123 protein-coding genes, 1 other RNA gene and 2 pseudogenes (2 of these 126 running past the window's edge) are annotated in these 109,760 nt (G+C 60.1%); 80 read left to right on the top strand and 46 right to left on the bottom strand.

Annotated features, from left to right (window positions below):
- Positions 1–1,300 carry the 3' portion of a type IV pilus assembly protein FimV gene (locus tag GTP45_RS01390; RefSeq protein ID WP_161012096.1) on the top strand. 413 nt of this gene lie to the left of the window's left edge, so the window shows 1,300 of its 1,713 coding nt (coding positions 414–1,713); its start codon lies beyond the left edge, outside the window; the stop codon is at positions 1,298–1,300.
- A 91-nt stretch (positions 1,301–1,391) separates the two neighbouring features.
- Positions 1,392–2,597 carry an aspartate aminotransferase type Ic gene (locus tag GTP45_RS01385; protein WP_161012095.1) on the top strand — a complete coding sequence of 402 codons (1,206 nt, stop codon included), beginning with the start codon at positions 1,392–1,394 and terminating at the stop codon, positions 2,595–2,597.
- A 128-nt stretch (positions 2,598–2,725) separates the two neighbouring features.
- Here GTP45_RS01385 and GTP45_RS01380 read toward each other — a convergent pair whose 3' ends face one another.
- Positions 2,726–3,004 carry a flagellar protein FliT gene (locus GTP45_RS01380; RefSeq protein WP_161012094.1) on the bottom strand — a complete coding sequence of 93 codons (279 nt, stop codon included), beginning with the start codon at positions 3,002–3,004 and terminating at the stop codon, positions 2,726–2,728.
- A gap of 146 nt (positions 3,005–3,150) precedes the next feature.
- Positions 3,151–3,978, bottom strand: a complete 828-nt coding sequence (locus GTP45_RS01375) for an HDOD domain-containing protein (protein WP_161012093.1) — start codon at positions 3,976–3,978, stop codon at positions 3,151–3,153.
- Between the two features lie 117 nt (positions 3,979–4,095).
- Here GTP45_RS01375 and GTP45_RS01370 point away from each other — a divergent pair, with 117 nt between their 5' ends.
- Entirely contained in the window at positions 4,096–4,740 is a 645-nt protein-coding gene (locus tag GTP45_RS01370) for a class I SAM-dependent DNA methyltransferase (RefSeq protein ID WP_161012092.1), read from the top strand.
- A gap of 68 nt (positions 4,741–4,808) precedes the next feature.
- Positions 4,809–5,000, top strand: coding sequence for a CsbD family protein (locus tag GTP45_RS01365; protein WP_161012091.1), 192 nt, complete (start codon positions 4,809–4,811; stop codon positions 4,998–5,000).
- A 52-nt stretch (positions 5,001–5,052) separates the two neighbouring features.
- Here the strand turns inward: GTP45_RS01365 and GTP45_RS01360 are convergent, their stop codons facing one another.
- On the bottom strand, positions 5,053–7,260 hold the full coding sequence (locus GTP45_RS01360) for a S9 family peptidase (protein WP_161012090.1): 2,208 nt from the start codon (positions 7,258–7,260) through the stop codon (positions 5,053–5,055).
- A gap of 74 nt (positions 7,261–7,334) precedes the next feature.
- The gene (locus GTP45_RS01355) at positions 7,335–8,711 is read right to left on the bottom strand and encodes an MATE family efflux transporter (protein WP_161012089.1); all 1,377 of its coding nucleotides are present in this window, start codon (positions 8,709–8,711) and stop codon (positions 7,335–7,337) included.
- A gap of 100 nt (positions 8,712–8,811) precedes the next feature.
- Here GTP45_RS01355 and GTP45_RS01350 point away from each other — a divergent pair, with 100 nt between their 5' ends.
- Positions 8,812–9,129: a beta/gamma crystallin-related protein gene (locus GTP45_RS01350; RefSeq protein ID WP_161012088.1), complete on the top strand. Its 318-nt coding sequence runs from the start codon at positions 8,812–8,814 to the stop codon at positions 9,127–9,129.
- 1 nt (position 9,130) lies between these two features.
- Entirely contained in the window at positions 9,131–10,036 is a 906-nt protein-coding gene (locus GTP45_RS01345; protein ID WP_161012087.1) for a DnaJ C-terminal domain-containing protein, read from the top strand.
- A gap of 1 nt (position 10,037) precedes the next feature.
- Here GTP45_RS01345 and GTP45_RS01340 read toward each other — a convergent pair whose 3' ends face one another.
- On the bottom strand, positions 10,038–11,093 hold the full coding sequence (locus tag GTP45_RS01340) for a LysR family transcriptional regulator (RefSeq protein ID WP_161012086.1): 1,056 nt from the start codon (positions 11,091–11,093) through the stop codon (positions 10,038–10,040).
- A 101-nt stretch (positions 11,094–11,194) separates the two neighbouring features.
- Here GTP45_RS01340 and GTP45_RS01335 point away from each other — a divergent pair, with 101 nt between their 5' ends.
- Genes GTP45_RS01335 through GTP45_RS01320 form a run of 4 tightly spaced genes read left to right on the top strand, consistent with a single transcriptional unit; the run spans position 11,195 to position 16,249 of the window.
- Positions 11,195–11,806 (top strand): FMN-dependent NADH-azoreductase, encoded by a 612-nt coding sequence (locus GTP45_RS01335; RefSeq protein ID WP_161012085.1) that lies wholly within the window; start codon positions 11,195–11,197, stop codon positions 11,804–11,806.
- Positions 11,807–11,859: 53 nt separating this feature from the next.
- Positions 11,860–12,756, top strand: a complete 897-nt coding sequence (locus GTP45_RS01330; RefSeq protein WP_161012084.1) for a cysteine hydrolase family protein — start codon at positions 11,860–11,862, stop codon at positions 12,754–12,756.
- Positions 12,753–13,949: a nicotinate phosphoribosyltransferase gene (gene pncB, locus GTP45_RS01325; protein WP_161012083.1), complete on the top strand. Its 1,197-nt coding sequence runs from the start codon at positions 12,753–12,755 to the stop codon at positions 13,947–13,949. Before GTP45_RS01330 ends, pncB begins: the two co-directional genes overlap by 4 nt.
- On the top strand, positions 13,946–16,249 hold the full coding sequence (locus GTP45_RS01320) for a putative bifunctional diguanylate cyclase/phosphodiesterase (protein WP_161012082.1): 2,304 nt from the start codon (positions 13,946–13,948) through the stop codon (positions 16,247–16,249). The genes pncB and GTP45_RS01320 overlap by 4 nt, the downstream gene beginning before the upstream one ends.
- Here the strand turns inward: GTP45_RS01320 and GTP45_RS01315 are convergent.
- From GTP45_RS01315 to GTP45_RS01305, 3 genes are read right to left on the bottom strand one after another with little or no spacing between them, the layout of a single operon-like run.
- The gene (locus GTP45_RS01315) at positions 16,246–16,548 is read right to left on the bottom strand and encodes a hypothetical protein (RefSeq protein ID WP_161012081.1); all 303 of its coding nucleotides are present in this window, start codon (positions 16,546–16,548) and stop codon (positions 16,246–16,248) included. The genes GTP45_RS01320 and GTP45_RS01315 overlap by 4 nt on opposite strands.
- 43 nt (positions 16,549–16,591) lie before the next feature.
- Positions 16,592–16,891: an antibiotic biosynthesis monooxygenase family protein gene (locus GTP45_RS01310; protein WP_161012080.1), complete on the bottom strand. Its 300-nt coding sequence runs from the start codon at positions 16,889–16,891 to the stop codon at positions 16,592–16,594.
- Positions 16,892–16,919: 28 nt separating this feature from the next.
- Positions 16,920–17,564 carry a TetR/AcrR family transcriptional regulator gene (locus GTP45_RS01305; RefSeq protein WP_161012079.1) on the bottom strand — a complete coding sequence of 215 codons (645 nt, stop codon included), beginning with the start codon at positions 17,562–17,564 and terminating at the stop codon, positions 16,920–16,922.
- A 296-nt stretch (positions 17,565–17,860) separates the two neighbouring features.
- Between GTP45_RS01305 and ssrA the strand changes: the two genes are divergently transcribed.
- The 3 genes from ssrA (at position 17,861) to GTP45_RS01290 (ending at position 19,404) form a co-directional block, all read left to right on the top strand.
- Positions 17,861–18,220: a transfer-messenger RNA gene (ssrA, locus tag GTP45_RS01300) on the top strand.
- A 446-nt stretch (positions 18,221–18,666) separates the two neighbouring features.
- Positions 18,667–19,206, top strand: a complete 540-nt coding sequence (locus GTP45_RS01295; RefSeq protein WP_161012078.1) for a hypothetical protein — start codon at positions 18,667–18,669, stop codon at positions 19,204–19,206.
- A 9-nt stretch (positions 19,207–19,215) separates the two neighbouring features.
- Positions 19,216–19,404, top strand: coding sequence for a hypothetical protein (locus GTP45_RS01290; protein ID WP_161012077.1), 189 nt, complete (start codon positions 19,216–19,218; stop codon positions 19,402–19,404).
- A 33-nt stretch (positions 19,405–19,437) separates the two neighbouring features.
- Here the strand turns inward: GTP45_RS01290 and GTP45_RS01285 are convergent, their stop codons facing one another.
- The 16 genes from GTP45_RS01285 to GTP45_RS01210 form a co-directional block, all read right to left on the bottom strand.
- Positions 19,438–20,565 carry a tyrosine-type recombinase/integrase gene (locus GTP45_RS01285; RefSeq protein ID WP_229258294.1) on the bottom strand — a complete coding sequence of 376 codons (1,128 nt, stop codon included), beginning with the start codon at positions 20,563–20,565 and terminating at the stop codon, positions 19,438–19,440.
- Between the two features lie 410 nt (positions 20,566–20,975).
- On the bottom strand, positions 20,976–21,353 hold the full coding sequence (locus GTP45_RS01280) for a hypothetical protein (protein ID WP_161012075.1): 378 nt from the start codon (positions 21,351–21,353) through the stop codon (positions 20,976–20,978).
- A complete protein-coding gene (locus tag GTP45_RS01275) occupies positions 21,350–21,844 on the bottom strand; it encodes a hypothetical protein (protein WP_161012074.1) in 495 nt (164 codons plus the stop codon). The genes GTP45_RS01280 and GTP45_RS01275 overlap by 4 nt, the downstream gene beginning before the upstream one ends.
- Positions 21,837–22,055: a hypothetical protein gene (locus tag GTP45_RS01270; protein ID WP_161012073.1), complete on the bottom strand. Its 219-nt coding sequence runs from the start codon at positions 22,053–22,055 to the stop codon at positions 21,837–21,839. Before GTP45_RS01270 ends, GTP45_RS01275 begins: the two co-directional genes overlap by 8 nt.
- Before the next feature lie 143 nt (positions 22,056–22,198).
- Positions 22,199–24,160: a DNA cytosine methyltransferase gene (locus GTP45_RS01265; RefSeq protein ID WP_161012072.1), complete on the bottom strand. Its 1,962-nt coding sequence runs from the start codon at positions 24,158–24,160 to the stop codon at positions 22,199–22,201.
- 3 nt (positions 24,161–24,163) lie between these two features.
- Positions 24,164–24,514: a hypothetical protein gene (locus tag GTP45_RS01260; protein ID WP_161012071.1), complete on the bottom strand. Its 351-nt coding sequence runs from the start codon at positions 24,512–24,514 to the stop codon at positions 24,164–24,166.
- A 30-nt stretch (positions 24,515–24,544) separates the two neighbouring features.
- On the bottom strand, positions 24,545–25,426 hold the full coding sequence (locus GTP45_RS01255) for a DUF2303 family protein (RefSeq protein ID WP_161012070.1): 882 nt from the start codon (positions 25,424–25,426) through the stop codon (positions 24,545–24,547).
- Positions 25,423–25,773 carry a YfdP family phage-associated protein gene (locus tag GTP45_RS01250; protein ID WP_161012069.1) on the bottom strand — a complete coding sequence of 117 codons (351 nt, stop codon included), beginning with the start codon at positions 25,771–25,773 and terminating at the stop codon, positions 25,423–25,425. Before GTP45_RS01250 ends, GTP45_RS01255 begins: the two co-directional genes overlap by 4 nt.
- Positions 25,770–25,955, bottom strand: coding sequence for a hypothetical protein (locus GTP45_RS01245; protein ID WP_161012068.1), 186 nt, complete (start codon positions 25,953–25,955; stop codon positions 25,770–25,772). Before GTP45_RS01245 ends, GTP45_RS01250 begins: the two co-directional genes overlap by 4 nt.
- 8 nt (positions 25,956–25,963) lie before the next feature.
- Positions 25,964–26,314 carry a hypothetical protein gene (locus GTP45_RS01240; RefSeq protein WP_161012067.1) on the bottom strand — a complete coding sequence of 117 codons (351 nt, stop codon included), beginning with the start codon at positions 26,312–26,314 and terminating at the stop codon, positions 25,964–25,966.
- An 11-nt stretch (positions 26,315–26,325) separates the two neighbouring features.
- The gene (locus tag GTP45_RS01235; protein WP_161012066.1) at positions 26,326–26,514 is read right to left on the bottom strand and encodes a hypothetical protein; all 189 of its coding nucleotides are present in this window, start codon (positions 26,512–26,514) and stop codon (positions 26,326–26,328) included.
- A 1-nt stretch (position 26,515) separates the two neighbouring features.
- Positions 26,516–26,740 carry a hypothetical protein gene (locus GTP45_RS01230; protein ID WP_161012065.1) on the bottom strand — a complete coding sequence of 75 codons (225 nt, stop codon included), beginning with the start codon at positions 26,738–26,740 and terminating at the stop codon, positions 26,516–26,518.
- A gap of 41 nt (positions 26,741–26,781) precedes the next feature.
- Positions 26,782–27,027, bottom strand: a complete 246-nt coding sequence (locus GTP45_RS01225; protein WP_161012064.1) for a DEAD/DEAH box helicase family protein — start codon at positions 27,025–27,027, stop codon at positions 26,782–26,784.
- Positions 27,028–27,052: 25 nt separating this feature from the next.
- On the bottom strand, positions 27,053–27,583 hold the full coding sequence (locus GTP45_RS01220) for a hypothetical protein (RefSeq protein ID WP_161012063.1): 531 nt from the start codon (positions 27,581–27,583) through the stop codon (positions 27,053–27,055).
- A gap of 334 nt (positions 27,584–27,917) precedes the next feature.
- Entirely contained in the window at positions 27,918–28,142 is a 225-nt protein-coding gene (locus GTP45_RS01215; protein WP_161012062.1) for a hypothetical protein, read from the bottom strand.
- A gap of 664 nt (positions 28,143–28,806) precedes the next feature.
- On the bottom strand, positions 28,807–29,355 hold the full coding sequence (locus tag GTP45_RS01210) for a helix-turn-helix domain-containing protein (RefSeq protein ID WP_229258293.1): 549 nt from the start codon (positions 29,353–29,355) through the stop codon (positions 28,807–28,809).
- An 85-nt stretch (positions 29,356–29,440) separates the two neighbouring features.
- On the opposite strand from GTP45_RS01210, the gene GTP45_RS01205 reads away from it, so the two are divergent.
- Positions 29,441–29,668, top strand: a complete 228-nt coding sequence (locus tag GTP45_RS01205) for a helix-turn-helix domain-containing protein (RefSeq protein WP_161012061.1) — start codon at positions 29,441–29,443, stop codon at positions 29,666–29,668.
- Positions 29,669–29,728: 60 nt separating this feature from the next.
- Positions 29,729–30,172, top strand: a complete 444-nt coding sequence (locus GTP45_RS01200; protein ID WP_161012060.1) for a phage regulatory CII family protein — start codon at positions 29,729–29,731, stop codon at positions 30,170–30,172.
- Between the two features lie 640 nt (positions 30,173–30,812).
- Here the strand turns inward: GTP45_RS01200 and GTP45_RS01195 are convergent.
- The gene (locus tag GTP45_RS01195) at positions 30,813–31,013 is read right to left on the bottom strand and encodes a hypothetical protein (protein ID WP_161012059.1); all 201 of its coding nucleotides are present in this window, start codon (positions 31,011–31,013) and stop codon (positions 30,813–30,815) included.
- Positions 31,014–31,103: 90 nt separating this feature from the next.
- Between GTP45_RS01195 and GTP45_RS01190 the strand changes: the two genes are divergently transcribed.
- From GTP45_RS01190 to GTP45_RS01150, 9 genes are all read left to right on the top strand, one after another.
- On the top strand, positions 31,104–33,893 hold the full coding sequence (locus GTP45_RS01190; protein ID WP_161012058.1) for a DUF5906 domain-containing protein: 2,790 nt from the start codon (positions 31,104–31,106) through the stop codon (positions 33,891–33,893).
- Between the two features lie 288 nt (positions 33,894–34,181).
- Positions 34,182–34,934 carry a hypothetical protein gene (locus GTP45_RS01185; protein ID WP_161012057.1) on the top strand — a complete coding sequence of 251 codons (753 nt, stop codon included), beginning with the start codon at positions 34,182–34,184 and terminating at the stop codon, positions 34,932–34,934.
- On the top strand, positions 34,931–35,209 hold the full coding sequence (locus GTP45_RS01180; protein WP_161012056.1) for a hypothetical protein: 279 nt from the start codon (positions 34,931–34,933) through the stop codon (positions 35,207–35,209). Before GTP45_RS01185 ends, GTP45_RS01180 begins: the two co-directional genes overlap by 4 nt.
- 128 nt (positions 35,210–35,337) lie before the next feature.
- Positions 35,338–35,835 carry a terminase small subunit gene (locus GTP45_RS01175; RefSeq protein ID WP_161012055.1) on the top strand — a complete coding sequence of 166 codons (498 nt, stop codon included), beginning with the start codon at positions 35,338–35,340 and terminating at the stop codon, positions 35,833–35,835.
- A 5-nt stretch (positions 35,836–35,840) separates the two neighbouring features.
- Positions 35,841–37,901: a phage terminase large subunit family protein gene (locus GTP45_RS01170; RefSeq protein WP_161012680.1), complete on the top strand. Its 2,061-nt coding sequence runs from the start codon at positions 35,841–35,843 to the stop codon at positions 37,899–37,901.
- On the top strand, positions 37,898–38,224 hold the full coding sequence (locus GTP45_RS01165) for a Mor transcription activator family protein (protein WP_161012054.1): 327 nt from the start codon (positions 37,898–37,900) through the stop codon (positions 38,222–38,224). Before GTP45_RS01170 ends, GTP45_RS01165 begins: the two co-directional genes overlap by 4 nt.
- A 53-nt stretch (positions 38,225–38,277) precedes the next feature.
- Complete coding sequence (locus GTP45_RS01160) at positions 38,278–38,511, top strand: DUF6148 family protein (RefSeq protein ID WP_161012053.1); 234 nt, start codon at positions 38,278–38,280, stop codon at positions 38,509–38,511.
- A 26-nt stretch (positions 38,512–38,537) separates the two neighbouring features.
- Positions 38,538–40,112: a phage portal protein gene (locus GTP45_RS01155; protein WP_161012052.1), complete on the top strand. Its 1,575-nt coding sequence runs from the start codon at positions 38,538–38,540 to the stop codon at positions 40,110–40,112.
- A gap of 222 nt (positions 40,113–40,334) precedes the next feature.
- Positions 40,335–42,551 (top strand): cellulase family glycosylhydrolase, encoded by a 2,217-nt coding sequence (locus GTP45_RS01150; protein ID WP_161012051.1) that lies wholly within the window; start codon positions 40,335–40,337, stop codon positions 42,549–42,551.
- Positions 42,552–42,600: 49 nt separating this feature from the next.
- Here GTP45_RS01150 and GTP45_RS01145 read toward each other — a convergent pair.
- Positions 42,601–43,272 (bottom strand): annotated as a pseudogene (locus GTP45_RS01145) (PEP-CTERM sorting domain-containing protein); the annotation flags it as partial.
- Positions 43,273–43,595: 323 nt separating this feature from the next.
- Between GTP45_RS01145 and GTP45_RS01140 the strand changes: the two are divergent.
- The 16 genes from GTP45_RS01140 (at position 43,596) to GTP45_RS01065 (ending at position 58,451) form a co-directional block, all read left to right on the top strand.
- Positions 43,596–45,686, top strand: a complete 2,091-nt coding sequence (locus GTP45_RS01140; RefSeq protein ID WP_161012049.1) for a ClpP-like prohead protease/major capsid protein fusion protein — start codon at positions 43,596–43,598, stop codon at positions 45,684–45,686.
- A gap of 56 nt (positions 45,687–45,742) precedes the next feature.
- A complete protein-coding gene (locus GTP45_RS01135) occupies positions 45,743–46,069 on the top strand; it encodes a DUF2190 family protein (protein ID WP_161012048.1) in 327 nt (108 codons plus the stop codon).
- Positions 46,070–46,071: 2 nt separating this feature from the next.
- Positions 46,072–46,374 (top strand): head-tail joining protein, encoded by a 303-nt coding sequence (locus tag GTP45_RS01130; RefSeq protein ID WP_161012047.1) that lies wholly within the window; start codon positions 46,072–46,074, stop codon positions 46,372–46,374.
- On the top strand, positions 46,371–46,817 hold the full coding sequence (locus GTP45_RS01125; protein WP_161012046.1) for a hypothetical protein: 447 nt from the start codon (positions 46,371–46,373) through the stop codon (positions 46,815–46,817). Before GTP45_RS01130 ends, GTP45_RS01125 begins: the two co-directional genes overlap by 4 nt.
- Positions 46,810–47,019: a hypothetical protein gene (locus GTP45_RS01120; protein WP_161012045.1), complete on the top strand. Its 210-nt coding sequence runs from the start codon at positions 46,810–46,812 to the stop codon at positions 47,017–47,019. The genes GTP45_RS01125 and GTP45_RS01120 overlap by 8 nt, the downstream gene beginning before the upstream one ends.
- Positions 47,020–47,032: 13 nt before the next feature.
- Positions 47,033–48,001, top strand: coding sequence for a phage tail tube protein (locus GTP45_RS01115; protein WP_161012044.1), 969 nt, complete (start codon positions 47,033–47,035; stop codon positions 47,999–48,001).
- Positions 48,002–48,032: 31 nt separating this feature from the next.
- Complete coding sequence (locus tag GTP45_RS01110) at positions 48,033–48,380, top strand: hypothetical protein (protein WP_161012043.1); 348 nt, start codon at positions 48,033–48,035, stop codon at positions 48,378–48,380.
- Positions 48,381–48,451: 71 nt separating this feature from the next.
- On the top strand, positions 48,452–48,748 hold the full coding sequence (locus tag GTP45_RS01105; protein WP_161012042.1) for a DUF1799 domain-containing protein: 297 nt from the start codon (positions 48,452–48,454) through the stop codon (positions 48,746–48,748).
- Positions 48,729–53,273, top strand: coding sequence for a phage tail length tape measure family protein (locus GTP45_RS01100; RefSeq protein WP_161012041.1), 4,545 nt, complete (start codon positions 48,729–48,731; stop codon positions 53,271–53,273). Before GTP45_RS01105 ends, GTP45_RS01100 begins: the two co-directional genes overlap by 20 nt.
- Entirely contained in the window at positions 53,270–54,322 is a 1,053-nt protein-coding gene (locus tag GTP45_RS01095; protein ID WP_161012040.1) for a hypothetical protein, read from the top strand. Before GTP45_RS01100 ends, GTP45_RS01095 begins: the two co-directional genes overlap by 4 nt.
- A 3-nt stretch (positions 54,323–54,325) precedes the next feature.
- Entirely contained in the window at positions 54,326–56,365 is a 2,040-nt protein-coding gene (locus GTP45_RS01090; RefSeq protein ID WP_161012039.1) for a hypothetical protein, read from the top strand.
- Positions 56,362–56,571: a hypothetical protein gene (locus GTP45_RS01085; protein WP_161012038.1), complete on the top strand. Its 210-nt coding sequence runs from the start codon at positions 56,362–56,364 to the stop codon at positions 56,569–56,571. The genes GTP45_RS01090 and GTP45_RS01085 overlap by 4 nt, the downstream gene beginning before the upstream one ends.
- A 53-nt stretch (positions 56,572–56,624) precedes the next feature.
- Positions 56,625–56,810: a hypothetical protein gene (locus GTP45_RS01080; RefSeq protein ID WP_161012037.1), complete on the top strand. Its 186-nt coding sequence runs from the start codon at positions 56,625–56,627 to the stop codon at positions 56,808–56,810.
- Positions 56,807–57,763: a lytic murein transglycosylase gene (locus GTP45_RS01075; RefSeq protein ID WP_161012036.1), complete on the top strand. Its 957-nt coding sequence runs from the start codon at positions 56,807–56,809 to the stop codon at positions 57,761–57,763. The genes GTP45_RS01080 and GTP45_RS01075 overlap by 4 nt, the downstream gene beginning before the upstream one ends.
- The gene (locus GTP45_RS01070) at positions 57,748–58,167 is read left to right on the top strand and encodes a hypothetical protein (RefSeq protein WP_229258292.1); all 420 of its coding nucleotides are present in this window, start codon (positions 57,748–57,750) and stop codon (positions 58,165–58,167) included. The genes GTP45_RS01075 and GTP45_RS01070 overlap by 16 nt, the downstream gene beginning before the upstream one ends.
- On the top strand, positions 58,164–58,451 hold the full coding sequence (locus tag GTP45_RS01065) for a hypothetical protein (protein ID WP_229258291.1): 288 nt from the start codon (positions 58,164–58,166) through the stop codon (positions 58,449–58,451). Before GTP45_RS01070 ends, GTP45_RS01065 begins: the two co-directional genes overlap by 4 nt.
- Here the strand turns inward: GTP45_RS01065 and GTP45_RS01060 are convergent.
- Complete coding sequence (locus tag GTP45_RS01060) at positions 58,432–58,659, bottom strand: hypothetical protein (RefSeq protein WP_161012035.1); 228 nt, start codon at positions 58,657–58,659, stop codon at positions 58,432–58,434. The two genes, GTP45_RS01065 and GTP45_RS01060, sit on opposite strands and share 20 nt — an antisense overlap.
- Before the next feature lie 11 nt (positions 58,660–58,670).
- Positions 58,671–59,372 (bottom strand): SOS response-associated peptidase, encoded by a 702-nt coding sequence (locus GTP45_RS01055; protein WP_161012034.1) that lies wholly within the window; start codon positions 59,370–59,372, stop codon positions 58,671–58,673.
- Positions 59,373–59,467: 95 nt separating this feature from the next.
- On the opposite strand from GTP45_RS01055, the gene GTP45_RS01050 reads away from it, so the two are divergent.
- Entirely contained in the window at positions 59,468–60,145 is a 678-nt protein-coding gene (locus GTP45_RS01050) for a hypothetical protein (RefSeq protein WP_161012033.1), read from the top strand.
- 1,102 nt (positions 60,146–61,247) lie between these two features.
- A complete protein-coding gene (locus GTP45_RS01045) occupies positions 61,248–62,519 on the top strand; it encodes a tyrosine-type recombinase/integrase (protein ID WP_161012032.1) in 1,272 nt (423 codons plus the stop codon).
- A 43-nt stretch (positions 62,520–62,562) separates the two neighbouring features.
- Here GTP45_RS01045 and GTP45_RS01040 read toward each other — a convergent pair whose 3' ends face one another.
- On the bottom strand, positions 62,563–62,775 hold the full coding sequence (locus GTP45_RS01040; RefSeq protein ID WP_161012031.1) for a helix-turn-helix transcriptional regulator: 213 nt from the start codon (positions 62,773–62,775) through the stop codon (positions 62,563–62,565).
- A 283-nt stretch (positions 62,776–63,058) separates the two neighbouring features.
- On the opposite strand from GTP45_RS01040, the gene GTP45_RS01035 reads away from it, so the two are divergent.
- The 9 genes from GTP45_RS01035 (at position 63,059) to GTP45_RS00995 (ending at position 67,965) form a co-directional block, all read left to right on the top strand.
- Complete coding sequence (locus tag GTP45_RS01035; RefSeq protein WP_161012030.1) at positions 63,059–63,718, top strand: hypothetical protein; 660 nt, start codon at positions 63,059–63,061, stop codon at positions 63,716–63,718.
- Positions 63,718–64,221, top strand: a complete 504-nt coding sequence (locus GTP45_RS01030; RefSeq protein ID WP_161012029.1) for a Rha family transcriptional regulator — start codon at positions 63,718–63,720, stop codon at positions 64,219–64,221. Before GTP45_RS01035 ends, GTP45_RS01030 begins: the two co-directional genes overlap by 1 nt.
- Positions 64,222–64,969: 748 nt before the next feature.
- Positions 64,970–65,209, top strand: coding sequence for a hypothetical protein (locus tag GTP45_RS01025; RefSeq protein ID WP_161012028.1), 240 nt, complete (start codon positions 64,970–64,972; stop codon positions 65,207–65,209).
- Entirely contained in the window at positions 65,202–65,630 is a 429-nt protein-coding gene (locus tag GTP45_RS01020; RefSeq protein ID WP_161012027.1) for a hypothetical protein, read from the top strand. Before GTP45_RS01025 ends, GTP45_RS01020 begins: the two co-directional genes overlap by 8 nt.
- A gap of 322 nt (positions 65,631–65,952) precedes the next feature.
- Complete coding sequence (locus GTP45_RS01015) at positions 65,953–66,228, top strand: hypothetical protein (RefSeq protein ID WP_161012026.1); 276 nt, start codon at positions 65,953–65,955, stop codon at positions 66,226–66,228.
- Positions 66,225–66,467 (top strand): hypothetical protein, encoded by a 243-nt coding sequence (locus GTP45_RS01010; RefSeq protein WP_161012025.1) that lies wholly within the window; start codon positions 66,225–66,227, stop codon positions 66,465–66,467. Before GTP45_RS01015 ends, GTP45_RS01010 begins: the two co-directional genes overlap by 4 nt.
- Positions 66,457–66,675, top strand: coding sequence for a hypothetical protein (locus GTP45_RS01005; RefSeq protein WP_161012024.1), 219 nt, complete (start codon positions 66,457–66,459; stop codon positions 66,673–66,675). The genes GTP45_RS01010 and GTP45_RS01005 overlap by 11 nt, the downstream gene beginning before the upstream one ends.
- Complete coding sequence (locus tag GTP45_RS01000) at positions 66,675–67,175, top strand: recombinase family protein (protein WP_161012023.1); 501 nt, start codon at positions 66,675–66,677, stop codon at positions 67,173–67,175. The genes GTP45_RS01005 and GTP45_RS01000 overlap by 1 nt, the downstream gene beginning before the upstream one ends.
- Before the next feature lie 223 nt (positions 67,176–67,398).
- Positions 67,399–67,965, top strand: coding sequence for a recombinase family protein (locus tag GTP45_RS00995; RefSeq protein ID WP_161012022.1), 567 nt, complete (start codon positions 67,399–67,401; stop codon positions 67,963–67,965).
- A 156-nt stretch (positions 67,966–68,121) separates the two neighbouring features.
- On the opposite strand, the gene GTP45_RS00990 is transcribed toward GTP45_RS00995, so the two are convergent.
- Together GTP45_RS00990 and GTP45_RS00985 are read right to left on the bottom strand one after the other, a co-directional pair.
- The gene (locus tag GTP45_RS00990; RefSeq protein WP_161012021.1) at positions 68,122–68,928 is read right to left on the bottom strand and encodes a hypothetical protein; all 807 of its coding nucleotides are present in this window, start codon (positions 68,926–68,928) and stop codon (positions 68,122–68,124) included.
- Between the two features lie 51 nt (positions 68,929–68,979).
- Complete coding sequence (locus GTP45_RS00985) at positions 68,980–69,765, bottom strand: hypothetical protein (protein ID WP_161012020.1); 786 nt, start codon at positions 69,763–69,765, stop codon at positions 68,980–68,982.
- 327 nt (positions 69,766–70,092) lie between these two features.
- On the opposite strand from GTP45_RS00985, the gene GTP45_RS00980 reads away from it, so the two are divergent.
- The 4 genes and pseudogenes from GTP45_RS00980 to GTP45_RS00965 all read left to right on the top strand — a co-directional run bounded on the left by GTP45_RS00980 (position 70,093) and on the right by GTP45_RS00965 (position 71,979).
- On the top strand, positions 70,093–70,455 hold the full coding sequence (locus GTP45_RS00980; protein WP_161012019.1) for a DUF6232 family protein: 363 nt from the start codon (positions 70,093–70,095) through the stop codon (positions 70,453–70,455).
- Positions 70,456–71,003: 548 nt separating this feature from the next.
- Positions 71,004–71,126 (top strand): annotated as a pseudogene (locus GTP45_RS00975) (SDR family oxidoreductase); the annotation flags it as partial.
- Between the two features lie 185 nt (positions 71,127–71,311).
- Positions 71,312–71,524: a hypothetical protein gene (locus GTP45_RS00970; protein ID WP_161012018.1), complete on the top strand. Its 213-nt coding sequence runs from the start codon at positions 71,312–71,314 to the stop codon at positions 71,522–71,524.
- Entirely contained in the window at positions 71,518–71,979 is a 462-nt protein-coding gene (locus GTP45_RS00965; RefSeq protein ID WP_161012017.1) for a PIN domain-containing protein, read from the top strand. Before GTP45_RS00970 ends, GTP45_RS00965 begins: the two co-directional genes overlap by 7 nt.
- Before the next feature lie 13 nt (positions 71,980–71,992).
- On the opposite strand, the gene GTP45_RS00960 is transcribed toward GTP45_RS00965, so the two are convergent.
- Complete coding sequence (locus tag GTP45_RS00960; protein WP_161012016.1) at positions 71,993–72,628, bottom strand: glutathione binding-like protein; 636 nt, start codon at positions 72,626–72,628, stop codon at positions 71,993–71,995.
- A gap of 128 nt (positions 72,629–72,756) precedes the next feature.
- Between GTP45_RS00960 and GTP45_RS28335 the strand changes: the two genes are divergently transcribed.
- A complete protein-coding gene (locus GTP45_RS28335) occupies positions 72,757–73,368 on the top strand; it encodes a PEPxxWA-CTERM sorting domain-containing protein (protein WP_161012015.1) in 612 nt (203 codons plus the stop codon).
- Between the two features lie 63 nt (positions 73,369–73,431).
- Here GTP45_RS28335 and GTP45_RS00950 read toward each other — a convergent pair whose 3' ends face one another.
- Positions 73,432–74,196, bottom strand: a complete 765-nt coding sequence (locus tag GTP45_RS00950; protein WP_161012014.1) for an SDR family NAD(P)-dependent oxidoreductase — start codon at positions 74,194–74,196, stop codon at positions 73,432–73,434.
- A 119-nt stretch (positions 74,197–74,315) separates the two neighbouring features.
- On the opposite strand from GTP45_RS00950, the gene GTP45_RS00945 reads away from it, so the two are divergent.
- Entirely contained in the window at positions 74,316–75,215 is a 900-nt protein-coding gene (locus tag GTP45_RS00945; RefSeq protein ID WP_161012013.1) for a LysR family transcriptional regulator, read from the top strand.
- On the opposite strand, the gene GTP45_RS00940 is transcribed toward GTP45_RS00945, so the two are convergent.
- Positions 75,175–76,140, bottom strand: a complete 966-nt coding sequence (locus GTP45_RS00940) for a LysR family transcriptional regulator (protein WP_161012012.1) — start codon at positions 76,138–76,140, stop codon at positions 75,175–75,177. The two genes, GTP45_RS00945 and GTP45_RS00940, sit on opposite strands and share 41 nt — an antisense overlap.
- A 101-nt stretch (positions 76,141–76,241) precedes the next feature.
- On the opposite strand from GTP45_RS00940, the gene GTP45_RS00935 reads away from it, so the two are divergent.
- On the top strand, positions 76,242–77,105 hold the full coding sequence (locus GTP45_RS00935) for an NmrA family NAD(P)-binding protein (RefSeq protein ID WP_161012011.1): 864 nt from the start codon (positions 76,242–76,244) through the stop codon (positions 77,103–77,105).
- Here GTP45_RS00935 and GTP45_RS00930 read toward each other — a convergent pair.
- Positions 77,092–78,021, bottom strand: coding sequence for a LysR family transcriptional regulator (locus tag GTP45_RS00930; protein ID WP_161012010.1), 930 nt, complete (start codon positions 78,019–78,021; stop codon positions 77,092–77,094). The two genes, GTP45_RS00935 and GTP45_RS00930, sit on opposite strands and share 14 nt — an antisense overlap.
- A gap of 114 nt (positions 78,022–78,135) precedes the next feature.
- On the opposite strand from GTP45_RS00930, the gene GTP45_RS00925 reads away from it, so the two are divergent.
- The 3 genes from GTP45_RS00925 to GTP45_RS00915 are packed head-to-tail and all read left to right on the top strand — an operon-like array spanning position 78,136 to position 80,679.
- Positions 78,136–78,885, top strand: coding sequence for a 3-oxoacyl-ACP reductase family protein (locus tag GTP45_RS00925; protein WP_161012009.1), 750 nt, complete (start codon positions 78,136–78,138; stop codon positions 78,883–78,885).
- Between the two features lie 12 nt (positions 78,886–78,897).
- The gene (locus GTP45_RS00920; protein ID WP_161012008.1) at positions 78,898–79,497 is read left to right on the top strand and encodes an NADPH-dependent F420 reductase; all 600 of its coding nucleotides are present in this window, start codon (positions 78,898–78,900) and stop codon (positions 79,495–79,497) included.
- 3 nt (positions 79,498–79,500) lie between these two features.
- Complete coding sequence (locus tag GTP45_RS00915) at positions 79,501–80,679, top strand: MFS transporter (protein WP_161012007.1); 1,179 nt, start codon at positions 79,501–79,503, stop codon at positions 80,677–80,679.
- A gap of 23 nt (positions 80,680–80,702) precedes the next feature.
- Here GTP45_RS00915 and GTP45_RS00910 read toward each other — a convergent pair whose 3' ends face one another.
- From GTP45_RS00910 to GTP45_RS00895, 4 genes are read right to left on the bottom strand one after another with little or no spacing between them, the layout of a single operon-like run.
- The gene (locus GTP45_RS00910) at positions 80,703–81,224 is read right to left on the bottom strand and encodes a hypothetical protein (protein WP_161012006.1); all 522 of its coding nucleotides are present in this window, start codon (positions 81,222–81,224) and stop codon (positions 80,703–80,705) included.
- Positions 81,217–81,447 carry a hypothetical protein gene (locus tag GTP45_RS00905; protein ID WP_161012005.1) on the bottom strand — a complete coding sequence of 77 codons (231 nt, stop codon included), beginning with the start codon at positions 81,445–81,447 and terminating at the stop codon, positions 81,217–81,219. The genes GTP45_RS00910 and GTP45_RS00905 overlap by 8 nt, the downstream gene beginning before the upstream one ends.
- Before the next feature lie 10 nt (positions 81,448–81,457).
- Positions 81,458–82,696, bottom strand: coding sequence for an epoxide hydrolase family protein (locus tag GTP45_RS00900; RefSeq protein ID WP_161012004.1), 1,239 nt, complete (start codon positions 82,694–82,696; stop codon positions 81,458–81,460).
- A 10-nt stretch (positions 82,697–82,706) separates the two neighbouring features.
- Positions 82,707–83,711 (bottom strand): alpha/beta fold hydrolase, encoded by a 1,005-nt coding sequence (locus GTP45_RS00895; protein ID WP_161012003.1) that lies wholly within the window; start codon positions 83,709–83,711, stop codon positions 82,707–82,709.
- A gap of 208 nt (positions 83,712–83,919) precedes the next feature.
- Here GTP45_RS00895 and GTP45_RS00890 point away from each other — a divergent pair, with 208 nt between their 5' ends.
- The 3 genes from GTP45_RS00890 (at position 83,920) to GTP45_RS00880 (ending at position 85,352) form a co-directional block, all read left to right on the top strand.
- On the top strand, positions 83,920–84,453 hold the full coding sequence (locus tag GTP45_RS00890) for a TetR/AcrR family transcriptional regulator (RefSeq protein WP_229258290.1): 534 nt from the start codon (positions 83,920–83,922) through the stop codon (positions 84,451–84,453).
- Positions 84,454–84,574: 121 nt separating this feature from the next.
- Positions 84,575–85,051, top strand: a complete 477-nt coding sequence (locus GTP45_RS00885) for a hypothetical protein (protein WP_161012001.1) — start codon at positions 84,575–84,577, stop codon at positions 85,049–85,051.
- Positions 85,052–85,055: 4 nt separating this feature from the next.
- A complete protein-coding gene (locus tag GTP45_RS00880; RefSeq protein WP_161012000.1) occupies positions 85,056–85,352 on the top strand; it encodes a hypothetical protein in 297 nt (98 codons plus the stop codon).
- A gap of 11 nt (positions 85,353–85,363) precedes the next feature.
- On the opposite strand, the gene GTP45_RS00875 is transcribed toward GTP45_RS00880, so the two are convergent.
- The 7 genes from GTP45_RS00875 to ompA all read right to left on the bottom strand — a co-directional run bounded on the left by GTP45_RS00875 (position 85,364) and on the right by ompA (position 91,402).
- Positions 85,364–85,831, bottom strand: a complete 468-nt coding sequence (locus GTP45_RS00875; protein ID WP_166454502.1) for a carboxymuconolactone decarboxylase family protein — start codon at positions 85,829–85,831, stop codon at positions 85,364–85,366.
- An 88-nt stretch (positions 85,832–85,919) separates the two neighbouring features.
- Complete coding sequence (locus GTP45_RS00870) at positions 85,920–86,792, bottom strand: RNA polymerase sigma-70 factor (protein ID WP_161012676.1); 873 nt, start codon at positions 86,790–86,792, stop codon at positions 85,920–85,922.
- A 57-nt stretch (positions 86,793–86,849) separates the two neighbouring features.
- Positions 86,850–87,944, bottom strand: coding sequence for a hypothetical protein (locus GTP45_RS00865; protein WP_161011999.1), 1,095 nt, complete (start codon positions 87,942–87,944; stop codon positions 86,850–86,852).
- Positions 87,945–88,051: 107 nt separating this feature from the next.
- Positions 88,052–89,080: a hypothetical protein gene (locus tag GTP45_RS00860; RefSeq protein ID WP_229258289.1), complete on the bottom strand. Its 1,029-nt coding sequence runs from the start codon at positions 89,078–89,080 to the stop codon at positions 88,052–88,054.
- 115 nt (positions 89,081–89,195) lie between these two features.
- Positions 89,196–89,885, bottom strand: coding sequence for an HAD family hydrolase (locus GTP45_RS00855; protein ID WP_371874409.1), 690 nt, complete (start codon positions 89,883–89,885; stop codon positions 89,196–89,198).
- Between the two features lie 9 nt (positions 89,886–89,894).
- Complete coding sequence (ubiG, locus tag GTP45_RS00850; RefSeq protein ID WP_161011997.1) at positions 89,895–90,590, bottom strand: bifunctional 2-polyprenyl-6-hydroxyphenol methylase/3-demethylubiquinol 3-O-methyltransferase UbiG; 696 nt, start codon at positions 90,588–90,590, stop codon at positions 89,895–89,897.
- A 95-nt stretch (positions 90,591–90,685) separates the two neighbouring features.
- Positions 90,686–91,402 (bottom strand): outer membrane protein OmpA, encoded by a 717-nt coding sequence (gene ompA, locus GTP45_RS00845; RefSeq protein ID WP_161011996.1) that lies wholly within the window; start codon positions 91,400–91,402, stop codon positions 90,686–90,688.
- Positions 91,403–91,810: 408 nt separating this feature from the next.
- On the opposite strand from ompA, the gene gyrA reads away from it, so the two are divergent.
- The 16 genes from gyrA to GTP45_RS00765 form a co-directional block, all read left to right on the top strand.
- The gene (gene gyrA, locus GTP45_RS00840; protein WP_161011995.1) at positions 91,811–94,441 is read left to right on the top strand and encodes a DNA gyrase subunit A; all 2,631 of its coding nucleotides are present in this window, start codon (positions 91,811–91,813) and stop codon (positions 94,439–94,441) included.
- Positions 94,442–94,529: 88 nt separating this feature from the next.
- The gene (gene serC, locus GTP45_RS00835; RefSeq protein ID WP_161011994.1) at positions 94,530–95,612 is read left to right on the top strand and encodes a 3-phosphoserine/phosphohydroxythreonine transaminase; all 1,083 of its coding nucleotides are present in this window, start codon (positions 94,530–94,532) and stop codon (positions 95,610–95,612) included.
- Complete coding sequence (pheA, locus tag GTP45_RS00830; protein WP_161011993.1) at positions 95,613–96,686, top strand: prephenate dehydratase; 1,074 nt, start codon at positions 95,613–95,615, stop codon at positions 96,684–96,686.
- Positions 96,687–96,704: 18 nt separating this feature from the next.
- Positions 96,705–97,814: a histidinol-phosphate transaminase gene (gene hisC, locus GTP45_RS00825; protein WP_161011992.1), complete on the top strand. Its 1,110-nt coding sequence runs from the start codon at positions 96,705–96,707 to the stop codon at positions 97,812–97,814.
- Positions 97,814–98,719, top strand: a complete 906-nt coding sequence (locus GTP45_RS00820) for a prephenate dehydrogenase (protein WP_174821626.1) — start codon at positions 97,814–97,816, stop codon at positions 98,717–98,719. Before hisC ends, GTP45_RS00820 begins: the two co-directional genes overlap by 1 nt.
- A 132-nt stretch (positions 98,720–98,851) precedes the next feature.
- Positions 98,852–100,162: a 3-phosphoshikimate 1-carboxyvinyltransferase gene (aroA, locus tag GTP45_RS00815; protein ID WP_161011991.1), complete on the top strand. Its 1,311-nt coding sequence runs from the start codon at positions 98,852–98,854 to the stop codon at positions 100,160–100,162.
- 5 nt (positions 100,163–100,167) lie between these two features.
- Positions 100,168–100,839: a (d)CMP kinase gene (cmk, locus tag GTP45_RS00810; protein WP_161011990.1), complete on the top strand. Its 672-nt coding sequence runs from the start codon at positions 100,168–100,170 to the stop codon at positions 100,837–100,839.
- Between the two features lie 74 nt (positions 100,840–100,913).
- Positions 100,914–102,590 carry a 30S ribosomal protein S1 gene (gene rpsA / locus GTP45_RS00805; RefSeq protein ID WP_161012673.1) on the top strand — a complete coding sequence of 559 codons (1,677 nt, stop codon included), beginning with the start codon at positions 100,914–100,916 and terminating at the stop codon, positions 102,588–102,590.
- A 12-nt stretch (positions 102,591–102,602) separates the two neighbouring features.
- Entirely contained in the window at positions 102,603–102,908 is a 306-nt protein-coding gene (locus GTP45_RS00800; protein ID WP_008446215.1) for an integration host factor subunit beta, read from the top strand.
- A 107-nt stretch (positions 102,909–103,015) separates the two neighbouring features.
- Positions 103,016–103,318, top strand: a complete 303-nt coding sequence (locus GTP45_RS00795; RefSeq protein ID WP_161011989.1) for a LapA family protein — start codon at positions 103,016–103,018, stop codon at positions 103,316–103,318.
- A 38-nt stretch (positions 103,319–103,356) separates the two neighbouring features.
- A complete protein-coding gene (gene lapB / locus GTP45_RS00790) occupies positions 103,357–104,532 on the top strand; it encodes a lipopolysaccharide assembly protein LapB (RefSeq protein WP_161011988.1) in 1,176 nt (391 codons plus the stop codon).
- A 13-nt stretch (positions 104,533–104,545) separates the two neighbouring features.
- A complete protein-coding gene (locus GTP45_RS00785; protein ID WP_161011987.1) occupies positions 104,546–105,913 on the top strand; it encodes a UDP-glucose dehydrogenase family protein in 1,368 nt (455 codons plus the stop codon).
- 12 nt (positions 105,914–105,925) lie between these two features.
- Positions 105,926–106,849 (top strand): D-glycero-beta-D-manno-heptose-7-phosphate kinase, encoded by a 924-nt coding sequence (gene rfaE1 / locus GTP45_RS00780; protein ID WP_161011986.1) that lies wholly within the window; start codon positions 105,926–105,928, stop codon positions 106,847–106,849.
- Between the two features lie 88 nt (positions 106,850–106,937).
- Complete coding sequence (locus GTP45_RS00775) at positions 106,938–107,234, top strand: ComEA family DNA-binding protein (RefSeq protein WP_229258288.1); 297 nt, start codon at positions 106,938–106,940, stop codon at positions 107,232–107,234.
- 62 nt (positions 107,235–107,296) lie between these two features.
- Complete coding sequence (locus GTP45_RS00770; protein WP_161011985.1) at positions 107,297–108,658, top strand: M28 family peptidase; 1,362 nt, start codon at positions 107,297–107,299, stop codon at positions 108,656–108,658.
- Positions 108,658–109,760: the 5' portion of an MBL fold metallo-hydrolase gene (locus GTP45_RS00765; protein ID WP_161011984.1), read on the top strand. Its footprint extends 211 nt past the window's final position; only the first 1,103 of its 1,314 coding nucleotides appear in the window; it begins with the start codon at positions 108,658–108,660; its stop codon lies beyond the right edge, outside the window. The genes GTP45_RS00770 and GTP45_RS00765 overlap by 1 nt, the downstream gene beginning before the upstream one ends.

Raw genomic sequence — 109,760 nt, 5'->3', positions numbered from 1 at the left:
AGTAGTGGTTGCGCCTGCTGCGCCGCCAATACCTTTGGCCAGCGCGATGACGCCGGCGCAGGCAGAACAAATCACGGCACAGGCGCGGGCGGCGAGGGCTGCGGCCGCTGTCAAGCCGGGTGCGGCGCCGACTGCGGCTGGTGCTGCCGTCAGCGCGGGGACAGCCGCCGCCAAGCCGGCGGCTGTCGCGGAGGCGGCGCCGGTGCGTGACCGGACTAAGCCGGCGCCGCTGCCGTCGGTGCACGAGGCGGAGACGGGCAAGCCGGGCGAGGTCAAGGCTGCTGGAGCGCAGGCTCAGGCGCGGCGGATTGCGGGCGTGCTGGTAGCGGCCGACGGCAAGCCGATTAAACCGTCTGACAAGGAAGAGGTGGGCGAGGTGCCGATGAGCGTCTCGCAGGCCTTGCTGCCGCTGGCGCCGCTGCCATTGCCGAAGGGCGTGAAGCGGCCCGCGCCGGCGTCATGCCCGAGCGGCGGGATGCCCGCCAAGGAATGCGTGGCACTGGATAATCACAATACGGAAATCGCCAGCAAACTGACCGAGTTGGAGGGCAAGCTGAAGGCGCTGCAAGGCGCGCTTGGCGGGAGTGCGCCGGCCGCCGTTCCAGCCGCTGCCGCGCCGGCGTCAGCGGCGAAGGCCAGCGCGCCAGCAGCTCCGGCCACGAATGCGGGGAGTGCGAGCAAAGCGGTCGGTTCGGGGGCGAGTGCTGCCGCGAGCGTGGGGCATGCCGCGTCACAGCCGGTCAAGGCTGCGCCAGCACCAGCCAGCGCGGCATCAACTGGCGGTGCCTCTGCCGGGGCTGCGGCCAAGACTACCGTGAGCGCGAGCGGCGGTGGCGGTGCTGGCGCAGGGCATGCCGCTGCCGGTGGCGCGTCGTCTGCGGAGGCTGGCGGCAAAGGTGCGTCGTCGGCGCGGGCGTCGGCTAGCATGGCGGAGCAGGGCGAGACGGAGGCGCATGCGGCGAAGGCTGCTGCTGGTGCGTCGGCAGCATCGGCTGCGTCGGGCGAGGCGGCGGCGAGTGGCGCGGCTTCGGCTTCTTCCGTGCCGACCAAGCAAGTGCGCGTGCTGCCCAAGCTGAAGTACAAGAAGGAAAAAGAAAAGCCAGCCGAACAAGCCAGCAGCAACACCATCCCGCTGATCGCTGGCGGCGTTGGTCTGCTGGCGCTGCTGGGCGGCGGCTTTATCATCTGGCGCAAGAAGAGCGCCGGCAAGGGGCCGCTGAAAATCTGGCAAGGCTTCCGCAAGAAAAAAGCACCGGAAGCTGCACCTGAAGCGGAGCCCGCGCCCGAATCCGTCGTCTAATGCGATGAACGCATAAGCATATAGCGCTAAGCTCTGATCCGGCCTGAACAATCTGGGGTATAGTATTTTCCCCACATTTGAAAGAGCCCCCATGAGCGTAGCAGACCAATACCAAGCCTTCAAACAACTCGGCCTCAAACTCGATATGTCGCGCGGCAAGCCAGCACCGGAGCAGTTGGATTTGTCCAATGCGCTGACCGAGGCGCTGCACAGCTACACCGCTGCCGACGGCACCGACGCCCGTAACTACGGCGGCACCATCGGCCTGCCGGAAGCGCGCGCCCTGTTTGGTCAGTTGCTCGATGTGCCGGCTGCGCAAGTGGTGGTGGATAGCAGCTCCAGCCTGTCCCTGATGCATGACGTGATCGTCTACAGCCTGCTGAACGGCGTGCCGGGCCACGCGCCATGGGTGCAAAATCCGGTGACCTTCCTGTGCCCGGTGCCGGGCTACGACCGCCACTTCGCCATCTGCGAAGCACGCGGCATCAAGATGATCAACATTCCGATGACGGCCGAAGGCCCGGACATGGATCTGGTCGAAAAGCTGGTGGCAGAAGACGCCAGCATCAAGGGCATGTGGATCGTGCCGAAGTACAGCAATCCGGGCGGCGTGGTGTACTCGGACAAAGTGGTGCAGCGCCTGGCGGCGATGAAAACCGCCGCGCCAGACTTCCGTTTGATGTGGGATGACGCTTACCGCTTCCATCATCTCGGCGAGAAGAAGCTGGCCGTGGCGAATATTCTTGAGGCTTGCGCGCAGGCCGGCAACCCGGATCGCGCGATTGTGTTTGCGTCGTCGTCGAAGGTGAGCTGGGCTGGTTCGGGCGTGGCGGCGCTGGCGGCGTCGCCTGCCAATATCGCCTGGTGGACCAAGCATGCAGGGTTGCGCAGCATTGGCCCGGACAAGATTAACCAGTTGCGCCATGTGCGCTTCCTGCAAGACCTGCCGACCGTGGAAGCGCTGATGGAAAAGCATCGCCAGCTGCTGAAGCCGAAGTTTGATGCGGTGCTGGAGCAGTTCCAGGCGCACCTTGGTGATGTGCCGGGGGTGTCGTGGACGGTGCCTGATGGCGGTTACTTCATCGACCTGATTACGCCGGATGGCGCGGCCAAGCGCACGGTAGCGCTGGCGAAAGAGGCTGGCATTACCCTGACCCCGGCCGGCGCGGCCTTCCCGTATGGTGTAGACCCGAAAGACCGCCACATCCGCATCGCCCCAAGCTTCCCTTCGCTGGAAGAGATCAACAAAGCGGCGCAGGGCATTGCCTTGTCGCTGCGCGTGGCATTGTCCGCTTAAACCCGCACGGCGGCATGCCGGGGTCTGACCCCGTACGGGGTCAGACCCCATTTTGCACTAAGGGTTGCGCGTCTCACTCGGACGAAAAAAAAGCGCCGGTTTGGCGCTTTTGACTTTGGGGTGAATTTTTACTGACGAGCCATGCCCGGAACTTCGTTCATCCAAGGATCAGTCACGTCGCGGATTTCGCGGTCGTTGGCCAGGATTTGTTTCAGCAGGTCGATCTTGCGCAGGCGCTGTGCACCCGCCAAGGCCGGTACGCCGGTGCTCACCGCGCGCGCCTCGGTAGCGCACTGGCTTTCCAGCTTGCCCAGGCGGTCCATATCTCCCATGCGTGCAGCGGCCGCCATTTGATTGGTCAAACCGGCAATGTTTTCGTACATCGAGAGAACTTCGGAAGAGGTCATATTCCCACCTGGCTTAGTTAAGCGGATTACCGCATGTCCTGATTAACGTCGCCTTAAACGGGAACTTTAGGGTTTTTTGAAAAAAAATCGAAAAAAAATCCGCCTGCGGCAAAACAGGCGGATTTTGATGATTAAAAAATCAACTTTTACTTAACCAATTCCTCCAAGCCAGCGCTCAGTTCGTCCGGCGGTGGCATGTCGTCGATCAGGGCGTTGTCTTCGAGGCCCAGTTCTTCGGCCAGGTCGACCGGGTAGCATGCCGAAATTTCATCATCGTTCAATTCCGCCGAGGCCACGCGGGCACGCCATGCAGCCAGCGCCACCACGGCAGCCAAACGGTTCAACTCGCCATTGTGATGCGGTTCCGGGAAGGCCGAAATGGTCTCCGAGAAGGTGTGCGGGAATTTCCAGCGCTTGGCCAGCTCGGCGCCAACGTCGGCAAAGGTGTAGCCCAGCGATGCTTGTTCAGCGTCCAGGCGGCGCGAATCGAGCGGGCCGGCAACCTTGTCCAGCGCCATTGCCTGTTCCGGCGCGGCGGAGTGAATCACCAGCTGGCCGATCGCGTGCATCATGCCGATGGTGAAGGCGAGGTCGGTGTTTTCCTTGGTTTTCTTGGCGATCCACTTGGCCGCAACGGCGGTGTGCAGACTGTATTTCCAGAACTGTTTGAGGTCGAGACCCGGCACGGTCTTGAAGCCGCTGACCAGGCCGGAACTAATCACCAGCGTGCGCACGGTGACGAAGCCGAGCATCAGCACGGCGTCTTCCACGGTGCCGATGCTGCGCGAGACATGGTAGTAGGCCGAGTTGGCCAGTCGCAGCAGCTTGGCGCTCAGCACCGGATCCGTCGACAATTTCTTCGCGATCTCTTCGGTCGAGACGCTGGCCTTGTCGAAACTGCTGATCAGCTCTTCCACGACTTTCGGCGCGGTGGGCAACGCAGTTGGATTCTGGAACAGGGCATCAAGTTTCATATTTATCTCCTTGGGAATTAGCGCGTTGCTATAGGCTAACTATATAGGGATTCCTCGAATGAAAGAAGAGATTTACAGAGGAAGCGTCGCTTTTCTGTGTCGCGGTACACTAGCGGGATGGAACCAGAAAACATCGACCAGATTACACAAACCACGTTGCAGCATTATGAACGTAATGCTGAGCAGTTTTTCGCGGGCACCATCGACCATGATGTGAGCCAGAATATCGCGGCTTTGCTGGAGGCAATCGAAGCGCCGGCACCGTATCGCCTGCTCGACCTCGGTTGCGGGCCGGGGCGGGATCTCAAAGCGCTCAAGGCCATGGGCCACGAGGCCATCGGCATCGACGGTTCGGCGCGCTTCGTGGAGATGGCGCATGCTTTCAGTGGCTGTGAAGTGTGGCAGCAGGACTTCGTTCACCTGGACTTGCCGGCGCAGCATTTCGATGGCGTGTACGCCAACGCCTCGCTGTTCCATGTGCCCAGCGCGGCGTTGCCGCAGGTGCTGCGCCGCTTGCATGATGCGCTCAAGAGCGGCGGCGTGTTGTTCAGCTCCAATCCGCGCGGCGATAACCGCGAGGGCTGGAACGGCCCGCGCTACGGCAGTTATTACGATTACGAAACGTGGGAGCGCTATTTGACCGAGGCGGGCTTTGCGCCTGTGCGCCACTACTACCGGCCGGACGGCTTGCCGCGCGAGCAGCAGCCGTGGCTGGCTAGTGTTTGGCGTTGCGTTCGGAATCGCACAGAAGCTCAGCGCTGACCGGCCTATAGTGGACTCCATGCACACAGCACTGGGCTGTGTGTCCTTTAGCTAATAAGGAGTTCATCATGAACAAGGATCAAGTCAAAGGTAAAGCCAAGGAAATCGGCGGCAAAATCCAGGAAGAAGCTGGCAAGCTGGTAGGCAGCTCCGAGCAGCAAGCCAAGGGCCTGAACAAGCAAGCCGAAGGCAAAGTCCAGAAGGGCTATGGCGACGCCAAAGAAACCGTTAAGGACATCGCCAAAGGTAACCGCAACTAACTCGGTATACCGCGAAAAAAAAGCCGCTGTTTGATCAGCGGCTTTTTTCGTTTTACTCAGGCTTCAGGTTCTTTTTAAAGAACGCTTCGATCTTGCCGTACACGTGGCGCTGCGATGGACGTCCCGAGATGCCGTGCTTGCCGCCAGGGTAGGTCATCAGCTCGAACTGCACGTTGCGCTTGACCAGCGCGTCGATCATGCGCGTGGTGTTGGTGAACAGCACGTTGTCGTCGGCCATGCCGTGAATCAGCAGCAGCGGCGATTTCAAACCATCCAGATGCGAGTACACGCCGCTGTATTCATAGCCAGCCGGATTCTCTTTTGGCGTGCCCATGAATTGCTCGGTGTAGTGGGTGTCGTACAGCGTCCAGTCGGTGACCGGCGCTACCGATACGCCCATCGCGATCTTGTCCGATGCTTCCGCCAGCAGGCGCAAGGTCATGAAGCCGCCGTAGCTCCAGCCGAACACGCCAACGCGCTTGGGATCGACGTAGCTCTGCTTGCCCAGCCACTCCACGCCGGTCAGCTGGTCTTCCACTTCCACGCGGCCCAGCTGGTGGTAGATGGCGTCGGTGAAGGCGCGCTCGCGGCGGCCCGAACCACGGTTATCCAGGCGCCACACGATGAAGCCTTGCTGCGCCATATATTGGTCAAAGAAGTTGCCCCAGGTGCGCTGCACGCGCTGCGAGTGCGGGCCGCCGTAGGTGAACAGGAACACCGGGTATTTCTTGGCCGGGTTGAAGTTGGCCGGCTTGATCATCGAGTAGTACAGGGTTTGGCCGTCCTTGGCTTTCAGCGTGCCGTACTCGGTTTTCAGGTGCGAGTCGAGGTACTTGCCGTATGGGTGATTGGCGTTCAGCTCATTGCGCTCCAGCCATTCGACCATGCTGCCGTCTGGACGGCGGATGCTCACTTGCGGCGGCGTGTCCGGGTTCGAGTAGGTGTCGACAAACACTTCGCCGTTGCGCGCGAACGAGGTGTTGTGCCAGCCGTCACCCTGGGTCAGGCGCACTGGCTTGTCGGCGGTGCTGCCGTCCAGCTTGAGCGCATAGGTCTGGTTGTCGATCACTGCATCGCGGTTCGATTCAACGAATACGCGGCCGCTCTTTTCATCCACGGCCAGCAGTTGCTCCACGCCCCATTCGCCTTTCGAGATGGCGTGCAGCAGCTTGCCGTTCATGTCGTACAGGTACAGGTGCTTGCGGCCGGTGCGTTCCGACGACCAGATGAAGCCCTTGTTATTCGACAGGAAGCGCAGGTCGTCAAAGATGCTGACCCAGGTTTTCGAGGTTTCGGTGATCAGCACTTTTTGCGCCAGCGTGGCGGCATCGACCGATACCAGTTCCAGCGTTTTCTGGTCACGGCTCTGGCGCTGGAACAGCACGGCCTTGCTGTTGGCGGCCCAGTCGGCGCGCACCAGGTAGATGTCTTTGTTGGCGCCCAGGTCAACGTCGCGGATTTCGCCGCTGACCGGCGAGACGATCTTCAACTCCACCAGCACGTTAGGATCGCCGGCGGCAGGGTAGCGCTGTTCGATCACGTCGGTGCGGTCGGCATAGATTTCAAAGCGGCGCGCGATTGGCACTGGCGATTCGTCGTAGCGCTTGTAGGCGATGGCGGAATCATCCGGCGCCCAGTAGTAGCCGGTGGTCTGCGACATTTCTTCTTGCGCGATGAACTCGGCTTCACCGTTGTGGATGGTGCCTTTGCCGTCGGTGGTCAGCTGCTTTTCTTTGCCGGTGCTGAGGTCGATCACGAACAGGTTCTGATCGCGCACGAAGGACACGTAGCGGCCTTGCGGCGAAATTTTTGGATCGAGCACATTGCCCGAAGCGACCATGCGCGCCTGATCCGGCTTGCTGACATCCACCAGGTACAGATTGCCGGCGATCGGCACCAGCAGGCGCTTGCCGTCCGGCGACCAGCTGTAGCTCAGGATGCCTTTGAACGAGGCGGTACGCTCGCGCTCGCGGCGTGCTTTCTCGGCGTCCGACAGGTTTTCTTCCGCCACCAGGATCTTGGAATCGACCAGGCGGTGCGTGCTCTTGTCCTTGAGGTTGTATTCCCACAGGTCGAGCTGGAATTGGTTGTCGTCGCGGCCGCGCAGGAAGGTGACGCGGGCGCCGTCCGGCGAGACTTTCAGGCTGCGCACGCCGGGGCCGGTGAGCGATGGATCGCTGTGCAGGCGGTCGAGCGTGAGTTGTTCGGCGGAGGCTTGCGAGCCGGCCAGCAGGGCGAGGAAACAAAGTATGAAGCGCATGGTGTGTCTCTTGGTTGCAGAATCCAAGACGATACCAGACCGCACCGCCCGTGGCGAGACAGCAAGATTGGGAATCAGCGCCCCAAAACCGTTTTTCCTTCGGCCACCCGCTGCTGCGACAGCCGTTGCAGCGACCAGCTCAGCAAAATCGCCGCCACGGTCAGGCCGATGGTCAGGCCGATCCAGAAGCCGGCCGCCGCCATATCGTGGCCCAATCCCAGCCAGCAGCCCAGCGGCAGCGCAAAGCCCCAGAACGCCAGCAGCTGGATTTGCATCGGCGCGCGCGTGACCTTGTAGCCGCGAATCGCGCTTGACGCCGCCACTTGGGTGGCATCGAACAATTGGAACAGCGCGGCAAACAGCAGCAGATAGACGCACAGCGCCTGCACCGCAAGGTCGGAAGTGTAGGCTGCAGCGATTTGCTGGCGGAACGCCACCATCAGCAACGCCGACAGCAAGCCAAACGCCAGCGACATGCCCACGCCGACCCACGCCACGAAACGCGCACGCACCGCATCGCCTTCGCCCATGGCCTGGCCGACGCGGGTAATCAGCGCGATGCCAAAACTCAGCGGCACCATGAAAGTAAGTGAACTAAAGTTGAGCGCAATCTGGTGCGCCGATACTTCCACCACGCCGTAACGCGCCACCAGCAGGCTCACCGCGCCAAATGCGCTGACTTCGGCAAAGTAGGTCACGCCGATCGGCAGGCCGAGGCGCAGGGTGGAGCGTATCTCCGGCCAGTGCGGCCATTCCCAGTGCGTGAACGGGTAGGTCTCGCGGTAGGCCGGCGCGAAGCGGATCCACAGCAGCATTGCGCCCAGCATCAGCCACATGCACAAGCCGGTAGCGACTGCGCAGCCGACGCCGCCCATTTTCGGCAGGCCGAAGTGGCCGAAGATCAGCAGCCAGTTGACCAGCACGTTGAAGGCCAGACCCAGCAAGGCGATCACCATCACCGGCTTGGTCTGGTTGATGCTGGTGCTGTAGCCGTACAGCGCACGGTAGGCGGCCAGCGGCACCAGGCCGATGCTGATGATGTGCACGAACAGCGTTGCCTGGTGCTGCACGTGCGGCCCGAGGTAGAGGTAGTCGAACACCAGCGTCGCCACATTGGCCAGCAGCGCCGCCGCCAATCCCACGCCGAGACTGCTCCACAGTGCCTGGCGCACGGTGTGCGGCACCTTATCGAGCGCGCCTGCACCGACATCATGTGCGACGATGCTGTTAACGGCCATCATGATGCCGGTCACGGTGACCAGAATGATGCCCCACACCGAAGCGCCCAGCGACACGGCTGCCAGTTCGTCGGCGCTGGCATGGCCAGTCATGGCGACGTCGGCCACGCCCATGCCGACATTGGCCAACTGACCGATCAGCACCGGCCACGCGAGTTGCCACAGGGAGGCGATTTCGCGGCGGACGTTGGGCAAAGTGAAGGTGTGCGGCATAATGGGGGCGCGTTAAATAGCGTTACAGAAACGTACAATTTTACTGTGTTGCTAACATATTTGCGCGTTATGATGCGGGCTCACCCTTCGGAGACAGTCCATGCATAAACTGCTTGCCGCCGCTGTGCTTGGCGCCACCTGCGTGGCTGCCAGTGCCGGCGACATCACGCTGTACACGCGCGCCCACTTGGGTGGCCCGGCGATCACGCTGCACGAGGCTGCGCCGGATCTGGATCAGCAAGGCTTTAACGACAAGACCTCCAGCGTGGTGGTGCACAAGGGGTCGTGGGAGGTGTGCGCGGAAAAGCATTACAAAGGCAAATGCATGGTGTTGAAAGAGGGCGAGTACGCCGAGCTGAAGGGATTCAATGACATGATTTCCTCAGTGCGCGAAGTGGAACCGAAGAAAGCCAAATAGCGTGGAATACAAGGACTACTACCAAACTCTCGGCGTGGCCAAGACTGCGTCCGACGATGACATCAAGAAGGCTTATCGCAAGCTGGTACGCAAGTATCACCCGGATTTGAGCAAGGAGCCTGATGCCCAGCGCAAGACGCAGGAGATCAACGAGGCTTACGGCGTGCTGGGCGATGCGGAAAAGCGTGCTGCTTACGATGAGCTGGGACGCGGCCATCAGTATCGCGCCGGCCAGGAGTTCCGTCCGCCGCCGGATTGGGGACGCGGCTTTGGCGGCGCTGGTGCCGGCGACCCGATGAACAGCGATTTCTTTGCTGATTTGTTTGCCAATCTCGGCGGACGCCGGCGCGCGCCGCCGCGGCGCGGCGAGGATAGCCATGCCAGTATCCGTATCGATTTGGCCGACGCCTACAACGGCGCAACCCGTACCGTGAGCTTGACGGTGGCCGAGCGCGATGCCCAGGATCGCATTTTCACGCGCGAGCGCAATCTGAGCGTGACGATTCCCGCCGGCGTGACGGAGGGCCAGCAACTGCGGCTGTCGGGACAAGGGCAGCCCGGCGCGGCCGGGCCGGGTGATCTGTACCTGGAGATTCAGTTCACGCCGCATCCGCGCTATCGCACGGAAGGGCGCGACGTGTATCAGACCGTGCCGGTGGCGCCGTGGGAACTGGCGTTGGGCGGCGAGATCGAGGTGACGACGCCGTCGGGCAAGGTGCATGTGACGGTGCCGGCCGGTTCGCAAAGCGGCCGCAAGCTGCGCCTGCGCGGGCGCGGCATCCCGGGCAAGGAGGCCGGTGATTTGTACCTGCTGCTCGAAGTGGTGCTGCCGCCGGCCAATAGCGACCGGCAGCGCGAGCTGTATCAAACCATGGCGCGCGAGATGGCCTTCAACCCGCGCGCTTAGCTTAGCGCGGCCGCAGCGAGATTGGCGCGGCTACAGCAACGCCGGACGGCGCGTTCGGTTGCGGCGGCGCCGGCAGGCGATCGGTCAACTGGTGGTAGCCATGTGCCGGCAGACAGTGCTCGGCGGCGGCTGCGCGCTCCTCTTCCGTCAAGTCCAGGCCTGGCTGGTCGAGCTCCAGGAATTGCTCCATCAGCCAGCGCGTAGCCGGCCCCGGTTCTTCGTCGCCACGGCGAATCACGTACAGAGGGAAGCTGAATTCGCTGCCCTCGGGAATTTGCAGCTGCACGAGGCGGCCCGCATCCAAATCCCACTGCACAAACTCCAGCGGCATATTGCCCCAGCCGATGCCGTTGCGCAGCAGCGCATGCTTGGAGCTGAGATCGCCCAGGCGCCAATCGCGCAAGGCCAGCACGCCAAAATCCTGCCCCTGCGTCAGTGTGCTGCGATCCGTCAGCACCAGCTGGGTATGTTCGCGCAGCACGCCTGTCGGCACGATGCCTTCGATCTGCGCCAGCGGATGGCCGGGCGCCACCACCGGCACCATAGTCACGAAACCGCACGCCTGCCGCTCGATCACGTCCGGCGTGCCCGGCATCCAGCCGCTGATACCGATGCGGCAGGTGCCGTCGGCCACCAGCTGCGTCACCGCGCCCAGCGCCTCGGTGCGCAAACGCATCGACACGGTCGGAAATTCCTTCTGAAACGCGTGCAGAATGCGCACCAGTTTGCAGGTCGAGAACATCACGTCCACCACTAGCGACACCTCGGCCTCCAGCCCTGCCGACAAGGCCTTGGCCCGCGCCCGCATGCCATCGACCTTGAGCGACACGGCGCGCGCATCGGCCAGCAAGGCTTTGCCGGCCTCGGTTAAGGTCGGCTTGCGCTTGCTGCGGTCGAGCAGTGCCACATTGAGCTGCTCCTCAAGATTGGCAATTGTGTAACTAATCACCGACTGGGTACGGTGCAAGGCGCGCGCCGCATGGGCAAAACCGCCATGGTCAATGACAGCAATGAACACGCGCAACTGGTCGAGGGAGGGAAGGCCGGGATCTCTCATAATCGATTTTATCGATAGATAACATTTAAATAAACCACGTTTCATCGATATTATAATCGTTTTATGATGCAGCCATTCCCTCACCGAAAGGACACAGCATCATGGCAAAAGTACTTCACATCGACAGCAGCGTGCGCAGCACCGGCTCCCTGACCCGTCAACTGGGCGCAGAATTCATCGCTAAACTGAAAGCCGCCGACGCGACCACCACCGTGGTGACCCGCGACGTAGCGACCAATCCAGTGCCGCACCTGACCGAGCAAATGCTGGGCGCTTACTTCACCCCGGCCGAGCAGCGCAACGCCGAGCAAGCCTTCACCATCAAGACTTCGGACGTCCTGGTTGACGAGCTGCTGGCTGCCGACACCATCGTCATCGGCGCGCCGATGTACAACTTCTCCGTGACCTCGGGCCTGAAAGCCTGGATCGACCACGTTGCCCGCGCTGGCCGCACCTTCCAATACGGCGCCAACGGCCCTGAAGGCCTGGTACACGGCAAGAAAGTGATCGTATTCGTTGCCACCGGCGGCGCGTACAGCGAAGGCCCAGCCGCCGCTTACGACCACACCACCACCTACCTGCGTTCGGTACTGGGCTTCCTCGGCATGACCGACGTGACCTTCGTGGTTGCTGAAGGCGTGGCAATGGGCGACGACGCTGTTGCAGCAGCACTGGCCAAGAGCCGTGCGCAAATCGAGGCGATTGCTGCCTAAGCAATAGTCACGTCTCGTGCGGTATCATGGAGGCTTACAGCAATGGAGCCTCCATGAAACGCAACCTGCATCTCTTGGTGATCGATCCGCAAAACGACTTTTGCGATCTGCCGGAAACCTACCGCCCGCTAGACCCAGTCAGCCGCCAGCCACTCGCGCCGGCCCTGCCAGTACCGGGTGCACATCAAGACATGCTACGCCTTGCCGGCCTGATTAACCGGGGCCGCGCCGGTCTTACCGCGATCAGCATCACGCTCGATTCGCATCACCGTTTCGACATCGCCCACCCGACCTTCTGGATCGCGGCTGATGGCGCTCCCGTCGCTCCCTTCACTGAAATTACCGCCGCCGACGTACGCGCGCAACGCTACACGCCGCGCCATCCCGCCGCTTTGCCGCTGGCGCTGAACTACCTCGACAAGCTGGAAGCGGCAGGCCGCTACAAGCTGATGGTGTGGCCGGTGCACTGCGAGATCGGCAGCTGGGGCAACAACGTGCACGCCGACGTGCACGCCGCATACGGCCACTGGGAAGAAGCGTCGTTGGGCATCGTCGCCAAGCTGGCCAAGGGCTCCAATCCGTGGACGGAACACTATTCGGCAGTGCAAGCCGAGGTGCCCGATGCCGATGATCCCGACACCCAGTTCAACTTTAAATTCGTGCGCGCGCTGGCCGAGGCCGACCGCATTTACGTGGCGGGCGAGGCCGGTAGCCACTGCGTCAAAGCCACGGTCGAACACATCGCCGATTATTTTGAAGCCGAGTACGGCGCAGCCTCGCTGGCCAAGCTGGTGCTGGTGACCGACTGCATCAGCCCGGTGACCGGCTTTGCGCCGCAATACCAGGCCTTCCTGCAAGCGATGCAGGCGCGCGGCGTGCAGCTGATGCAATCGGCCGACGTATTGCCTGAACTGCTGGAGAACGCCGGCCGCACTGAAGGACACGCATGAAGCAGCCCATCGTCCGTAGCCTGCTGGAGACGGATCTGTACAAATTCACCATGTGGCAGGCGCTGCTGCATGGCCATCCGAACTCGCACACCGAGTACGAATTCGTGTGCCGCAACACGCCGGCTTTCCCGCTGGCGGAATTGAAGGAAGAGGTGGAGCGCGAGCTTGATCATCTGTGCTCGATGAGTTTCAGCGATGCCGAGCTCAGCTACCTGCGTTCGCTGCGCTACATGAAAAGCGATTTCGTCGACTTCCTAACCGTGTTCCGCTTCCAGCGCAAGTTCATCGAGGTGCGCACCGAGGGCGACACGCTGCTGATCCACGCCGGCGGCCCGCAAGTGCACGTGATGGGCTTTGAAATTTACGTGCTCTACATCGTCAATGAACTGTACTTCCGCCGCTTTGACGCCGAAGCCGCCTTGGTCGAAGGGCGTGCGCGCCTCAGCGCCAAGATCGCCAAGCTGAAAGCCTTCAGCGCCGAGCCGGCGCGCCGCTTCCCGTTCGAGTTTTCCGACTTCGGCACGCGCCGCCGCTACTCGGCTGCGTGGCATGACGAGGTGGTGCAGCGCCTAGCGCGCGAGGTGCCCGAATATTTCAAAGGTACCTCCAACGTTTATCAAGCGATGCAGTTCGGCTTGATCCCGATCGGCACCATGGCGCATGAGTACATGCAATCATTCCAGGCCTTCGGCGTGCGCCTGCGCGATTTTCAAAAGGCCTCGCTGGAAGCGTGGGTGCAGGAATATCGCGGCGACCTCGGCGTGGCGCTGACCGACGTGGTGGGCATGGACGCCTTCCTCGACGACTTCGACCTCTACTTCGCCAAGCTGTTCGACGGCCTGCGCCATGATTCCGGTGATCCCGTGGTGTGGGGCGAGAAAGCCATCGCCCACTACGGCGCGCTGCGCATCGATCCCAAGACCAAGCGGCTGGTATTCTCGGACGGCCTCAACCTCGATAGCGCGATTGCGCTGTACCGCCACTTTGCCGACCGCATCATGACCGGCTTCGGCATCGGCACGCACTTGACCAACGACGTCGGACTGGCGCCGCTCAATATCGTCATGAAGCTGGTGTGCTGCAATGGCCAGTCGGTGGCCAAACTGTCCGACTCACCCGGCAAGACTGTTTGCAGGGACCAGACCTTCCTGGCCTACTTGCGCCAGGTGTTCAACCATCCCGCGGTGCCATGACCGAGCTGTTCCTGCTGAACGCGGGCATCTACACGGTGGTTGGCGCGGCGCTGCTGCTGGTGTGGCGGCGCCACCGCGCGCAAACCTTCGCGCGCGACATGGGCTGCTCGACGCTGTTTGCCGCGCTGCTGCCGCTCGGCTATCTGGTGCACACCGGCGCACCGGCGCCGTGGCAAGGCGCCGGCTTGCCGCTGGTGGTGCTGGGCGCGATTCCGAACTTGCTATTCCTCGCTTCCGGCGTGATGCAGCTGTCGGGCCGCCGCCTGCCGCAAGGGGCGGCCGCGCTCATTATTGCGCTGGCGCTGGCCGCCTTGCTGCTGCCGCAAAATAACGCCAAGCTGCTGTGCTGGGCGCTGTTCAACATGAGCGTGCTGACCTCGGTGGGCACGCTGGCCGTGTACTGGCTCTGGCGCACCGCGCCCGGCGTGCGCTTGGTCGGTGTGCTGCTGATCGCGCTGGGACTGAACCAACTGCTGCTGCTGGCCTATGGCGAGCAGGCGCTGGCGCTCAACATCGTTATCGCTACCTTGCTGCGAACCTTGATCGGCGCGGTGTTCGGCTTGTCGGCGCTGGACGGCGCGCTGCGCGAGGCCGGCAAGCTGGCGACCCGCTTCCAGCAATTGACCGAACACTCGGTGCAGGGCGTGGTGGTGACGGATGGCGCGCGCATCCTGTACGCCAATCCGGCGGTACGGCAGATTTACGGCATGCCGCTGGGCCTCGGCCGCTACGTGGCGTTTGCCGATCTGCCGCCGCAATCATTTAGCGACGAACTGCTGCAACGCTACCATCGCCAGCTGCAAACCGGCGAAACCGAAACGGCGAACTGGGAAGGGCGGCGCGAAGTGGCAGGCGGGCGCGAATTGGAGCTGCGCTTCGAGGCATGGCGGATCGAGTGGGACGGCGCGCCGGCCACCCAGATTCTGATTACCGATGACACTGAGCGCAACGCCAGCGCACGCGAGTTGCTGCACCAAGCCACGCACGATAAATTGACTGGGCTGCCGAACCGCACGGTGCTGATGCAGCGGCTCAAGGAATACTGCTATCGCGCTGACGCCGGGCTGCACTGCACGCTGGTGGTGCTGAATATCGACCGCTTCAAGCTGTTCAACCAGAGTCAGGGCCACGTGGTCGGCGACCAGGTGTTGAAGGCGTTTGCGGCGCAGCTAAGGGACGTGCTGGGCGCGCGCGCCGAGTTGATGCGGCTGGGCGGCGACGAGTTTGCCATCGTCGATCCCGACGGCGATACGGACGGTGCGCGCGATATCGCGGCGCGCCTGCAAGCGGCGTGTGCGCGGGCGATCAAGCTGGCCGGCGGCGAGTATGTGATCGATGCGTCGATGGGCATGGCGCTGTTCCCTGAGCATGCAGGAAATGCCGAGGCGCTGCTGCGTGCTGCCAACGCTGCCATGTACCAGGCCAAGCGCATTCCCGGCACCTCGCTGGCACTGGCCGAGCGGCGCTTTGAACAGGTTTCGCGTAGTGCGCTCGATACCGAGCAGGCGCTGCGCAAGGGGATCCGCAACCAGGAAGTCTATCTCGATTACCAGCCCAAGGTGGATGCGGCCAGCGGCAAGCTGCTGGGCTTCGAGGCGCTGGCGCGCTGGCAGCGTCCCGGCATCGGCCTGGTGAGCCCGGTGGACTTTATCGCGATTGCCGAGCGGACTGGTTTGATTCCTGAGTTGGGCGCGATGCTGCTGGAGCGCGCTTGCCATCAGATTGCCGCGTGGCGGCTGGCGTATGGCGATTGCCTGCCGGTGGCGGTCAATGTGTCGCCGATGCAGTTGCTGAACCAAGGCTTCCCGCAGCTGGTGGAGCGCTTGCTGCGCGAGAGCGGCATTCCGCCGTCCAGCCTGACGCTGGAAATTACCGAGAGCGCGGCGGTCGATAACCTGGCCGACACGCAGCACCAGTTGCAGCAGCTGCGCGCGCTGGGCGTGGAGGTGGCGATGGATGATTTCGGCACCGGTTTCTCTTCGCTCAGCATGTTGCGCGAGCTGCCGCTGAGTACCTTGAAAATTGACCGCGGCCTGATCTCCCCGTTGCCCGCGCCGGATGCGGTGGCCGTGGTGACGGCGATTTGCCGCCTGGCCTCGGCGCTGGAATTGCAGGTGGTGGCCGAGGGCATCGAAACCCTGGAGCAAGCGATCGCCGCGCGTGACGCGGGCTGTCACGCCTTGCAAGGTTTCTTCTATGCGCGGCCGCTGAGCGTGGCCGATGCCGGCGACTGGCTGCAACGCCAGTGCGGCGGCGCCGATTGTGACGCGGACGACGACGAGGCGGCGCTGGTCAGTTAAGCGTCGCGGGCGCCGTAGCCGCCCATGATGGTGTCGGCCTTGTCGCGGTCGTCATCATCATAGATGTCGACGGTCAGCATGGCGCCGGTGCGCTGGCGCGCGGCGGCTGCGGCGGCCGGCCCGCCCGGCGTGAGCGAGTCCAGCAAATTGCCGACCGCGCTGGTCGCCACGCTGGGCGGCAGGGCGGTGTGCTTGGTCAGCTTGACGCTGGACTGCGGGAAACCGCTGGAGAGCAAGGCGCTGCGGGCGCTCTCGGCATCGGACAATTGCTCAAAATTACGGTGGATGGTGCGGGTCATGATGGCCTCCTGCTGAGACGCATGGTGCGTGGCGCGGTTACGGTTAGAAACCGGCGACCACGGTTTCGAAATGCTCAACCTTCGGCGGCAGCGCGAAATAGCTGCCGACCAGTCCGCGCCAATCCTGAAAACCCGCGCTGCCGCGGAAATCGACCGTGTGGTTTTCCAGCGTTTGCCAGCCGATCACCAGGTGATAGGTGTCTGGCGTCTCGATATCGCGGTCGAGGCGCATCGACAGGCAACCGGTGGCGGCCTTGAAAATCGGCACCGCCTTGGCTACCGCCGCCTGGAACTCGGCATGGGCCTCGGGCTGGATATACAACTCGGCGATCTCGTAAATCATGGGCATTCCTGAGAGTGGGGCGAATGCTCTATTGTGCCTCAACTGGCGCGGGCGTGCGCAGGATGAAACGTACGGCCTGTTGCGCCAATTCCTGCACGTCGGCGCCGCTGCCCGGCTTGTACCATTGCACCGTCCAATTCAGCGCGCCGAAGATCAGCAGGCGGTCGAACTGCGAGGGCATGATCCAGTCGCCCGAATGGTGCAGTGCGGCGATGGCGCGGTCCCAAATCTCCTCGTAGCGGTCCTTGAGGGCGACCAGGCGGTCGCGCGAAACCTCGTCCAGCGAGCGCCACTCGTACAGCAGCACGGCGATAAAGTGGTGGTCGGGCGCGAGCAGAGTATGCAGGTGGGCCTCGACCAGCCGTTGCAGCATGACGCTGGGGGCGAGCGGCTGGGCGGCGATCACCTCGATCTCGGCCAGCGAGCGCTGCAAGCCTTGCTCCATGATGGCGGCCAGGATGTCCTGCTTGGTCTTGAAGTGATAAAACCAGCTGCCGGCCTGGATGCCGGCGGCGGCGGCGATATCGCGCACGGTGGTGTTGTCATAGCCCTTGGTGCGGAACAGCAGGGCGGACTTCTCGATCAATTCGGCGCGCAGGCCGCCACCTTCCCCTTTCTGGGGCCGCCCGCGTTTCTTCGGGCCGGGAACAGCTTGGACGGCGGCATCGTGCATGGCGGTGTCGGGCGCTGGAGGGATAACACTTCCATTTTAATGCAGTGTCGGCACGAAATTCACAAATCCGCAGCAGTGTGCTGCGGCGCAACAACAACTGTGGCTGGATTGGTGAAAACAGAAGGGGAATGTGGTGCCGGTATATTTCCCGACCGCCGGCGCCGGTAGTAGCCGCCCGCTGGGGGCGCTAATTAGTCGTTCCATGTGAGAACTGGTGCCATCATAACGGCCGAATGTGACGGGCGTTTGACGCAGATGGCGGGCGATTGCAAACTACGGTAGAATAGTAAGCCTGTGGGGTCGACCTGGTTTCGACGTGGGTTGCAAAGCAGAACAGGGCATACCGAGGCCTGGTTACCTCGTAAATACACCCAGAAATCAATAACTGCAAACGATAACTCGTACGCACTGGCAGCTTAAGGGCTGTTAGCTCCTAAACGCTTCTTCCCTGGGGCGGACCGTTAAAAGTCATGGAGTCATTTACAGGGAATCGCGCTGTGACGGGTCACTTGAAGCAGCGCTAAATCTAAGGTGAATCGCTTGTCCAAAACGTGCACATCCGTGTTGTACAGGTTAAATTAAATGATAGTGCTAAGTATGTAGAACTGTCTGTAGAGTGCTTGCGGACGCGGGTTCGATTCCCGCCGACTCCACCACTAAACACTTTAGTATCAATGACTTAAGTAATGATGCTGTCTTTTTTTTGGGGTATTTTGGGGCTGTTTAGGCACCAAAATGACAACCGAATGGCAGCATCAGTACCCACCTACCCTCGTCCTTGCCGCTCTTCCTGAGTGCGCGCTTTAACTGACCCCATTGATAGCATGCGGTACGTTTGGTGCTTGGATCCGCTATTGTAAATTTCCGTGCCCTTTAAGCACAGCGGCAAAGGATGTGCCATAATCGCCTGCTCATTTGTAGAGGTGTTGCAAATGGGCATCTGTACATAAGTACAGGTTGCTAATTTTCGATCATCGAGTAGGATAGCAAATTGGTATTTTTTATTAACTGATTTGCTTGAGTCTTGAATGAATAGGGGTTGAGCGGGATCATGCCGTTCCCCTTGGATTTCAGTAGATTCATCTTACATTGAAGGTGTGTTTTGAAATACGAGCTTGCCCAGTTTGACCATGTCCGGTTGGAGCGCACGATCGGGCGCTGGACGGAAAAAGCCGCTCAGCTTGATATGCCGTTTCATGAGTTCGAAAAGGACTTGAACTGGGTAGCAGCGCATATCGACTATACGGTTGTCGGTGATTCCTATGCTTACGGAATTTTTGCTGAAGGTAGTGACCAAGCGGTGGCTGTAGCTGAGATTGTCTACAGCCGTCGGGCTGGGCCGGATGTGGGCTGGTTGAAAATGCTCGAGATTTCGATGGGCCCCGAGCATTCGCCTTCACAGATCTCGTCGGCTGATATGCTGGTAAGTTTAGTCGATATATATGTCGCGGGAGTGCAGGGCGTTATCGGATTAACCGATGTCCATAAGGCTCGAGTTATTAAAATTTATGGTCGGAATGATCAAGAGATGACGTTCTTGGTATCCCTGCAGGCGCATTTGGCAAAGCTCGATAATCACGGCACGACAGGTGGTTTCACCACTAAATTTGAAGGTCGTTGGCTTGTAATTGCAGTTAATTAGGAGATGGAAATGGAAACAGTTCGCTACATGAGCTTGGCGGCATTACGCAATGCTGACCGGGAAGCTTTCGATGGCGCTATTAGGAGTGCGGTCGTCGCTGCTGCTGCCGATGTCGGCAGAGAAGTTTTGATTAAGGCGCTCTGCGGTCCCTCCCGACGAAATGAAAAATCGCAAGCCGGCTTGAAGAAGGCAGCGTAAATGAAAAATCCGCCTTCAGGCGGATTTTTTTCGTCAATGCTTGTCCATGGAATTTTGCAACACGGGGAGCTGATGCGTCCCATATAAAGCCTCTGCTCGGCTTCCTGCCTGAGCATCTGCGTCCGGCATCCACCTGCCGTAGCGGCGAGCGATCATCGTCCAGTCGCGGTGGCCCATTTGCTTGGCAACCCACATCGGATGTTCGCCTGCCGACAGCATCATGCTGGCGTAGGTATGGCGCGTCTGGTAAGGGTATCGATATCGCACTCCCGCCTTCTTCACCACCCATTGCCATAGCGTCTTGCGGATTGGCTGGTCGCCGGCCCAGCGCTCGCCGGTTTGCGGGTTTTGGAATATCTCTTGGCCCGCGAGGTAGGTGTACTGCTTCTGGTTTTGCAGTGCCTCCAGCGCGCCGCCAAGGAGTTTGATCTCGCGGCGTCCCGCCACAGTCTTGGTCGTCTCAACGCTGGTCGCATGCTGAGTCATAGCTTTGGACACGCGGACCACGGCCCGGATGAAATCGACGTCTTTCCAGTCCAGCGCGACCAGCTCGGATGTACGCATGCCTGTCCAGAACGCGAACTGGATCAAATTTTTCCCTTGACCATCTGCGGCCTTGAGGATCGCCAGCTGCTCGTCGCGCGTGAATGGGTCGATGTCGTCCGTTTCTTTTGGAGGCTCAACTTTGGAATAACTCCATCCAGCCATCGGGTTGGTCTCGATTAGTTGGTCGATGTCCGCGGCTTCGGTCAGGGCAGCTCGTAGGACGCTTTGGATGTTGGCCAACGTCTTGTTGCTGGCTTCGAGAGGTTCGAGCTTGTCGCGCACATCCTTCTTCTGTAGCGCCGACAGTTTGAGGGTGCCGAACCACGGCACCAGGTAGCCCACGACGATCTTCCGGTAGCCATTGTAGGTGCTGGCTTTGAGCTGTTTCTTCTGCCGATCAAGCCAAGCGTCGAGATAGCTTTCGACGGTTCGGACGTCCCCTGGCTGGCCGGCAAACTTTGCTGCATTCTTCGACTCGGGGAAGGTGGCCGCATAGTCGAAACTGTTGGTGGCGATTGCGTGCAAAATCGCTGAGCGGTGCTGCTCGGCTCGCTTTAGATTAGCGGAGGTGGGCTTGAGCGGGATGCGCTCCCGGCAGCGGATCCCACGATACATGAAGGTGATTTCGATGCTACTCTCCGACGCACCTTTAACGCCTCGCCCGTCTCGACCCATTTCTCATACCCCAGCGCATCAATTAAGTTCCGCCCATCGGGCGCTTTGATCCAAACCTTCCCTTCCGGCCAGATACCATCGCGGATCTTCGTCCGTATGGCGTCCTCGGTGTAGCCGGATTCTGCGGAAAACTTGGCGATAGTCATATAGCGTAGCATAAAGCTAACTCTCCACTTCATTTGCTACCGCAGCGTAGCCGCCGCCGGTCACATGTTTTACGCAATCCTTGTGCAGCCGCAACAGATTGCCTATCGGGTCCTTCACAACCGCAAAGATGTACCCGCCACCGCGTTGAGTGCGGAACTTTTGGCCGCAGTGCCAGCACGTGCGGGCGCCTTGCCACTTGCGCGTCATATCCGACGGCCCAGCTCATGCAGCGCCGCCTCCTCAGTCAGCACGGCCCTGTACTCGATGCTGATCTTGCCCGGCTCGTCGTGCGGGCCGTACCAGCATAGCCACTGGACTGCGCCGCCGTCGCGCAGCCAGCACTTGCCGTCGTAGGTGCCCGATGGGTAGCTGCTCGAGTATTCAAGCAGTCCAGCCACCTGTCGTGAGGTGAGTCGCACGAATTCGTCATCCATCGGTGCGGAACGGATATCGGCCGGTTGCCGCCAGTGCAGGCCCAGTGGATCGGTCATGGGTGGAATGTCGTTTGTCGGTGCCGTGGCGGCCAGCGCTGCACCAGGCAGCCAGCGGCCAGGCTGAGACATCAGGCTGGCGGTGATCATGCCGTATTCCCTTTCGACGCTTGCGCTGCAATGGCGGTATCGATTGCGTGATCCAGTCCAGTGCCGTAAGCCGCTTGATCGAATTTGGCATCGATCACTGCACCTGTTCCCTCCAGCGCGTCCCATACGTCCAACGGCAGCATGCCGGGTGTGTCGCGCAGGTAGTTGTAACGGCGGGCCGCCTCAGCATTCTTGGCGCGCTCATTGGCCAGCATCGTTGCCAGCGTCTCGCTGTCTTTGATCTCTCGCTCCAGGCGCTGCAATGGCGATTCGCCGTCCTTGAGGTGAGGGCCGAAGGCCAACACCATGCTGGCGTCGGCGCCGGTCACTGCCAGCTTGAAGAAAGCAGCGGCATTATCGATGGTGCCGGATACCTGCGGGCACTGGCCTTCCAGCAACCCGGTTTGCCGCACGAAGAAGCCACATGCGCGCAGCGTGCTGATCAACATGTCGTCGGTGCTGGTGGTGTCGGCTTTGATTTGCTCACTCATGGGATTGCTCCAGTATGGTTATTTCACATGGCCGCACCGGCTCGGCGCTGCCTTTCAGGTAGACGACCATTTCTTCGTCGCCGTCGTGCCAGCAGAAGCCAGCGATGAATTTCTTGACCCCGTTGTGCAGCACCGGCCGCGCCAGCTGCTTTGAGCGGTGGATGCGCATGTCGTGCTTGTCGGCGTCGTCGCGCCAGTGCGGCGCGCTCATGGCCACCAATTCCAAAGCAGGAGAAGCGCGAGCAACACTGCGATCGGAGCGCTGACGTCGAAATCTCCGTCTCGTGTGCGGCGCGTCGGTGGCGATTCAGGTGGCGGTGGAATATGGCGTTTCATATTGCTACTCCTTCTGGTTCACGCTGCGTAGGCCCATGCGCGCTCGTGAGCGAAGTTCGCGCGGATCAGCGCCTCGGCGACCGGCGGGCAGACGCTGTTGCCGCACATGCGCACCTGCGCTGACTTCGACAGCTTGCGGCGCGGCAGCAGGCGAGGATCGCCATCCACCTGCTTGCCATCGACGAACAGCGCCTTCGGATCCGGGATTTCCTCGAACTGGTAAGTGCGCGGGAAGCCCTGCGCGGCGTACAACTCCTTCGGCTGCAGCATGCGCAGCCCGATGTCGACGATCATGTAGTCGATGCCCTGGATCGTCACCAGGCCGTAACGGTCCTTGGTGGTGACGGTGTGCAGCGGCTCGTCGAGGCGCGGATCCTGATCGGTGCCGTAGTACTTGACCAAGAAGGCGCGTACCTCGGCATGGTGCTGGCCGCCAGCGCTGACCGTATGCAGCGGCTCGTCAATGCTGGCGGCTGTGCTGGTGCCGCGCAATTTGACGAGGCTGCTGGTCACCAGGCTGTGGTGATCGCTGCTGGTGATGGTCCCGATTGGATCATCCAGCTCGGACCCAACCACGCCGGTGTAGTGCTTCGCCAAGAAGGCCGTGGCCAGCGCCTTGTTGCCGCTGGCGGTCACGGTGCCAATCGGCTCGTCGACCTGCTTGATGCCCTGGCCCCAGCGCTTTACGCCGGTCGGCGATACCTCGCCGTGCGCTGCGTCGACCAGGACGGCTGACACCATGCTGAAGTGGCCGCCCTTCACCTGCGCGCAGATGGTGCGCAGCGGCTCGTCAGCCGGCATCACGCGCTGGTTGGCTGCTTGCGCATGCTCGGTCAGGAACGCTGATACCAGCGCGGCCTTGCTGGCGCCGGCGACGACGGTGCCCAGCGGCTTCCGGATGTCGAGGGCGCGCGGCGCTTGGCCGTCGCGCTCGCCATAGCCGGTCTGCACCAGAGTGGCTACGGAGATCGCCTTCTCTCCACGGTTGGCGCCGGTGATGGTGCGGAAAGGCTCGTCGACGGGCTCTACACGATCGCCACCCTGGTGCGTGACAGGGACGATCGTCGGCGCGCAGAAGTAGCCATCATTGCGCGCCAGCAGCGTGCCGAATGGTTTGTCCACCGGGCGCGGCTCGGCAGCGCGAGCTGGGCCGCCGGCGCCGACGATGAACGGCGCGTCAGCATCGACCACATATCGCATGATGCCCTTGGCAATGCGGCGCAGAGTAGCCTCGGCCAGCGGCTTGTCGCGCTCGAAGATGCTAGGGCACGGCAGCGAGAAATCGATGCACTCGGCTGCCGTGCGGTGCGGCTGCAGCTGGCCGCTGGCGACGGCAGCCAGATTCGGAGCACCGTGCGACTGATCCGGCCAGGCGATTGGTAGGCCGTCGCGGCGTGCGACCATGAACAGGCGCTTGCGAATGGTCGGAGTGTTGTGGTCGCTTGCGCGGATCTCGCGAAACTCGACCGAATAGCCGTGCCCTTTGAGCTGGCTCACGAAGCTGGCGAAGGTCTTGCCCTTCTTCGCAGGGTCCGGTCGCAGTTTCCCGTCGGCGCCGACGATCAGCGGCCCCCAGGTTTTGAACTCCTCGACGTTCTCCAGCATGATGACGCGCGGCTTGCATTTTGCCGCCCAGCGCATTGCGACCCAGGCCAAGCCGCGGATCTTCTTGCTGACCGGCGTGCCGCCCTTGGCCTTGCTAAAGTGCTTGCAGTCCGGGCTAAGCCAGACCAACGCCACCGGGCGATTGCCCGTCACCTCGATCGGATCGATATCCCAGACGCTCTCGCACAGGTGGCGAGTGTACGGATGATTCAGCGCGTGCATCGCCAGCGCTTCGGGATCGTGGTTGATGGCGATATCGACCGGGCGGCCGAACGCGGCCTCAAGCCCGGTGCTGGTGCCCCCGCCGCCAGCGAAGTTGTCGATGATCAGTTCGTGGCCAAGGTCCAGTGGAATAGTGAAGTTGTCGCGTTTCATAGATCAGGCGCCAGCGTTGGCGCAGAAGACCTCAACGGCCACAATGGCCTCGTCGAGCAGGTTGACCGGGATGCGCGCCATAGCGCCGTCGATACTGGCGATTGCACGACGCAGGGCGACCATGTCGTCGCCGCTGAGGCCCACCTTGCCTGCGCGCTCGTAGCGGTCGACGATAAGGTTCATGGTGTCGGTGGCGTCGGCAAGCGCCGGAGCGGTCATACCCGCGCGCTTCAGCGCCGCCAGCATCTTGGACAGCGTGTTGTAGGTCTCTGGTGACGGAGCGCCGATAAGCGCCTCGCACGCTAGGCGCAGTTCCAGCGCCAGGCGCCGGTGCGTCTCAGTGACCATTGGCACGTTGCCTTTCGGGAGCGGGCGGCGCATTGATTACGCCTTGCCGATCAGCAGGGTGAACTTGCCAGCGCGAGCCTGCTCGACGTAGGCCTTGAAGGCGTCCTCGATCGCCAGGTGAGGGCGGTCCAGTTCGTACCAGAACTTCACCTTGCCGTTGCCGACGCGCAGCTTCAGGCGGGCGCTGATCTTGTAGCCTTCGCCGCCTTTGAACAGGCGGGTGCCGATGGCGAAGGTGCGTGGCACTTCCATCGCGGCGGCGCCGCCGGCGGTGGTGGTCAAGTTCTCGGTGTACTGCAGTTGCACCTGGCCATTGTCGAGGCGCCGGCTGGAACTGAAGTTCACTTCGTTCTTCGCCTGCAGTGTCAGGGCCACGGTCATCAACGTGTCGCCAGATGGCTCGACCACGTCGGCGATGTTATCTTCGAGGAAGATGGCGAACGGCTCCTGCTCCATCGGCTTGCCGTTGTTGCCGAGCCAGTTCTCGAACTCCTTGCTCAGCTCGGCCGTGTAGACGGCGCGGTGGTCACGCCAGCCGGCGGCGTCGCCGTCCGCCACGCCTTGGTGGTCGTTGAAGATGGCGGTGAGCGTGCGCGACTCGACGTCGGCATAGACGCGAGTGCGCTGCGGATCGCCCTGCTGGATCACGTAGGTGAGGAAGCTGTCGAGATCGCCCAGGTGTACGGTGCCCTTCTTGCGGCTCGGCGCCATGCGCGCGGCTTCGATAGCTGCGGTCAGGTCGGTTGCCTTGTAGTCGGGCGGGGCCAATAACTGGGTCACGCCACCGGAGGTAACGACGGCGTTGGACGCTGCGGCTTGCGCCAACAACTTGTCCAGGATGCCGCCGGCCAGGTGGATGTGTTCGCCCGGCGTTGCGGCGAGGGCTGCGACGCCCGCCGTTTGGTTTTGATCGCTCATTGTGCTGCTTCCTTAAGTTGAGAAGGCGCGCCGCCGGCAGCGGTGCGCAGGTCGAGGGAGTGCTGGCGCGGGTGGTTGCGCGACAGGTTGTTGTCGTCGGTGACGAAGAAGAAATCGTCGCCGCGTTCCGGCTTCGGAATCTTGGTGGTGACTTTGTCGGTCACCAGTACGCGGTCGATGTCGCCGCCGCGGGTGTTCGGTTTGACCTTGATCTCCAGCGTGATGGAGCCGGCCTTGCCGGTGTTGCGTACGGCGGTCAGCAGTTCTTCCATGCTGGCGGTCAGCTCGCTATGAGTGCGGCCGTCGCGGATGTCCTGCAGGACCAGGGAAAACGCGCGTTGCGTCATTGGTTTGCCTCTTGGCGAAGGTGGTTGATGGGCAGCGCGGTGGTGCCGCCGCACGGCAGGCGGACGGTGGCAACCTTGGCGCCGTTGGTTATGTCGGTCACGATGGAATCCACCGTGCCGATCTTTTTGCCGGCGTCGCTGTCGAAGCTGACGGTGTCGCCGGGGTTGACGAACTTTTGCATCGCTGCGATTAGAACGGCGTGGTCTCGTCCGACAGGTGCAGCGCGATCGCGTTGCCCAGGTCGATGCCATTCGCTTCCGCCAGATGGAAGATGTGCGTCACAGCAGAAGCCAGCTTGTCTGCCACGGGCTCGCGCTGTTCGCCATTCAGGACGTAAGGCGGCTGCTTCGAACGATAGGAAGCCGATGCGGTTGCGAGGTCGGTGATGGCCGCGTTGACCAGGTCTTCTACGCCTGGTGCGACAGGTGGCTTGCCTTTGCGCGGGACGGTCATCTCGGCCGCAGCACGCGCCGCAGCGGCGCATTGCTGATTCAGGATTTGGCCTGCTGTCTGCAGAGCCGGTTTGTTCAAAGCGAACATGGCGCTTCCTTTCAGTCGTTGTCGTTGGCTTGCAGCTTCTTCACATCGATACGTGCGCGGCGCTGCATGTGGTACCGCGCGCGGTTTTCAAGAATGATTCGCAGGGCTGGATCGGCCAGCACCTGCTCCAGCGCCAGGTCAGTTCGCAAGCCGCGATGCGCGACTTCGAGTGCGATTTGGTCTGGTGCTGGTCGAGTCATTTCAGCGTGCCTTGCTGTCCTGCACGCACACCTGGGTGCCATCTGCTCGCATGCGAGGAGCGAGGGGCTCAGGCTTCAGCAGGAACCTTGGTCGGCTTAGGTACTGGCAGCCGGTCAGGTTGTCCGTGTAGATCAGCAGCCCGCTGCGGCCGCCTGGTGGATCGCTGTCGTCGCGCTGCGAGCAGCCGACTAGCGCTGCGATGGCCATCACAACCGAGAGGGCCATCGGTGCTGCGCATGCAGAATTGAAGGGGCGCATACCGACTCCTACTCGGCCAGACCGGCGTCGCGCATGGCGTCGGCGAATGCGATCGCACGCGGGAAGTTCGGGGATGGCTCTTGCAGGAAGATGATCGCGTTGTCCGGGATCGGCTTCGCGTCGTGGTCGAAGTCGATGGCTTGCTTCTTTCCGTAGTGCGTCATCAGCGCCTCGGCGTTTTTGGTCTTTCCGACACCGGGAGGGCCGTAGATGAATACGGCCTGCGCCTGCTCTTTTTTCTTGGCCTTCGCCATGGTGGTTCTCCTTGTAGTGGGATCGTTACTGCGTCGCGATAGCGCTCTTGGTCAGCACCGGGCTGTTGTGCTCGGGCTTGAAGAGGAAGCCGGTCTGCACCAGAACGGCGGTGCGCTCGACGGCGCGACTGATGGTGCCGGTCTTACGAATGACGCCGGCCAACTCCAGCTCGGCGCGCACCGAGCCCAGTTGCTCCGGCGTGACGTGAGCGACGAACGAAGTGATGATCGCGCTGGCGTGGATCAGTTCCGCTGCAAGCAGGTCAGGTGCGTTCGCGGGCGCCAGCTGGCGGTGGGGGAGATTGGCCTTCGTGGCGATGTGGCGCGCCCAAATCGCGCGGCCTTCGTCTGCGCCAGCGTGGAAAGCGTCGTATGCGACCGTGCCAGCCTCGTACAGATCAGGCAGCATGGTGCCGCTGCTGGCGGTCTCCAGCGCCTTCTCGACGCCCAGGCGGTAGGCTTCACTGCGCGGAGGGCGCGTCGGCGGGAAAGCTGTCGCGATCAGGTCAGCGATCTCGATGCGGGTCAGCGGCTTGATTAGTTCGAGCATGTTCATTTGCGGCTCCGGCGGAAAGGGTGGACGGAAATCGAAGCGGCTTCGGTATCGCTGAAGCGCGCAGCGGCGGACTCGCTCACGGCGCCACTGCTGCGGCCGATCGCGAAAAACTTGATGGGACTGGCACCGTGGCGGCGCACTGTGACGGTGTAGGCGAACACGGCTTGGCTCTCTCCATCTGTAAAGAACGCAAAGAAATATTAGTCCGACTGCTATTCATTGTCAACAGTCCGACTAATAATCACTAATATTTTTTTTGCTTAGGGGTGAATTTGTAGATGGGATGGCGGATGCGCCACAAAAAAGCCCCGGTGGACGGGGCTCTGGGAGGAACTTATTGGCTATCGACTAGGCGCCGAAGCATCGCCTTGATATCGGTGACATCGGCAGCTACAGCGAGCATTTGCTGGTGAAGGGAGAACGCACGTAGACGGAAATTCACTTCGTCGTTGACAGACCACCCCTTGCTGTCAGCGACGTCCTTGATTTCAGAGTGCATCTGCTTGGACATTCGGAGCGTGGTCTGATGGGTATCTTTGGGCGGCTTTTGCTTGGTCATGCGCGCGATAATGCGCGACACTCCTGAGAAGTGTTGTTTTTGATGTCAATTGGTGTCACTTTTTTTCTCCTTTGCCGGTGGTCTAAAATTTAACATTTCAAGACGCACCCTGCCTCGCATAGGCGCGATAGGATAGGTCTCGGAATTATCAGTTTGTAATATCAATTTCCAATAGGGAAATTTGTGACAGTTCACGTATATTCTGCTGTATGGCAACAACTGAAAGGAATGACAATGGTATGTAGCAAAGCGCGCGCCGCAGCTGAGCAGAGGGCGCGTGAGCTATTGGAGCAAATGGATGATGAGGCGCTGGCCGCTATCACCCATGTAATGGAAAAAGCAATACAAGAGCGGCCAAGGAATGCAGGGCAGGCCCAGGCAACGCCTGCCGAAATGTTAAAAAAGTAGGTAAACGTTTCATTGGTCGCCCGCGCCCCCGCCGATCATCTCCCTCTGTTTCGGTCGGGAATGGCGTGGTTGTGACAATTTGTTAGTATATTCAACACCAAAAGTAGTATCTTAAGCAGTTGCTATTTGACTACTTTAGTTGCCAGACATGACGAACATAGAGAGGGCTATGTTGGCGTTTCGCCAATTGAGCGATGCAGACCAGTTGCGGATGCTTCCCATTCTTGCGCTTATGGCGCGCCGTCACCCTAGAGAGCTACTTCGACTGCGTCTCGTGGTGAACAACAAATAACTCTTCCTTTTCCACTGCATCCGCCATGTCTTCCACTAGTTGTTTCCCCTTGGTTGTCGCCATGCGATAGCGATGAATAAGGGCGGCCTCGCGCTCGTCGAGGTGCCCAAGAAAAACTTGGGCTTGAAGCTGAGGTGGGAGAGGGCTGTAGGGCTTCGTCTCAGCGATAACTGCAGTTGGCCGAGTTCCCTTCGAAATGGCGAGAAAGTCTGGCTCAGCAGCGGTTCGTACGCTCCCGGCCAGGCGGCCTGCTTGCTTAGCGAGGTCTGTACTAAATGCAGAGAGCTCGACGCCAAGGAGTTCTACAAACTTGACGCCCGCCTCGACGTTAAGAGGGATCTTTCCGTTGAGATACTGGGCAACGGCACTTTGCCCGAAGCCGAGCAGCTCCGCCGCCGCCTCTTGCGAAGACGGCAAACCTGATTGTTTGCGAGTTGCCTGCCACTGTCGAAACAATTGTTTCAGACGAGCGGCGTCGGCAAGTTGCTCAGTGGAAAGCGGCTGTGCTGGCATAGTTAGTCAACGATATAAGTAAAGCTAATAATTTTCAATTAGTCAGACTGTTGACTAAAATTAGCAGTCGGACTAATATTTGCTCATGAACCCGATTGCCCATATCCGAGCACAGCTCGGAGTTACTCAACGCACCCTTGCTGAAGAGTTGCAGGTCACTCAAGGGAATGTTTCCCACTACGAGCGAGGTCAGAATATGCCGCCTGATGTTGCGAGGCGGCTGATAGCGTTCGCCGCTCGCCGAGGTCACGATCTCACCTTCGATGACATTTACGGCATGCCCGAGAACCGCACGGCGACATGTCCAAGCTGAGTACGCTGTAAGTATGTCATGCCATTTTAGAAACTTCCTCATTTTTTAGCGGGCCAACAAATGAATCTTTCCGATGCGATCTACAAAACCGTTCACAGCGCGATAGGCGGCCTGGAGGCGCTGGCCATCCGCATGAGCATCCGCACGCAGATCATGCGCAATAAGGCCAACCCGAACAGCGGCGCGAACTACTTCAGCCCGGCCGAGCTGGACATGCTGATGGCCCTGACCGGCGACCACAGCGTGCTGCACGCCTTGGCGCAAAACCACGGCTACGTGTGCGTCAAGGTAGAGGGCGAGATGGCGCAGTGCGACATGGCGATCCTGGAAGTGTTCGCAAAGGCCGTCGCGGCGCACGGGGAGGTTGGTGCCGAGCTGTACACGACACTGGCCGACGGCCTGGTGGAGCAGCACGAGGTGGCGCGCGTCGAGGAGGCCGCGTACCGCGCTAAGGCTGCGGTGACCACGATGGTCAATCGCCTCAAGGGCATGGTCGAGAAGTGAAGGGGATCGCTATGTGTGCACGTCGCGTCAGCCGTATCAACTTGCCGTTTGGTGGCGCTGGCAGCTTGTCCTATCGACGTCGGACCGGCCTTAAGCGCCTGCTGCATCGATCGCGGCTGTTTCTCGGACGGATTGCGCGGGCGTTTCGCGGCCTATTTCAGCCGCCGGTTGAGAGCGAATTTCGCATTGCTCCCGGCATGGTCATCGGCTTCGCAGACTCTTTCGATATTTGTATAGCGTGCTACCGGGGCGATTGTGGTCGCCTTAAGGCGGGGCAGCGCCCGTCGTCAGCGATGAGCCATTCAGTACCCCTTGTAAACCATTGGGCCGGCGAAAGCCGAGATTCCACCACTGCGACGGTGGCTTCCGAATCCGCGCCGACCTGGCGCGAAGAATGCGCTACCAACCTTTCTACATCAGTCGAGGCATCCAATGACTGAAAGCGAGCAGCCGGTTGTGCCAGTGACGCCCAACGCTTATAGCTTGCGGCGCTCCGATGTTCGGCTCAGTACATCGGAAAAGTCAGTTATCGACGGCGCGCTTGGCTTCGCGATCGCCGAAGGCAGCGACGGCAGTGTGGATATTTTTGATGCTTTGACCAGCGCGCGCGTAACTATACCCGCAAGCGCGCGCAGCGCGTTTATAGCAATCCTATGCTCTCTTGATCGAAAAGCGTCACCACTTGAATCGTCTTCCCAATGTCCTTCTTCGTGAATTTACGCCCAGCTATGAATCGCCGCACGATTTTCGCGGCCTCCTGATCGGTGAGCTGAGTTAGGGCCGTGACCTGGAACTTCACGCCGTCGACGTTAAAAACGGTTGGATGGGTGATGTGCGTCATTGGTGGAGAAGGATTATCCAGATTGAAAAAAGTAAATATTAACAGAGGAGTTTTGATGCCCCCAAAATTTGCCCTTCACTGCGCAGTAGCATGACGCTCGACGACCTCATCGCTGAGATGCGAGGGCACGGCCTGCCGACGCTGCCCGGCGACGGACTGCCGATCCGCAACGGCAAGATACATCGCTTCGGAAAGGGCGGTAAAAAGGCGTGGTATCGCCTCCGCGAAATCACGCTCGACAATGGCCAGCAGCAGATTGTTGGCTCGTTCGGCCTCTGGCATGGACGCGATCCTGGTACGGTGTCGGTCACGTTCGACTGGTCCGGCATCAGCGATGCGGAGAAAGCCGAGTTCGAACGACGCCAGGCGGAGCTTGAGAAGCAGGAGCAAGAGCGCAAGGAGCGCGTGGTCGCCGCTGCGGCTGGACGTGCGCGTGGTCAGTGGGCGATGGCTAAGGCGATCACCAATCCCGATGACGTCGCCTACTTGAAGCGGAAGCAGGTTACGGGCAGCTTCGCGCGCGTCACCGCCGACGGCGTGCTGCTGATCCCTGCGCGCAAATACCGGCGCGGCGCGAAGCCTGAGCTGGCCAGCGTGCAGAAGATCGCACCGGATGGCAGCAAGAAATTCAACACCGGCGCCGACATGATCGGTGCAGCGTGTTTGCTCGGTACGATTGACGACACTACGCACCTGATTGGCGTCGCGGAGGGCTATGCATCCGGCCAGTCGGTGCGTATGGCGACAAACGAGGCGTTCCCGGTGATGGTCACCTTCAGCGCCGGAAACCTCCTCGCCGTTGCGCGCCAGCTGCGCGCTGACTTCCCCAATGCCGTGCTGCTGTTCTTCGCTGACGATGACTGGCAGATCCAGCAACGATATGCACGCGATCTGCTGGAGCAGTTCGACGTCGAGACGCCGCCGGCGATTGATGGCCTCGACCACGTTTGCTTGACGCGGGAGGATGAGCGCGTGACTGTACGCGCCTGGTATCGGACCGATCCGAACAGCACGCCCTACATCGAGGCGGACATTCGGTGCGGCCGCCGCATGCGGCTACTGAAATTCGAGAATGTCGGTATTGCATCGGCGCGGGCTGCCGCGCGCGAAGTGGGCAACGCGGAGGTGGTGTTCCCTGTGTTCGCCGATCGCGGCGAGAACAAGTGGACCGACTTCAACGATCTGCATGTCGAGCAGTCTATCAACGATGTGGCCGCACAGCTGGCGCCGGTCGTGCAGCGTCTGCTCGGCGAGCCTGCGCAGCCGGTGCCTGATTCTCCCGCGCCCTCTTTGTCGTTGGCGCCGCCCGGTGAGGAGGCGCAAGACGGAAGCGCCGAGCCGGATGCTTCCTCCGAATCAGCGCCCGATCCAGCCGGTTCCCCGTCCCCCTCCGAAGGCGACGGCCGCCCGGTGATGGCTGGCATCTTCACGCTGGACTGGGCGCTCTCGCACTGCGCCTTGGTGCAGGGTTCCACCGACGTGTGGGATTCCCTGAACAAGCTGCGCATGAAGCGCGCCGCATTCGTGGACATGGTCGGCAAGGACGCTGCAAAGTCCTGGGCGGCACACGGTGCTCGGCGCACCATCAGCCCGCGCGATCTGCCGCGCACGATCCGCGGCGTTGCCGTCGACGATGGGGGGGCGGGGGAGGACCAGATCGTGATGATGCTAGACAGGTACACGCTCCTGTACGGCACAAAGACCGTATGGGACGCCTACAATCGCACGATCCTCGGGTATGACGCGATGACGCTGGCGCGCGGGATTGAACTGTCCTCGCGGTGGCTGAAGCACCCGCTTCGACGCGAGGTCGATCTCGAAAAGCTGGTGTTTGACCCTACTCAGCAGGTTGACCTGAATACGCACATCAACATGTTCCAAGGTTTCCCGCTCACGCCGAAGAAAAACGACGCGCACGTCGATTTGGTGCTACAGCTGCTCTACAACCTGTGCTCGCACGAGAAGAATGCGGACGAGGTGTTCCGCTGGGTGCTGAGCTGGCTGGCCTACCCCCTTCAACACCCGGGTGCCAAGATGCAGACCGCCTTGCTCTTCTTCGGAGAAAAGCAGGGGACAGGTAAGAGCCTGTTCTTCGAGGGCATCATCAAGCCGATCTACGGCGCCGCCGGCGCGACTGGCGGCCAGCACCAATTGGAAGCGACATTCACGACGTGGCGATCGCAGAAGTTGTACGTCGTGTTCGAGGAGATCCTATCGCGGCAAGACAAGTACAGCCATTTTGGCGTCATCAAGCACATGATCACAGGCCGGGACGCCTCGATTACCCAAAAGTTCAAAGACGACCGCACCGAGGCCAACCACCTGAACTGCGTGATGTTGTCGAACGAGTTCCAGGCCGTTCCGATCGAGCCGGAGGACCGCCGGTTCCTCGTTGTCGAGGCGCGCGTGCACCCCGGCGAGGAGTTGCTGGAGAAGATCAAGGCGCTGCTGGATCGGGGCCTGATTGAGGCCTTCTACGCCTTCCTGCTGGAGTATGACGTGGGGACGTTCAACGAACACACCAAGCCGCTGATGACGCCGTCGAAAGAACGCGTCATCAACTTCGGCCGACCCGACTGGGAGGCTTTCTACCTTTCTTGGAAGGCCGGTGATTTGGCGGTTCCCTATTGCTGCTGCTTGTCCGAGGATTTGTACGTCGTCTACTCGCGGTACTGCAATCGGTTCGGCTTCAGGTCGTTGTCGTTGACGAAGTTTTCAGAGCTGATTGCCCAGCGCGTGCCAAAGAGCCGTCAGTGGGTGCATGTAGGGGCAAAGAAGCAGCTGCTGACAGTGTTCCACGTTGAGAACGACAGCACCGACACCTTGAGCAAGCAGTGCCACACGTTCCGCGATCTGGCCGATATCCGGGTGACGAGCTGATGCACGCGCTGAATATAACAAGGTTTAACGCTTCCGCCGCTAAGCGTGATCGACTGAAGCCTAGTATCCATGCGGGCTATACAGGGTTAACAGGGTTTGCATGGACAACGCGCACACGCATGAAGTTTTACAGCATTGAGGCTTTCCGTTCTCACTATTTATCTAATCTCGTGCGCGTGGATCAAACCATGTTAACCCTGTTAACCATGTTAAGCACCAGTAAATATAAGGGTTCATCTATTACAGGGTTGCCCTTTGCGCTTGTAATCGTCAGCAAAGGAGGGTGTTATGGTCGTTGATGTTCGAGGTGCGATCAGTGCGTTGGCTGCAATCAGCACGGCGGGCCAGAAGCAGGTGAATTTTGCTGCTCGTGTGGCGCTTACCAAGACGGCGCAGAAGGCAGCCGCCGCCGAGGTCAAGGAAATGCGGGACGTGTTCCGCAACCCGACGCCGTACACGCTATCGAGCGTGTACGTGAAGCCGGCCACGGCGGCGCACCTCGAAGCAACCGTGATGCTGAAGGACGAGGCCACCAAGGCGGTGCCGGCTGCGAAGTTCCTGCGTGCACAGATCGATGGCGGCCAACGGGTGCAGAAGCGATTTGAGCGCGCGCTGCAAGCCGTTGGCGCCATGCCCACCGGCTACCGTGCTGTGCCGGCCAGCGGCGCACGCATGGATGCCTACGGCAACATGAGCAGCGGCCAGATCGTCCAGATCCTCGCCTTCTTCAGCGCCTTCCCGGAGATGGGCTACAAGGCCAACATGACCGACAAGGGCCGCGCCCGCCTGGCGCGCGGATCGAAGCGGCAGCAGGGCATGTCCTACTTCATCGGCCATCCCGGTGACCGCTTGCCGCTGGGCGTCTACCAGCGCACCAGCTTCGCGCGCGGCACGGCCATCCGCCCGGTGTTGTTGTTCGTGCGGTCGGCGGTTTACCAAGAGCGCTTCGACTTCAAGTACGTGGCCGAGCAGACAGCTGCCAACGAATTCCCTACCGAGTTTGCCAAGGCCTTTATCGAGGCAGAAAGGACGGCGCGATGAAGCGCAAGGACAAGTTAAAACTCGTATGCGCTGCGAGGGAGACCCTGCGGCGCGTCGACGTCGCCATGGCCGCCACGCGCGACGCCATCGTCAATGTGATCGGTCAGGGCGTCGTCACCAAGCAGTACGGCAGCGCCGTTCTAGTGCTGCAGGCGCGTGCTGCCGTTGAGGCGAAGATGCTGAGCGGGGCGGGGCGGCGGCCACGTCGCGGCGCAAAAACGATGCGTCGAAAGAAACATTGTGCTCGGGAATATATTGCATTGGTGAATGATTGATGAAAAGCAAAATTTCCAAAGGTACTCCCGAGCTGCGGCTGTCAGGGGTAGTTCGAACCCTGACTCCGCGCTAGTCATGGGCCAATTCTAAGGGGGTTGTATTGTCAGAATTTGAACTGAACCAGCCAATGACCCAAGCCCAATTCGGTTCGCTGGTCGGCATCAGCCAACAGGCGGTCGGCAACTTGGTGGGGCGCGGCGTGCTGGATACGAGCGTGCCGGGCATCCAGCTGCTGCAGGCTTATTGTTCGCACTTGCGTGAGCAGGCCGCCGGCCGTGCGGCGAATGGCGATCTCGATCTGGCGACAGAGCGGGCAGGCCTTGCGCGCGAGCAGCGCATCCGTGTGGCGTTGCAGAACGCCGTCACGCAGAAGCAGCTGATGCCGGCCGTTCTGATCGAGGAGATTCTGGCAAAGGCTGGCGCCCGCATCGCTGGCATTTTCGACGCAATCCCCGGTGCGGTGCGCCGCCGCGTGCCCGGGCTACCGGCGGAAGAGATCAATGCTATCGGCGCCGAGATCGCGCGCGTGCGCAATATCGCCGCCAGCATGTCGCTCGCGGATATACGCGACGACGACCCTGACGTGACTGTCGATGATGAGCCTGACGAGGAGGGTGAGATTTGAGCGATATGTACGAAGTCCTCAACTGGCATTCGCCAGAGCTGGGCGCTATCTGGTCGCGCGGAGTCGGTTCGTTCGGCGTACCCGAACCGATGACGCTGGAGGAGTGGGCACGTGAGCACTTCTACCTCTCCAAGGAATCCTCCTACGTCGAACAGGAGTGGCGGCCGTGGCCATTCCAGCGTGCGATCATGGCGTGCATCAGTAATGATGACATCCGTTTCATCGACTTCATGAAGTCGGCACGTGTCGGCTATACCAAGATCCTGCTGGCGGCGATTGGCTACTTCGCTGAGCACAAGCGCCGGAACCAGGTGCTGTGGCAGCCGACCGATGGCGACAACGACGAGTTCGTCAAGACGGAGCTCGACACCATGCTGCGCGATGTGAAGGTCATGGCCCGGGCCATGCCGGCGCATCTGGCACGCCACAAGGACAATACGCTGGCGCAGAAGAAGTTTCTCGGTTGCCTGCTTCATACGCGAGGCGGCACGGCAGCGCGGGCTTACCGCCGGATCTCGGTCGATGTGGCATTCCTGGACGAGCTCGATGCATTCCTGCGCGACATCGAAAAGGAAGGGGCGCCGGATAAGCTCGCGGCAAAGCGGGTCGAAGGCGCAACATTCCCGAAGATGGTGACCGGCTCGACACCGAAGCTGTCGGGCTTCTCGCTGATACAAGAGCGCCATGACGCAGCCGATGAGCGGTTCAAGTATGCGATTCCCTGCCCAGGGTGTGGCCAATACCATGCGCTATCGTGGGGCAAGAAGGACGATTCCACGGGCTTCAAATGGGTGACCGGTGACTCCTCCTCGGTTCGCCATCTTTGCCCGAATGCGGAATGCGGGCTGCTGATTACGCAAGCGGAATACCTCGCGGTGGCGGAAGAAGGCCGGTGGCAAAACTCTGATGGCACAATGATGATCGATGCCTCTGGCGTCTTCCGCAATGCCGCCGGTGCCGAGATCGCGCCGCCGCAGCATATCGCCTTCCACGTCTGGACGGCATACAGTCCAGCTGCCACATGGGCGGACTTGGTGGATGAGTTCCTTGAGGCGCACGAAAAGGCATTGTCCGGTGACGTCACCAAGCTCAAGACCTTCCACAACACAACGCTCGGCCTGCCGTGGGCATTGGAGATGGAAAAGACGGATGCTGACCAACTGAAAGATCAAGCCGAGCCGCATATTTTCGGCACGGTGCCGCGCGGCGGCCTGCTGCTTCTGGCGTCTGGCGATACGCAGGACAATCGGATTGAGTACACCGTTCGAGCGTATGGTCGTGGCTGCGAGACTTGGCTCGTCGAGCACAAAATCTTCTACGGCAACCCGGCAGAGGATCAGGTATGGCTCGACGTCGAAGAGTACTTATTCGAAACCGAGTTTGAGCACGCGGCCGGCACGAAGCTGAAGATCCATGCGAACTGCATCGACACCCAAGGCCACCACACGCAAGCGGTGTACAACTTTGTCCACGCGCACACCTCAAGAAAGACGTTCGCAATCCGTGGCCGCTCCGGGCGTGAAAAACACATCAAAGATGGCGTTTCGCTGGTGGATCTCGACTGGCGAGGGAAGAAACTCAAGCGCGGACTCAAGTTGTGGCAGGTGGGCACCAATTTGGCCAAGGATCTGCTATTTGGCCGCATGAGCATCGAGCGTCCGGGCCCCGGTTACATGCATTTCTCAAAGGACGCCACTGATGAGTACTTCAAGCAAATGGCGGGGGAGGCGCGCGTGGAGCGCGCCACGGCGAACGGGCGCGAATCGCGCTGGACGCCGCTGCGCAAGCGCGTGGAGGCTTGGGACTGCGCCACCTACATGATCTGGCTGGAGACGCATCTGGACCTGACAAAGAAGCCGGCCAAGTTCTGGGATGACCTTGAAGCGAAGGTGCAGCCAGCGATGGCCGATCTGTTCGCCAATCCAGCAGCTGCGCCGGTAGTGCCGGCGCCAGTGGCGGTCGCATCGCCACCGAAAGCGGAAGCCCCACCGGCGCAGCCTTCGAATGTGCATCGTGCTCGTAGCAGTTTTGCCTCTGAAGAATGGGCAGATAGGGGATTCAGTTGAACGACGATCAAACTTACGACATCGTCTCGGCCCTGTTGCAGGAGCTGCGGGCCGTGCCAGAACTGGCATTGTGCGATGACATACTCCAGAAATTGGAGCGGAAAATGAGGCTCGACTGGGGCGGTCAAGCAGTCTACGTCAAGAAGGTCTCGGTGAACGTGGTGGAGCGCCGCCGTGCGATCAAGGCGCGATACAACATGACAAACAGGCGCGAGTTGCAGGCCGAGTTTGGCATCAGCCGCGGCCAATTCTACAAAGACCTGCGCGCGGCGGAGCGCCTGCCCGACGAAGCTGGCCCCGCGTCGAGTCTCCAGTTTCCATAGAAAAGAGACTGCGCAGGCGGTACCTTCAGGCGTCAAGCCACAGGAACCGCACTATGTCCCCAACTCCAGCCGAAATGATCGCCAAGTACTTGGCCGCCGAAAGCGCGCTCCTTGAAGGTAAGGAGGCGCGTTTCGGTGATCGCATCCTGCGCATGGAGGATCTGGGTGAGATCCGCAAGGGGCGCCAAGAATGGGAGCAACGCAGCTTGAGCGCGCAAGGCGCCGCCGCCGGGCGGCCGACGTTTGGTGGTCTGGGCGTGTCGCTGGCCAACTTCGCGGGCGAATGATGAGTCGCACGCTGGCGCCGATTCCAATGAACCTGCTCGACCGGGCGATTGCCGCGGTGTTCCCGCGCGCGGGCCTGCGCCGCATGCACGCGCGGTACGTCCTAAGCCAGTACGACGCGGCGAAGCCCTCGCGACTTCGCAAAGGAAAACGTGACCAGCGCTCGCCCGACCTGCAGGTGCAGCAGGGCGCGGTCGCGCTGCGCGACTTGGCGCGGAATCTTGAACAGAACCACGACATTTTCCGTGGTGCGTTACGCACCATGGTCAACAACATCGTCGGCCCCAACGGCATCGGCATCGAGCCGCAGCCTCGCCGCGCTGACGGCACCATCCACGAGGAATATGCCCGCGCGCTGAAGGAGGTTTATCGCGACTGGTGCAAGTGCCCCGAGGTGACGCACAAGCACCACTGGTCGAAGGTGCAGCGCCTCGGCTGTGCCTCGTGGCTGCGCGATGGTGAATTTTTTGCCCAGCGCTTGCGCGGCGCGGTCCCGCTTCTCGACCACGGAACGACACTTCCATACTCCTTGGAGTTGTTCGAAGCGGACCTCGTTCCGTTCGACCACTACGACGAGGCGAACCGGGTTCAGCAGGGTATCGAGCGCAATGCCTGGGGCCGTGCGACCGCCATCTGGTGCTACAAGGAATTCCCTAACGGTATCAGCTTCCTGAAGCGCAACGCTGACCTCAAGCGCATTCCCATGGCCAACGTGCTACATGTCGCTTCGATAGACCGCATCGGCCAAATGCGCGGTGTCTCAATCTTCGCCAGCGTCATCACTCGGCTGGAGGACATCAAAGAGTACGAGGAAAGCGAACGGATCGCCGCGAAAGTGGCTGCGTCCCTAACTGCGTATGTACGCCGCGGCGCGCCGGAGGACTACGACGTCGATCGTTTCGCCGCCAACGCTGCCGCTGACAATAACTCGACTGATATCGCGATGTCGCCGGGCATGGTCATCAAGGACCTCAAGCCCGGTGAGGACATCGGGATGATCGACTCCAATCGCCCGAACCCGAACTTGATCACGTTCCGCAGCGGTCAGCTGCGCGCGGTGGCCGCCGGCATTGGCGCCAGCTACTCCAGCATTTCGCGCGACTACAACGGCACCTATTCCGCGCAGCGCCAAGAACTGGTCGAGCAATGGGTCCACTACGCCGTAGCAGCCGATGACTTCGTTGGCCAGTTCGTGCAGCCGGTGTGGGAAGACATCGTGCAGATCGCGCATCTGTCTGGTGCCGCGCGGATACCCAAGGATGTTGTCCCATCGACGGCGAGCGATGCGCTTTACGTCGGCCAGGCCATGCCTTGGATCGACCCAATGAAAGAAGCATTGGCGTGGACGGCGCTGGTGCAGGCCGGCTTCGCGAGCGAGGTGGAGGTAATGCGCAAGCGCGGTGCCAACCCGCACGACGTGCTTGAACAGATCAACCAGTACCGCACCAAGGTCGGTGAGATGAAGTTGGTGTTCTCGGCCGACTTCGCGAACGTGCGCAAGTTGCCCGCCGCGCCGGCGCGGGAAGAACCGCCTGAAGATTCCGGCAACGATGATGTCAAAGAGGACAAAGAAAATGAGCAAACCGGTACCAGTCGTTCCTAACTCGGCCGCGGGCGTCGCCCATCCCGACGACCCAACCTTGCGGATCCCTCAGGTAGCCCTTGTGGATGCTAGCGGCATCCCCACTTCCGGCGGCTCGCACGTTTACGGCCGAGTCGGTGGGTTGATCGTCACTGATACTTGGACGACGACTGCAGGTACTTTCGTTAAGACCATCAGCCGCGACAATGGCGTGATCACTGGTGTATCGGATTGGGTGAAACAATGATTGACATCGCAGAATTCCTGTCCATGGCGGAAATCGCCCGCCTCAAGCAATCATCGTCGCCTAGCAGGTCGGGTATTGCCCCAGGCTCACCGGAGACGTTTCTCTTGGTGGAGGGAGACTCCATTGCTATCAAGGCCGCTGCGGCCTCAACAGGTGTCGCGCAGCAATATAGCAGTGACGGTAGCCTAGTGAAGACTGTGCCCATCGCTGCTGATCAGAAAGTGGTCATGGGTCCACTGTCCGGCATTAATGTGATTGTCGTTAACTGCACCGCTGGCAGTCTCGATGCGACGGTGGGGAGTGCGGTGCTTGGCAGCGTTCAAGCCGCAGCCTTGAGTCCATTGGAAAAGATTAATGCACTTAATCTCACGCCATTCAGTTTCAACTATTATTCCATTCTGTCGGACCAATACTACAACCTAGCTGGCGGCAACTCGTCGCGCGCGTTCAACCTGCAATACATCAAGGACTGTGGAGGGAAACTGGTCCGTGTTGGCCTTACTGGCTTTAGCGGCGCGGACTACACAAGTTTCATCCATAATACCGCGACCTTGCCTGATACTGTAACGGACGCTAATCTGCGGCCGACCTTCAAGGCTGCGTGCGATACCTACATGGATGCGCTTGCTGCTTACGGCTTGATTGGGATGCACTGTATTCTGTTCGGCCAAGCCACCATCCCTGGTCTTTTCGGGGAAACCAAGCCAGTTGCATATGGCAGCACCACGTCGAAGACGGCCATCTATGCGCAATCGTTAATGACGTGGTTCGTGTCCCGCTACCGCGATCACCCTGCGATCGGCATGATGTCGATCGGGAACGAGTACACCACGGATAACGCGGGCCTCACCGACCCGACCCCGGCGCAGTTGGGCGCATGGTTCAAATCGGTTGCCGATGCCGCACGCGCAGCCAAGCCAGGCATCATGGTGACGGCCAACATTACCGCGCCAGTGATTGTGCTCAACCGCACCAAGGAAACCGTTGAACAGTCCGTAGCACGCTACCGAGTACTGTTCGCTGGCCTCGATGCGTACTGCCTGCACATGTACGGCTACTACGCTTTCACTGGGTTGCAGAACTTGGAGGTTGGTACTCTCCCTATCGCTGTCTACAACTCGTTTGGTTACGAGGGCGTGGAACCGATGATGCAGGCGTACGCCGATATGGCTCGGGCAGACCGCAAGCCGCTTATCATCGGCGAATGGGGAGTGAGCATCGATAACGAATACGATGCAGATACCGCATCCCAGTTCTACAGCACGCGGAAAAAGTGGCGTCTCGCCAAGGCGGTCGTGCCGTATGCTCATACGTCACTGATGTGGAACGTCCAGTTGACCAGCATCGCCGCTGCATCCGGCCAGAGCGTATGGGCCATCGACCCGCAGGCCGCGACTTCCCGTGCCGCAGACATCATGGCTATTGCCAAGGCTTTCAACTATGCCCAACTGCCACAGCGCAACGTCGGCGGCGCCATGGCGTCGCGCCGAAACGCGATGCGACCCGCCTGTGCAATGCGCAACCTTGGTAATCGCGGCGGTGGTATCAACATTCGGTTCACCAGCACGGCAGCGCACCAGTCCAGCACCGGCTATGCATTGATGTTCTGGTTTAAGCTGACCGGCACGCTGAATAACGCCGAGGTCATGATGGACTTCCGAAACGCGGCGGCTTCGGCTGGCTTCGCCATTCTTGCCCGATTGGTTGCTAATAATAAATCGTTCTATTCCGATGGCCGTTACTTCAACGGTACAGCGGGCGTAACATCCGGCAACACCAACGACAGGCTCCCTGACTTTGAATTGGGAGAATGGCACCACGTCGCCTACAAATTCAAACTCTACAATTCCAACGGCACCCGCACCGGCGTCACCGAGATATGGCTCGACAGCGTGTACTGGGAAACTGTGGGCGGGGCGATCCCGGCCCACACAACAGCGCAGGTTCCCGGTGATGTTCCTGACTCGATCCCCGTCGGGACGACGATCTATGCTATGTGTAATGCTTCAAACGGCGTCCCGTTTAGTGCGCAGGACATTGTTCTGCTCCCATCCATCGTGGACGACCAGGAAATTTGGGACCACATGGCTGGAGCGGTAAACCGTCGTTCGATGCTGCACATCCGGGCGTTCCCCGATGGCACGATTGCTGACATTTCCGCAAACGCGGTAGCGTTAACCATCAGCGGCATCGGTGTGGCAGTTGAAAGGTAGCGGGCGCGTCAACCGGAGCGCGCGCCGCTATCGTTCCAACGGCAACTCGCGCAGCTGGGCGCTTCCGGCGCGCGATGGCGGTGGTTAGGCACAGGCCGGCCAACAGCATGGCGTAGGTCGAGGGCTCCGGCACGGGCGAAAGATTACGCAGGACAGCCACCTCGGCAACTAGTTCGATCTGACCGACGCCGGAGTCGATAGCATATCGCAGTGAGTGAGTGGCAAATTTATTAAGGTTCAAGTCCAATGGGAGAGATGGGCTATTTAGGGAGCTGCCGGTTGGATCGCTGAAGAGGAAGGTGGCTCGTTCGGCATCGCTCTGGTAGGGAGTGAAAGTGAACGACAAGGAGTCGGCGCTTGAGGGAGCTCCGCCATTCACGACCCGGAACTGGCTCGACTGTGGCGCCAAGTAATCACCGAACGCTAAGCCACTTGTAGACGAGAACTCCGAATAGCCCAAGTCTTTATAGATTAAATCGATATCAGGAGTTACCGTCATCCAAACGGGTGCGACGGTACTGAATGAGAATGTTCCTTTGATGCTATCGCCGAGGCGAAGTTCTTTCCCTTTGATTGTGATGACATCTTCTGTTATTGGCTTACCATCGACCAGGATCGTTGAGACAGCTGCCGTAAAGCCGAATTTCGCGTAGTCGGCAGCCTGTGCCGAGCACATCAGTCCTGCAAGCAGGGCTGCGTGCAAAAACTTATATAGTTTCATAAAGATTCCGATTCAAATTGTTTTCCGAGAATGAGATCCATTTTGGTGCAAAAAAGACATCTATTAATGTACCGCAATACGGCGCAAAGGTAGTGATGATCGTACTTTTCCGTATTTATATTGCAACATTTTATGAACTGAACTTATTGCCAAAACATGTACCGTTATGCTTATTGACGAGAAGCTTCGGTAATGTGGCGGTGGCCAGCGGCTCCGTCCGACACGCGATGATCCAGCCGTGACATTGGCGATAGCAGTCTCGGTTTTACGTAGAAATGAGACTGGCCAAACGCGAAACTGTGCGAACTGAACAAGGAACGCACATGTCCGCACCTACGCAAAACCAAGACAATCAGCAGAAGTGGTACACCATCCGCGCCCACGCGCGGCCAGCCGCTGCAGGTGCGGTCGCCGCGTCGTCGGCCGAGATCCTGATCTACGGCGACATCGGCGAAAGCTGGTACGGCGACACGATCGCCGCTAAGGACTTCGTTCGCGAGATCGCGGCGTTGGATGTCACCGAAATGACCGTGCGCATCAACAGCTTTGGCGGCTCGGTAGCCGATGGCATCGCAATCTTCAACGCCATCAAGCGCCACCCGGCTACCGTCACCACGATCGTCGATGCCGTTGCCGCGTCAATTGCCAGCCTGATTGCGATGGCTGGCGACGAGATCCAGATGGCCGAGAACGCGCTGCTGATGATCCACGCCCCCTGGTTGGACTGGGTCTCCGGCAATGCGAACCAGATGCGCGACTATGCCGAGATGCTCGACACGTACTCGGACGCGATGGCCACGAGCTACGCCGTCCGTTCCGGCGACAAGGCCGGCGCGCTGGCCTTGCTCAAGGACGGCAAGGATCACTGGTACACCGCCGCAGAAGCGGAAGCAGCGCAGCTGATCGACACAATCGTGTCAGCAGTCCCCATTGCCGCCTCGGCACACCTCCATGCTACGGCGCGTGCGCGCTACAAATCTTTCCCCACACAAGAAACAACCGCGGCGGCAATTCTGGCGCCAGTCATCACCACCAAGGAGAACGTTACCATGAATCAAACCGCGCCAGCAGCACAGACCGCAGCGCCTGTTATTGCAGTAACCACGCCGGCTGATGTCCAGGCTGCGGCCGCTGCGGCCGCCAACGCCGCGCTCGCAGCGGACAAGATCCGTCGCGCCGATATCTCGGCGGCGTTCGCCAAGTTCTCCAACGTTGAAGGCGCGAACGCGCTGATGCTCGCATGCCAGGATGACCAAGAGTGCACGGTCGAGAAGGCGAACGCAAAACTGCTCGCTCACCTCGGCAAAGATTCGACGCCGGCGGCAGTGACCCGCATCATTACGATGGAAGATTCGCGCGACAAGTTCCGCGCCGGTGCGGCAGCAGCGTTGATGGCAAAGGCCGGCCTCGGCAACGACGACACTGCTAACGGCTTCCGTAGCTTTAACCTGATGGATCTGGCCCGCGAATCGCTGGCGCATCTCGGTGTGAGCGCGCGAGGCATGGATAAGATGGCGCTGGTGGCTGCTGCATTCACGCACACTGGTAGCGATTTCCCGTTGCTGCTGCAGAACGTCGCCAACAAGGCGATGCTCAAGGGCTACGAGGAAGCTGACGAAACCTTCCAAAAGTGGACTTCGAAAGGCACGCTGGGCGACTTCAAGCCTGGCAAGCGCGTTGACCTGAACTCGTTCCCTACGCTGTCCAAGGTGCAGGATGGTGCGGAATACACCTACGCTACCGTCGGCGAGCGCGGCGAGACGGTGCAACTGGCCACCTACGGCAAGTTGTTCTCAATCACTCGCCAGACCGTCATTAACGACGATCTCGATGCCTTCTCCAAAATCCCGCGCCGGATGGGCCGTGCGGCCATCCGCACGATCGGCGACCTGGTGTACGGCATCTTGACCAGCAACCCGACCATGCGCGACAACGTTCAGCTGTTCCACGCAAACCACAAGAACCTGATGACCGGTTCCGGCATCAGCACCCTGTCGGTGGATCAAATGCGCGTGGCGATGGGTAAACAGACGGACGGCAACGCTGTGCTGAACATCCGCCTGGCGCAGCTGTTGGTGCCACTGGCGCTGGAAGGTACCGCCAGTGTCGTACGCGATAGCGAGTACGAGGTCGGTGCGGCAACCAAGAACAACACCACGCCTAACTTCGTGCGCGGCACCTTCGAAGTGATCTCCGATGCTCGCCTCGACGCTGCGTCGGCGACCGCCTGGTACGGCACGGCTAACGCGAACATCACCGACACCGTGGAGGTTAGCTACCTCGATGGCGTCGAAACGCCGACGCTGGAGCAAAAGGATGGCTGGACTATCGACGGCGTCGAGTTCAAGGTGCGCCACGATGCAGGCGTTGCGCCGCTCGACTTCCGCACCATGCAATCCAATCCTGGCGCGTAAGCACCGATCACCGATCCAGGCCACGGGAGTGGCCGACAACCCTCAAGGAGCCACTCATGGCGAAGAACTACGTTCAAGACGGTGAAGTGCTGAGCTTCACCGCGATCACTGCGGTGTCGTCTGGCGCCGTCGTGGTGATCGGTAAGCGCATCGGTATCGCTCTGGGCGATATCGCTGTGGGCCAATCCGGCCCCGTTCAAGTCACTGATGTCTGGCAGTTGCCAAAGCTGACGACCGATGTCGTCGCTCAAGGCGATCTGCTGTACTGGGACGCCGGCAACAACCGACTCACTACCACTGTTGGTAGCAACATCTTGGCCGGCTACGCCGCTTACGCGGCTGGTAATGGCGCGGGAACCGTCAACATCAAGATCAACGCCTGACCATGTTCGAGCTTGTCGAAGCGCGTATCAACAGCGCCGCCATGAAAAAGCTGTCGAACGCGACAGCCTTAATCAATGGCGAGGGCGTGCGCGTGATCTTCGACGCCGAATACAAAGTCGGGATGGTGGGCGTTGTCGGTATCGGCGCTTCTGAACCGCAGATGGTGATTGCGAACGAAGATGTTCCGCTCGATTTCATTGGGATGGAACTCTCCATCAATGGCGCGATCTGGTCTGTAGTTGACCGCCACCCCGACGGCCAGGCTCTCGCTGGCCTGAGTGTGGTAGTGCTGGAGAAGCGATGACCACCTCCCATCGGTTGGTGCTGAAAGCGGTTGTATCCACCCTGATCGCCGCGGGCGTCGCGGCGGGCAGGGTCTACAGCTCGCGGACACGCGCGATCAACTCGGAGACGCCGCACGCAGTGATTGTCCGCCTTGGTCGCAGTGCCAGCATGCTCGCGCATGTGAAAGGCGGCCCAACTACCTGGAAGACGCTGGTGCAGATCGAGTCGTACGGCCGCATGACTGGTGGTGAGCCTGACGAGGCGTCCGATGAAATTGTCGAGCAGGTCTTCGCGGCGCTGGCCGAGAACCCCTCTTTAGGAGGTAAGGCCATCGAGGTTGCCCCACTGGACGGCGACACACTGTCATGGGATCTGGACGAGCTAGACACCGCGCTCGGCTGCACTACCGCTAAATTTATTGTTGAACATCGTACTAAGGGAAGGACGTTAGAGCATGTCTAAGTCGAACGATTCGAAATCTGGTGTCGGTAAGAGCGCCGACACCGGCGCGCTGAGCAGCGACCAAGACCAAGCTAGCTTGGAAACTCGTCCACTGGACGAGCAAGTCGTCGAGCAACCGGAGCATGGTGGCAGCTTTGTCCGTTGCCCCAAGTCCGGCGCGCTGACCCGTGTCGAAACTGAACCGGCGCAAGACGCCAAATAACCGGGAGTACGCTATGAGCCGCAATACTCGCAATACCGTTATCCTGGCAAAGTTGGAGACCACTTACGGCCAAGATTCTATCCCGATTGGTGCCGCAAATGCTTTGCTCGTCAGCAATGTGTCGATCAATGTGCTTAACGCGCAAAATCAGGCTCGCGACATCATCCGCAAGTATTTGGGCAACTCCGAGGAGCTGATCGGCACGCGCTATAAGGAAGCCAGCTTCGACATCGAAGTCGTTGGTTCCGGCACTCCCGGTACCGCGCCTCCGCTGGGGCCGCTCCTGCGCGCCTGTGGTTTCGCTGAAGTTATCACGGCTGGGACTCGTGTGGACTATACGCCGATCTCTGGCAACTTCGAGTCGCTGACTATCTACTGGTACGACGACGGCGTGCTGCACAAGTTGGTCGGCGCGCGCGGCAGCGCTTCGCTGGATATGACGCAGGGCGGGATTCCGAAGCTGAAATTCAAGTTCGTCGCCAAGGACGGCGGCGATATCGAAGATCCGCTGCCGGCCACGACGCTCACCGCATGGCGCGTGCCACAAACCGTGATAGACGCGAACTCCGGTGATCTTACTTTTGGCTGCACTCACGCCTCCACCGGCGCACCCGCGCTCACCTCCGGCAGTACGTACCCGAGCCAAGGCATCACTGTCGATTTCGGCATCCAAACTCCATTCAATGCACTGCTTGGCGGTGAATCGGTTCCCATTACCGATCGCAAAATGACGGGCTCGGTGAAGCTCGATCTTACGGCCGCGCAGGAGGTCGCCTTCCTCGCCGATGTCAAGTCGACTGCTCTGACGAGTGTGGGTCTGCAACACGGGACGGTCGTTGGCGACATGGTGATGCTGTTCCTGGCATCGGTTCAGCGCCTGGAGCCAACTAAGGACGAGTTGAACGGTCAGCGGTTGATTGGTTTCAAGCTGAACGTCAACCCTAAAGCCGGCAATGACGAATTGCGCCTGGTCTTCTACTAATCGAGTACGTTCAACGAAGGGAATTTAGAAAATGAGCAAAAAGAAATACAAGGTGATGGTGAGTGACACCGTGATTGTTCCCGTTGAAGGGAATTTGAAGGACGAGCACGGCAACACCGTTGCCTTCAAGTTCAAGCTCACCTGCGACCGATTGAGTGCTGATGATCTGAAGACAAAGATGTCCTCTCAAAGCTCTATCAAGGACATTCTGCGCGAAATCGTTAAGGGCTGGGAAGGTCAGCGCTTGGTTTTGGAAGAGGACGATACGCCGGCGCCGTTCTGCCCTGACTCATTCGATCAGCTGATCGACATCGCTGGCTTGGCATTGCTGTGTTTCAACACTTTTGTGAAAGAAAATGGCGCCGTAGAAAAAAACTAAGAAGCCTCGCCCGCCTATCTGCGCTTGGTCAGATTTGTTCGGAGCAAGAAGAGGAAGCTCAGGCCACAGCGGTGGACACCTCCGCCGCCTTTTGGGGCTTGGTGCCGGTTTATGAGAAAAGGCGGTTCGACCCGCCCGTGGTCTATCTCTGGCCGGAGAACCTCGATGCGTGGAACTTCTACGCGAAGATCCGGCGACAGTGGAATGTAACTGCGATGGGCGAGGCGATCGGGCTTCGGGCTGAGGGTGTCGAGGCTGTTATGCGAATTTGCGGCGTGAGACGCCAAGATCGCGCCGCCTTGCTGGCGAAGATTCAAACGATGGAGGATGCGATGTTGGATGCATGGAGTGAAAATCGAGATGGCTGAAACTCGCGTCCTCATTACTGCCGAAGCCACTCAAGCCATTGCTGAGTACCATCGTCTTCGCACAGAGGCGACTGGTGCGCTTAACAGTATGGCAGGCGGCGGCGATCAGCTCCGGCGGCTTGGTGTGTCGGCAGCTCAGACCGCTGCCGCTTTGCGCCAAGTGCCGGCGCAGTTCACCGACATCGTGGTGAGCCTACAAGCAGGCCAGAACCCACTCACTGTTTTACTTCAGCAGGGCGGCCAACTGCGCGATATGTTCGGCAGCACCGGCGCTGCAGCCCGCGCGCTTGGCGGCTACGCTTTGGGGCTAATCAACCCGTATACCGTTTTGGCAGCCGCCGCCGCCGCTGTCGGATATGCGTACTATCAGGGCAGCAAGGAGGCGGCCGCGTTCAATCGTGCCATTGTGATGTCTGGCAATGCTGCCGGCGTGACGAAAGACCAGCTCGCCAGCATGGCCCGCGAGATTGGCAGTGGCGACGCGACTCAAAAGCAGGCGGCAGCTGCCATTGCCGCGCTGACCGAAACCGGCCGAGTGGGGCGGGAAAATCTGAAAGCCTTCGCGACCACGGCCGTCAACGCTGAAAAAAGCGTTGGTATAGCCCTCACTTCCACCGTGAAGGATTTCGAGGATCTTGGAAAGTCGCCCGTCCAGGCGACGCTACGCCTGAACGAGCGTTACAACTTTCTCACCGCAGCGGTGTACGAACAGATTGTAGCCCTCGAACGCAAAGGCGATGTAGACGCTGCTGGTGATCTCGCGCAGAAAGCATACGCGGCGGCGCTGGATCAGCGCACCGCCGGCATTAAGGCTAATCTGGGCACGCTGGAATCGGCGTGGGAATGGGTCGGTCTGAAAGCCAGCAAGGCTTGGGACTTCATGCTTAACGTTGGGCGTGAGGACACACTCGACGATAAGATCAATGATGTAAAAAGCAAACTCCAGAAAATCAAGCTGGAGCAGATGACGTTTGTGGGCAGCTCCGCCGAAAACCGTGCCGACTCCAACAAGCGTAAAGCGATCTTGCAGGCCGAGCTAAGCGGACTTGAAGATCGGAAGAAAAAGGAAGGGGAGGTCGCCGCCAGTAAGAAGGCGGCGAACGATCTTGAGCAGGCCAAGATCAAATGGATGCAAGATGGCGAGAAGTATCTTCCGCGTCAGCTGCAATTGGAAAACGCAATCGCCAAAGCCCGTGCTGAAGGTGCTGCCGCTCATGCTTCCGACGAGGCGATTTCGAAACGCATCGCCCAGATCACCCAAAGCTATGGTGATATCGCAAACGATGCCATCGACTCTCAGATTGAGGCGATCAAGCGCCGAGGCGCTACCGAAGACGCGGTAATTCGCCGGTCGGTTGATTTGCTGACGTCCAAGAATCGATCAGGATTGGTTCTTGAAGAGGACTACATCCGCGCGGTCGCACAACTCGACAATGCCGCATTTGAGAAGGAGAAGTCCCGCCTGGCCGAAGAACTCGCGCTTACCGCGAAAAAACAAAATAGTCAGAAGGATCAGGCTGCGCTGCGTGGCCAGATTGCCCAGTTGTCCGCTCAGCAGGCTACCCGTGCGCTTCAAGAACAAAACGAGCTAGAAGAGCTTGAGGTTCGTCGAAGCCGTGCGGCTGCGGAAAACTACGCTAACGCCGTTGAAAAGCAGCAAGCCGTAAATCGATCGCTCGCAGATCAGATCATTGTTCAGCGTGACGCTAATGCCGAGATTGGTCTAACTAAGGCCGGTCAGATGGAACTGACCATCGCCCGCCTCGAGGATCGTGCAGCACTGGCCGAACAGAACGCCGAGATCGCTGACGGCTTGGATTTTAGCGGTAAGCTTTCCGAAGAATACCGGCGTCAGGCGCAGCAGTTGCGGGATCTTGCCACTGCGAAGCGAGCCGGCGCAGTCAAGCAGGAGGCATCGGATAAATTCAGCGCAAAAGATTTGGAGGACTACCTCGACCCTATGAAAGCGAAGTCCTTCGGTGACGCGTTGAAGGACGCCTTCGGCGGCGCCGGCGATGCGTTAACGAAGCTGCGCGCTTCCTTGCAGGACTATGGGATCGCCCAAACCACGGTAGAGCGCGCGCGCGCTGCGGCGGCGGTGGCTTACGCCAACGATTCAAAAAAGCTGTCAGCCGCAAATATCGCGATCACCCAAAAGGAGACGCAGGTGCGTATGGGGGCGTATGGTGACATCGCGGGCGCCGCCTCAGAATTCTTCGGCGAGCAGAGCAAGGGCTATAAGGTGTTGCAAGGCGTATCCCAGGCCTTCCACCTGGCTCAGTTGGCGATGAATCTGGCTTCGATCGGCCCGGCAATTGCAGCAGGTGCGGCCCAAATGTTCGCTCAGTCAGGCTTCGGCGGTTTTGCTGGCGTTGCCGCAATGATCGGCGTGATGGCGGCGCTCGGTGCATCCACCGGCGGCGGAGGTGGCAGCGGCGGGATGAGCGCTGCTGACATGCAGAAGACGCAGGGGACAGGTTCCGTCTTCGGTGACAGCTCGGCGAAATCGGACTCGATCCGCCATTCCATTGAGCTGCTTACCCAAAACTCCAATGATATGCTGCCGATCAATCAGGGCATGCTGACCGCGCTGAAGAACATTGAATCATCGATGGTGGGCTTGACTAATCTGGTGGTGCGTACCACGGGCCTTACTGATGGCGCAAATATGGGCATTCAGACGGGAACGATTGCAACCGGCGGGCCAACAGCGCTGGCTGGCAGCGCAGGGCTTGGCGCTATTGCAGGGGGGCTGCTCGCGGGGCCACTTGGCGCTGCCATCGGCGGTGCAATCGGTGGCGCCGTTTCCAAACTGTGGGGGAAGACGACCCAAAAGATCGTCGACTCGGGATTGCAGTACGGTGGAAGTGTACGCAGCCTGCAGGCGGGACAAGGCTTCGAGCAGTACGCCAGTATAGATACAACCAAGTCCAGTTGGTTCGGACTGTCGAAGAGCACGAGTAACCGCATTGAGACGCAAGGCTTGAACGATGAGTTGTCGAAGCAGTTCGGCCTGATTTTTACGAACTTGGACAAGTCTCTCCAAGCGGCATCCGAAGCGATGGGCGGCTCAGCGGCCGACATTATCAAGGTGTTGGACAATTTGACACTGGAAAGCACCAAGGTTTCCTTGAAGGGGCTGACCGGTACGGAGTTGACCGATGCGCTTAACTCCGTCATCTCGAAATCGATGGATGAGATCGCGGCAGCTGCGTTTCCCGAACTGGATAAATTCCGGCAGGTAGGTGAGGGCTACGCTGAAACGGTGATGCGTATCGCTGGTGATTACGCCAAGTTGGACGCTATTCTCGCCGCCACTGGCAGTACTTTCGGAGCTACCGGTATCGCCAGTGTTTCGGCGCGCGAGCGCCTGATTGAGCTGGCTGGTGGCATTGATGAACTGGCCAGCCAGTCCGACAATTTCGCGAAAGATTTCCTGAGTAAGGCCGAGCAACTGGCGCCGGTGCAGAAGTACGTCACCGATCAACTAGCCAAAATGGGCCTGCAAAGCTTGGACACGCGTGAAAAATTCAAGGACTACGTGCTGGGCCTTGCGAGTTCTGGTGCGCTCTTGACCGACGCTGGCGCGCAGCAGTATGCAACATTGCTCGGGTTGGCTAAAGCCTTCGCAGAGACGCACGCGGCGACGGAGGATCTGACCAAGACTGAGCAGGAAATCGCTGATGAGCGCAAGACCTTGCGCAACCAGCTAGACGAGTTGACTATGTCTTCGGCCCAACTGCTGGCGAAGGAGCGCGACGCGCTCGATGAGAGCAACCGGGCTTTGTTTGATCAGGTGCAGGCCGCCAAGGCTTCGGCCGATGCGCATGCTAAAGCTGCCGAGGCGATCAAGGCAGCGCAAGAGTCCTCCGCCGCGGCTACGCTGAGCCTAGGGAACGCACTGGCTGATAGCATTAAAAAGGCTACTGAAGCGGCTGCGGCGCTCCGTAAATTCAACGACGAGCTAAGTATTGGCGACCTGTCGCCACTCTCCAGCCAGGCGAAGTACGAACTTTCGAAAGATGCTCTCTTGCGGGCCGATAGCGACAACATTCAGTCTGCTGCAAATAAGTTTTTGGAGGCCTCGAAGGCGCGTGGCGCTGGATCTCTATCCTACGCCACCGATTTCGCTTTCGTGAAGAGCTTGATTGAAAAAATGGCAGGGAGCAAGTCTGACTTTGCGACATCAGCGGCTTCGTTCTGGCAGACGGCATTGAAAAACGGCGCCATCGGTGCGCACGAAAATGGCGGAGTTGCCTCCGGCCTGTCCCTTGTTGGCGAACGCGGGCCTGAATTGGCAAACTTCGCCCAGCCCGCCCGTATCTACACCGCTTCTCAGACGCGCGCGATTCTGAATGCCGACTCGAGCGGTGGACTCACAGAAGCGACCGCCCAGCGGTTGATCTACGCGCTGGAGGTGGTGGCGACCAACACCGGCAACTCGGCGACCGCCTCGAAGAAGGCGGCCGATATCCTTCAACGTGTCACCCGTGATGGTGATGCTTTGGTGACGACAAGCGAATGAACGTTATTCCTCCAATCTCGATTACCGACGCGATCCTTACAAGTAGCCCTGTGCCGGAAGGCGTGCCTACTGCATACGCGACCGGGACAACCTACGCGGCTGGCGCTTTGGTTTCCGTTACCGGCGCCAACGGAGCATTCGATTGCTTTGCATCGAAGAAGGGCGGAAACGTCGGAAATGCGCCGGCAAGTTCGCCTGCGTGGTGGGTCTTTGCCGGCACAACCTATAACGTGTATGCAGCTGGAGCTACGTACGCGTTGGGATGGCGAGTAATCGATCCGGCTTCACACCAGGTCTACCAATCACTTATGTCCGGCAACGTAGGAAATCCTCTGTCTGACGGCGAGAAGTGGTTCCTGGTTGGCGCCACCAATCGGTGGGCTATGTTCGATCTGTTGCGCAATACGCGCACAATCTTTGGGGGCACGCTGTCGGTTGTGCTGACTCCGGTCAAGCGTGTCAGCGCCATTGCGCTGCTGGGGCTCGCGGCAACTTCGGTGGCGGTCACCGTCGAGGTTGCTGGTGTGGTCGCTTACTCGAAGACAGTGAACCTCATTAGGCGCGATGTCCGCAAATGGAGCGAGTATTTGCGCCGTGGCTTCCGCACTAAAGAAAGCCTTGCTTTATTCGACCTGCCGCCATACTCCAATGCGACGATTACGGTCGCGATCTCCAACGCGTTCGGCAATACTGAGTGTGGTTCTTGCGTGGTTGGAATGGCCGAGTATCTGGGCGGCGTTCGTTATAGCGCTGAGTCCGACGTCTTGAATTTCTCGAAAGTGAAGCGCGACGACGACGGCAATAGTGAATTGCAGCCGAAGCCGAATATTCCCAAGGCAAATCTCATTGTTGAAACTGATAAGTCGCTCATCGAGCGCCTACGCCAGATTCGTAGGGATCTGGATGCGAAGCCAGTCGTATGGTCTGGGCTGGATGATAGCGACCACGAGTACTTCGAAGCTTTGTTAATCCTTGGGATTTACAAACGCTTCGCCATCAATTTGGAAAAAACAATCACCGTAACCACTCTTGAGCTTGAGGAAGTCTAGCCCATGATACTCGATGCACCCGTACAACCTACGCCGGCGGATCAACTTCCGCCTGGCCCAAGCACAAGCGATCCGGTCAACTTTGATCCGATGGCTGATGCTTGGACAGCGGCGCAAGCGCCATTTGGCAACCAGATGAACGCCCTGGGCCTGAATACCTACCAGAACGCTCTGCGAGCTTATCTTAGCGCGCTAGCGGCCGCTGCGTCGGCCACCGATGCAAATTCCGCAGCGATCGCGGCCGCGTCGGCAAGCGCATCGGTGAAGTGGGTGAGCGGCGCCGTTTATGGTGATGGTGATGTCGTTTGGGCTCCGGCCAACCATCTCCCATATCGACGCATTGGCGCTGGCTCGGGTGCTGTCGACCCTTCTCTAGATCCTACACATTGGGCAATTCAAGTTTTTTCTCTCGGACTGGGTGGCCAGCTGCTGACCGCTAGCGCGGCGCTCACTGCGACGTCGCCGGCGGCGATCACCGTCACGCCGGCTTCAGCTGGTTACTTCTTGATTCTCCCTGACGCGACCACTTGTCAGAAGGGTATAGCGATGTTCGCGGTGTACAACGCAGGCGACGTCGACTACGGCATCAGGGACAATTCGGGCAATAAACTCGGTTGGGTGCGCGCTCGTTCGACAGCGATGATCGGTTTGTCCGACAATACGACTATCGCCGGCATGTGGGGCATGTCGGGTATTCAGAAGGTCGGTGTAACGGCCATTCTGGAGACGGCAGCTATCAGTACGGCCAGCGCCGCCTTCCTCCAGCGCGTGCAGATTGATACGAACCGCACCTTTTTCTTGTTCGGCTCGCTGTATGGCGTTGTCTTTGATTCATCGACAAATAGCTGGGGCGCGCCCGCGTTGATCCGCAGCGGCGCGTTCACCCTGCGTAGCGCAATCCTTTCGGCTGCGAATCAGCTGCTGGTTGTTAGTGCAGTAGGCGGCACCCTGCAAGCTGTCACAGTTTCGGTCACGGGCGTGAGCCTTAACGTCAATTCGGGAAGCGCGGCAACTAGATCAATCAGTAGCACGGTCTCTGATTCGGTGCCACTGCTCGCAGTTGGCGCGTCGTTTGTGCTGTCCTATCTCTACTCGCAAAACGCCGCTCTAACTGCGCTGACTGTGAGCGGGACAACCCCGACGATCGGAACTGAGAACTTGATTAACTCAGGAGCCGCTGGGGCGGCGGCCAAATTATTCGCTGCGGGGAACGTTGTGCGCGCCCTGTATTACGATGGTGGCCCTAAATTCCTCACGTGTGTCCCCTACACGGTTTCGGGTGCGTCATTTGCAATTGGAACTGCCGCAACGACGACTCCGAATACGTCATTGGCTAATAGTTTCCGCGCGGCCGTAAACGGCAATGGAAACATTGTGGCGTCCACTGTTACCAACGCAGGCCTGATCTTGGCAATCTTTAAATTATCGGGGGCGACCGAGACTTGCTCAAGTGTTCTAGTAGCCAGCCTGACCGGCAATCAATCCTTGGCGTCCGGCGATTTTTTGCAAGTCAATTCAAACAAGACGGCGTTTATATACGCCCTGAGCGGAACCTCCAAAGTGCAGATCGATCTCTTGACGGATACCGCAGGTACGGCGTCTGCTGGTGCTTCTTTAACCTACATCGCCACCAACACGGTCAATCAAGACTCAGTTGCTCTACTCAGTTCGTCCAGCGTCGCGTGCTTTGCGTTCTCGGACAGCGTCGCGGCGTATCTGCTGTCCATCGATTGCGCCGGCGCGGCACCGGTGCTGGTCGGCAGTAAGGGGTTCAGGAAGTCAATCAGCTTGCCGGCCTCCAGCGACCAGTATGGAAATCGGAGCTACACCCTGTTGCAGGCTGGTGGCAAAGCGTATAGCGCGGCCGGCCCGGGTACTTCTTCCGGCGATGGTGTGTTTTCCTCGGCCGGTGTGCATGCCATTTCGGCTATGGCCGCAGCCTTCAGTGCGGGTACGTATGGAGCAGCGGCGAATGAGTCCTGGGGGCTTGAAACTCTTGGGCCGTTCGGCGCCACGATCAAGCGACTGGAGGCCTGCGCATGAGCACGATCATCGTTTCGGAAGCGGGGACGTTCGGCCCCTTTATGTCTATCCAGACACTGGAGGATCGCCTTCACGCTGACGGCGTCGACTTCCAGTTCGATGTGATCGGTTCGTACACGATCACTTATCCGTCGGCGCCGGTGGCGGCCGACGATCCGCCTGTTTTAGTCGATCCTGAGGTGCCCATCGATGAGCCAACTGAGTAGTCGATTTGTGTTCACGTATTTATTTGCCGATTCCAAACAGTGAAAGGGCTCTCATGCCAGAAGAAGACCGCAAGCTGACCGACTCTGATGTGGAGGCGATAGTTCAGCTGTTGGACAAGAAAGTGACTGAACGCTTCTATAGCGATCTGGGCCGAGGCGTCTGGGCCATGCTCTGGAAGGCCATCATCGTAACCATCGTAGGTATCGCCGCCTACGGTTCTGTGAAAGGTATGAAATGAGCATCTGGACTTACATCACCCGCCACCGCGCGGTATTTCTGTTCGTTGGCACGCTGCTGGCCGCGCTCGGCTCCTTGGCTTCGGATCCTGACAGCGGCTGGGCTACTGCCTTGGGCGGACTGGCCATGCTGCAAGGAATCTGGGCCGTTGCCGCTTCGCACATGATCCGCAAGAAGTTGCTGGACTATCCGGCAGCCGATATGAGCAAGTTGTTCGAGACCGCCGGCAAGGAGTCGACTGGCGCCGGCCTCGCGCTGATCGCGATCGCCATCGTGCTGGTCGGCCTGCTGTTGGTGTTCTCGCCGCGCGCACACGCGGCCGATCAACTGCCGGCCGGCGCCGTGAAGTACATGCCACTACTAAAATCCGAGCAGCAGCGCCTGTGGCCGGATCACCCGCGTCCAGTCCTACTGGCCAGTTTGGTCGAGCAGGAGTCGTGCATCTCGCTGCGCTCGCGCGGCTGCTGGAATCCGGGCGCGAAGTTGAAGACCGAGAGGGAAGAGGGCGCTGGCGTCGGCCAGATCACGCGTGCCTACCGTGCCGACGGCAGCACCCGCTTTGACGCGCTTGCTGATCTGCGCGGGCAGTACGGCGCCGAGCTGGGCGCATTGACGTGGTCGACCGTGTACCAGCGACCTGATCTGCAATTCCGTGCGCTGGTGCTGATGTCGCGGGACTCGGCGCGCCAGTTCCGGCAGGCGCCGGCCGCGCTGGAGTTCGGCGATGCCGGCTACAACGGCGGCCCGGGTGGCGTGCAGCGCGAGCGCCGCGCCTGCGCGCTGGCCAAGGCTTGCGATCCAGCGCATTGGTTTGGGCACGTGGAGCACCACTGCTTGAAGTCGCGCCAGCCGCTGTACGGCGGCCGGTCGGCTTGCGATATCAACCGCGAGCACGTGCACAACGTGTTCAAGGTGCGCGTGCAGAAATACCTCGCGGCATGGTCGGTATCGTGAGTCCGTTGGCTGATGTGGTGGCCGGCGCCAGCGGCGCGCTGGTTAGTTACCTCTGGAAGGCGGCGACGGTAGTGCTGGCCATTATGTTGATGGTGGTAGGCGTCGGCTCCGGCACGGGATGGTGGCTGGCGAGCGCCGCGCGCGACAAGGCGATGGTCGACCTGAGAACGGAGCAGGGTATCAATGCGCAACTGCGTGCTGGCGTTGATGCTCAAAACACGGCAATTCTGGCGCAGGCCAAGTTGGCGCGTGAGGCAGAGGCTCGCGGGGCGGCGGCCCAGCAAGCCGCCGCGGCGAATGGTCGTCGGTACGACCAGGCGCTGCAGCAGATCACCGGCGTGCGGGCGGCCAGTTGCGCGGACGCCATGCCCTACGTGAACCAACTGTTGGAGAAAGTACGATGATGGCGCGCCTGCACCACCTGCGGATTTTCGCTGCACCTGCTGTTTTCTTCTACTCCTGCATGTTGGCTAGTTGCGCCGGCGGCCCGGCACCAGCCACGCAAACGGTTCAGGTGCCGGTGGCCGTCCCGTGCGTGAGGAGCGCCCCGGTGCCGCCTGCGTATGAGTTCGATCAGCTGCCGGCCACGGCCAGCGATGGCGACAAGATCCTTGCGCTGGTTCGAGACTGGGTGCGGTACCGGAAGTACACCGGTGAACTGGAGGCGGTTATTGCTGGTTGTCGCTGACGGTCGCGGCATCGACAACCACGAGGTCGCTGGGGCGAAACACCTCAAACCGCGGCTCGCCGTCGATGACCCACTCGCAGTAGACTCCGTTCCGCACACCCTCCCAGTCGTGCTCTTCTCCAAGAGCAGGCGACTTAACCCACATCACCTGGCCATTCGGGTCGCCGCGCTGGCGGACGAGGCTGCCTTCGGGTGGGCGATCTTGCATCGGTTCGCTTGTCATAATAATCCCATCTGTCTGTCTGGTGCCGGCGCGGCCGGATCCGCTTTCGTGGCGCGTGGCGGCACCGGGAATTCCCAAGCACGCATCGACTCGGCGGGGTAGTGGCGCAGGAAGCTGCGCGCGAACTCGGGGGCGGTGCAGGCCAGCCAGTCGTCCCATTCAGCCTGCGGCACGATCACCAGCGCGCGCTTCTCATCCCCAGGCTTGTGGAAGCGGCGCATCAGCGGGTGCTCGTCGGCGTTGATCGTCAACTGGGTGAAGCTGTACTCCGGGCCGTGCTCACCATCCCATGCGCGCCAAAGGCCTGCCACGGCGAACATTGACTCGTCGGCCATGCCGATGCCCCAACGCACCGGCTTACCACTCTCGTAGTTCGGTTCGTAGAAGCTGGTCATCGGCACCAGGCATAGCTGGGAATTCTTCCATGCGCTCGAAAACGAGCGGAGCTGTCCGACTGTCTCGGCGCGCGCGTTCATCGTGTCGAACGGCTTGACGCCGGCGGGGATGCGCTTGCGCGGCACGATGCCGTAGCTGGCCAACACGCCCTCGCGCTGGCCGTCGGCGCCGCGGCGCACGATCGGCGCGCCGTAGTCCTTCCACGTTTCCGTTTTCCAAAATCCAGTGTCGTGCAGGTCAATGATCACGCCCATGACCGCATCGAGCATTTCCGGGTCTGGTGGTCGAAAGTTCACGCACATGACGGCTCACTCCTAACGTTAGGATTTCTATAATAGCGCGATTAGCCGCACCTGATATACTGTATGAATAAACAGTATTTATTTGGGACAAAACAATGAAGGTGTGGGCACAACGGCGGCGTGAGGATGGCGCGGCGCTGGCCAGCGCGGTGCCTGTGGTCGAGGGCGCATCGCTGCTGGAGTTGCTGGTGGTCGACGTAACGCTGGATGGCAACCGCCGGCCGTCTAAGGTGGCGCGCTTGTATCCAATCGGCGAGCAGAAGCGCATTCTCGCCCAGTTGGCCGTGCCGGAACTCGTGCAGTTTAAAGGGTGGACACTAGCTCTTAGTGGTATCGAGGAGCGCAAGGACGAATATCAAAAAATCCGAAGCACCTCGCAGACTTGGGTTTGCCAGCTCTACGTGCCCGACGCTGCAGTCGGCTTTCGGGTCAAGGACATGTACCAGTCGGGCGTGGCCATTCCCAGGAGCGCGGTGCGTGATGGAAGCGGCACGCGCGGCAGATTGGTGGTCGCCGGCGACTACTCCGCCGCGCTCCAGCGCCATACGCCGTGCGCCGAGCTGCACGGCCACCAGATTTCAACCTTCCCGCAAAAGCGGCTGGTCAATTGCGGCCTGCTCTGGATGTCGGACTCCACCTTCGAGCTAGGTGGGCTGCACGTAAGTCCGGCGCACGGTGACAGGCCGGAGCAGTTGGAGCGCGCCGGCTGGCTGTGCGAGATCGACGTCAAGGAGCGGGAATTGTCGAAAGCGGAGGCAAGGAGGTTACGGTAATTCGTTGGCGTAACTTTTGGCGTAACTGCACGCCTCCTTACTCCGTCGTCGTAGGCGAAATGTACTGCTGCATCATCGGTATTGCACAAATAACTATCAAAATGCCAACTTATGCACAGATCGCTAGCGGTTTTTCATAGAGAATTGAGTATTTTTTATGCATTCGGATGAGCTCGCGTTAGTGAGCGCTATCGCCGCGCGCCTCGTGGTAAAAGGCCTTTCGCAAAGTCAATAGAAAAATTGCCGTAAACGACAAAATTTCCCCTTGCACGAGAAAATGACGGCTACTACAATCGGACAAATCTTGATGACCAGCCACTAGATATTGTGGTTGGCATGATAAGGAATGGGGTCTCGGTTTGCAGACCAGAGACCCCGTATTTTGAACCCAGCCGCTGACGGGCGGTAAACATAACCAGCAATGTTGAGCTGGAAAGGCAGGGATCGGATATGGCTAGCACCCATATGATCAGAATATCGTAAAAGCGCTAGTCCTCAGTTGCGTTGTAATAACGTTTCTGAGGACTCCATTCTAATGCGGGTTAACCCGCACTACAACAATTTACTTGTAACGGAATCGGAGGCCTACATGGCAAATTCGAATGGTATCAAGCCTGGTCAGACGCCAGGTAATCGAGGTGGTATTTATCGCGAGCAGGGTCCGCGCGGCGGCTCGACTAGCAACTATGCCACCATTCCTGACAATCATCGCGCCCCCCCCACCTCGAAGCCGGGTGGTGTTTGGGTACCTACCAACATTACACCCAACAGTAAGCGATAAGCTAGATTGAAAAAGGGGGCCGGGAAACCGGTCCCTTTTTACTTCAACAGTGGCAAGCCTCACAATGGGATTTCCAGATAAATGGCAACTTTATGCCAGCCATCGCCGTGTAGCCCGCATGGCTTCTCATTTACTGCGGGTTCGATTCCCGCCGACTCCACCACAAAATACTCTAGTAGCATCCAACGCCGTCCAAGTGACGGCGTTTTCTTTTGTGTTTACAGTTACTTAGCCTCTAACCCCACCTTGCCAAGTCCAACCCCATCCAGTCATACTGGGGGTATTAACGGGGGCGTTCCGTGAAAACGAACTGAAAGGAAAATGATGGCTGGGGGTATCGGGGTATCGAAGCTTACGGATAAGGCAATTAGGGCGTTCGTAGCCAAGGCTGAGAGCGGCAAGAAGCTGGCAGACGGTGGTGGGCTGCACCTGTTCATTACACCGGCAGGTGGGGCAACGTGGCGTATCAAGTACCGCTTCGACGGCAAGGAACGACTGTACTCGATTGGCACCTATCCGCTGGTTACGCTGGCAGCGGCCCGCATTGAGCTTACTGAGGTAAAGAGCTTGCTGCTGGAAGGCCGTGACCCGGTAATCAGTCGCCGGTTGAATCGTGCTGCGAGCGCTGCCAGTTCTGACAATACGTTCGAGGTGGTGGCTGCTGAATGGTTTGCAATGAAGAAGAAGGAGTGGGGCAAGACTCACTTCGAGAAGTCGCAGCGTGCGTTCGAGCGTGACGTGTACCCGGCGCTGGGCAAGCTTCCAGTTGGGGGTATCACGCCCGCGATGGTCGCCACGACCGTGCTGGCTATCAACAAGCGCGATGTGCTGGAAACCGCGTCCCGCATCCTTCAACACCTGAACGGGGTATTTCGTTACGCCCAAGCGAAGGGGCATCTCCTACACAACCCGGCAGCACCGGCACGCGAGGTACTGCCGCGCAAGAAGGATGGTGGACGGATGCCAGCGCTGTTGGACTATGCCTCTCTTGGCGACCTGCTGCGCCGTGCTGAGATTGCTCACTTGTCCGGTTCTGTGCGCATGGCGCACCGACTCTGCGCCTTCACTGCTGCCCGTATCGGGAACATCATTGAGGCAGAGTGGAAGGAGTTTGATCTGGATAGCGAACAGCCTGTATGGACGATTCCACGCGACAAGATGAAGGTCAAGGATCGTGAAATGGATCACCGCATCCCTCTGTGTGCCGAGATAGCAGTGGAGTTGCGTAACTGGCGGAATCTGATCGGTGGTCGTGGCTTCCTGTTCCCGTCGCCCGCTGGTGGCAAGCACATTACCTGCGAGTCCGTCGAGAAGGCTTACCGGGTAACGTTGAAGCTGGCGAAGAAGCACACTCCGCACGGCTGGCGCAGTGCGTTCACGACGCTGGCTCGTGATAACGGCTTCGAGCGCGACGTGGTGGAACTGGCGCTGGATCATGCCCATGATAACGAGGTGGTGCGTGCCTATGACCGTGGCGAGCGCTTTGAGCAGCGCATTGCTTTGTACAAGTGGTGGGGCGAACAACTGGCTGCTGCGCAGCGGGGCGGCAAGGTGATTCCGCTGCAACCTCCGCCTATCGCTGAGGCTGCGTAAACGCATTAAGGCCGCTGCGTGCGAACGTAGCGGCTTTTCTCTTTTAGTGGATCGTGCCAGCTTTCAGGTTTATGAAGGCTTCAACCGCTGATAGCTTCCAGCGTGTTGCGTTGGCAGAGAGTTTGAACGGCTGCGGGAAGCCTATTTCGTCTTTGACTTTCGCCCAGACCCCGGACTTGCTGATACCCAGTATCCCGGCAACCTGCTTGTCAGTGAGCAGTTGGATGTGTGGGTGTTCGTGGAATTGCTGCTGCATTGTACCTCCTTGTATTACGTGTTTGTCGGCTCCTGTAGAGTTGATGGGCGTGATTGCGCATCGGTCAGCATCATAGCCGACCGTTTCCGTCAATTGCAAGCATCTTTTTGAAGAAAAAAGTCTTTAATTTCATGGGGTTACTGTGTAAAACCCAAACGTCTGTGGACAACTTTTGAGCCTTGATAATGGGTCAAACTGGGCGGAAGTAGCGCCACTCCTGGCCTTCGGGCGTCGGCATCAAAACCAGTGGCCGAAAAATTGGCTGCTGAAAGTTTAAGCACTGGTGAGCGATCTGCTGGCGATGCCGGAAGTGCTGGGAGGTGCAGCGCCAATCAGTAACGTGCCGCAGCCTACCCAGTTCGTTCCAGAAGGTTCGACCGGCACCGTAGCCACCGTACAGAACTCCCGCACCGCTGGACGCGCTCCTAGCGCTGTTGTGAGCGTAGCAGCAGAGAACATCCCTGCACTGCGAATCGTAACTAACGAGGACGGCACCAAAACCATGTCGTCGCTGGATATCGTGGACTTCATCAACCACATTCGCAAGCCGGGTTCAGCAATCCTGCGCCATGATAACTTTATGGCAAAAGTGCCTACGGTACTTGGCGATATTATGGCTCCTAAGTTTTTAGGAACCAAAAAATATGCCTCCGGTACGGGTGGTTTGCGTGACCAAGCCATCTACAACTTCCCACGTAAGGAAGCTATCCGCATGGCTATGTCCTACAGCTACGATCTGCAAGCTGCCGTTCTGGACGCATGGGACGAAGCGGAAGCCAAGGTAAGTAAGCAGGAAGCTCCGGTAGCGCTACTGCCGAACTTCGATGATCCTGTCGCAGCAGCGGAGGCATGGATTGCCGAGCGTAAGCAAGCAAACGTGCTGAAACTGGAACTGTCAGCTACGGAAGCTGAACTGGAAGTAGCGAAGCCGAAGGCGAAGTAATGGGCATGACCCTGACCGAAATCAACGGTGTGCCTACCATGTCTTCGCTGCAAATGGTTGACTACATCAACGCAACTCGTATGCCCGGTGCTGCTGTGCTGCGACACGACAGCTTCATCACCAAAGTGCCGAAGGTGCTAGGCCAAAACGTAGCTCCAAAATTTATTGGAACTACTACCTACAAGAATGGGGCTGGCGGTACACAGGTGCGGAATATCTACAACTTCCCAGAACGCGAAGCTATGCTGATGGCTATGTCCTACAGCTACGAACTGCAAGCTAAGATTTACGACGCTTGGCGCTTGGCAGGGCAGGGAGGTGTTCACCTTGAATTCTCCCGGAAATGGTCTATAGTGCTGTCCGTGGCAATCGAGGATGTGGCTAGAATCGATTTTAAGGCACCTCCAAGCGGCGATTATTACTCGGTTGGTATGCTGGTAGCCATCGACCTATTTAAATCGCTCTACGGGCCTCTAATGACCTTGGAGTGTTTTGCAGGGTAGGGTGAGAAGGTGGGCGGGGTCGGGAGTGGTCGGTAGTTGGCCTTGACCGAGCATCGCCGGGACGGTGGTAGAGCCTGACCGGCTAGCTTAGGCAATATAGATTAAGTAGTATTGCTTAGGTGTTAAACTTAATAAACTACCAACTACTCAACTATCTTCTTCTTAATATAAGAATACATAGTGTACTACCTAGTATATAGCTTAGGTAATACTACATATCCTCACTCGCTCCGCTCGTTCGGGGTTATTGTAGCATCAAAGCAACACTTTGTCAATTAAGGCTATACTACATAGCTATACTTCTTGACTTCTGCCTAGTCTCCTGCATAGCTCTGCATTCTTCCTGCTGCCCAGCTTCGTAATCTGCCTGTCTGCCCGGTTTCGTATTTCGCCTTCCTGCACAGTTTAGTTAAGCAAAATCGCGTTTTCATCGGTACGAGGAAAATGCCAAGCATGGGTACGTAGCTGACTTACCCCTTTAGCGAAAGCATGATTTTCTGCACTTACCCTGCACGATTCCCGGTGGGAGCCTAGTCAAAGTAACCCGTTTCACAGTAGGGGTATTGATGAAGTATTCAACCGGCACTTGACAGTTGGTGGAAACTGTGGGCTTATTTGACAAACTAGGTCGCATGCTATAAAATAGCGGTATAAGTAAGAAGAAGTACGCACCTGTCCGAATCTCTCCTAGCAGCACCAGTTTCCCCATCCAACATCCGATCAATCCTATCAGTAAGGAGCCACACCCATGCCCGCATTTCAAGCAGCACCAAGCTTCGGCGGTCGCCTGAACAATGACGACTACTACACCGCCGTTAATCGCATCATCAGCACGCTACGCCCGGTAGCCTCGCTACGCATCATCGCCAACCACCTGACCAAAGCGGGCTTCCAGACCGCCAGCGGGTTGGAGTGGAACCGCCACCGAGTTTCAGACTACATCCGTAACACTTTAAACAAGCCAACAAAGGAATCAGACCATGACTAAGACAGCAGCACCAGCAGTAGAAGCACCAGCAGTAGCGCCAGCAACGACTCCGAACACGAAGCCCTACGCCATCAACCTGCATGACTATCCCGGCACTGTGCTGGCAGAGGCAGCAGTTCACATGCGGAACGGCTATATCTGCTCGCCAGATATCAGCCCGCAGTTCTTCTCAACCAACGGACAGATTGCCGTAACGCTGGTACTCGGTAGTCCAGATCAAGAAACGATTGACCGGGCTAACAAGACCACCGGTCACGCACTGGAACTGCAAGAGATTGACCGCCAGCGTGAAGTCGAAGCAGCGGCCCGCAAGATGATGGCCGACATGCAGCGTGCCGAAGCGAAAGCCAAGCTTGACGCCCAGATCGCAGACCAGACCAACGCTCTGCGCCGTCTGAAAGACCAAGCAGCCAAGCTGTAAGCAAGTCCTCTACCACCTTCCCGGTGCGTATCCCGGCCTGAACAGGCCACATCGTTTCAACTCTCCACCTGCCACTGTCGTTCCCGTCAACCCGGTTGACCCCGTTCGTCCGTGGTAGGTCAAAACAAGAAGGAAAAGCAATGACAGCAACTAAATCAGCGCCTTCGCGGAGTCCTGGCCCTGTGCTAGCCCGCGCAACTTACGCACCTGAACTGACGCTCGAACGTCGCTTTGCAAACATGCCAGAGAAGGCGTGGAAGGTGATTCAGGAAGTCTATCAACAAGGCTGCGCTATGCAGCCACAAGCATCAAAGGAAACCAAATGAAAGCAGCACTGTTCGGGCCTGTTAGCCCGTCCACGACACTAGCAGCAGCGGTCGTCCAAGAACCGTATGACCAGATTCCCGGTGTTCACCGGGCCATCGCAACTCTCGCATGCGGTAAGCGCCTTGAGCGCCGTACCGTGTTCCTGTCAGAAGACGCATGGAAGGCAGCTTGGCGACTCTGCAAAGCCAACAACATCAGTACCAGCAAGTTGCTTGAATCCTTGGTCATCGAGGCTGACAAGCGGAATATCAAAGTGAAGGAATCAAAATGAAGAACGCGATTACACGTCGGCTGATTGCCGAATCCAACGCCCAGACAGCGAAAGCGCACCGCGCCATTGCAAAGGCTGACAAGACACTCGCCAGCACGAAGGGCATGTTCAGCGCACCAGTGGCCGACAAGCCAGCACCAGCGCTGACCAAGGCAGAACAGGAGAAGGCCAGCTTCAATGCCTTCGTCGGCAAGCACCTGACCAAGTATGCCCCGAAGGGAGCAGCCCATGTTCGATAAGTACACCTCATTCCGCACTAATGACGGGCCAGTGCGCCAGCGCTTGATCTACGGCAGTAACGGTTTGCTTGAACGAGGGATGATCCTGCTTCCACCGGCATCGTGGGCTGCGCTCAAGCGCCTTGGTGCAGCATCGGGCCGTACAGGTAGCCAAGTAATTGAAAGTTTAATCGCGCTGGCAAGCAGCGTACAAGGAGGACAGAAGTAATGACAGCATCAACATCACCAGCGCTCGGCAAGAAGCGTGCAAAGAAGTGCAACTACTGCGAGGCCACAACCAACCTGCATCAGCATCACATCATGCCGGTGCTGCTGGGTGGAACCAATGACGGGTTCAACCTGCTGACCGTCTGCAAGGCCCATCACCACATGCTGCACGGCATCCACGAACGCGCTAGTCACTCTAACCTGACGAAGATCGGGCTGGCTAATGCTCAGGAACGAGGCATTGTGCTGGGCAACCGGGTGAACTTGAAAGAGGCTGGCCGGAAGGGTGCAGCAGCCGTCAAGGCGAAGGCTGACGGGTTCGCGTCACGTATTGCTGGCCCGATTCGATTGCTGCGCGGTACAGGCATGACGTACACAGCCATCGCTGACAACCTCAACCAGCTTGGCGTGCCAACAGCGAACAAGGGAGCGTGGCGCGGTGATACCGTCAGCAAGGTTCTGCAACGTTCGCTTCAAGTCCCTCAAGTGTATCTGCACTGAACCAGCATCTACCACCGTAGGCCGGATCATGACCCATCACCGGGTTGTGGTTCGGCCTTTGTCGTTTCTGGACTGTCCAACAAGGCATACTTTCCACTCACCAGTGCTGCCTCCCCGCAAACCCGCATAACATCGTGTCCAAGAAGTATGCTGTTCAGAGTTTCTTTACACATTCCGTAAAGTCCTCTATACTTTCCGTACACATTCACACATGGGGCGCAATATGAGCAAGGGTCAGACAGTTGGTTATGTACGGGTTAGCTCGGTAGGCCAGAACACCGTGCGTCAGTTGGACGGCATCGAACTGGATGAAACGTTCACCGACAAGTGCAGCGGCAGCGACACTAACCGCCCTGAACTCAAGCGCATGCTGACGCATGTACGCAAGGGTGACACGGTAGTGGTGCATGAGATTAGCCGACTGGCCCGCAACACTGCCGATCTGCTGTCGCTGGTTCAGCAGTTGACGGAGAAGGGCGTGACCATCACCTTCCACAAAGAACAGCTTACCTTCACTGGTGACAAAGATAACCCGGTGAATAAGATGATGCTGACCATGCTGGGCGCTGTGTCTGCATTTGAACTGGCGATGATTAACGACCGTAGGGCCGAAGGGCAAGCCAAGGCCCGCGCTGCTGGTAAGCACATGGGGCGCAGTGCCAAGCTGAACAAGGAGACGCAAGATAAGCTGCGCAAGGAGGCGGCAGTACCCGGTGCAAACAAGGCCAAGCTGGCGGAAGACTACGGCATCAGTCGCGCTACTCTGTACGCCATTCTCAAAGCAGCGTAGGACGCGATATGAGGCCCGCTACGGGCCTTCCCCTTCCGGGCAGTGCAATGCTGCCTACCAGCGCCAGCAAGCGCCTACAGATATTTTCCTAGGCCTACAGTGCGATATTCACCGGGCCGGTGGCCTGTTTAATGGCGCAGTGGACATTGCGATTTTTTATTTTTGAGGTTTCAACACCTCAGCCTTGTCTCCGGTCTTATTGGAGTCTTGCGGACAAGCTTTACCAAGGTATTTGCAGAGAAGCCCAGTGTTTCCATTCCGTTCTCTGTGAAAGTTAACGCGAACTAGATCATCCGGGTTAATTATTGAGATAATTCGCTGTTCATTCACGATTATTAGAGAGCGCTCGAATCTTCTCAGAACCCTTCCTTTAATTGTTTGAGTGGCGTCCTTGTTCTTTAATACTAACTCATCCTCGACCTTCTCATCTAATAATGAGGTTGCGTTTGTTTCTGCCATTCCAAATAGAACACATGCACCTAAAATAGCTAAGGCAGCATACATGAAAGCCGATTGGTAGGCAGTCGGAATGTTCGTTTTCACCATGAAAGCAAACAGCATCACAAACATGCCCATTCCCAGCGCCCCTGCCCAAATGAACCGATCTCCCATTAACACCCAAAGAAGCACATTCACACTCGCACCAAAACCTGTAGCTATGTTATCAATGGCATCTTTCTGGCTAGGGGTAATGTTGTTTTTTTGAGCGGTTATTGCATCCCTTTTTGAGAAGTAGAAAGCGATGAAGAACTCAAATACAACAAAGATTGCACTGCTAGGGAGCCATATTATGGCGCTGCGTAAGTGATCGGAGAATGATGTTGGAACTTCTCTTAAACTGAGTCCAAGCCCGTAAAGATATCCGAAGTCGTATATAACCGAGAATCCAACACACACGGTTGCCAGTAGAGCTAAGCTTTTTGAACTGGCTTCTACTATCTTTGAGAGATTTTCAGCTTGCAAGATTGCTCCAGGGGAATAAGGTTTGGGCGGCTTTGATCCTATTAGGGTGACTCAGCTTCCAGTCGCGGCGGCTCTTGCTGCCGCTTCTGCTGCGCGCAACTCCAGTAGCGCTTGCTTGCTTCTATTGAAGTCGGCTAACTGGTTTGCACGCTGTAATTTTTCTAGCTTCTCCTCTGCAATGAGGAAAATGCCTTGTAAGACAACATCAAAGTTATCTACGCATTCCTGTTCACTTGGCCCAAGATGTAAATGCTCACTAAGAATTGAGTATAGCGTGTTATTGCGAACAAGTATTTCAGGGAGGTAAAGTTTCAAAGTTTCAATTCGTTCAGACATTCTCATCAATTTGGTATAGGCACCATCATCCCAGTCCTTATCATTTCGTGCGATAACATGCGCTTGCTCAACCTGAGCCTCGAAAATCTTACGAAGGTAGATGAATGCACCAGCACCAACGCCGTGTGCGTGCAGTCCAATTGCTGTTTTAAGTCCCTTCATCTCTGAATCGTCAAATACCTTTTTGTATTTCTGAATGTCGCCAGAGAGTATGTCTGCCACGCTGGGGAATTGGCCAATCTTCATAATCCCATCATCAAAGGCTTGGAAATGATAGATGGCGCGATGATTATTGCGTGTGCAAACGGCGTGCTTACTGAAATTAGTATGCACCAGACGGGCTCCGGTGTTTGGACTTCTAATATTGGTGGCCGAAGCAGCCAAGCGCCGTTGACTGGCACTAAACTCGGGGTCAACTTGAAAACTGAAAGTGGCGGTTTGCGCACATTTGGGGCAGTATTGATCGAAGCGCCCTGAATATTCCTGAATGCGCTCTGCCATTCGCTGAGACTCAGTGGCATTCAATAGGACTTTTCGATATAAAGGGAGCTTTGTGATCGTCTCTGATAGGTTGTCATCGTTTCGCATCGGATTGCCCTCGGACATTTAACTGCCCTCAGTTTAGCGCACTTATCTAGGTAGTAGTTTCCAATAAGACAATGATGAAGGCTTTTAGATGAAAAAGAGGTGACGGGCTGGCTAACTTCTTTTAATGCTGCTCTACGTGATTCAGGATACGGCATTGTGACAATGTGTGCATATTCCCAATCGGAAACCAAGTAGCATAGCTGCACCAACAACTATTAATTCCAAAAGGGAAACTACGGGATGGAAGAACGTACATTCTTTGAGTATGAGGACGTGAAGGTAACGAACGCTCGGTTTATCAGTGGCGGTCAGACCTTCGCAATGAACAACGTGACTTCGGTGAAGCCATACGAGAAGAAACCGAGTCGTCTGGGCGGCATCATCATTCTGGCTATCGGTCTGCTTATCGCTGCTGCCGCAAACGTCATTGTCGGCGTGCTGATTGCCCTTGCTGCCATCTATTACATGGTTGAGCAGAAGACCATCTACCACATCCTACTGTCCACCTCTGCCGGTGAGACAACAGCGCTCGTGACGCATCAGCGCGACTACCTGAACCAAGTCATCGCAGCGTTGAACGACGCCATCGTGCATCGCGGTTGATGTTCCGCAAGCCTGTCGGGCGCATGCCTGTGAACGGTAAACAACAGGCTTGCAACTTTTTGTTCGATGTAGAATGTGTCTATTGGCGTCCAGCGCCATACACCCCAAGCGAGGTAATTTGGGGGTAATGCTGGGGGTAGCTCTGTAGAATCGAATCATCAAGAAATTGCGTTCTTCCTTATCTGGTAAGGGTTTCTTGTGATTGAGTTCGAGTGACGCCGACTCCACCACCGAACAAAAACAAAGGCCCCGTGCGAAAGCACGGGGCCTTTGTTTTTGTTCGCCGCTGTCGCTGAGCGGGAATCGAAACCGCGGGACGCGGGGCGTAGCGGGGAATTCGGCTCGCATGCGAGCCGCCCGCGAAGCGGCGTTGCGCTTGCAAGCGCAACGCCTCTCCGATTCGTCTGACTAAAAAACCGCCGGGAGGCGGTTTGCGCTTTAAATTCCAAACGGAAACTAATTCCCTAAAACATTTCAATAAACCTAGCTGACCTCGTGTGCGATTGGCAGAGCAGACCCCGTCGCCGGACCCCGTCGCCGTGGACCCCGTCGCCGTGAAACGCCACGGCCATGCCGATGAGGTGGCCGCGATGATTGCCTATCTGGCCGGGCCAGAAGCAGCCTTTGTCACCGGCGCCGACTTGCTGATAGACAGCGGCTTCGCGGCCTGATCGTTGCATCGATAGCTGCCTCGATGTCTATCATGTCGAGGCAGCGTGCTAAGTATCAATGACTCGCACCTGATGTGAGTCAATACCCTTGTCATTACATTAGGCATCATTGATAACTCGCGGCACATGGTTGCGCAGAAATGCTAAAGTATCAGAAGCCGCTTTCTTAAAATGTGGAGGGTAATATGACCACGCACGTGCCAGACAGTAAGCAGAGTGGGCATCGCCAGAGTTCCCTACCGCGCACCGAGTCGATAGACGTAATCGCCCGCCAAAAAGAGCAAGAGCGGCAAAAGCGCTTGGAAGCAATCGATCTGATCTTCGGTATGTGGAAAAATCGTACCGATATTCCACAGGACGGCCTGGCATTTCAAGAAGAACTGCGCGCCGAATGGTGAAAGCTTTGCTCGACTCTAGTATCGTGATGGATGCCATGAATGGCGTCAGCGAGGCCAGAACGGAGATCAGCTATTACTCAGATATTTCCATCAGCGCAGTGAGCTGGATGGAGGTGGCCGTCGGCTGTATCTCGTCGAACCAGCTCAATCAGTTTCAAGCATTTATCGGCGCACTCGGCATCAAGGTAATTCACACGAATGACTTGGTCGCGTTCGAGGCGGCAAAGATTCGTGCAGCTGGATTGGCTGAACGTCCCAATAAGCGCAACATCAAACTTCCGGATGCCATTATCGGCGCGACTGGCAACATCGATAAGCTAATGGTGGTGACGCGAAATCCGCGTGACTTTGGTGCCAGCAGTGTGCGCCTACCTTACCGATGTGAGCATGAATACGATGCAACCGGAAAAATCATCAAAACGACTGTCAGCGACATTGCATGTGCACCGGTGTAGTAACCGTGCTGACCTAGAGAGCTGGCACCGCCATGCCGCGCTTAACGGCGGGGCGGGCGGCGATTTTTTCCATCCATGCCAACAGGGCCGGCTTGGTGGCGAGGCGTTCGGCGAGGACGTCGGCCAAGAACGTGTCGGCGGTGACTACCCACGGATAGGCGGCGATGTCGGCGATGGTGTAGTCGTCGCCGGCCAGGTAGTGGCTGTCGGCCAGTCGCTTGTCCATCACTGACAGCAAGCGATCCGCTTCGGCGATGAAGCGCGCGCTGGCCACGGCCGATTTCTCTTTGGCGAATTTTTCAAAGTAGCCCAACTGCCCCAGCATCGGGCCCAGTCCGCCCATCTGCCAGTGCAGCCATTCCAGCGCCTTGTAGCGTGCCGCGCCTTCGGCAGGCAGGAAGCGGCCATGGCGCTCGGCCAAATACGTCAGAATCGCACCGCTTTCAAACACGGACAGAGCACCGCCCTCGGCACTATGGTCAACGATGGCGGGAATTTTGTTGTTGGGCGAGATGGCCAGAAAGCCCGGCGCAAACTGCTCGTTGCGGCCCAGGTTGACGGCGATGGTGTCATACGCGAGGCCCAGCTCTTCCAGCAGAATGGCGACTTTGCGGCCGTTCGGCGTGCCCCAGGTGTAAAAAGAAATCATGTAAAGCTCCTAAAAATTTTGGTGTTGCGCGATGCGGTTTTATTATCGGATCGCATTCCTACGGCGCTAGATTTGATGTAAAATAGCAATCACTGTTGTTTCTATGTACATTAAACCGAGGGCTCACCATGAAGAAAATTATTGCCGCCAGCTTGCTGGCCTTTGCTGCAGCAGGCGCTAGCGCTACTGATTTGGTGACCAACGGCAGCTTCGAAGACGGCGGCGCTGGCTGGGGTTCGACCCAGACTACCGGCTTCGCGCCAGTCTCGGCGTACATCAATTGCTGCGGTATCGACGGCAGCGGCTATCCTGGCGTCAACGGCGTGGCGGCGGCCTTTTTTGGCTGGGGCCAAATGACCGGCGGTACCATCTTCCAGGACTTGGCCACCGTTGCCGGCAATACCTACACCGTGAATTTCTCTTACGGCGCCATCTCCGGCAGCGCGTTGCAGACGATGACGGTTGAGGCATCGAACGGCCAGTCGCTGTTGGGCTCGTTGGACGTCAGCGCCTATGGCACCCACAATCAGGCGGCCTTGGTCTCGCCGTATTCGTTCACCTTCGTGGCCACCAGCAGCAGCACCCATCTGCTGTTCCGCGATACCAGCGTGAACACCGACAGCACTGATGGCATGCTCGACATGGTCAGCGTCACCGCCGTGCCGGAACCAGGCACCTACGCCATGCTGCTGGCAGGCCTCGGCCTGGTGGGCTTCGCAGCGCGTCGCCGTAAAGCTTAATTTCGCTCCTGGTAGGGCGGATCTGGAAAGGCCGGGCCTCGTTGAGGCTCGGCCTTTTTTGCTTTAGATCTGGGCGATGCCGCCGTCCACGAACAGCTCAATGCCGTTGATGAAGGTGCTGTCGTCGGAAGCCAGGAAGGTCACGGCCTTGGCCACTTCGGATGGCTGGCCGAGGCGGCCGATCGGCACCAGCGTGGCCAGGTGGCCGAGCAGGCCAGCCTGATGTTCTTCCGGCACTAAGCCCGCCAGGCCAGGCGTATGCACTGGGCCAGGGCTGACCGCGTTGACGCGGATGTTGCGTGGTTTCAGATCCAGCAGCCAGTTGCGCGCGAAGTTGCGCACAGCAGCCTTGCTGGCGCTGTAGACGCTGAAGTTTTCCGTGCCTTTCACCGAAGTGGTGGAAGCGGTCAGGATCACCGAACTGCCGTCTTTCAGCAGGCGCAGCGCTTTTTGCACGGTGAACAGCGTGCCTTTCACGTTGCTGTTGAAGATGCGGTCGAAGTGTTCCTCGGTCACCGCTTCCAGCGGCATCATGTCGCCGCCGCCGGCGTTGGCGAACAGCACGTCGAGGTGGCCCGAGCGGGTTTCGATTTCAGCGTAGATGCGGTCCAGGTCTTCCAGCTTGGCGACGTCGCCCTGGACGCCGTAGGCGGTGGCGCCGGTGGCGCGGATGGCGGCCACGGCGGCGTCCAGTTCCGCCTGGCGGCGGCCGGTGATGTACACCACTGCGCCTTGCGCTGCGAAGTCTTGCGCCGAAGCGAAGCCGATGCCGGTGGTGCCGCCGGTGACCAGTGCTACTTTACCTGCCAGTTTTTGTGCGTTGCTCATGATGTAACTCCTTGTGAAATGTGGTTGACAACGGAATCCACTTTACGCGCCGCGAACTATTGAATAAAGTAGCTGTAACGAAATGGATTATTTCCATCCATGAATAATGAGGAATTCCGATGGATCAATTGCAAGCGATCCGCGCCTTTGCGCGGGTGGTGGAGGCGGGCAGCTTCACCAAGGCCGCCGACACGCTGGGCATGCCCAATGCCAGCCTGACCAAGTCGATCCAGCAGCTGGAGGCGCACTTGCGCGTCAAGCTGCTGTTGCGCACCACGCGGCGGGTGTCGGTCACGCCGGAGGGCGCGCAGTATTACGAGAAGACCCAGCGTCTGCTGAAGGAGCTGGATGATGTGGACGCCAGCTTTAGCGCCGCGCAATCGCGTCCGCGCGGCCATCTGCGGATTGATATGGGCAGCTCGATTGCGAACCTTGTGGTGTTGCCGGCCTTGCCGGCATTCCTGGCGCGCTACCCGGACATCCGGGTGGACATGGGCGTCTCCGACAAGCACGTCAACCTGATCGGCGACAACGTCGATTGCGTGATTCGCGGCGGCGAGTTGACCGATCTATCGCTGATCGGCCGCCAGGTTGGCAGCGCTTCGTGGGTCACCTGTGCCACGCCGGCCTACCTGCGCGACCACGGCGTGCCTAAGCATCCGTCGGAATTGGAAGACGGCCACGTCATCGCGCATTATTTATCGACCCGTACCGGGCGCGGCTTGCCGCTGAATTTCGCCAAGGGCGGCGAGAAGCTGGCGATTCAAGGCTCGCGCTCAGTGGGCGTCAACGAGAGCAATGCCCACCTTGCGGCCGGCCTCGCCGGTCTCGGCGTGATGCAGACTTTCAAATACGCCGCCGCGCCGCACCTCGCCAGCGGCGCACTGGTGCCGATTCTTGAGAAGTGGCAGCCCGAGCCCTATCCGTTCTATGTCGTGTTCCCGTCCAACCGCTACGTCAGCAACCGCCTACGGGTGTTTATCGACTGGGCCGCCGACCTGTTTGCGACTTTGGACTAGGCGGCAGCGCCGCAAAGCGCCGCGCCAGTTGTCGGCTGCGGAATTGCTCCACGAGGAAATCAACAAAGGCGCGCGTCTTGGCTGGCAGCAGGCGTTGGCCGGAGAAGTACAGCGACACCGCGCCCACTTCGCCGTGCCACGCGGGCAGCAGGCGCACCAGCTCGCCGCGTTCGATGTAAGCCGCTGCCTGCGTCAACGGCGCCAGCGTCACGCCCATGCCGAGCACGGCGCAGCGGCACAGCGCCTCGGGATCGTTGACGATCACCGACGGCTTGAGGTTGACGTTGCATTGCTCGCCGTCGGCATTACGCAGCGTGAAAATCCTCACCTTGCCGCTTTGTACCGAGCGCATCACCACGCCGGTCATGTGCTCCAGTTCGGCGAGTGTGGTGGGCGTGCCGTGCGCGCGCAGGAAGCTGGGCGAGGCCAGCGCTACCACGTGGATGCGGCACAGCTCGCGCGCCACCACGCCCTGCGGCAACTCGATCGCGCCGCCGACCGCGATATCGAAACCTTCGGCGATCAGGTCGACCTGGCGGTTCTCGAAATTCAGTTCCAACTGCACGGCCGGGTAGCGCTGCGTGAAGGCCGGCAGCAGCGACAGCACTTGCCCCATGCCCATGCCGATCGGCAGGCTCACCTTCAGCAAGCCGGCCGGCACATCGTCGGCGCTGGCCAAGCGGTCAACCGCGCCTTGAATGCTGCTCAGGCCGGCACTGACGTCGCCGAGAAACTGCGCGCCGGCTTCGGTCAGCACGAGGCTGCGGGTGCTGCGCTGGAACAGCAGCAGGCCGAGGTTGTCTTCCAGCCGCTTGACGTTGCGGCTGACCGCCGCCGGCGTTAGCCCGAGCCGGCGCGCAGCGGCTGTAAAACTGCCAGCCTCGGCGGTGCGCACAAACGATTCGATGTTGGCGAGCTTTTCCATGATTCCGCGAATTTGCTTGAAAGTGAATTGACAGATTACCGCTGTTTTAAGCGGAATGCCATGACTATAGTGAAGCCACCAAATCACAAAGGAGCTTCATCATGAACAAAATTCTGGTTACCGGCGCAAGCGGTCACTTGGGTAAGGCCATCATCAAGGCATTGTTGAAACACCTGCCGGCGCAGCAGGTCGTCGCCAGCGCGCGCGACCCTGAGCAGGCCGCCGAACTGAGTGCGCTGGGCGTGGAAGTGCGCCGCGCCGATTACACCGATTTCGAGAGCATGCTGGCGGCGCTGCAAGGCATCGACAAGCTGTTCCTCGTGTCGGCCGTAGCCTTCAGCGACCGGCTGGCCCAGCACGCCAATGTGATCCGTGCCGCGCAGGCGGCCGGCGTGCGCCACATCGTCTACCCGTCGATCCAGCGCCGCGACGGCGTGACGGTCGGCATCGAGGGCGTGACCGATAGCGACATCGCTACCGAGCAGTTGCTGCGCGCTTCCGGCATGGCTTACACCATCGTTCAGCATCCGCTGTATGCGGAATCGATCCCGGTGTTTGTTGGCGACCGCGTGGCAACCAGCGGTATTCGCGTACCGGCCGGCGACGGCCGTATTCCGCTGACCAGCCGCGACGATCTGGCCGCCGCCAGCGCCGCCATCCTGGCGCAGGACGGCCATGAAAATACCGAGGTCAGCCTGAACGCCGGCAGCAGCTATTCGATGCACGACTTGGCCGCCGCGTATGCCGAACTGCTGGCAACGCCGGTCAGCTACACCGCCATCTCCCCGGCCGAGTACGCAGCGGAGCGCGAGGCGGCCGGTTTGCCGGCGCCGGTGGCCGCCTTCTTCAACGCGTGGTGGGCGGCGATTGCAGCCGGCGCGTTCGATCAGCCCGATCCAGCGCTGCAACGCCTGACCGGCGCACCGGCCAAGTCGCTGCGCCAAGTGCTGGCTAGCGCGCTGTAAAGCGCTGCGCCAATTGCGCTTGCTTGAATGATTCGGTAACGAAGTCGACAAAGGTACGGGTCTTGGCCGGCATCAGCTTTTGGCTGGTGAAATACAGCGAGATCGGGCCGGCGTCGACATACCAGTCGGGCAGCAGGCGCACCAGTTCGCCGCGTTCAAGGTGGTCGATCACGTCCGGCATGGCCAGCAGCGCCACGCCCATGCCCATCAGCGCTGCGGCGCAGATGGCGTCGGGATCGTTGACCAGCAGGGCAGGGCGCAGCTCGGCCGGCATTTCGGTGCCGCGCCGGTTGCGCATCGTCCAGGTTTTCATGCGCCGCGTTTGCGGCGAGCGCATCATGACACCGTCTAGCTGGGCCAGGTCGGCCGGCGTGCGCGGCAGCGCCGTGCCGAGACCTTGCACGTAGGCCGGCGACGCCACCGCAATTGCATGGGCCGGCGCCAGTACGCGCGCCACCACGCCTGGCGTCAATTCAAAACCACCGCCGATGGCGACATCGATGCGGTCGGCAATCAAATCCACCTGGCGGTTATCGAAACTGCAGTCGAGCGTGACTGCGGGATAGCGCTGTTTGTACGCTTGCAGCAGCGGCAGCAGGTGCTGGCGGCCGAAGCGCGGCGGCATCGACAAGGTCAGCACGCCGGCCGGTTCGCCCTTGTTGGTGGTCAGCTCGGCGATCGCGCCCTGGATGCTGTCCAGTCCGCTGCTGACGGCGCGCAGAAAGCGTTCGCCTTCTTCCGTTAATTTCAAGCCGCGCGTGCTGCGCTGGAATAGCCGTACGCCGAGGTTGCGCTCCAGCTGCGCCACGTTGCGGCTCACCGCCGCCGGTGTCAGCGCCAATTGCCGCGCCGCCGAGGAAAAGCTCGACGACTCCGCGCTGCGCACAAACGATTCCAGGTTGGACAGGGTTTCCATGCCGGTACTTTCAAGTATTCATTGAAACAGATTATAGCCAGTTGTGACTACTGCTGTTAGCCGAGGGCCGCCATACTGTGTTCACACCTTCCCTTTTACCGATAGGAGTTTTTCATGAACACCACCCGCAAACTGCAAGACAAGATTGCCATCGTGACCGGCGCATCGCGCAGCATCGGCGCCGCCATCGCCCGCCGCCTGGCTGCCGACGGCGCTACCGTTGCCATTACTTACCACGCCTCGCCGGAAAAAGCGCAGGCCGTTGTGGCCGAGATTGAAGCGGCCGGCGGCCGCGCCATCGCCATTCAGGCCGACGCCGGTTCGCCGCAAGCGGTGCGTGCCGCCGTGGCGCAAGTGGCGGCGCAATTCGGCAAGATCGACATCCTCGTCAACAACGCCGGCATCAGCGTGCTGGGCGCGCCGGAAGAAATCAAGTTCGAAGACTACGAGCGTATCCTGGCGGTCAACGTCACCGGCGCCGTGGTGGCGACGCAGGAAGCCTTGCGCCATATGGACAAGGGCGGCCGCATCATCCATATCGGCAGCTCGATGACCCGCTACGCGGCGTTCCCGACCGCCTCGGTCTACACCCTGACCAAGGGCGCGCTGTCCGGCTACACCCGCGGCCTGGTGCGCGACCTCGGCCCGCGCGGCATTACCGTCAACACCATCCATCCCGGCCCGACCGATAGCGACATGAATCCGGCCGATGGCCCGATTGCCGATTTCGTCAAGCCGGGCATCGCGGTTGGGCGCTACGGCGAGGGCAAGGACGTGGCCGCTGCCGTATCGTATCTGGCCGGCGAAGAAGCCGCGTTCGTGACCGGCCAGGATTTGCTGGTTGACGGCGGCTTCACCGCCTAAGGAGACCGCACCATGAAGATTTCCATCATCGGTGCGGGCCAGATTGGCTCCGCCATCGCCCGCATCCTGACCCGCGCCGGCATCCCGGTCGCCATCTCCAACAGCCGCGGCCCAGCCTCGCTGGCCGCCTTGGCCGACGAACTGGGGCCGCTGCTGACGCCGGTCACCACGGCCGAAGCGGCGCAAGCCCAAGTGGTGTTTATCGCGGTGCCGTGGTCGAAGATCCCGGCGGCGGTGGAAGGTATGGGCTCGTGGAGCGGGCGCATTGTGATCGACACCAGCAACCCGATCGAAGCACCGTTGTTCCGGCCGTTTGATTTGGGCGGCAAGGCGTCCAGCACCGTGGTGCAGGAACTGGTGCCGGGCGCCAAGCTGGTCAAGGCGTTCAACCATTTGCAACCGGGCCTGCTGACGCGCGCGCCGGGCGCGGAAGGCGGCCGCCGGGTGCTGTTTATCGCCGGCGACAATCCTGCCGCCAAGCTGACCGTGATGGCGCTGGTGGAGCAGTTGGGCTTTGCCGGCATCGACCTCGGCACGCTGGACGGCGGCGGCCGCCTCGCGCAGTTCCCCGGCGGCTCGCTGCCGACGCTGAACCTGGTCAAGTTCGGTTGATCCATGCGCGATACCGTGAAAGTAGAAACACCGCCGGCCTCGTGGGCGGCGGTGGCGGCCATCGGGGTCGGCGCATTTGCGCTGGTCACCACCGAGTTCTTGCCGATCGGCCTGCTGCCGCAGATTAGCCAGGCGCTGTCCATCAGCGCCGGTCAGACCGGCCTGATGGTGACTACGCCGGGCGTGGTGGCGGCAATTGCCGCGCCGCTGGCGCTGGGCTTTGCCGGCAAGCTGGATCGGCGCCATGTGCTGTGCGCACTGTTGGCGCTGCTTGCCTTGTCCAACCTGGCGGTGGCGCTGGCGGACAGCTTTGCCATGCTGATGGTGGGCCGGGTGCTGCTCGGGATTGCCGTCGGTGGTTTCTGGACCATCGCCGGCGCGCTGGGGCCGCGCTTGCGGCCGGGGCCGGAAGGCGGCCGCGCCACCTCCTTGATTTTCTCCGGCATCTCGCTGGGTACGGTGGCAGGCATGCCGGCCGGGACGCTGATCGGCGGCATGCTGGGCTGGCGCACCGCGTTCGGCCTGGCGACAGCGGTAGCGCTGCTGGTGATGCTGGCCTTGGTGGCGCTGCTGCCGTCGATCCGGCTGGCGGCAGGCAAGGGGCTGGCCGAGATTCCCGTGGTGCTGAGGATGGGCAAGGTGCGCGTCGGCGTGCTGGCGATTATCCTGGTTTTCATCGGCCAGTTCTCTGCCTACACCTACATCACGCCGTTCCTGGTACAGCAGTCCGGCGTGCCGGCGGCGGCCATCAGCGCGGTCCTGTTTGGTTTCGGCGCGCTCGGCTTTATCGGCAATCTGGTCGGCGGCTGGGCCATCAGCCGCAACGTGCAATGGGCATTCGTGGCGGCGGTGCTGATGCTGGCCTTGCCGATGCTGATGCTGCTGGCGTTCGCTGGCAATGTACCGCTGTCGATCCTGCTGGTCATGGTGTGGGGGCTGGGCTTTGGCCTGCTGCCGATCGTGATCCAGGGATGGCTGTTCAGCGCTGCACCGGCGCACCTGGAAAGCGTCTCGGCGCTGTTTGTGGCGACCGGGCAGGCAGCGCTGGCCGGTGGCGCACTGGTGGGCGGCCTCAGCGTCGACCACTTCGGCCTGGCCAGCGCCATGGGCATCGGCGCTGCCTTCGCACTGGCAACGGCCATGCTGGTGGGCGCCAGCGGCCGTCCAGCACCGCCGGCGTGAAGCCTCGCCAGGTTCAACCGGGCTTAATCGGCCTTGCTGGAGTGGTGGGCTTGCTGGGTGTAGGCCTTGATCAGGCCTTCGGTTTTCATGTCGCGCAGGACGGCGGAGAGTTTGGGCTCCAGCGCGGCGTGACGGCGGTTCAGGTAGGCATGGATGGCGACCCGTTCCATGTTGCCGACTTTGACCACCAGCTCGCTGAATGTGAACGGCTCGCTTTTCAGCAGGGGATCGATGTGTTCGGCAAAGTCGATGTAGATGTCGGTTCTGCCGGCCGCCAGCTTGCGCAGGCCGAGGCGCGGCGAGGAGATGGTCGATTGCAGGCTGGCCGGCACCACGCTGGCCAGCCGCGTGCTCGGCATCTGCATGCCGCGCTGGTATTCAACGCGCCAGCGGTCGCCTTGCATGCTGTCCCAGTTTTTCAGCTTGAGGGTGGGATTGAGCGCATACGCGGCCAGCGTCAGGCTCAGCGCCGGTTCGTTGACGCGCACGAGGTTGGGATGGCTGTCGCCATAATCTTTGCCGCGTCCTAGTTCGCCGTCAACCACGCCCTTGCGCGGCGTAGACTCCGCCGCGCAAGGGCGGCGCTTGCACCAGTACCAGTTGGTAGCCGAGGCGGCGGAAGGCCTCGCTGTAAATCAGGTAGTTGAGCTTGCCGACCGGCGCGTCCTCCTTGGACAGCATGCTGGTCAAGACGATTTGCTGCGTCGCCCACGCTGGCATTGCGCAGGCGGCGATCAGGACGGCGGCAAGTGCGCGCAATGATCGCATGGCGTTCTCCTCAGCGCATCGGGCGGAAGCCAGCGCGCAGTTCGTTGGCAAACAAGGACGGCTGCTCAAAGGCGGCGAAGTGGCCGCCCTTGTCGACGGTGTTCCAGTACACCAGTTGCGAGTAGGTCTGGCGCGCCCAGCTTTCGGGCGCGCGATAAATCTCGTACGGGAATACGGAAGCCGCTACCGGCAGCGACAGCTTGCCGCCCGAGAAGCTGCCATTGGCGTTTTCCCAGTAGATGCGCGCGGCCGAGGCGCCGCTGCCGGTCAGCCAGTACAGGCTGATGTTATCGAGCAGTTCGTCCTGCGTCAGCACCGAGGAGGGATCGGCCCAGTCGTGGAATTTGTCGTAGATGAAGCTCATCAGCGCCACCGGCGAATCATTGAGCGCGTAGCCTATGGTTTGCGGGCGCGTGGCCTGCATGCGGAAGTAGCCCGCGCCTTCGGTCAGGAATTTGTTGGCGCCATCGACGGCGCGCTGTTCCTCGGCGCTCAGCACTTCCGGGATTTTTTCCGGGAACACGAATTGCCAGTTCAGGTGGATGCCGGCCAGGCCCGCTGGTTTCAAGTGGCCCAGCACGGTGGTCACGCCGGCGCCCCAGTCGCCGCCTTGGGCGACCCACTTCTTGTAGCCAAGCCGCGCCATCAGCGTGGCCCATGCCTGGCCGGTGCGCAGCAGGTTCCAGCCTGCGCCGCTGGGCTTGTCGGAAAAGCCGAAGCCGGGCAGGGAGGGGATGATCAGGTGGAAGGCGTCTTCGGCCTTGCCGCCGTGCGCTTCGGGATCGGTCAGCAGCGGAATCACTTTCATGAATTCGACGATGGAACCGGGCCAGCCGTGCGTCAGCAGCAGCGGCAGCGCATTGGCATGTTTCGAGCGCACGTGCAGGAAGTGGATGCCGAGGCCGTCGATCTCGGTGCGGAACTGCGGATAGGTGTTGAGCTTGCGCTCGAAGCGGCGCCAGTCGTAGCGCTCGCGCCAGTAGCTGGCCAGCGACTTGGCGGCGGCCAGCGGCACGCCTTGGCGCCAGTCGCCGCTGGTCTCCGCTTCCGGCCAGCGCGTGCGCGCCAGCCTTTGTTTCAGGTCATCGAGCTGCGCCTGTGGAACCGCAACCCGGAACGGCGTGATCGCCTCGCTGCGGGCCGCTGCGCGCAGCGGGGAGGGCAGGGCCAGTGCGCCGGCGACGGCGGCTGCCGCGCGCAATACGGTGCGGCGCTGCAGGTTGGCTAGCGATGCGGAATTGCGGTTCATGGCGTGCTCCTTACTTCAGGAAGTCGATGATGTGCTTGGCGGTGTCAGCCGGCGCTTCTTCCTGCACGAAGTGGCCGCTGTTTTCCAGGCGGATGGTGCGGGCGTTGCTAGCCTTGGCCGCCAGCGTGGAACTCAGCCAGCCGTAGCCGGGGCCGGCAATGCCCAGCACCGGCATCTCGAGCTTCTTGTATTCCTTCTCATCGACGATGTCTTGCGGGAAGGCTTGATACCACGCGTTGCCGGCGCGGATGGCGTCGGCGGTGTTGTAGGCGTTGGCGTAGACGGCGCGGTCTTTTGCCGACAGCGCCGCTTCGTCTTTCAGCAGGTAGGTGAAGAACCATTCTTGCTCAAGGTGGACGCGGCCGGCCAGCAGTTTTTCCGGCAGGCCTTTCACTTGGTGGAAGGCGAACCACCAGACAAACGGCGCGCGCTCGTCGATCTTCTCGTTGAAGGTGCCGACGCCCGGCAGGATAGGCCAGCTGTACAGGCCTTGGTCAGGGTGCGGCACGTCCAGCATGACCAGCTTGCTGGTGGCTTGCGGGTAGTTGGCGGCGTAGCTCCACGCGACTTGGGCGCCGATGTCGTGGCCGGCGATGTGGGCCTTGTCATAGCCTTTTTGCTTGAGCAGTTCGTAGACGTCTTTGGCCATGTTTTTCTTGTCGTAGCCGCCGGCCGGCTTGGCCGAGCCGCCCATGCCGCGCAGGTCGAGCGCAATGACGCGGTAGTGCTTGGACAGTTCCGGCATCACCTTGTGGAAGGCCCACCAGGTTTCCGGCCAGCCCGGCAGCAGCACCAGTGGCTCGCCTTTGCCGCCTTCGACGTAGTGCAGGCGGGTGCCGTTGACCTCGGCGTAGCCGTTGCTAAAGCCGGGCAGGGTTTTGACCAGCGCGGCATCGCTCAATTCCGCTTGGCTGATCTTGGCAGGTTGGGCCGCATGGGCAACGGGCAGGGCACCGCCGACGGTGAGTGCGGCGGCAATGGCGATGGCGCGTGCGGCGCCGTGAGGGAATTGCATGGTGTTTCTCCGGGTGAGGTATCTTGATAATTACGTAGTGATCGATACGTAATTTAGCGAAATATATTCCCCTTGCAATCCACTGTCAATGAATTTAATATCGATCACTATGAAAAAAGAAGCCGCAACTACTATTGCTCCTACTACTCCGCCCCGCAGCCGCGGGCGTCCGTTGTCGTTTGATCGCGATGCCGCGCTGGAACAAGCCATGTTGCTGTTTTGGCGACAAGGCTACGAAACCACCTCCATCAGCGATTTAACGGCGGCCATGGGCGTCACGCCGCCCAGCCTGTACACCGCTTTTGGCGACAAGGAAAGCTTGTTCCACGAAGCGGTGGAGCGTTACGCGGCTGGGCCGGGCAATGCCAATGCCGTGTTTGCTGAGGGCCTGTCGGCGCGGGAGACGGTGGATAAGCTATTGAAGGGCAACGCGATTGAATTGACGCGCGCGGGGCGGCCGCCGGGCTGCATGGTGATTGCATCGGCGGTGAATGGCTCGGCGGCGAGCGAGAAGGTGCAGGGGCTGATGCGCGAACGGCGGGCGGCGATAGAGGCGGGCATCCGTCTCGCCATCCAGCGCGCCGCGCAAGCGGGCGAACTACCGGCGGACACCGAGGCCTCCGCCTTGGCGCGCTTCTACTACACCGTCATCGAGGGCATGACCTTGCAAGCACGCGATGGCGCAGGCCGCAAGAAACTGCTAGAAGTAGCAGCCCTCGCCATGCGAGCCTGGCCGCAATAAGCAACGGCTTTGCGAATCGCCAGAGCCGTTGCTAAAGGAATGCGATACACTAGAAAAACTAGCGTACATTCTTGATTGCAAGCTTGTTGCTTTTCTAAATGCGATTCGAAGGAGATTCACAATGCGCACCACCGAAACACGCGAGTTATCGGCGTTCGGGCGTTTAGTGCAAAACCGATCGCGCAATCTCTCGCTGCTCAAACTGATTGAAACGACGCTGGCACGCCTTGATGAGCAACTCATGGAAGTGCAGTTGGCAAATGATGCTGCCGATCGCTTCATCGCGCGCATCAAGGAGCATGGTATTACCATTGATGACGGCACCGATTTGGTTGCCATCTTCGAAGATGCACGCGATCAGATGAGTGAGTTTTATCGGGTGACCAATGAGTGCCATATCTCAGTCGCTGCCGATGCGGACTTAAGCGATGAGGATGGTATCGTGGAAGCCTTCGCGCGATTGGCTGATGAGGCAGCTGAATTGCATAACAAGCTGAATACCTTGGCGTGGCTGATTGGCGAAAGTATTGCCGATGGCGAGACGCCCATCGAGCAAGAGTTCACATCGGCTGATGCTTTATTCGCCGCGCTGAGGTGAATGCGTGCATACCAGCGGCCCGCACATCACGACGCTGAAACGTTTGCCGCGATTCGAGCGAGATTACAAAAGTCTCTCATCCAAGTTGCAGCAGGCAGTCGCCGCTGCAGTCGCAGATTTAATGAAACATCCCATTCCCAATAGCCGGCGTCTTCACAGTTTGCGCGGCCATCGAAATCCGAAGATTTTCACCATCGATGTGATGTCCAATCACGCCTACAAAATTTCATTTGAAATCGACGGTGAAACGGCGATCTTGCGGCGCGTCGCCACGCATAAGCATATTGACGACGCGCCTTAGCAAACCTTCGTTTAGAAACCCGGCGGCGGCACTTCCGGGATTTGGTTGTGCAGGCTGGCGTTGATGACGTTCCAAGCGCGGATGGTGGCGATGGCGTAGCTGAGTTCGGCAATTTCGGTGTTGCTGAAGTGGGTCTTGAGCAGGTTGAAATCATCGTCGCTTGGCTGCTTGTGCGGCAGGGCGTTGACGGCTTCGGCCCAGTTGAGGGCGGCGCGTTCGCGCTCGCTGAAGAAGGAGGGCGGGGCTTCGCGCCAGCCGGCGATGGCGTTCAGGTGGCGTGGTTCGATTTCCTGCTTGATCAGGTCGCGCCAGTGCATGTCGACGCACACGCCGCAGCCGTTGATCTGCGACACGCGCAGGTTAATCAGTTCCACCAGGCGGATGCCGAGCGAGCTTTTTTTCACGGAGCCGGACAGCGCAATCATGGCCTGCAAATTGGCCGGGGCGAGCTGGAAGAAGGGGATGCGAGCTTGAGTCATGATGATGCCTCTCGGAGTAAGCGGAGGCCACACCATTGCGCCCTCCATACCCTGTAAGACGGGCCACGCTAGCCTGTTGTGACAGCTTTTAAAAAATAGTTTGCGGCACGCCCGCCAGTTTGTCTGGATTGCGGACGATGAACACGGCGACGATCTGCTCGCCTTCGATCACAAACGATTGCGCCGATTCCAGTTTGCCGTCCACATAGCGCACCAGCCCCGGAGCGCCGTTGACGCGCGCTTGGCGGTACACCACTTGCTGCGGGTACTGGTGTTCCAGCGACCAGAACGAGCCCGCCACGCGGCCCGCGCCATGCAAGATGTGCAGATAGGAGTTGACCTTGCCGCCGCCATCGGCCACCAGTTGCACATCGTCGGCCAGCATGGTTTTCATGGCATCGCGGTCGCCGACTTGTGCTGCGGCGATGAAGCGGCCCAGCAGCGCGTGATGCGCTTCCTGCGGCACGTTGAAGCGCGGCTTGTCCTGCTGCACGCGCTCCTGCGCGCGGTGCACCATCTGCCGGCAGGCCGCTTCGCTCTTGCCGAGGATGCCGGCGATGTCGGCGTAATCCTGCTCAAACACTTGCCGCATCAAGAACGCCGCGCGCTCCTCGGGCGACAGGCGCTCCAGCACCCACAGCAAGGCCATCGACACTTCGCTAGCCAATTCCGCCTGCGTCTCCGGCGTGCGCTCGTCCAGTTCGACGATGGGCTCGGGCAGCCACCAGCCGACGTAGGATTCGCGCTCAGCCGCGCGCGTGCGCAGACGGTCTATCGACAGCCGGGTGGTGATAGTCACCAGCCACGCCTCGGCCGATTGCACGGCCTCGTGGTCGCTGCCTTGCCAGCGCAGCCAGGCGTCCTGCACCACGTCCTCGGCATCGGCGCGGATGCCCAGCATGCGGTAGGCAATCGAGAACAGGCGCGGCCGCAGGGCCGTGAAAATCGCATTATCAGTCATCATCCATCCTAGACGTGACAGCGGCCCGGTTTGTGACAAGCCAGGCCGGGCGGCGGTTTAAGGCTTGGCGATCTTGTCCGGCACGCGGGTGACCAGCACATTGCCATCGACGATGGTGCAGTCGATGATGTGGCTGCGCGACACGCTCGCATGACGCGAGTATAAATCGTGGTACTTGCCGGACTCTTCCAATCGGAGATCGATGCGGAAGCTTTCCAGATTATTGGTGGCTTGCAGCTCGCGCAGGCGCTGCTTGCGCACCTCGGCCTCCTTGTCGCTGCGGCCGTGCATTTCCGGGCCTTCGAAGTAGCGGATCAGCGCGCATTCGACGGCATCGATGCGGTCCTTGAGCAGCATGTCGGCGGCCACCGGGTTCTGGTTGACTTCCAGCTCGGCCGGATCGCCGTCGTCCGACATGGCTTCGATATTGAAGCGCTGGATCAGCAGCAGCATGTCGTTGTCTTCGCTAAACTTCTGGTGCACGCGCTGCACCGGCGTCAGGCGCGCGCGCGCCAGACGGCCCAGCGGATCCTTGGTCTGGCCGACGTACTGCACCTCGGTCTTGTAGTTGAGATTGTTCTCGTACTGCTGCAACACGTCGTGGATCGACAGCGCCTCGATCAAGCCGCCCCAGTTGAGCGTGATGAAGCGGTCGGTCAGCACCACCGACGGCTTTTTCAGCGTGGCGGCAAACGGCACCGTCAGCTCGATGGTGAGCGTGTCTTTTTTCTCTTCCGGGCCGACCAGCAGCGGGATGGTCAGCTTGAGCGAGAAGAAGCCCCAGCTGGTGCTGCGAGAGGGGTCGAAGCGTACGCGCGGGCGGTTGACCGCGAAGTAGATCAGGCGTTTCTCGCTGGTCGCCTCAAGGTCGAACTGCATGCGGCGCAGGTGGCGACCGACCGGGTCGCGGATGTCCGGCACTTCCGGGAAGCCGGCGATCAGGTCGTACCAGTGGAATTTGGCGTCGGCCACGGTGACCACCCAGGTTTGCGGCGCGGCGGTACGCTGCGGCATCAGCGGCAGCAATTCTTCCATGGCGTCCGGCGGCGGCGCCACCAGGTCATGGAATGGCTCGGGCGCTTCTTCGAACAAGGCGCCTATGCCTAGCTCTTCCGGCGACGGATCAGGGTAATCGTCGTCGTCATTGCTCATCGTGCGCGCTCCAAGTGTCTCATCGTGACGTGATTATAGTGCCTCCGGCGCGGCATTTCCATGTGGAAACTTCGTCAAAGGCAAGAAATCACTCAATGTATCACTAGTCAGGCCTTGCTACCCTTGAGCGGCGTGGGCAGTGGCATGGGCGCAACCTGGGCTTTGCCGTCGGCAACGAAGCAGCTGAGCAGGTGGCGCTTGGCGGACGTCACGAATTCCGAGCTCAGGTAGTTGTAAAAACCGGTATCCGGCAACTCGAGATCGATGGTGTATTGCACCAGGTGGTTGGCAGCCTGCACGGCGGTGATGCGCTCGCTGCGCTGCTGCCGTTCTTCGGTGCCGTGGAAGCGCGGCGCGCTGCCTTCGAAGTAGCGGATCAGGGCGGCTTCGATCATGTCGACGCGCTCGGCATGCAGTGCGTCGGCGGCCTGCGGGTGCTGGTTGACGTCGTGCCCGGCCGGGTCGCCTTCGGCGCAGCTGACTTCGACCTCGGTGCCGATCACCAGCAGCAGGGTGTCGTAGTGCTCGCCGAACTGGGCGCGCACCTTGTGCATGGCCGGCAAGCGGCCTTTGCCGAGGCGGCCCTCCGGATCGCGCGTGCGGCCGACGTAGGCGACCTTGCTGGGTAGCTTGAGCGTGTGGGCGTAGGTCATCAGCAAGTCGTGCACGGAAAATACTTCGACCAGGCCGCCCCAGTTGAGGCTGATGAAATTCTCGGTCAGGGTCACGCTCGGCTTTTTCATGGTGGCCGCGAACGGCACCTTGAGTTCGACCGTGATGCTGTCCTTGGTCTGCTCAGCGCCCAGCAGCAGCGGCAAGGTCAGCTTGAGCGAGAAGAAGCCCCATTGCAGCGCGCCGGCGATGTCGAAGCGCACGCGCGGGCGGGTGACGGCAAAGAACAGGTGGTTGTGCTCCGAAGTGGCGTCCAGTTCGAACTGCATGCGGCGCATGTAGCGGCCGATCGGGTCGCGGATGTCCGGCTTTTCAGCAAAGCCGGCCAGCAGGTCATACCAGTGGTACTTGGCGTCGGTAACGCGCACCATCCAGCTCTGCGGCGCAGCGGTGCGCTGCGGCGGCGGGATGCTTGAATCGACGGAGGGCTGCGGGGTTTGGGCAGCCGGCTCGAAGGTTTGCATGTTGCGCCTCAGTGGTTGAGTATGGCAGCGAGACTAAGCTAATTTTTGCCGCACGGCAACTAGAGTTTGGCGCGATGATTCGTCTATACAACGAAATAGACAATATTGCTTCGGATTAGGCTGCCAGCGCGCTGTTGGTTACAGTGGATTGTAATAGATCCAGCAGTTCGGACGGTTGCACGAACAGATAATCTGCGTGCCAATGTTGCGGCTCGGTCGCGCCGCAATAGCCCCAGCCGGCAGCCACGGTCAGCATGCCGGCGGCCTTGCCGGCCTGGATGTCGCGCAAATCGTCGCCCACGTACCAGCATTGTTCCGGCGCCAGGTTCAGGCGGCGCGCCGCTTCCAGCAGCGGCTCCGGGTGCGGTTTCGGATGCGGCGTGGTGTCGCCGGAGATGGCGCAAGCCGCGTGGCCAAGGCCGATCTGCGGCAGCAGCGGGGTGGTGAAGCGCTGGTGCTTGTTGGTGACGATGCCCCATTGCACGCCAGCCGCCTCAATGCCGTCCAGCAGCGCGGTGACGCCGTCGAACAAGCCGCTGTGCACGGCGATGGCGGCCTCGTAGTTGTTGAGGAATTCGTCGCGCAGTGCGAGGTAGCGCTCATCGTCGGGCGTGATGCCGAACGAGGCGCCGATCATGCCGCGCGCGCCGGCCGAAGCGGTCGGGCGCAGGATCTCGTAGGCGGTCGGCTCCAGCCCGCGCCTGGCGCGCAGCAGGTTGACGGCGGCGGCCAGGTCGGGCGCGGTGTCGGCCAGGGTGCCGTCGAGGTCGAACAGGATGGCGCGCGGTGCGGCGGGCAGAGTCATGGTCATGGCTTACAGAGGGCGGCGCGCGGCCACCAGGTAGTTGACGCTGGTGTCGTCGTTGAGCGAGTAGATCTTGGTCAGCGGGTTGTAGCCCATGCCCTTGAAGCCTTGCACTTCCAGCCCGGCGCTGCGGATGAATTGCGACAGCTCGGATGGGGTGATGAACTTGTCGTAATCGTGGGTGCCTTTCGGCAGCATGCGCAGAATGTACTCGGCGCCGATCACCGCGAACAGATAGGCTTTCGGATTGCGGTTCAGGGTCGAGAAGAACACGTGGCCGCCCGGTTTCACCAGCGCCGCGCAGGCGCGCACGATGGCCGATGGGTCGGGTACGTGTTCCAGCATTTCCATGCAGGTGACGACGTCGTACTGGCCGGCTTCCTGCGCGGCCATCTCTTCGGCGGCGATCAGCTTGTAGCGCACTTGCACGCCTGATTCCAGCGAGTGCAGGTCGGCCACCTTCAGCGCTTTTTCGCCGAGGTCGATGCCGGTGACGGTGGCGCCCTTGCGCGCCATCGATTCCGACAGAATGCCGCCGCCGCAGCCGATGTCGATCACATTCTTGCCGGCCAGCGGCGCGCGCGCGTTGATCCATTCCAGGCGCAGCGGGTTAATCTCGTGCAGCGGGCGGAACTCCGAGGTCGGATCCCACCAGCGGTGAGCGAGTTCGGAGAATTTTTGCAGTTCTAATGGATCAGCGTTCATGGCAACGATTTTAAAAGACTAATTCCGCTATTCTAAAGCAGCGGGTAAAAAAAAGCCCCGCCGAAGCGGGGCCTTCCTCAGTGGTGCGCTAGCAATTACTTGCTGGTGCCGACCACTTCGATTTCTACGCGGCGGTTTTTAGCGCGGCCTTCGGCGGTTTTGTTGTCCGCTACCGGTTGCTTCTCGCCTTTGCCTTCGGTGTACACGCGGTTGGCTTCTACGCCTTTCGAGATGATGTAGGCTTTGACGGCTTCAGCGCGGCGTACCGACAGCTTCTGGTTGTACTCATCCGAACCGACCGAGTCGGTGTGACCGACGGCGATGATCACTTCCAGGTTGATCGAACCCAGTTTCGAGGTGACGTCGTCCAGCTTGGCTTTGCCTTCTGGTTTCAGCACGGCCTTGTCGAAGTCGAAGAAGGCGTCAGCCGCGAAGCTCACTTTTTGTGCGGTTGGCACTGGCGCTGCCACTGGTGCAGCAGCTGGCACTGGGGCTGGCGCCGGTGCAGGGGCCGGTGCTGGTGGCGGCGGTGCGACGCATTTGCCGTTTTCCAGTTTTTCTGGCTCAACGCAGATCGGCAGATCGCAACCTGGCACGGCATCAGCCGGAGTCCAGTAGCCAGTGCGCCAGCACAGGCCGAACGGGTCACGGGCGATCACGCCGCGTGCATCTTGCACGTAAGCGCTTTTCGGGGTGGCGGCTTTGATGTCTTGGGTGACTGGAGCGTACGGAGGGGCGGTAGGTGCGGTCTGCGCGATGGCCGAGCCGGCAAATGCAGCCGAGATGGCCAACATCGAAATAAGTTTTTTCATATTTTTGTTCCTTTCGGGGTGATGTCTATCTGCAGAAAACTGCGCGGCGAGTTCTTTGCGTGGGGCGAATTCTACCACGCAGGGGCGTCGGGCTCGTTTTCCGCTTGTGATTCAAGCAATTGACTTCTCGTCCATTTTGCCACAGCCGATGAAAGTCGTTTAAAACGCTCCAACACGGCGCCTTTTCGCGTTCAACCAAAATGTTGTTTTGTTGCAACGTGATTGTCGATAATAATTGAGTAATGTGTCATGAATATTACAAGTTGTTACGCGTGCTACACCGGCGCGACACCGCATAAACGCTGGGCTACTGCGGAATTCCGCTAGTTGCCGTGCGCCCATGCTAAAATCGTACGCTTGCCTGTCTCTTGGGAGAGGCTTAACAAACCACAGTAAAACGACCGGCCAATGGATCAATTCGCAAAAGAAACAATCCCGATTTCCCTCGAAGAAGAGATGCGCAAGAGCTACCTCGATTACGCCATGAGCGTGATCGTCGGCCGCGCCTTGCCGGATGTGCGTGACGGCCTGAAGCCTGTACACCGCCGCGTCCTGTACTCGATGCACGAAATGAACAACGTGTGGAACCGCCCTTACGTCAAGTGCGCCCGTGTGGTGGGCGAGACCATGGGTAAGTACCACCCGCACGGCGACGCCTCGATTTACGACACGCTGGTGCGCATGGCGCAGGACTTCTCGCTGCGCTACATGCTGGTCGACGGCCAGGGTAACTTCGGCTCGGTCGACGGCGACGGCGCCGCGGCAATGCGTTACACCGAGTGCCGTCTTGACAAGATTTCCAGCGAACTGCTGGCCGATATCGACAAGGACACGGTCGACTTCCAGCCTAACTACGACGGCAAGGAAAAAGAACCGACCGTCCTGCCGACCCGTATTCCCAACCTGCTGATCAACGGTTCGTCCGGTATCGCGGTGGGTATGGCCACCAACATCCCGCCGCACAACCTGCACGAAGTGATTGCCGGCGCGCTGCACGTGCTGAACAACCCGGATTGCACGATCGACGAGCTGATCGAACTGATCCCGGCGCCAGACTTCCCGACCGGCGGCACGATTTACGGCGTGTCGGGCGTGCGCGACGGCTACCGCACTGGCCGCGGCCGCGTGGTGATGCGCGCCAAGACCCACTACGAAGAATACGGCAAGGACGGCGGCCGCACCGCCATCATCGTTGACGAGCTGCCATACCAGGTCAACAAGAAATCGCTGCTGGAGCGCATCGCCGAGAACGTGCGCGACAAGAAGCTCGAAGGCATTTCCGACATCCGCGACGAGTCCGATAAATCGGGCATGCGCGTGGTGATCGAGCTGAAACGCGGCGAAGTACCGGAAGTGGTGCTGAACAATCTGTACAAGCAGACCCAGTTGCAAGACACCTTCGGCATGAACATGGTGGCGCTGGTCGACGGCCAGCCGCGCCTGCTGAACCTGAAGGAAATGCTGTCGTGCTTCCTGTCGCACCGCCGCGAAGTGGTGACGCGCCGTACCGTGTTCGAACTGCGCAAGGCGCGCGAACGCGGCCACGTGCTGGAAGGCCTGGCAGTGGCACTGGCCAACATCGATGAATTCATCGCTATCATCAAGGCCGCGCCGACGCCGCCAGTGGCGAAGACCGCCCTGATGGAAAAATCGTGGGATTCCTCGCTGGTGCGCGAGATGCTGGCCCGTACCGGCGAAGGCGACACCATCGGCGGCATCGACGCCTTCCGTCCTGAGCACCTGCCTAAGCACTATGGCATGCAGAGCGACGGCTTGTACAAACTGTCCGACGACCAGGCGCAAGAGATCCTGCAAATGCGCCTGCAACGCCTGACCGGCCTGGAACAGGACAAGATCGTCAACGAGTACAAGGACGTGATGGCGGAAATCGCCGACCTGCTGGACATCCTGTCCAAGCCGGCCCGCGTGACCACCATCATCACCGACGAGATGACCTCGATGGTGGGCGAGTTTGGCGATCCAGCCAAGGATCCACGCCGCTCCAACATCGAACACAACGCCAGCGACCTGAATACCGAAGACCTGATCACGCCGCAAGACATGGTGGTGACCTTGTCGCACACCGGTTACATGAAGGCGCAGCCGATCAGCGAATACCGCGCGCAGAAACGCGGCGGCCGCGGCAAGCAAGCCATGGCGACCAAGGATGAAGACTGGATCGACCAGCTGTTCATCGCCAACACGCACGATTACATCTTGTGCTTCTCCAACCGTGGCCGCTTGTACTGGCTGAAGGTATGGGAAGTGCCGCAAGGCTCGCGCAACTCGCGTGGCAAGCCTATCGTCAATATGTTCCCATTGGCGGACAACGAGAAGATCACGGTCATCCTGCCGCTGTCGGGCGAGAACCGCACCTTCCCTGAAGACCACTACGTCTTCATGTCCACCAGCCTGGGCACCGTGAAGAAAACGCCGCTGAAAGACTTCAGCAATCCACGCAAGGCCGGCATTATCGCGGTCGACCTGGACGAAGGCGACTTCCTGATCGGCGCTGCGCTGACCGATGGCGAACACGATGTGATGCTGTTCTCCGACGCCGGCAAAGCTGTGCGCTTCGACGAGAACGACGTCCGTCCGATGGGCCGTAACGCCCGCGGCGTGCGCGGCATGAACCTTGACGAAGGCCAGCGCGTGATCGCGCTGCTGGTGGCGGAAAACGAGCAGCAGTCGGTGCTGACTGCAACCGAGAACGGCTTCGGCAAGCGTACGCCTATCATCGAGTACACCCGTCACGGCCGTGGCACCAAGGGCATGATCGCGATCCAGACCTCCGAGCGTAACGGCAAGGTGGTGGCGGCCACGCTGGTGGATTCGTCGGACGAGATCATGCTGATCACCACCGGCGGCGTGCTGATTCGCACCCGCGTATCGGAAATCCGCGAGATGGGCCGCGCGACGCAGGGCGTGACCCTGATCGCAGTGGAAGACGGCACCAAGCTGTCCGGCCTGCAGCGCGTGGTCGAAACCGATATCGACGAAGTGGAGCTGGAACCGGGCCCGGATTCGGCTACTGAGTAAACGCTCGAAGTTGTGAGCCAGCGGGGCCAAGGCTATTGCGCAAAACCGGCAATAGGATTGGCCCCGTTTTTATTTTTTAAGGAACGTAATGACGCAAATCTTTAACTTCTCCGCCGGCCCTGCCGTATTGCCGAAGGAAGTCTTGGCGCAAGCTGCTGCTGAAATGCTGGATTGGCATGGCAGCGGTATGTCCGTCATGGAGATGAGCCATCGCGGGCCGGAGTTTATGTCGATTTACAAGGCAGCCGAGCGCGATCTGCGCGAGCTGCTGGCAGTGCCGGACAATTACAAGATTTTGTTCATGCAGGGCGGCGGTCTGTCGCAAAACGCCCTGATTCCGTTGAACCTGCTGGGCCACAAGCCTGAAGGTGCAACCATCGATTTCATTCACACCGGTTCGTGGTCGGCCAAGTCCATCAAGGAAGCGGGCAAGTACGCCAAGGTGAATACCGCCGCGTCGAATACGACGGCGGTGCCGGCGCAAGCGGATTGGCAACTGACTGCCGATGCTGCGTACCTGCACATGTGCACCAACGAGACCATCGACGGCGTCGAGTATCAGCCGGACTTTAACGATACGCGTTTTAAAGACCGCGTGCTGGTGGCCGATATGTCGTCGCATATTTTGTCGCGCGTGATCGACGTCGCCAAGTACGGCGTGATCTTCGCAGGCGCGCAGAAGAACATCGGCCCGGCCGGCGTGACCATCGTGATTATTCGCGACGACTTGCTAGGCAAGGCGCTGCCGGTGTGCCCGTCGGCGTTTGATTTCAAGCTGGTAGCCGATAACGAATCGATGTACAACACGCCGCCGACTTACGGCATCTATATCGCCGGCCTGGTGTTCCAGTGGCTGAAGCAGCAGGGCGGCGTGGCCGAGATGGAGCGCCGCGCCAAGGCCAAGGCCGAGCTGCTGTACGCGGCGCTGGACGTCGACGATTTCTATCAAAATCGCGTGGCGCCGGCCAACCGCTCGCGCATGAACGTACCCTTCTACCTGAAGGATGAAAGCAAGAACGAAGCATTCCTGGCCGGCGCCAAAGCGCGCGGCCTGCTGCAACTGAAGGGCCACAAGTCCGTCGGCGGTATGCGCGCATCGATCTATAACGCGATGCCTATCGAGGGCGTGCAAGCGCTCGTAGACTACTTGAACGAATTTGCAGGCCGATAAATGAACGACAAACTTAAACCCTTGCGCGAACAAATCGATTCGATTGACGCGCAAATCCTGGATCTGCTGAACCAGCGCGCGAAAGTGGCGCAGGAAGTGGGGCACGTGAAAGCCGAAACCGGCGCGCCGGTGTTCCGCCCTGAGCGCGAGGCACAAGTGCTGCGCGGCGTGGCGGATCGCAATCCCGGCCCGATGGGCAACGCGGAATTGCAAACGATTTGGCGCGAGATCATGTCCGCGTGCCGCTCGCTGGAGAAGCGCGTGACGGTGGCCTTCCTCGGCCCAGCGGGCACCTACAGCGAACAAGCCGTGTATCAGCAATTCGGCACGGCGGTGGATGTGCTGCCTTGCTCGTCGATTGATGAAGTGTTCCGCGCCACCGAGGCTGGGACGGCGGAATTCGGCGTGGTGCCGGTTGAGAATTCGACCGAAGGCGCCATCGGCCGCACGCTGGACTTGCTGCTGCATACGCCGCTGACCATCAGCGGCGAAGTGTCGATCGCTGTGCGTCACAGCCTGTTGACCGGCACCGGCAATATGGAAGGCGTCACCGCGATTTGCGCGCACGCGCAGGCGCTGGCGCAATGCCAGATCTGGTTGAACAATAACTACCCCGAGATCGAACGCCGCGCCGTGTCGTCCAACGCGGAAGCGGCGCGCATGGCGCGTGACGATCACACCATCGCCGCGATTGCAGGCGAGCGCGCAGGCGTGCGCTATGGCCTCGGTACGGTGAAGGCAAACATTCAGGATGATCCGCACAACCGCACGCGCTTTGCCGTGATTGGTTCCCTGCAGGCCGGCCCTTCTGGCGAGGATCGCACCTCGCTGGCGCTGGCGGCGCCGCACAAGGCGGGTTCGATTTATCGCCTGCTTGGATCGCTGGCACAGCACGGCGTGTCGATGACGCGCTTCGAGTCGCGCCCGGCGCGCACCGGCACGTGGGAGTACTACTTCTACGTCGACGTGGAAGGCCATGTGCAAGATCCCGCCGTCGCCAAGGCGCTCGATGAGCTGCAAGGCAACGCTGCATTCTTCAAGGTGCTGGGTTCCTACCCGGTGAGCCTGACCTGATTTTCGAAGAGAGAGAACATGAGTAAGAACTACGGCCCGGAATACGTCCGCGCCATCGCCCCATACCAGGCCGGCAAACCGATTTCGGAAGTCGCGCGTGAATTCGGCCTCGATGAGGCGACCATTGTGAAGCTGGCGTCGAACGAGAATCCGTTCGGCGTGCCGGCATCGGCGCAGCAGGCGATGGCCGCTGCGGTGGCGGAACTGGGGCGCTACCCGGATGCCAACGGCTTTGATTTGAAGGGCGCGCTGGCCAAGCGTTACGACGTGCCTGCGGATTGGATCACGCTCGGTAACGGCTCCAACGATATTCTGGAAATCGCTGCGCATGCGTTTGTGGAGCGCGGCCAGTCGATCGTGTATTCGCAGTATTCGTTCGCGGTGTATGCGCTGGCGACGCAAGGCGTGGGGGCGCAGCACATCGTGGTGCCGGCCAAGGCGCATGGCCACGACCTGCCGGCCATGCTGGCGGCGATCCGCGACGATACGCGTCTGGTGTTTATCGCCAATCCGAACAACCCGACCGGCACGTTTATTCCGGCGGCGGAGATCGAGGCGTTTGTCGCCAAGGTGCCGGCGCACGTTGTCGTGGTGCTGGACGAGGCTTACAACGAGTTCCTGTCCGAAGAAAACCAGTTTGAATCGGCAGAGTGGGTGAAGAAGTATCCTAACCTGTTGGTGTCGCGCACCTTCTCCAAGGCGTATGGCCTGGCAGGCCTGCGCGTGGGCTTCGCGATTGCGCAGCCGGCGTTGACGGATTTGATGAATCGTATTCGCCAGCCGTTTAACGTGAACTCGCTGGCACAGGCAGCGGCCATCGCGGCGCTGAACGACAAGGAATTCCTGAAGCGGAGCGCGGCCAATAACGCGGCAGGCTACCAGCAATTCGTCGAGGCGTTTGAGCAGATGGGCCTCGAGTATGTGCCGTCGTACGGTAACTTCGTGCTGGTGAAGGTTGGTAGTGATGCCGGCGCCGGCGCGCGTGTGAATCTGTCGCTGTTGAAGCAGGGCGTGATTGTGCGTCCGGTTGGTAATTACGGTTTGCCTGAGTGGCTGCGTATTTCCATCGGCCTGCCGCAAGAGAATGCGGTCTTCATCGCGGCACTGGCGAAAGCATTGGCGGAGTAATGCTGAACAAGGTCGTAATTTTTGGCGTAGGTCTGATCGGCGGCTCGTTCGCGCGCTCGCTGAAGAAGGCTGGCGCGGTGCACACCATCGTCGGCGTCGGCCGCTCGGCCGCGTCGATGGCGCGCGCGCTGGAGTTGGGCATCGTTGACGCGATAGCTGTGGCGGGCGATCCGGCGTCGCTGGCGGAAGCGCTGCATGGTGCGGATCTCGTGCTGCTGGCTGCGCCGGTCGCGCAGACCGAGGCGATTCTGGCGGCCATTGCGCCGCATCTGCAAGGGGGCACTGTGGTCACTGATGCGGGCAGCACCAAGTCCGACGTAGTGGCTGCCGCGCGCAGTGCGCTGGGTAGCAAGGTGGCGCAGTTCGTGCCCGGCCATCCGATTGCGGGCCGCGAAACCAATGGCCCGGATGCGGCCATCGACAATCTGTATGTCGGCAAGAAGGTGGTGCTCACCGCGCTGGCCGAAAATACGGAGGCTGACGTGGAGCGCGTAGCGGCAGCATGGCGCGCTTGCGACGCCATCATCCACCGCTTAACGCCGGAAGAACACGACAAGGTGTTCGCGGCGGTAAGCCACCTGCCGCACCTGCTGGCCTACGCACTGGTAGACGACATTGCGAAGAAGCCGCACGCCGATCTGCTGTTCCAATACGCCGCCAGCGGCTTCCGCGATTTCACGAGGATCGCCGGATCGTCGCCGGAGATGTGGCGCGATATCAGCCTGGCCAACCAATCGGCGCTGCTGACGGAACTGGACGCCTACATGGCGCAATTGACTACGCTGCGCGCCCAACTGGCGGCGGGGGACGGGGCTGGGTTGGAAGGCGTTTACACTAATGCCCAACACGCCCGCCATCAATGGATAACCGCGATCGAGACGGCCGAAGCGCCGCCGAAAGACTAAACACGGGAACGCAGATTGAGCCGCGCAGCCAAACCCGGACAAATGGGGTCTGACCCCGTACGGGGTCAGACCCCCGGTCGCCGCAGTGCGGGTTTCGCCGGTGCCGTCCGCGCCCGTAAATGAGGATTAAGCATGACTGATTATATTGACCTTCAACCCGTTAAACACGTGCAGGGCGCGGTGCGTTTGCCGGGTTCTAAATCGATTTCCAACCGCATCCTGCTGCTCTCCGCGCTGTCGCAAGGGCAGGTCGCCATTGTCGATCTGCTGGCGTCCGACGACACGGCCGTGATGCTGGCCGCGCTGCGCTCCCTCGGCGTGCAGTGGACGGAAGAGAAAACCGCCACCGGCACTATCCACCACGTCACCGGCGTGGCCGGCGTGCTGCCGAATAAATCGGCGGATCTTTTCATGGGCAACGCCGGCACCGCGATCCGCCCGTTGACCGCCGCGCTGGCCGTGATCGGTGGCGACTACACGCTGCACGGCGTGCCGCGCATGCACGAGCGTCCGATCGGCGACTTGGTCGATGCGCTGAACGCCGCCGGCACCAATGTCGAATACACCGGCAACCCAGGCTTCCCGCCACTGCACATCAAGCAGGGCAAGATCATCACCGAGCGCCTGTCGGTGCGCGGTGACGTATCGAGCCAGTTCCTGACCGCGCTGCTGATGGTGGCGCCGCTGATGGCGAAAGACCACGCAATCACCATCGACGTGATCGGCGAATTGATCTCCAAGCCCTACATCGAAATCACGCTGAACCTGATCCGCCGCTTCGGCGTCAAGGTCGAGCAGACCGGCTGGGAGTCGTTCACCATCCAGCCGGGCAAGGTCTACCAGTCGCCAGGCACTATTCACGTTGAGGGTGACGCCTCGTCGGCGTCCTACTTCCTGGCGGCTGGCGCGATTGCCGGCGGCCCGGTGCGCGTGGAAGGCGTGGGCAAGGACAGCATCCAGGGCGACGTGCGCTTTGCCGCCGCATTGGAGCAGATGGGCGCGCAGATCACCATGGGCGACAACTGGATCGAAGCGCGCAGCAGCGGCCCGCTGAAGGCCATCGACGCCGACTTCAATCACATCCCGGATGCGGCCATGACCATCGCCATCGCCGCGCTGTACGCCGACGGCCCATCAACGCTGCGCAACATCGCCAGCTGGCGCGTCAAGGAGACCGACCGCATTGCGGCCATGGCAACCGAGCTGCGCAAAGTTGGCGCTGTCGTGGAAGAGGGCGCGGACTACATCAAGGTTACGCCGCCTGCCGCGCTGACGCCTGCTACCATTGATACCTACGACGATCACCGCATGGCCATGTGCTTCTCGCTGACCTCGCTGGACGGCGCGCTGCGCAAGGGCGCCACGGTGCGCATCAACGATCCTAAGTGCGTGAACAAGACTTTCCCTGAATATTTCAACGCATTTGCCAAGATTGCAAAGTAACTGATATGCCAACATCCCAGATTCCAGTCATCACCATCGACGGCCCTACCGCATCCGGCAAGGGCACGGTCGCACACCGCGTTGCCGATAAGCTCGGCTTCCATTACCTGGACTCGGGCGCCCTGTATCGCTTGACCGCGCTGTCGGCCCTGCGCCGCGGCACCGAACTGACCGACGAGCACGCGCTGGCCAAGCTGGCCGAGCACCTGCATTGCAGTTTCCAGGGCGGCGATATCATCCTGTCGCATGAAAACGTCACGGATGCGATCCGGGCGGAAGAGGTGGGTAATACCGCCTCCAGGATCGCTACATTCCCGGCCGTGCGCCATGCGCTGGTAGGGCTGCAACTGGGTTTTCGCAAGGCGCCGGGCCTGGTGGCGGACGGCCGCGACATGGGCTCGGTGATCTTCCCGCACGCCCCGCTCAAGGTGTTTTTGACGGCCTCGGTCAAGGCTCGCGCAGAGCGCCGCTATAAGCAATTGATAGACAAGGGATTTTCTGCTAATATGCAAGACCTACTGGTGGATTTGCAGGCGCGGGACGACCGGGATACAAACCGGGCCATCGCGCCGCTGGCCCCGGCGGAAGGCGCTTTCGTGCTGGACACCTCTGAAATGAACGCTGATCAAGCGGTCGAACAAGTGCTTGCATGGTACGCCGCCGTAGCAAAGTCGTAAATTTTTATCAACCTAACCCAGTTGAAGCCGCATACCGCGGGCCTTGCTGGTAACCTGGAAATACAATGTCTAATATGGAAAGTTTTGCAGCCCTCTTCGAAGAATCCCTGTCGCGTCAAGACATGCGTTCGGGCGAAGTGATCTCGGCTGAAGTCGTTCGTCTGGATCACAACTTCGTGATCGTCAACGCCGGCCTGAAATCGGAAGCATTCATCCCTGTTGAAGAATTCAAAAATGACCAAGGCGAACTGGAAGTCAAAGTAGGTGACTTCGTTTCCGTGGCCATCGAATCGCTGGAAAATGGTTTCGGCGATACCATCCTGTCGCGCGACAAAGCCAAGCGTCTGGCTTCGTGGCTGGCACTGGAAAAAGCAATGGAGTCGGGCGAGATCGTGGTCGGCACCGTGAACGGCAAAGTCAAGGGCGGCCTGACCGTTCTGACCAACGGCATCCGTGCCTTCCTGCCAGGTTCGCTGGTAGACACCCGTCCAGTCAAGGACACCACCCCATTCGAAGGCAAGACCCTCGAGTTCAAGGTTATCAAGCTGGATCGCAAGCGTAACAACGTAGTGCTGTCGCGCCGCGCCGTGATCGAAGCTTCGATGGGCGAAGAGCGCCAGAAGCTGATGGAAACCCTGAAAGAAGGCACCGTGGTGACCGGCGTTGTGAAGAACATCACCGACTACGGCGCGTTCGTGGATCTGGGCGGCATCGACGGCCTGCTGCACATCACCGACCTGGCATGGCGTCGTGTGCGTCACCCATCGGAAGTGCTGACCGTTGGCCAGGAAATCACCGCTAAAGTCCTGAAATACGATCAAGAGAAGAACCGTGTTTCGCTGGGCGTGAAGCAACTGGGCGATGACCCATGGACTGGCCTGTCGCGTCGTTACCCACAAGGCACCCGCCTGTTCGGTAAAGTCACCAACCTGACCGACTACGGTGCGTTCGTTGAAGTTGAACAAGGCATCGAAGGCCTGGTTCACGTGTCGGAAATGGACTGGACCAACAAGAACGTTGCTCCTAACAAGGTTGTCCAGCTGGGCGACGAAGTAGAAGTGATGGTTCTGGAGATCGACGAAGAGCGTCGCCGTATCTCGCTGGGCATGAAGCAGTGCAAAGCCAACCCATGGGACGACTTCGGCGTAACCCACAAGAAGGGCGATAAAGTCAAAGGCGCGATCAAATCGATCACCGACTTCGGCGTGTTCATCGGCCTGGCTGGCAACATCGACGGCCTGGTACACCTGTCCGACCTGTCGTGGACCGAGTCCGGCGAAGAAGCCGTACGCAAGTTCAAGAAAGGCGACGAACTGGAAGCCGTGGTTCTGGCCATCGACGTTGAGCGTGAGCGCGTTTCCCTGGGCGTTAAGCAACTGGAAGGTGATCCATTCAACAACTTCGCCGCCATGAACGACAAAGGCGCACTGGTAACCGGCACCGTTAAATCGGTTGAGCCTAAAGGCGCCGTGATCCAGCTGTCGGAAGAAGTTGAAGGCTACCTGCGCGCTTCGGAAATCTCGCGTGACCGCGTGGAAGATGCTGGCACCCACCTGAAAGTCGGCGATTCCGTCGAAGCTCTGGTGATCAACATCGACCGTAAAGCACGTTCGATCCAGCTGTCGATCAAAGCCAAAGATTCGGCTGACACCGCTGAAGCGATGAAAAACATCGCCGCTGACAGCAGCGCCGCTTCGGGCACCACCAGCCTGGGCGCACTGCTGAAAGCGAAGCTGGACAACAAGAACTAAGAACTATAGTCGATGACTAAGTCCGAACTTATCAACCGCCTGGCTGAGCGTTATTCTCAGCTGGTGGCCAAAGATGCGGAATATGCCGTCAAAACCATTCTCGACGCGATGACCAACGCCCTGGCGACCGGTCAGCGCATCGAGATCCGCGGTTTTGGCAGCTTTGCCCTCAACAGCCGGCCGCCACGCATCGGGCGCAACCCGAAGTCGGGCGACAAGGTGATGGTGCCGGAAAAGCGGGTGCCGCACTTCAAGCCGGGCAAGCAATTGCGCGAGCGGGTTGACGCGATGGTCGGGCAACCGATCATCGAGGACTGAAGCATTCAATAGTTAAACAAAGCGGCGTCCTTCGGGATGCCGCTTTTTTTTTGTTGCCCGAGGTGCGATACTGGCGCTCTCGGAATTACTCAACAGGAACCCGGCTGATGAAATTCATCTCCACCCTCGTAGGCTTCATTATCTTTGTCCTGTTTTTCAGCTTCGCGCTGAAGAACTCGCAGGAAGTCGATCTGCAATTGTTCCTGCACTATGAGCTGCGCGGCCCGCTGGTGCTGATGCTGCTGGGCTTTTTTGTGGCCGGCGCCGTGCTCGGCGTGCTGGCGCTGACGCCCACGGTGTTCCGCCACCGGCGCGAAGCGAACAAGCACAAGACAACCATCCACACGCTGCAAACCTCGGCGCAGCAGGCTGCCCAGCAGCCGCAGCCGGACAGCGTTAACACGCAATAATCCACAATAATCAACAATAACAATTACACAGACCTAGCATGGAATTTGAACTCTGGTGGTTACTGGGCATCCCGGTCTTCTTTGGCCTGGGATGGGTCGCGGCGCGGGTGGATATCCGCCAGCTGCTGTCGGAATCGCGCACGCTGCCGCGCGGCTATTACAAGGGCTTGAACCACTTGCTCAACGAGCAGCCGGACAAGGCGGTCGATGCGTTCATCGAGATCGTGCGGCTCGATCCCGAATCGGCCGAGATGCACTTCGCGCTCGGTAATCTGTTCCGCCGCCGCGGCGAGACCGAGCGCGCCATCCGCATCCACCAAAACCTGCTGGCGCGGCCGGATCTGCCGCAGGAAGAGAAGGAGCATGCGCAGTATGAGCTGGGCATGGACTACCTGAAGGCAGGCCTGCTGGATCGCGCGGAAGAGACGTTTAACTCCCTGCTCAACGGCCAGTATTCGGCGCAGGCGCGCCGCGCGCTGCTGGAGATTTTCCAGCGCGAGAAAGAATGGCCGCGCGCGATCGAGGCGGCGATTGGGCTGCAGGAATCGGGCGCAGGTTCGCGCCAGAAGGAAATCGCGCAGTTCTACTGCGAACTGGCGCAGGACGCGCTGGTGCATCTGCATCCCGAGGAAGCCTTGGTGCTGCTGGAGAAATCGCTGCAAGCGGATCGCGTCAACGTGCGCGCCACCATGCTGACCGGCGATGCGCAACTGGCGCAGGGCGATGTGGAGGGCGCGCTGCTGACCTGGCGCCGCGTCGAGCAAATCAGCGTGCCGCACGTGGCACTGGTGGCGCAGCGCCTGATGGACGGCTACCGCAAAGTGGGTCGCCCGCAGGAAGGCGTCAATCTCTTGAAATCCTATCTTGAGCAGGCATCTTCGATCGACCTGGTCGAGGTGGTGTACAAGGGAGTGCTGGAGCTCGACGGCGTGGAAGCGGCCAAGCAATTGGTCGGCGATCAGCTGCGCCGCACGCCGACCTTGCTGGGACTGGACAAGTTCCTGGAAGCGCGCCTGATGGATGCGCCGCCGGCCGTGGTGCCGGAGCTGTCGATGGTGAAGAACCTGGTACACGGCTACACGCAAAAGCTGGCGCGCTACCAGTGCAGCCACTGCGGCTTCAAGGCGCGCCAGTTCTACTGGCAGTGCCCGGGTTGCAGCAAGTGGGAAACCTACCCGCCGCGCCGTACCGAAGAATTGAATGTAATGAATTGAAAAGAGCATCACCATGAAAATCACGATTATCGGCACCGGCTACGTCGGCCTTGTTACCGGCGCCTGCCTGGCGGAGTTGGGCAATGATGTGTTCTGCCTCGACGTCGATCAAAAGAAGATCGACCTGCTGAACAGCGGCGGCATCCCGATCCACGAACCGGGCCTGGAAGAGGTGGTGGCGCGCAACCGCGCGGCCGGCCGCATCCAGTTCTCGACCGACGTTGCGGCCTCGGTGGCGCACGGCGAGGTGCAGTTCATCGCGGTCGGCACGCCGCCCGATGAAGATGGCTCAGCCGACTTGCAGTATGTGCTGGCTGCGGCCCGCAACATCGGCAAGCACATGACCGGCTTTAAAGTCATCGTCGATAAATCGACCGTCCCTGTCGGCACGGCCGATCGCGTGACGGCGGCGCTGAAGGAAGAACTGGCGACGCGCGGCGCAGCGGCGTCGTTCTCGGTGGTGTCCAATCCCGAGTTCTTGAAAGAGGGCGCGGCGGTGGAAGACTTCATGCGTCCTGACCGCATCGTGATCGGCCATGACAACTCGCCTGAAGGCGAGAAGGCGGCCGCCAAGATGAAGAAGCTGTATGCGCCGTTCAACCGCAATCACGAGCGCACTTTCTGGATGGATGTGCGTTCGGCGGAGTTCACCAAGTACGCTGCCAATGCCATGCTGGCGACCCGCATCTCGTTCATGAACGAGCTGGCCAACCTGGCCGACCACGTGGGCGCGGACATTGAAGCGGTGCGCCACGGTATCGGTTCCGATCCGCGCATCGGCCACAGCTTCCTATACGCCGGTGCAGGCTATGGCGGCTCGTGCTTCCCGAAAGACGTGCAGGCGCTGGAACGCACCGCGCGCCAGTACTCGCAGGACTTGCTGATCCTGCGCGCGGTGGAAGCGGTCAACGATAAACAGAAGCTGGTACTGGGCCGCAAGGTGCTGGCGCGCTTTGGCGCGGACTTGAGCGGTAAGCACTTTGCCGTGTGGGGCCTGGCCTTCAAGCCGAACACCGATGACATGCGCGAAGCGCCGTCGCGCGAATTGCTGCGTCAATTGATCGACGCCGGCGCCACGGTGGCGGTGTACGACCCGGTCGCCATGGCGGAAGCCAAGCGCGTACTGGCGCTCGACCTGACGCCGGAAGAATTGGCGCGCGTGCGCTTTGCTGACAGCCCGATGGACACGCTGACCGGCGCCGAGGCGCTGATCATCGTCACCGAGTGGAAGGCGTTCCGCAGCCCGGACTTCGACCGCATCAAGGCGGCGCTGGCGCATGCCGTCATCTTCGACGGCCGCAACCTGTTCGAGCCGGAAGCGATGGCCGAAGCGGGCTTTGAGTACCACGGCATTGGCCGTTCCATCCTGACCCGCACTTAACGAGGCCGCACCGTGACGACCAATCTGGATAAAGTACGCATCCTGGTAGTGGGTGACGTAATGCTCGACCGTTACTGGTTCGGTGATGTCAGCCGCATTTCGCCGGAAGCGCCTGTGCCGGTGGTGCGCATCGAGAAGCGCGAAGCGCGCCTCGGCGGCGCGGCCAACGTGTCGCGCAACGCGGCGGCGCTGGGCGCGCAGGCTGGCTTGCTGGGCATCGTCGGCAACGACGAGGCGGGCGACGAGGTGGCCTCGCTGCTGGAAGGCGGCGGCATTCGCAGCTACCTGAAACGCGACGAGGCGATTTCCACCATCATCAAGCTGCGCGTGATCGGCCGCCAGCAGCAAATGGTACGCATCGATTTTGAAGAAGCGCCGACCGATACCGTGTTGCGCGACAAGCTGGAACAGTTCAAGGCGCTGCTGGCCGATTACGATGTGATCGTGCTGTCGGATTACGCCAAGGGCAGCCTGGTGGCGGTGGCCGACATGATCGCGGCCGCGCGCGCGGCAGGCAAGGTGGTGATGGTCGATCCGAAGGGCGACGATTTCTCGCGCTACGCCGGTGCGACCGTGCTGACGCCGAACAAGTCCGAATTCAAGCGCATCGCCGGCTCGTGGAATAGCGAGGAGCAGCTGACCGCCAAGGCGCAAGCCTTGCGCGCGGAACTCAAGCTCGATGCGCTGCTGCTGACCCGCTCGGAAGAGGGCATGACCCTGTACACCGACGGCGCGCAATACCACACGCCGGCGCAGGCGCGCGAGGTGTTCGACGTCTCCGGCGCAGGCGACACCGTGATCGCGACGATGGCCTGCATGCTGGGCACCGGCGCCGGCTGGCAGGAAGCGGTGGAAACCGCCAACCGCGCCGGCGGCATCGTGGTCGGCAAGCTCGGTACGGCCACCGTCACGCGCGAGGAATTGTTCGGCGCTTGATCTGGCTCAACCGTGTAGCAGCCGGGCTCCGTTAAGGTGCTTGATCAAGGTGCGAATAGTCGCATCTTGCTTAACCTCAACGGAGACTATGATGATCAAGAAACTATTGCTGATGCTGACCATGCTGTTGAGCATGGCGGCGGCGTGGGCGCAAGTGGACGTCAACAAGGCCGACGCGGCCGCGCTGGACAGCATCCGCGGCCTCGGCCCGGCCAAGACCAAGGCCATCCTCGAGGAGCGCAAGAAGGGCGAATTCAAGGACTGGGCCGACCTGCAGCAGCGGGTCAAAGGCATCGGCGAAAAGAACTCCATCAGGCTGTCCGAGGCCGGACTGCAAGTGAACGGCAAGTCGAAAGATGGTGCGCCGGCCAAGTCCAGCAAGTAAGATAGTGGCTTTCCAATGGCCCGCAGTGCAATGCTGCGGGCTTCCACCACGGAGACCGCTGTATGCAGCTTAAAACGCAGTTGACGCCCATTGCGCTGGCCCTGCTGATCGCCGCGCCTGCCATGGCCGCCGAACCTGATACCAAGCGCCATCAGGCCCAGATCGACCAGATCGTCAAACAAATTTCCCCAGCCCGTATCGAAGCCACCATCCGCAAGCTGGTGAGCTTCCGCACGCGCCACACGATGTCGGACACGGTGTCCGAGACCGAGGGTATTGGTGCGGCGCGGCGCTGGATCAAGGCGGAACTGGAGCGCTGCGGCGTGGGCACGCCGTTGCAAGTGGCATTCGACAGCCATATCGCGCCGGTCTCCGCGCGCATCAGCAAGCCGACTGAAATCGTCAACGTGGTGGCGACCTTGCCAGGCACCCAGGCGGCGTCAGTGGAGCGCATGTACGTGGTGAGCGGCCATTACGACTCGCGCAATACCGACGTGATGGACGCGGTGGGCGATGCGCCGGGCGCCAACGATGACGCCTCCGGCACAGCCGCCGTGATGGAGATGGCCTGCGTGATGGCCAAATACAAATTCGACGCCACGCTGGTGTTCATGACGGTGGCGGCGGAAGAGCAGGGCTTGCTGGGTGCGGCGCATTGGGCCGAGCAGGCGAAGCAGAAGAATCTCAACATCGCCGGCATGTTCACCAACGATATCATCGGCAGCTCGCGCGATGAACACGGCAAGAAGGACGACACGCAAGTGCGCCTGTTTGCAGAAGGCCTGCCGGTGCAGAAGGAGAACAGCGACGTGGTGCGCACGCTGATCCAGACCGGCGGCGAGAACGACTCGCTGTCGCGTCAACTGGCGCGTGCGGTGAAAGAGGCGGGCGAGCGTTATGTGCCAAAGTTTAAAGTCAACGTAATTCAGCGGCGCGACCGCTACCTGCGCGGCGGCGACCATATGCCGTTCCTGGAGCGCGGCTATGCGGCCCTGCGCTTCACCGAGCCGGCCGAGGATTTCAATCACCAGCACCAGAATATCCGCACCGAGAATGGTGTGCTGATTGGCGACCTGCCGCAGTATAACGACTACAACTACATCGCCAAGGTGGCGCGGGTGAATGCGGCGGCCTTGTCGTCGCTGGCCTTGGCGCCAGCCGCGCCACAGAAAGTGCAAGTGCGCACGTCCAAACTGCAAAACGATACCGAGCTGGTTTGGCAGGCCAACAGCGAGCCGGATCTGGCGGGCTACCGCATCGTCTGGCGCGATACCACGGCGGCGGATTGGCAGGGATCGAAGTTCGTCGGCAAGGTGACCGAGTTCACCATGCCGCAGTCGAAGGACAATGTGTACTTCGGCGTGCAGGCGATTGATGTTGACGGCAACGTTAGCCCTGCCAGCTATCCAACCCCGCTGCGCTGATGAAGATATCCCGCATCCTCCACGCCGGCTACGTGTTCGAAAGCGGCGGCACGCAGATCGTGTTCGACCCGATATTTGAGAACCCGTTCAGCCGCAATTGCCACGCGTTTCCCGACGTCCGCTTCGACCTCGCGCAGGTGAGGGCGTTGCGGCCGGATGCGGTGTTCATTTCGCACTTCCATGATGATCATTGTTCGCTGGAGAGCCTTGATCTGCTGGATCGCGCGACGCCAATTTATCTCTACTGCCTGTTCGACGAATTGTTTGCGATGATCCGTGAATTGGGCTTTGCGGATGTGCAGCCACTGGCGCTGGATGTGCCGGTGGTGATCGGTGAGTTTGAAGTGATCCCGCGCCGCGCCTTGGAGGCTGACGTGGACTCGATGTTCCAGGTGCGCGCAGAAGGCCTGAATGTGCTCAACGTGGTCGACTCGTGGATGGATCCTGAGACGCTGGAACAGCTCAAGCCCTACGCGCCGTGGGACATGGTGCTGTGGCCTTTCCAGACCATGCGCGAGGTGGATGTGATTGCGCCGTCGCGCGCGGAACGTGGCCCGGTTGAATTGCCGGAGGAGTGGCCGGAGCAGCTGCAAGCGCTGGCGCCGCGCTACGTGGTGCCGAGTTCCTGCCAGTTCAATCAGGAGCCGTGGTCGTGGTACAACCGCGCCATGTTCCCGATCACTTACCGGCAGTTTGAGCAGGCGGTATGCGAGTGGCTGCCGGCGGCGCGGGTGGTGCGCCTGAATCCATCGGTGGCGGTGGAGTTGTCCGCCGCCGCGCTCACGCCCGCCGAGCCGCTGCCGTGGGTGCTGCCGGTAGGCGATCAAGACATCGACTTCGCCTACGATCCTGACATCGTGCCGCCGCCAACTTCGGACATCGCACAGCACTTCGCCGCGCTGACGGAAGAACAAGCCGCGCGGGTCGAAGCGTTTTGCTGCGAGGGGCTGATCGAGCGTTACCAAGACATGGAGCTCCCGGAAGACAGCTACTTCTCGACGCCCTGCGTTTGGCAACTCTCCGTCTACGAGCAAGTGGGCGAGGCCCGGCACTACCGCTATCGCATCCACGGCGACACCATTGCTTTGATGGGTGACGAAGA

Source organism: Duganella rivi, assembly GCF_009857435.1.
Lineage (GTDB): Bacteria > Pseudomonadota > Gammaproteobacteria > Burkholderiales > Burkholderiaceae_D > Rugamonas > Rugamonas rivi.
Note: the sequence above shows the minus strand (reverse complement) of the source record. Positions and strands in the feature narration are given on the sequence as shown.

Coding starts and splice junctions, on each gene's coding strand:
- GTP45_RS01385 (WP_161012095.1), top strand. CDS start 1,392: ATGAGCGTAGCAGACCAATACCAAGCCTTCAAACAACTCGGCCTCAAA.
- GTP45_RS01380 (WP_161012094.1), bottom strand. CDS start 3,004: ATGACCTCTTCCGAAGTTCTCTCGATGTACGAAAACATTGCCGGTTTG.
- GTP45_RS01375 (WP_161012093.1), bottom strand. CDS start 3,978: ATGAAACTTGATGCCCTGTTCCAGAATCCAACTGCGTTGCCCACCGCG.
- GTP45_RS01370 (WP_161012092.1), top strand. CDS start 4,096: ATGGAACCAGAAAACATCGACCAGATTACACAAACCACGTTGCAGCAT.
- GTP45_RS01365 (WP_161012091.1), top strand. CDS start 4,809: ATGAACAAGGATCAAGTCAAAGGTAAAGCCAAGGAAATCGGCGGCAAA.
- GTP45_RS01360 (WP_161012090.1), bottom strand. CDS start 7,260: ATGCGCTTCATACTTTGTTTCCTCGCCCTGCTGGCCGGCTCGCAAGCC.
- GTP45_RS01355 (WP_161012089.1), bottom strand. CDS start 8,711: ATGCCGCACACCTTCACTTTGCCCAACGTCCGCCGCGAAATCGCCTCC.
- GTP45_RS01350 (WP_161012088.1), top strand. CDS start 8,812: ATGCATAAACTGCTTGCCGCCGCTGTGCTTGGCGCCACCTGCGTGGCT.
- GTP45_RS01340 (WP_161012086.1), bottom strand. CDS start 11,093: ATGAGAGATCCCGGCCTTCCCTCCCTCGACCAGTTGCGCGTGTTCATT.
- GTP45_RS01335 (WP_161012085.1), top strand. CDS start 11,195: ATGGCAAAAGTACTTCACATCGACAGCAGCGTGCGCAGCACCGGCTCC.
- GTP45_RS01330 (WP_161012084.1), top strand. CDS start 11,860: ATGAAACGCAACCTGCATCTCTTGGTGATCGATCCGCAAAACGACTTT.
- pncB (WP_161012083.1), top strand. CDS start 12,753: ATGAAGCAGCCCATCGTCCGTAGCCTGCTGGAGACGGATCTGTACAAA.
- GTP45_RS01320 (WP_161012082.1), top strand. CDS start 13,946: ATGACCGAGCTGTTCCTGCTGAACGCGGGCATCTACACGGTGGTTGGC.
- GTP45_RS01315 (WP_161012081.1), bottom strand. CDS start 16,548: ATGACCCGCACCATCCACCGTAATTTTGAGCAATTGTCCGATGCCGAG.
- GTP45_RS01310 (WP_161012080.1), bottom strand. CDS start 16,891: ATGATTTACGAGATCGCCGAGTTGTATATCCAGCCCGAGGCCCATGCC.
- GTP45_RS01305 (WP_161012079.1), bottom strand. CDS start 17,564: ATGCACGATGCCGCCGTCCAAGCTGTTCCCGGCCCGAAGAAACGCGGG.
- GTP45_RS01290 (WP_161012077.1), top strand. CDS start 19,216: ATGGAAACAGTTCGCTACATGAGCTTGGCGGCATTACGCAATGCTGAC.
- GTP45_RS01285 (WP_229258294.1), bottom strand. CDS start 20,565: ATGTATCGTGGGATCCGCTGCCGGGAGCGCATCCCGCTCAAGCCCACC.
- GTP45_RS01280 (WP_161012075.1), bottom strand. CDS start 21,353: ATGATCACCGCCAGCCTGATGTCTCAGCCTGGCCGCTGGCTGCCTGGT.
- GTP45_RS01275 (WP_161012074.1), bottom strand. CDS start 21,844: ATGAGTGAGCAAATCAAAGCCGACACCACCAGCACCGACGACATGTTG.
- GTP45_RS01270 (WP_161012073.1), bottom strand. CDS start 22,055: ATGAGCGCGCCGCACTGGCGCGACGACGCCGACAAGCACGACATGCGC.
- GTP45_RS01265 (WP_161012072.1), bottom strand. CDS start 24,160: ATGAAACGCGACAACTTCACTATTCCACTGGACCTTGGCCACGAACTG.
- GTP45_RS01255 (WP_161012070.1), bottom strand. CDS start 25,426: ATGAGCGATCAAAACCAAACGGCGGGCGTCGCAGCCCTCGCCGCAACG.
- GTP45_RS01250 (WP_161012069.1), bottom strand. CDS start 25,773: ATGACGCAACGCGCGTTTTCCCTGGTCCTGCAGGACATCCGCGACGGC.
- GTP45_RS01245 (WP_161012068.1), bottom strand. CDS start 25,955: ATGCAAAAGTTCGTCAACCCCGGCGACACCGTCAGCTTCGACAGCGAC.
- GTP45_RS01240 (WP_161012067.1), bottom strand. CDS start 26,314: ATGTTCGCTTTGAACAAACCGGCTCTGCAGACAGCAGGCCAAATCCTG.
- GTP45_RS01235 (WP_161012066.1), bottom strand. CDS start 26,514: ATGACTCGACCAGCACCAGACCAAATCGCACTCGAAGTCGCGCATCGC.
- GTP45_RS01230 (WP_161012065.1), bottom strand. CDS start 26,740: ATGGCCCTCTCGGTTGTGATGGCCATCGCAGCGCTAGTCGGCTGCTCG.
- GTP45_RS01225 (WP_161012064.1), bottom strand. CDS start 27,027: ATGGCGAAGGCCAAGAAAAAAGAGCAGGCGCAGGCCGTATTCATCTAC.
- GTP45_RS01220 (WP_161012063.1), bottom strand. CDS start 27,583: ATGAACATGCTCGAACTAATCAAGCCGCTGACCCGCATCGAGATCGCT.
- GTP45_RS01215 (WP_161012062.1), bottom strand. CDS start 28,142: ATGACCAAGCAAAAGCCGCCCAAAGATACCCATCAGACCACGCTCCGA.
- GTP45_RS01210 (WP_229258293.1), bottom strand. CDS start 29,355: ATGCCAGCACAGCCGCTTTCCACTGAGCAACTTGCCGACGCCGCTCGT.
- GTP45_RS01205 (WP_161012061.1), top strand. CDS start 29,441: ATGAACCCGATTGCCCATATCCGAGCACAGCTCGGAGTTACTCAACGC.
- GTP45_RS01200 (WP_161012060.1), top strand. CDS start 29,729: ATGAATCTTTCCGATGCGATCTACAAAACCGTTCACAGCGCGATAGGC.
- GTP45_RS01195 (WP_161012059.1), bottom strand. CDS start 31,013: ATGACGCACATCACCCATCCAACCGTTTTTAACGTCGACGGCGTGAAG.
- GTP45_RS01190 (WP_161012058.1), top strand. CDS start 31,104: ATGACGCTCGACGACCTCATCGCTGAGATGCGAGGGCACGGCCTGCCG.
- GTP45_RS01185 (WP_161012057.1), top strand. CDS start 34,182: ATGGTCGTTGATGTTCGAGGTGCGATCAGTGCGTTGGCTGCAATCAGC.
- GTP45_RS01180 (WP_161012056.1), top strand. CDS start 34,931: ATGAAGCGCAAGGACAAGTTAAAACTCGTATGCGCTGCGAGGGAGACC.
- GTP45_RS01175 (WP_161012055.1), top strand. CDS start 35,338: ATGACCCAAGCCCAATTCGGTTCGCTGGTCGGCATCAGCCAACAGGCG.
- GTP45_RS01170 (WP_161012680.1), top strand. CDS start 35,841: ATGTACGAAGTCCTCAACTGGCATTCGCCAGAGCTGGGCGCTATCTGG.
- GTP45_RS01160 (WP_161012053.1), top strand. CDS start 38,278: ATGTCCCCAACTCCAGCCGAAATGATCGCCAAGTACTTGGCCGCCGAA.
- GTP45_RS01155 (WP_161012052.1), top strand. CDS start 38,538: ATGAACCTGCTCGACCGGGCGATTGCCGCGGTGTTCCCGCGCGCGGGC.
- GTP45_RS01150 (WP_161012051.1), top strand. CDS start 40,335: ATGATTGACATCGCAGAATTCCTGTCCATGGCGGAAATCGCCCGCCTC.
- GTP45_RS01140 (WP_161012049.1), top strand. CDS start 43,596: ATGTCCGCACCTACGCAAAACCAAGACAATCAGCAGAAGTGGTACACC.
- GTP45_RS01135 (WP_161012048.1), top strand. CDS start 45,743: ATGGCGAAGAACTACGTTCAAGACGGTGAAGTGCTGAGCTTCACCGCG.
- GTP45_RS01130 (WP_161012047.1), top strand. CDS start 46,072: ATGTTCGAGCTTGTCGAAGCGCGTATCAACAGCGCCGCCATGAAAAAG.
- GTP45_RS01125 (WP_161012046.1), top strand. CDS start 46,371: ATGACCACCTCCCATCGGTTGGTGCTGAAAGCGGTTGTATCCACCCTG.
- GTP45_RS01120 (WP_161012045.1), top strand. CDS start 46,810: ATGTCTAAGTCGAACGATTCGAAATCTGGTGTCGGTAAGAGCGCCGAC.
- GTP45_RS01115 (WP_161012044.1), top strand. CDS start 47,033: ATGAGCCGCAATACTCGCAATACCGTTATCCTGGCAAAGTTGGAGACC.
- GTP45_RS01110 (WP_161012043.1), top strand. CDS start 48,033: ATGAGCAAAAAGAAATACAAGGTGATGGTGAGTGACACCGTGATTGTT.
- GTP45_RS01095 (WP_161012040.1), top strand. CDS start 53,270: ATGAACGTTATTCCTCCAATCTCGATTACCGACGCGATCCTTACAAGT.
- GTP45_RS01090 (WP_161012039.1), top strand. CDS start 54,326: ATGATACTCGATGCACCCGTACAACCTACGCCGGCGGATCAACTTCCG.
- GTP45_RS01085 (WP_161012038.1), top strand. CDS start 56,362: ATGAGCACGATCATCGTTTCGGAAGCGGGGACGTTCGGCCCCTTTATG.
- GTP45_RS01080 (WP_161012037.1), top strand. CDS start 56,625: ATGCCAGAAGAAGACCGCAAGCTGACCGACTCTGATGTGGAGGCGATA.
- GTP45_RS01075 (WP_161012036.1), top strand. CDS start 56,807: ATGAGCATCTGGACTTACATCACCCGCCACCGCGCGGTATTTCTGTTC.
- GTP45_RS01070 (WP_229258292.1), top strand. CDS start 57,748: ATGGTCGGTATCGTGAGTCCGTTGGCTGATGTGGTGGCCGGCGCCAGC.
- GTP45_RS01065 (WP_229258291.1), top strand. CDS start 58,164: ATGATGGCGCGCCTGCACCACCTGCGGATTTTCGCTGCACCTGCTGTT.
- GTP45_RS01060 (WP_161012035.1), bottom strand. CDS start 58,659: ATGCAAGATCGCCCACCCGAAGGCAGCCTCGTCCGCCAGCGCGGCGAC.
- GTP45_RS01055 (WP_161012034.1), bottom strand. CDS start 59,372: ATGTGCGTGAACTTTCGACCACCAGACCCGGAAATGCTCGATGCGGTC.
- GTP45_RS01050 (WP_161012033.1), top strand. CDS start 59,468: ATGAAGGTGTGGGCACAACGGCGGCGTGAGGATGGCGCGGCGCTGGCC.
- GTP45_RS01045 (WP_161012032.1), top strand. CDS start 61,248: ATGATGGCTGGGGGTATCGGGGTATCGAAGCTTACGGATAAGGCAATT.
- GTP45_RS01040 (WP_161012031.1), bottom strand. CDS start 62,775: ATGCAGCAGCAATTCCACGAACACCCACACATCCAACTGCTCACTGAC.
- GTP45_RS01030 (WP_161012029.1), top strand. CDS start 63,718: ATGGGCATGACCCTGACCGAAATCAACGGTGTGCCTACCATGTCTTCG.
- GTP45_RS01025 (WP_161012028.1), top strand. CDS start 64,970: ATGCCCGCATTTCAAGCAGCACCAAGCTTCGGCGGTCGCCTGAACAAT.
- GTP45_RS01020 (WP_161012027.1), top strand. CDS start 65,202: ATGACTAAGACAGCAGCACCAGCAGTAGAAGCACCAGCAGTAGCGCCA.
- GTP45_RS01015 (WP_161012026.1), top strand. CDS start 65,953: ATGAAAGCAGCACTGTTCGGGCCTGTTAGCCCGTCCACGACACTAGCA.
- GTP45_RS01010 (WP_161012025.1), top strand. CDS start 66,225: ATGAAGAACGCGATTACACGTCGGCTGATTGCCGAATCCAACGCCCAG.
- GTP45_RS01005 (WP_161012024.1), top strand. CDS start 66,457: ATGTTCGATAAGTACACCTCATTCCGCACTAATGACGGGCCAGTGCGC.
- GTP45_RS01000 (WP_161012023.1), top strand. CDS start 66,675: ATGACAGCATCAACATCACCAGCGCTCGGCAAGAAGCGTGCAAAGAAG.
- GTP45_RS00995 (WP_161012022.1), top strand. CDS start 67,399: ATGAGCAAGGGTCAGACAGTTGGTTATGTACGGGTTAGCTCGGTAGGC.
- GTP45_RS00985 (WP_161012020.1), bottom strand. CDS start 69,765: ATGGCAGAGCGCATTCAGGAATATTCAGGGCGCTTCGATCAATACTGC.
- GTP45_RS00980 (WP_161012019.1), top strand. CDS start 70,093: ATGGAAGAACGTACATTCTTTGAGTATGAGGACGTGAAGGTAACGAAC.
- GTP45_RS00970 (WP_161012018.1), top strand. CDS start 71,312: ATGACCACGCACGTGCCAGACAGTAAGCAGAGTGGGCATCGCCAGAGT.
- GTP45_RS00965 (WP_161012017.1), top strand. CDS start 71,518: ATGGTGAAAGCTTTGCTCGACTCTAGTATCGTGATGGATGCCATGAAT.
- GTP45_RS00960 (WP_161012016.1), bottom strand. CDS start 72,628: ATGATTTCTTTTTACACCTGGGGCACGCCGAACGGCCGCAAAGTCGCC.
- GTP45_RS28335 (WP_161012015.1), top strand. CDS start 72,757: ATGAAGAAAATTATTGCCGCCAGCTTGCTGGCCTTTGCTGCAGCAGGC.
- GTP45_RS00950 (WP_161012014.1), bottom strand. CDS start 74,196: ATGAGCAACGCACAAAAACTGGCAGGTAAAGTAGCACTGGTCACCGGC.
- GTP45_RS00945 (WP_161012013.1), top strand. CDS start 74,316: ATGGATCAATTGCAAGCGATCCGCGCCTTTGCGCGGGTGGTGGAGGCG.
- GTP45_RS00940 (WP_161012012.1), bottom strand. CDS start 76,140: ATGGAAAAGCTCGCCAACATCGAATCGTTTGTGCGCACCGCCGAGGCT.
- GTP45_RS00935 (WP_161012011.1), top strand. CDS start 76,242: ATGAACAAAATTCTGGTTACCGGCGCAAGCGGTCACTTGGGTAAGGCC.
- GTP45_RS00930 (WP_161012010.1), bottom strand. CDS start 78,021: ATGGAAACCCTGTCCAACCTGGAATCGTTTGTGCGCAGCGCGGAGTCG.
- GTP45_RS00925 (WP_161012009.1), top strand. CDS start 78,136: ATGAACACCACCCGCAAACTGCAAGACAAGATTGCCATCGTGACCGGC.
- GTP45_RS00920 (WP_161012008.1), top strand. CDS start 78,898: ATGAAGATTTCCATCATCGGTGCGGGCCAGATTGGCTCCGCCATCGCC.
- GTP45_RS00915 (WP_161012007.1), top strand. CDS start 79,501: ATGCGCGATACCGTGAAAGTAGAAACACCGCCGGCCTCGTGGGCGGCG.
- GTP45_RS00905 (WP_161012005.1), bottom strand. CDS start 81,447: ATGCGATCATTGCGCGCACTTGCCGCCGTCCTGATCGCCGCCTGCGCA.
- GTP45_RS00900 (WP_161012004.1), bottom strand. CDS start 82,696: ATGAACCGCAATTCCGCATCGCTAGCCAACCTGCAGCGCCGCACCGTA.
- GTP45_RS00895 (WP_161012003.1), bottom strand. CDS start 83,711: ATGCAATTCCCTCACGGCGCCGCACGCGCCATCGCCATTGCCGCCGCA.
- GTP45_RS00890 (WP_229258290.1), top strand. CDS start 83,920: ATGTTGCTGTTTTGGCGACAAGGCTACGAAACCACCTCCATCAGCGAT.
- GTP45_RS00885 (WP_161012001.1), top strand. CDS start 84,575: ATGCGCACCACCGAAACACGCGAGTTATCGGCGTTCGGGCGTTTAGTG.
- GTP45_RS00875 (WP_166454502.1), bottom strand. CDS start 85,831: ATGACTCAAGCTCGCATCCCCTTCTTCCAGCTCGCCCCGGCCAATTTG.
- GTP45_RS00870 (WP_161012676.1), bottom strand. CDS start 86,792: ATGACTGATAATGCGATTTTCACGGCCCTGCGGCCGCGCCTGTTCTCG.
- GTP45_RS00865 (WP_161011999.1), bottom strand. CDS start 87,944: ATGAGCAATGACGACGACGATTACCCTGATCCGTCGCCGGAAGAGCTA.
- GTP45_RS00860 (WP_229258289.1), bottom strand. CDS start 89,080: ATGCAAACCTTCGAGCCGGCTGCCCAAACCCCGCAGCCCTCCGTCGAT.
- GTP45_RS00855 (WP_371874409.1), bottom strand. CDS start 89,885: ATGACTCTGCCCGCCGCACCGCGCGCCATCCTGTTCGACCTCGACGGC.
- ubiG (WP_161011997.1), bottom strand. CDS start 90,590: ATGAACGCTGATCCATTAGAACTGCAAAAATTCTCCGAACTCGCTCAC.
- ompA (WP_161011996.1), bottom strand. CDS start 91,402: ATGAAAAAACTTATTTCGATGTTGGCCATCTCGGCTGCATTTGCCGGC.
- gyrA (WP_161011995.1), top strand. CDS start 91,811: ATGGATCAATTCGCAAAAGAAACAATCCCGATTTCCCTCGAAGAAGAG.
- serC (WP_161011994.1), top strand. CDS start 94,530: ATGACGCAAATCTTTAACTTCTCCGCCGGCCCTGCCGTATTGCCGAAG.
- pheA (WP_161011993.1), top strand. CDS start 95,613: ATGAACGACAAACTTAAACCCTTGCGCGAACAAATCGATTCGATTGAC.
- hisC (WP_161011992.1), top strand. CDS start 96,705: ATGAGTAAGAACTACGGCCCGGAATACGTCCGCGCCATCGCCCCATAC.
- GTP45_RS00820 (WP_174821626.1), top strand. CDS start 97,814: ATGCTGAACAAGGTCGTAATTTTTGGCGTAGGTCTGATCGGCGGCTCG.
- aroA (WP_161011991.1), top strand. CDS start 98,852: ATGACTGATTATATTGACCTTCAACCCGTTAAACACGTGCAGGGCGCG.
- cmk (WP_161011990.1), top strand. CDS start 100,168: ATGCCAACATCCCAGATTCCAGTCATCACCATCGACGGCCCTACCGCA.
- rpsA (WP_161012673.1), top strand. CDS start 100,914: ATGGAAAGTTTTGCAGCCCTCTTCGAAGAATCCCTGTCGCGTCAAGAC.
- GTP45_RS00800 (WP_008446215.1), top strand. CDS start 102,603: ATGACTAAGTCCGAACTTATCAACCGCCTGGCTGAGCGTTATTCTCAG.
- GTP45_RS00795 (WP_161011989.1), top strand. CDS start 103,016: ATGAAATTCATCTCCACCCTCGTAGGCTTCATTATCTTTGTCCTGTTT.
- lapB (WP_161011988.1), top strand. CDS start 103,357: ATGGAATTTGAACTCTGGTGGTTACTGGGCATCCCGGTCTTCTTTGGC.
- GTP45_RS00785 (WP_161011987.1), top strand. CDS start 104,546: ATGAAAATCACGATTATCGGCACCGGCTACGTCGGCCTTGTTACCGGC.
- GTP45_RS00775 (WP_229258288.1), top strand. CDS start 106,938: ATGATGATCAAGAAACTATTGCTGATGCTGACCATGCTGTTGAGCATG.
- GTP45_RS00770 (WP_161011985.1), top strand. CDS start 107,297: ATGCAGCTTAAAACGCAGTTGACGCCCATTGCGCTGGCCCTGCTGATC.